This is a genomic window from Agrobacterium sp. lyk4-40-TYG-31, assembly GCF_030209855.1.
GTDB lineage: Bacteria > Pseudomonadota > Alphaproteobacteria > Rhizobiales > Rhizobiaceae > Agrobacterium > Agrobacterium vaccinii.
In genome coordinates this window covers 519,045-634,387 of sequence record NZ_JARVRE010000004.1, presented here as the reverse complement: position 1 = coordinate 634,387, position 115,343 = coordinate 519,045, and the positions used below count along the sequence as shown (strand labels likewise).

Annotated in this window: 108 protein-coding genes and 1 tRNA gene (2 of these 109 cut by a window edge); 60 read left to right on the top strand and 49 right to left on the bottom strand. The window is 57.7% G+C overall.

The features are described 5' to 3' along the window. Window positions 1-570, top strand: partial view of an ABC transporter ATP-binding protein gene (locus QRN55_RS08280; RefSeq protein WP_284776346.1) — the 3' portion only. 489 nt of this gene lie to the left of the window's left edge; the window shows 570 of its 1,059 coding nt (coding positions 490-1,059); its start codon lies beyond the left edge, outside the window; the stop codon is at window positions 568-570. Between the two features lie 56 nt (window positions 571-626). Continuing rightward, window positions 627-1,670 (top strand): zinc-dependent alcohol dehydrogenase family protein, encoded by a 1,044-nt coding sequence (locus QRN55_RS08275; RefSeq protein WP_284776344.1) that lies wholly within the window; start codon window positions 627-629, stop codon window positions 1,668-1,670. Between the two features lie 296 nt (window positions 1,671-1,966). Here QRN55_RS08275 and QRN55_RS08270 read toward each other — a convergent pair whose 3' ends face one another. The 4 genes from QRN55_RS08270 to metH form a co-directional block, all read right to left on the bottom strand. Further along, window positions 1,967-2,239, bottom strand: coding sequence for a hypothetical protein (locus tag QRN55_RS08270; protein ID WP_065697858.1), 273 nt, complete (start codon window positions 2,237-2,239; stop codon window positions 1,967-1,969). A gap of 250 nt (window positions 2,240-2,489) precedes the next feature. Then, entirely contained in the window at window positions 2,490-2,921 is a 432-nt protein-coding gene (locus QRN55_RS08265) for a hypothetical protein (RefSeq protein WP_284776339.1), read from the bottom strand. A 219-nt stretch (window positions 2,922-3,140) separates the two neighbouring features. Further along, window positions 3,141-3,656: a hypothetical protein gene (locus QRN55_RS08260; RefSeq protein ID WP_284776337.1), complete on the bottom strand. Its 516-nt coding sequence runs from the start codon at window positions 3,654-3,656 to the stop codon at window positions 3,141-3,143. 117 nt (window positions 3,657-3,773) lie between these two features. Then, the gene (gene metH, locus QRN55_RS08255) at window positions 3,774-7,547 is read right to left on the bottom strand and encodes a methionine synthase (RefSeq protein ID WP_284776335.1); all 3,774 of its coding nucleotides are present in this window, start codon (window positions 7,545-7,547) and stop codon (window positions 3,774-3,776) included. A 192-nt stretch (window positions 7,548-7,739) separates the two neighbouring features. Here metH and QRN55_RS08250 point away from each other — a divergent pair, with 192 nt between their 5' ends. Next, the gene (locus QRN55_RS08250) at window positions 7,740-8,987 is read left to right on the top strand and encodes an AGE family epimerase/isomerase (RefSeq protein ID WP_284776333.1); all 1,248 of its coding nucleotides are present in this window, start codon (window positions 7,740-7,742) and stop codon (window positions 8,985-8,987) included. A gap of 140 nt (window positions 8,988-9,127) precedes the next feature. Here QRN55_RS08250 and QRN55_RS08245 read toward each other — a convergent pair whose 3' ends face one another. The 3 genes from QRN55_RS08245 to QRN55_RS08235 form a co-directional block, all read right to left on the bottom strand. Continuing rightward, the gene (locus QRN55_RS08245) at window positions 9,128-9,688 is read right to left on the bottom strand and encodes a dual specificity protein phosphatase family protein (RefSeq protein WP_112499714.1); all 561 of its coding nucleotides are present in this window, start codon (window positions 9,686-9,688) and stop codon (window positions 9,128-9,130) included. A gap of 232 nt (window positions 9,689-9,920) precedes the next feature. Further along, a complete protein-coding gene (locus QRN55_RS08240; protein ID WP_284776332.1) occupies window positions 9,921-10,373 on the bottom strand; it encodes a hypothetical protein in 453 nt (150 codons plus the stop codon). A 184-nt stretch (window positions 10,374-10,557) separates the two neighbouring features. Continuing rightward, window positions 10,558-11,625: a hypothetical protein gene (locus QRN55_RS08235; protein WP_284776330.1), complete on the bottom strand. Its 1,068-nt coding sequence runs from the start codon at window positions 11,623-11,625 to the stop codon at window positions 10,558-10,560. A 155-nt stretch (window positions 11,626-11,780) separates the two neighbouring features. Here QRN55_RS08235 and QRN55_RS08230 point away from each other — a divergent pair, with 155 nt between their 5' ends. Next, window positions 11,781-12,101, top strand: a complete 321-nt coding sequence (locus QRN55_RS08230; protein WP_284776329.1) for a low molecular weight protein tyrosine phosphatase family protein — start codon at window positions 11,781-11,783, stop codon at window positions 12,099-12,101. Between the two features lie 38 nt (window positions 12,102-12,139). Here QRN55_RS08230 and QRN55_RS08225 read toward each other — a convergent pair. Next, window positions 12,140-12,215 (bottom strand) — tRNA-Ile (locus QRN55_RS08225). Window positions 12,216-12,398: 183 nt separating this feature from the next. Here QRN55_RS08225 and QRN55_RS08220 point away from each other — a divergent pair. Continuing rightward, window positions 12,399-13,136: an SIMPL domain-containing protein gene (locus QRN55_RS08220; protein WP_284776327.1), complete on the top strand. Its 738-nt coding sequence runs from the start codon at window positions 12,399-12,401 to the stop codon at window positions 13,134-13,136. A 107-nt stretch (window positions 13,137-13,243) separates the two neighbouring features. Here the strand turns inward: QRN55_RS08220 and QRN55_RS08215 are convergent, their stop codons facing one another. Together QRN55_RS08215 and QRN55_RS08210 are read right to left on the bottom strand one after the other, a co-directional pair. Next, window positions 13,244-13,591 carry a hypothetical protein gene (locus tag QRN55_RS08215; protein ID WP_284776623.1) on the bottom strand — a complete coding sequence of 116 codons (348 nt, stop codon included), beginning with the start codon at window positions 13,589-13,591 and terminating at the stop codon, window positions 13,244-13,246. Between the two features lie 131 nt (window positions 13,592-13,722). Then, the gene (locus QRN55_RS08210) at window positions 13,723-14,145 is read right to left on the bottom strand and encodes a secondary thiamine-phosphate synthase enzyme YjbQ (RefSeq protein WP_284776325.1); all 423 of its coding nucleotides are present in this window, start codon (window positions 14,143-14,145) and stop codon (window positions 13,723-13,725) included. Window positions 14,146-14,425: 280 nt separating this feature from the next. On the opposite strand from QRN55_RS08210, the gene QRN55_RS08205 reads away from it, so the two are divergent. Then, window positions 14,426-16,978 carry an HWE histidine kinase domain-containing protein gene (locus tag QRN55_RS08205; RefSeq protein WP_284776323.1) on the top strand — a complete coding sequence of 851 codons (2,553 nt, stop codon included), beginning with the start codon at window positions 14,426-14,428 and terminating at the stop codon, window positions 16,976-16,978. Between the two features lie 6 nt (window positions 16,979-16,984). Here QRN55_RS08205 and QRN55_RS08200 read toward each other — a convergent pair whose 3' ends face one another. The 3 genes from QRN55_RS08200 to dnaG form a co-directional block, all read right to left on the bottom strand. Next, entirely contained in the window at window positions 16,985-17,971 is a 987-nt protein-coding gene (locus QRN55_RS08200) for a DUF930 domain-containing protein (protein WP_284776321.1), read from the bottom strand. Window positions 17,972-18,087: 116 nt separating this feature from the next. After that, window positions 18,088-20,142, bottom strand: a complete 2,055-nt coding sequence (gene rpoD, locus QRN55_RS08195; protein WP_111837900.1) for an RNA polymerase sigma factor RpoD — start codon at window positions 20,140-20,142, stop codon at window positions 18,088-18,090. Between the two features lie 390 nt (window positions 20,143-20,532). Further along, window positions 20,533-22,515, bottom strand: coding sequence for a DNA primase (gene dnaG, locus QRN55_RS08190; protein ID WP_284776317.1), 1,983 nt, complete (start codon window positions 22,513-22,515; stop codon window positions 20,533-20,535). A gap of 181 nt (window positions 22,516-22,696) precedes the next feature. Here dnaG and QRN55_RS08185 point away from each other — a divergent pair, with 181 nt between their 5' ends. Continuing rightward, window positions 22,697-22,990, top strand: a complete 294-nt coding sequence (locus QRN55_RS08185; RefSeq protein ID WP_284776315.1) for a BrnT family toxin — start codon at window positions 22,697-22,699, stop codon at window positions 22,988-22,990. Continuing rightward, entirely contained in the window at window positions 22,953-23,282 is a 330-nt protein-coding gene (locus QRN55_RS08180; RefSeq protein WP_284776313.1) for a BrnA antitoxin family protein, read from the top strand. Before QRN55_RS08185 ends, QRN55_RS08180 begins: the two co-directional genes overlap by 38 nt. Window positions 23,283-23,549: 267 nt before the next feature. Here the strand turns inward: QRN55_RS08180 and QRN55_RS08175 are convergent, their stop codons facing one another. Next, complete coding sequence (locus tag QRN55_RS08175) at window positions 23,550-24,002, bottom strand: GatB/YqeY domain-containing protein (RefSeq protein WP_233121569.1); 453 nt, start codon at window positions 24,000-24,002, stop codon at window positions 23,550-23,552. Window positions 24,003-24,325: 323 nt separating this feature from the next. Between QRN55_RS08175 and carA the strand changes: the two genes are divergently transcribed. Beyond that, window positions 24,326-25,531: a glutamine-hydrolyzing carbamoyl-phosphate synthase small subunit gene (gene carA / locus QRN55_RS08170; RefSeq protein WP_112499712.1), complete on the top strand. Its 1,206-nt coding sequence runs from the start codon at window positions 24,326-24,328 to the stop codon at window positions 25,529-25,531. A 38-nt stretch (window positions 25,532-25,569) separates the two neighbouring features. Here carA and QRN55_RS08165 read toward each other — a convergent pair whose 3' ends face one another. Further along, the gene (locus tag QRN55_RS08165) at window positions 25,570-26,970 is read right to left on the bottom strand and encodes an MATE family efflux transporter (RefSeq protein ID WP_284776309.1); all 1,401 of its coding nucleotides are present in this window, start codon (window positions 26,968-26,970) and stop codon (window positions 25,570-25,572) included. A 363-nt stretch (window positions 26,971-27,333) separates the two neighbouring features. Here QRN55_RS08165 and mcpU point away from each other — a divergent pair, with 363 nt between their 5' ends. Next, window positions 27,334-29,424 carry a methyl-accepting chemotaxis protein McpU gene (mcpU, locus tag QRN55_RS08160; RefSeq protein ID WP_284776307.1) on the top strand — a complete coding sequence of 697 codons (2,091 nt, stop codon included), beginning with the start codon at window positions 27,334-27,336 and terminating at the stop codon, window positions 29,422-29,424. Window positions 29,425-29,727: 303 nt separating this feature from the next. Next, complete coding sequence (locus tag QRN55_RS08155) at window positions 29,728-30,210, top strand: DUF2938 domain-containing protein (RefSeq protein ID WP_284776306.1); 483 nt, start codon at window positions 29,728-29,730, stop codon at window positions 30,208-30,210. A gap of 50 nt (window positions 30,211-30,260) precedes the next feature. Here QRN55_RS08155 and ypfJ read toward each other — a convergent pair whose 3' ends face one another. Then, a complete protein-coding gene (gene ypfJ, locus QRN55_RS08150; RefSeq protein ID WP_284776304.1) occupies window positions 30,261-31,160 on the bottom strand; it encodes a KPN_02809 family neutral zinc metallopeptidase in 900 nt (299 codons plus the stop codon). A 59-nt stretch (window positions 31,161-31,219) separates the two neighbouring features. Further along, window positions 31,220-31,888, bottom strand: coding sequence for a glutathione S-transferase (locus tag QRN55_RS08145; RefSeq protein ID WP_284776302.1), 669 nt, complete (start codon window positions 31,886-31,888; stop codon window positions 31,220-31,222). A gap of 258 nt (window positions 31,889-32,146) precedes the next feature. Between QRN55_RS08145 and carB the strand changes: the two genes are divergently transcribed. After that, complete coding sequence (carB, locus tag QRN55_RS08140; RefSeq protein WP_284776299.1) at window positions 32,147-35,632, top strand: carbamoyl-phosphate synthase large subunit; 3,486 nt, start codon at window positions 32,147-32,149, stop codon at window positions 35,630-35,632. Between the two features lie 101 nt (window positions 35,633-35,733). Continuing rightward, window positions 35,734-36,180 carry an SRPBCC domain-containing protein gene (locus QRN55_RS08135; protein WP_284776297.1) on the top strand — a complete coding sequence of 149 codons (447 nt, stop codon included), beginning with the start codon at window positions 35,734-35,736 and terminating at the stop codon, window positions 36,178-36,180. Here QRN55_RS08135 and QRN55_RS08130 read toward each other — a convergent pair. Both QRN55_RS08130 and QRN55_RS08125 read right to left on the bottom strand, forming a co-directional pair. After that, on the bottom strand, window positions 36,172-37,656 hold the full coding sequence (locus tag QRN55_RS08130) for a UdgX family uracil-DNA binding protein (RefSeq protein ID WP_284776295.1): 1,485 nt from the start codon (window positions 37,654-37,656) through the stop codon (window positions 36,172-36,174). The genes QRN55_RS08135 and QRN55_RS08130 overlap by 9 nt on opposite strands. Then, on the bottom strand, window positions 37,656-38,888 hold the full coding sequence (locus tag QRN55_RS08125) for a putative DNA modification/repair radical SAM protein (RefSeq protein ID WP_284776293.1): 1,233 nt from the start codon (window positions 38,886-38,888) through the stop codon (window positions 37,656-37,658). Before QRN55_RS08125 ends, QRN55_RS08130 begins: the two co-directional genes overlap by 1 nt. 220 nt (window positions 38,889-39,108) lie before the next feature. Between QRN55_RS08125 and greA the strand changes: the two genes are divergently transcribed. Together greA and QRN55_RS08115 are read left to right on the top strand one after the other, a co-directional pair. Beyond that, the gene (gene greA, locus QRN55_RS08120) at window positions 39,109-39,585 is read left to right on the top strand and encodes a transcription elongation factor GreA (RefSeq protein ID WP_284776291.1); all 477 of its coding nucleotides are present in this window, start codon (window positions 39,109-39,111) and stop codon (window positions 39,583-39,585) included. Between the two features lie 32 nt (window positions 39,586-39,617). Then, window positions 39,618-40,676 (top strand): glycosyltransferase family 4 protein, encoded by a 1,059-nt coding sequence (locus QRN55_RS08115; protein ID WP_284776288.1) that lies wholly within the window; start codon window positions 39,618-39,620, stop codon window positions 40,674-40,676. On the opposite strand, the gene QRN55_RS08110 is transcribed toward QRN55_RS08115, so the two are convergent. Next, window positions 40,660-41,682, bottom strand: coding sequence for a glycosyltransferase (locus QRN55_RS08110; RefSeq protein ID WP_284776286.1), 1,023 nt, complete (start codon window positions 41,680-41,682; stop codon window positions 40,660-40,662). The two genes, QRN55_RS08115 and QRN55_RS08110, sit on opposite strands and share 17 nt — an antisense overlap. Next, on the bottom strand, window positions 41,679-42,500 hold the full coding sequence (locus QRN55_RS08105; protein ID WP_284776284.1) for a glycosyltransferase family 2 protein: 822 nt from the start codon (window positions 42,498-42,500) through the stop codon (window positions 41,679-41,681). The genes QRN55_RS08110 and QRN55_RS08105 overlap by 4 nt, the downstream gene beginning before the upstream one ends. A 273-nt stretch (window positions 42,501-42,773) precedes the next feature. Between QRN55_RS08105 and gmd the strand changes: the two genes are divergently transcribed. The 4 genes from gmd (at window position 42,774) to QRN55_RS08085 (ending at window position 46,679) form a co-directional block, all read left to right on the top strand. Next, window positions 42,774-43,844 (top strand): GDP-mannose 4,6-dehydratase, encoded by a 1,071-nt coding sequence (gene gmd / locus QRN55_RS08100; protein WP_284776282.1) that lies wholly within the window; start codon window positions 42,774-42,776, stop codon window positions 43,842-43,844. Between the two features lie 2 nt (window positions 43,845-43,846). Beyond that, window positions 43,847-44,788, top strand: coding sequence for a GDP-L-fucose synthase (fcl, locus tag QRN55_RS08095; protein ID WP_284776280.1), 942 nt, complete (start codon window positions 43,847-43,849; stop codon window positions 44,786-44,788). Window positions 44,789-44,887: 99 nt separating this feature from the next. After that, window positions 44,888-45,904 carry a glycosyltransferase family 10 domain-containing protein gene (locus QRN55_RS08090; RefSeq protein ID WP_284776278.1) on the top strand — a complete coding sequence of 339 codons (1,017 nt, stop codon included), beginning with the start codon at window positions 44,888-44,890 and terminating at the stop codon, window positions 45,902-45,904. Window positions 45,905-45,986: 82 nt separating this feature from the next. Next, window positions 45,987-46,679, top strand: coding sequence for an FkbM family methyltransferase (locus QRN55_RS08085; protein WP_284776276.1), 693 nt, complete (start codon window positions 45,987-45,989; stop codon window positions 46,677-46,679). 49 nt (window positions 46,680-46,728) lie between these two features. Here QRN55_RS08085 and QRN55_RS08080 read toward each other — a convergent pair whose 3' ends face one another. From QRN55_RS08080 to QRN55_RS08065, 4 genes are read right to left on the bottom strand one after another with little or no spacing between them, the layout of a single operon-like run. Beyond that, window positions 46,729-47,592: an alpha-1,2-fucosyltransferase gene (locus QRN55_RS08080; protein WP_284776274.1), complete on the bottom strand. Its 864-nt coding sequence runs from the start codon at window positions 47,590-47,592 to the stop codon at window positions 46,729-46,731. 41 nt (window positions 47,593-47,633) lie between these two features. Next, window positions 47,634-48,386, bottom strand: a complete 753-nt coding sequence (locus QRN55_RS08075; RefSeq protein ID WP_284776273.1) for a glycosyltransferase family 25 protein — start codon at window positions 48,384-48,386, stop codon at window positions 47,634-47,636. Window positions 48,387-48,426: 40 nt separating this feature from the next. Continuing rightward, window positions 48,427-49,152, bottom strand: a complete 726-nt coding sequence (locus tag QRN55_RS08070; protein ID WP_284776270.1) for a glycosyltransferase family 2 protein — start codon at window positions 49,150-49,152, stop codon at window positions 48,427-48,429. A gap of 58 nt (window positions 49,153-49,210) precedes the next feature. After that, complete coding sequence (locus tag QRN55_RS08065) at window positions 49,211-49,678, bottom strand: Lrp/AsnC family transcriptional regulator (protein ID WP_111837874.1); 468 nt, start codon at window positions 49,676-49,678, stop codon at window positions 49,211-49,213. Between the two features lie 244 nt (window positions 49,679-49,922). On the opposite strand from QRN55_RS08065, the gene trxB reads away from it, so the two are divergent. Continuing rightward, window positions 49,923-50,897 (top strand): thioredoxin-disulfide reductase, encoded by a 975-nt coding sequence (trxB, locus tag QRN55_RS08060; RefSeq protein WP_111837873.1) that lies wholly within the window; start codon window positions 49,923-49,925, stop codon window positions 50,895-50,897. A 23-nt stretch (window positions 50,898-50,920) separates the two neighbouring features. Continuing rightward, window positions 50,921-51,817 carry a LysR family transcriptional regulator VtlR gene (locus QRN55_RS08055; RefSeq protein WP_062448936.1) on the top strand — a complete coding sequence of 299 codons (897 nt, stop codon included), beginning with the start codon at window positions 50,921-50,923 and terminating at the stop codon, window positions 51,815-51,817. Between the two features lie 268 nt (window positions 51,818-52,085). On the opposite strand, the gene QRN55_RS08050 is transcribed toward QRN55_RS08055, so the two are convergent. Beyond that, the gene (locus QRN55_RS08050; RefSeq protein ID WP_162694366.1) at window positions 52,086-52,406 is read right to left on the bottom strand and encodes a hypothetical protein; all 321 of its coding nucleotides are present in this window, start codon (window positions 52,404-52,406) and stop codon (window positions 52,086-52,088) included. Here QRN55_RS08050 and QRN55_RS08045 point away from each other — a divergent pair. Together QRN55_RS08045 and QRN55_RS08040 are read left to right on the top strand one after the other, a co-directional pair. Beyond that, window positions 52,398-52,688, top strand: a complete 291-nt coding sequence (locus QRN55_RS08045; RefSeq protein WP_111837871.1) for an ArsR/SmtB family transcription factor — start codon at window positions 52,398-52,400, stop codon at window positions 52,686-52,688. The genes QRN55_RS08050 and QRN55_RS08045 overlap by 9 nt on opposite strands. Window positions 52,689-52,736: 48 nt before the next feature. After that, the gene (locus tag QRN55_RS08040; RefSeq protein WP_284776265.1) at window positions 52,737-53,849 is read left to right on the top strand and encodes an alkene reductase; all 1,113 of its coding nucleotides are present in this window, start codon (window positions 52,737-52,739) and stop codon (window positions 53,847-53,849) included. Window positions 53,850-53,899: 50 nt separating this feature from the next. Here the strand turns inward: QRN55_RS08040 and QRN55_RS08035 are convergent, their stop codons facing one another. Then, a complete protein-coding gene (locus QRN55_RS08035; RefSeq protein WP_284776263.1) occupies window positions 53,900-54,910 on the bottom strand; it encodes an NAD-dependent epimerase/dehydratase family protein in 1,011 nt (336 codons plus the stop codon). Between the two features lie 94 nt (window positions 54,911-55,004). Here QRN55_RS08035 and QRN55_RS08030 point away from each other — a divergent pair, with 94 nt between their 5' ends. After that, complete coding sequence (locus tag QRN55_RS08030) at window positions 55,005-55,949, top strand: LysR family transcriptional regulator (protein ID WP_112499609.1); 945 nt, start codon at window positions 55,005-55,007, stop codon at window positions 55,947-55,949. 14 nt (window positions 55,950-55,963) lie between these two features. On the opposite strand, the gene QRN55_RS08025 is transcribed toward QRN55_RS08030, so the two are convergent. Next, a complete protein-coding gene (locus tag QRN55_RS08025; protein ID WP_111837867.1) occupies window positions 55,964-56,239 on the bottom strand; it encodes a DUF2188 domain-containing protein in 276 nt (91 codons plus the stop codon). A 184-nt stretch (window positions 56,240-56,423) separates the two neighbouring features. On the opposite strand from QRN55_RS08025, the gene QRN55_RS08020 reads away from it, so the two are divergent. After that, a complete protein-coding gene (locus QRN55_RS08020; RefSeq protein ID WP_284776260.1) occupies window positions 56,424-57,539 on the top strand; it encodes a calcium:cation antiporter in 1,116 nt (371 codons plus the stop codon). A gap of 51 nt (window positions 57,540-57,590) precedes the next feature. Here QRN55_RS08020 and QRN55_RS08015 read toward each other — a convergent pair whose 3' ends face one another. Beyond that, entirely contained in the window at window positions 57,591-58,793 is a 1,203-nt protein-coding gene (locus QRN55_RS08015) for a pyridoxal phosphate-dependent aminotransferase (protein WP_284776258.1), read from the bottom strand. Between the two features lie 261 nt (window positions 58,794-59,054). Between QRN55_RS08015 and QRN55_RS08010 the strand changes: the two genes are divergently transcribed. Beyond that, complete coding sequence (locus tag QRN55_RS08010) at window positions 59,055-59,972, top strand: EAL domain-containing protein (RefSeq protein ID WP_284776256.1); 918 nt, start codon at window positions 59,055-59,057, stop codon at window positions 59,970-59,972. Between the two features lie 244 nt (window positions 59,973-60,216). Beyond that, a complete protein-coding gene (locus QRN55_RS08005; protein ID WP_233121605.1) occupies window positions 60,217-60,480 on the top strand; it encodes a hypothetical protein in 264 nt (87 codons plus the stop codon). Window positions 60,481-60,517: 37 nt separating this feature from the next. Here the strand turns inward: QRN55_RS08005 and QRN55_RS08000 are convergent, their stop codons facing one another. Further along, a complete protein-coding gene (locus tag QRN55_RS08000; protein ID WP_284776252.1) occupies window positions 60,518-61,531 on the bottom strand; it encodes a flagellin N-terminal helical domain-containing protein in 1,014 nt (337 codons plus the stop codon). A gap of 280 nt (window positions 61,532-61,811) precedes the next feature. Between QRN55_RS08000 and QRN55_RS07995 the strand changes: the two genes are divergently transcribed. Further along, a complete protein-coding gene (locus tag QRN55_RS07995; RefSeq protein WP_284776251.1) occupies window positions 61,812-62,714 on the top strand; it encodes a DMT family transporter in 903 nt (300 codons plus the stop codon). Window positions 62,715-63,156: 442 nt separating this feature from the next. Further along, a complete protein-coding gene (locus QRN55_RS07990) occupies window positions 63,157-63,372 on the top strand; it encodes a cold-shock protein (RefSeq protein WP_042617292.1) in 216 nt (71 codons plus the stop codon). A gap of 107 nt (window positions 63,373-63,479) precedes the next feature. On the opposite strand, the gene QRN55_RS07985 is transcribed toward QRN55_RS07990, so the two are convergent. Continuing rightward, window positions 63,480-64,175, bottom strand: a complete 696-nt coding sequence (locus QRN55_RS07985; RefSeq protein WP_284776250.1) for an MBL fold metallo-hydrolase — start codon at window positions 64,173-64,175, stop codon at window positions 63,480-63,482. Window positions 64,176-64,364: 189 nt separating this feature from the next. On the opposite strand from QRN55_RS07985, the gene QRN55_RS07980 reads away from it, so the two are divergent. The 4 genes from QRN55_RS07980 to QRN55_RS07965 all read left to right on the top strand — a co-directional run bounded on the left by QRN55_RS07980 (window position 64,365) and on the right by QRN55_RS07965 (window position 67,809). Next, the gene (locus QRN55_RS07980; RefSeq protein ID WP_112499604.1) at window positions 64,365-64,964 is read left to right on the top strand and encodes a DUF1236 domain-containing protein; all 600 of its coding nucleotides are present in this window, start codon (window positions 64,365-64,367) and stop codon (window positions 64,962-64,964) included. 218 nt (window positions 64,965-65,182) lie between these two features. After that, a complete protein-coding gene (locus QRN55_RS07975) occupies window positions 65,183-65,695 on the top strand; it encodes a MarR family winged helix-turn-helix transcriptional regulator (RefSeq protein WP_111837860.1) in 513 nt (170 codons plus the stop codon). Between the two features lies 1 nt (window position 65,696). Next, window positions 65,697-66,410: a response regulator gene (locus QRN55_RS07970; RefSeq protein WP_111837859.1), complete on the top strand. Its 714-nt coding sequence runs from the start codon at window positions 65,697-65,699 to the stop codon at window positions 66,408-66,410. Between the two features lie 19 nt (window positions 66,411-66,429). Next, window positions 66,430-67,809, top strand: a complete 1,380-nt coding sequence (locus tag QRN55_RS07965) for an ATP-binding protein (protein WP_284776245.1) — start codon at window positions 66,430-66,432, stop codon at window positions 67,807-67,809. Window positions 67,810-67,828: 19 nt separating this feature from the next. On the opposite strand, the gene QRN55_RS07960 is transcribed toward QRN55_RS07965, so the two are convergent. The 4 genes from QRN55_RS07960 to QRN55_RS07945 form a co-directional block, all read right to left on the bottom strand. Continuing rightward, entirely contained in the window at window positions 67,829-68,170 is a 342-nt protein-coding gene (locus QRN55_RS07960; protein WP_284776243.1) for a tRNA-binding protein, read from the bottom strand. A gap of 29 nt (window positions 68,171-68,199) precedes the next feature. Beyond that, on the bottom strand, window positions 68,200-69,018 hold the full coding sequence (gene proC, locus QRN55_RS07955) for a pyrroline-5-carboxylate reductase (RefSeq protein ID WP_284776241.1): 819 nt from the start codon (window positions 69,016-69,018) through the stop codon (window positions 68,200-68,202). Window positions 69,019-69,021: 3 nt separating this feature from the next. Beyond that, the gene (locus QRN55_RS07950) at window positions 69,022-69,522 is read right to left on the bottom strand and encodes a type III secretion system chaperone family protein (RefSeq protein ID WP_111837855.1); all 501 of its coding nucleotides are present in this window, start codon (window positions 69,520-69,522) and stop codon (window positions 69,022-69,024) included. 452 nt (window positions 69,523-69,974) lie between these two features. Beyond that, a complete protein-coding gene (locus QRN55_RS07945; protein ID WP_112499598.1) occupies window positions 69,975-70,238 on the bottom strand; it encodes an accessory factor UbiK family protein in 264 nt (87 codons plus the stop codon). 305 nt (window positions 70,239-70,543) lie between these two features. Here QRN55_RS07945 and lgt point away from each other — a divergent pair, with 305 nt between their 5' ends. The 6 genes from lgt to QRN55_RS07915 all read left to right on the top strand — a co-directional run bounded on the left by lgt (window position 70,544) and on the right by QRN55_RS07915 (window position 76,546). Then, window positions 70,544-71,365, top strand: coding sequence for a prolipoprotein diacylglyceryl transferase (gene lgt / locus QRN55_RS07940; RefSeq protein ID WP_284776622.1), 822 nt, complete (start codon window positions 70,544-70,546; stop codon window positions 71,363-71,365). A gap of 6 nt (window positions 71,366-71,371) precedes the next feature. Then, window positions 71,372-72,472: a class I SAM-dependent methyltransferase gene (locus tag QRN55_RS07935; protein WP_284776237.1), complete on the top strand. Its 1,101-nt coding sequence runs from the start codon at window positions 71,372-71,374 to the stop codon at window positions 72,470-72,472. A 146-nt stretch (window positions 72,473-72,618) separates the two neighbouring features. Beyond that, window positions 72,619-73,413, top strand: a complete 795-nt coding sequence (gene pgeF, locus QRN55_RS07930; RefSeq protein WP_284776235.1) for a peptidoglycan editing factor PgeF — start codon at window positions 72,619-72,621, stop codon at window positions 73,411-73,413. A 1-nt stretch (window position 73,414) separates the two neighbouring features. Beyond that, the gene (locus QRN55_RS07925; RefSeq protein ID WP_284776233.1) at window positions 73,415-74,566 is read left to right on the top strand and encodes a M24 family metallopeptidase; all 1,152 of its coding nucleotides are present in this window, start codon (window positions 73,415-73,417) and stop codon (window positions 74,564-74,566) included. An 84-nt stretch (window positions 74,567-74,650) separates the two neighbouring features. Continuing rightward, window positions 74,651-75,367, top strand: a complete 717-nt coding sequence (locus tag QRN55_RS07920; protein ID WP_284776231.1) for a hypothetical protein — start codon at window positions 74,651-74,653, stop codon at window positions 75,365-75,367. A 246-nt stretch (window positions 75,368-75,613) separates the two neighbouring features. Continuing rightward, the gene (locus QRN55_RS07915) at window positions 75,614-76,546 is read left to right on the top strand and encodes a ribose-phosphate pyrophosphokinase (RefSeq protein WP_111837848.1); all 933 of its coding nucleotides are present in this window, start codon (window positions 75,614-75,616) and stop codon (window positions 76,544-76,546) included. Window positions 76,547-76,575: 29 nt separating this feature from the next. On the opposite strand, the gene QRN55_RS07910 is transcribed toward QRN55_RS07915, so the two are convergent. The 4 genes from QRN55_RS07910 to QRN55_RS07895 all read right to left on the bottom strand — a co-directional run bounded on the left by QRN55_RS07910 (window position 76,576) and on the right by QRN55_RS07895 (window position 82,452). After that, the gene (locus QRN55_RS07910) at window positions 76,576-77,460 is read right to left on the bottom strand and encodes a phosphatase PAP2 family protein (protein ID WP_284776229.1); all 885 of its coding nucleotides are present in this window, start codon (window positions 77,458-77,460) and stop codon (window positions 76,576-76,578) included. Window positions 77,461-77,686: 226 nt separating this feature from the next. Next, window positions 77,687-79,204, bottom strand: coding sequence for an aldehyde dehydrogenase (adh, locus tag QRN55_RS07905; protein WP_284776226.1), 1,518 nt, complete (start codon window positions 79,202-79,204; stop codon window positions 77,687-77,689). Window positions 79,205-79,347: 143 nt separating this feature from the next. After that, window positions 79,348-80,307 carry a helix-turn-helix domain-containing protein gene (locus tag QRN55_RS07900; RefSeq protein WP_284776224.1) on the bottom strand — a complete coding sequence of 320 codons (960 nt, stop codon included), beginning with the start codon at window positions 80,305-80,307 and terminating at the stop codon, window positions 79,348-79,350. 72 nt (window positions 80,308-80,379) lie between these two features. Beyond that, a complete protein-coding gene (locus QRN55_RS07895; protein WP_284776222.1) occupies window positions 80,380-82,452 on the bottom strand; it encodes a putative bifunctional diguanylate cyclase/phosphodiesterase in 2,073 nt (690 codons plus the stop codon). A 322-nt stretch (window positions 82,453-82,774) separates the two neighbouring features. Between QRN55_RS07895 and QRN55_RS07890 the strand changes: the two genes are divergently transcribed. From QRN55_RS07890 to QRN55_RS07850, 9 genes are all read left to right on the top strand, one after another. Further along, the gene (locus QRN55_RS07890; RefSeq protein ID WP_111837842.1) at window positions 82,775-83,395 is read left to right on the top strand and encodes a 50S ribosomal protein L25/general stress protein Ctc; all 621 of its coding nucleotides are present in this window, start codon (window positions 82,775-82,777) and stop codon (window positions 83,393-83,395) included. A gap of 316 nt (window positions 83,396-83,711) precedes the next feature. Beyond that, the gene (locus QRN55_RS07885) at window positions 83,712-86,096 is read left to right on the top strand and encodes an EAL domain-containing protein (RefSeq protein WP_284776219.1); all 2,385 of its coding nucleotides are present in this window, start codon (window positions 83,712-83,714) and stop codon (window positions 86,094-86,096) included. Window positions 86,097-86,121: 25 nt separating this feature from the next. Then, window positions 86,122-86,838, top strand: coding sequence for a substrate-binding periplasmic protein (locus QRN55_RS07880; protein WP_284776217.1), 717 nt, complete (start codon window positions 86,122-86,124; stop codon window positions 86,836-86,838). An 87-nt stretch (window positions 86,839-86,925) separates the two neighbouring features. Continuing rightward, the gene (gene pth, locus QRN55_RS07875) at window positions 86,926-87,636 is read left to right on the top strand and encodes an aminoacyl-tRNA hydrolase (RefSeq protein ID WP_284776216.1); all 711 of its coding nucleotides are present in this window, start codon (window positions 86,926-86,928) and stop codon (window positions 87,634-87,636) included. Between the two features lie 94 nt (window positions 87,637-87,730). Further along, complete coding sequence (locus tag QRN55_RS07870; RefSeq protein WP_284776214.1) at window positions 87,731-88,255, top strand: YcxB family protein; 525 nt, start codon at window positions 87,731-87,733, stop codon at window positions 88,253-88,255. Between the two features lie 139 nt (window positions 88,256-88,394). Beyond that, a complete protein-coding gene (locus QRN55_RS07865; protein ID WP_284776212.1) occupies window positions 88,395-89,021 on the top strand; it encodes an exopolysaccharide biosynthesis protein in 627 nt (208 codons plus the stop codon). Window positions 89,022-89,134: 113 nt separating this feature from the next. Continuing rightward, on the top strand, window positions 89,135-90,238 hold the full coding sequence (gene ychF / locus QRN55_RS07860; RefSeq protein ID WP_112499584.1) for a redox-regulated ATPase YchF: 1,104 nt from the start codon (window positions 89,135-89,137) through the stop codon (window positions 90,236-90,238). Window positions 90,239-90,394: 156 nt separating this feature from the next. Beyond that, complete coding sequence (locus tag QRN55_RS07855) at window positions 90,395-90,853, top strand: MaoC family dehydratase (RefSeq protein WP_284776209.1); 459 nt, start codon at window positions 90,395-90,397, stop codon at window positions 90,851-90,853. Beyond that, entirely contained in the window at window positions 90,850-91,317 is a 468-nt protein-coding gene (locus tag QRN55_RS07850; protein ID WP_284776207.1) for a MaoC family dehydratase, read from the top strand. Before QRN55_RS07855 ends, QRN55_RS07850 begins: the two co-directional genes overlap by 4 nt. A 36-nt stretch (window positions 91,318-91,353) precedes the next feature. On the opposite strand, the gene QRN55_RS07845 is transcribed toward QRN55_RS07850, so the two are convergent. The 4 genes from QRN55_RS07845 to petA all read right to left on the bottom strand — a co-directional run bounded on the left by QRN55_RS07845 (window position 91,354) and on the right by petA (window position 94,860). Further along, entirely contained in the window at window positions 91,354-91,896 is a 543-nt protein-coding gene (locus tag QRN55_RS07845) for an adenine phosphoribosyltransferase (protein WP_284776205.1), read from the bottom strand. Between the two features lie 178 nt (window positions 91,897-92,074). Next, window positions 92,075-92,962: a cytochrome c1 gene (locus QRN55_RS07840; protein ID WP_111837832.1), complete on the bottom strand. Its 888-nt coding sequence runs from the start codon at window positions 92,960-92,962 to the stop codon at window positions 92,075-92,077. Window positions 92,963-92,984: 22 nt separating this feature from the next. Further along, window positions 92,985-94,268, bottom strand: a complete 1,284-nt coding sequence (locus QRN55_RS07835) for a cytochrome b (RefSeq protein ID WP_111837831.1) — start codon at window positions 94,266-94,268, stop codon at window positions 92,985-92,987. Between the two features lie 13 nt (window positions 94,269-94,281). Beyond that, complete coding sequence (gene petA, locus QRN55_RS07830) at window positions 94,282-94,860, bottom strand: ubiquinol-cytochrome c reductase iron-sulfur subunit (RefSeq protein ID WP_284776200.1); 579 nt, start codon at window positions 94,858-94,860, stop codon at window positions 94,282-94,284. Between the two features lie 307 nt (window positions 94,861-95,167). Here petA and QRN55_RS07825 point away from each other — a divergent pair, with 307 nt between their 5' ends. Further along, complete coding sequence (locus QRN55_RS07825) at window positions 95,168-96,103, top strand: endonuclease/exonuclease/phosphatase family protein (protein ID WP_284776198.1); 936 nt, start codon at window positions 95,168-95,170, stop codon at window positions 96,101-96,103. A gap of 3 nt (window positions 96,104-96,106) precedes the next feature. Here the strand turns inward: QRN55_RS07825 and QRN55_RS07820 are convergent, their stop codons facing one another. After that, the gene (locus QRN55_RS07820) at window positions 96,107-97,975 is read right to left on the bottom strand and encodes an ABC transporter ATP-binding protein (RefSeq protein WP_284776196.1); all 1,869 of its coding nucleotides are present in this window, start codon (window positions 97,973-97,975) and stop codon (window positions 96,107-96,109) included. A 207-nt stretch (window positions 97,976-98,182) separates the two neighbouring features. Further along, window positions 98,183-100,039 (bottom strand): ABC transporter ATP-binding protein, encoded by a 1,857-nt coding sequence (locus QRN55_RS07815; RefSeq protein WP_284776193.1) that lies wholly within the window; start codon window positions 100,037-100,039, stop codon window positions 98,183-98,185. A 406-nt stretch (window positions 100,040-100,445) separates the two neighbouring features. Between QRN55_RS07815 and QRN55_RS07810 the strand changes: the two genes are divergently transcribed. After that, window positions 100,446-100,907: a tRNA (cytidine(34)-2'-O)-methyltransferase gene (locus QRN55_RS07810; protein WP_284776621.1), complete on the top strand. Its 462-nt coding sequence runs from the start codon at window positions 100,446-100,448 to the stop codon at window positions 100,905-100,907. A gap of 189 nt (window positions 100,908-101,096) precedes the next feature. Continuing rightward, a complete protein-coding gene (locus QRN55_RS07805) occupies window positions 101,097-102,749 on the top strand; it encodes a Na/Pi cotransporter family protein (RefSeq protein WP_065697797.1) in 1,653 nt (550 codons plus the stop codon). Between the two features lie 2 nt (window positions 102,750-102,751). Here QRN55_RS07805 and QRN55_RS07800 read toward each other — a convergent pair whose 3' ends face one another. Beyond that, window positions 102,752-103,027, bottom strand: coding sequence for a hypothetical protein (locus QRN55_RS07800; RefSeq protein WP_284776190.1), 276 nt, complete (start codon window positions 103,025-103,027; stop codon window positions 102,752-102,754). Between the two features lie 124 nt (window positions 103,028-103,151). Between QRN55_RS07800 and hemF the strand changes: the two genes are divergently transcribed. From hemF to QRN55_RS07785, 3 genes are all read left to right on the top strand, one after another. Beyond that, window positions 103,152-104,063 carry an oxygen-dependent coproporphyrinogen oxidase gene (gene hemF, locus QRN55_RS07795; RefSeq protein WP_111837827.1) on the top strand — a complete coding sequence of 304 codons (912 nt, stop codon included), beginning with the start codon at window positions 103,152-103,154 and terminating at the stop codon, window positions 104,061-104,063. A gap of 121 nt (window positions 104,064-104,184) precedes the next feature. Next, complete coding sequence (locus QRN55_RS07790; protein WP_284776188.1) at window positions 104,185-104,454, top strand: hypothetical protein; 270 nt, start codon at window positions 104,185-104,187, stop codon at window positions 104,452-104,454. A 93-nt stretch (window positions 104,455-104,547) separates the two neighbouring features. Then, the gene (locus QRN55_RS07785; RefSeq protein ID WP_284776185.1) at window positions 104,548-104,736 is read left to right on the top strand and encodes a DUF1059 domain-containing protein; all 189 of its coding nucleotides are present in this window, start codon (window positions 104,548-104,550) and stop codon (window positions 104,734-104,736) included. Here QRN55_RS07785 and QRN55_RS07780 read toward each other — a convergent pair. From QRN55_RS07780 to QRN55_RS07770, 3 genes are read right to left on the bottom strand one after another with little or no spacing between them, the layout of a single operon-like run. Continuing rightward, window positions 104,727-105,989, bottom strand: coding sequence for a CCA tRNA nucleotidyltransferase (locus QRN55_RS07780; RefSeq protein ID WP_284776183.1), 1,263 nt, complete (start codon window positions 105,987-105,989; stop codon window positions 104,727-104,729). The genes QRN55_RS07785 and QRN55_RS07780 overlap by 10 nt on opposite strands. Continuing rightward, window positions 105,986-106,624: a CoA pyrophosphatase gene (locus tag QRN55_RS07775; protein ID WP_284776181.1), complete on the bottom strand. Its 639-nt coding sequence runs from the start codon at window positions 106,622-106,624 to the stop codon at window positions 105,986-105,988. Before QRN55_RS07775 ends, QRN55_RS07780 begins: the two co-directional genes overlap by 4 nt. Then, the gene (locus tag QRN55_RS07770; protein ID WP_284776179.1) at window positions 106,621-107,244 is read right to left on the bottom strand and encodes a DUF1285 domain-containing protein; all 624 of its coding nucleotides are present in this window, start codon (window positions 107,242-107,244) and stop codon (window positions 106,621-106,623) included. The genes QRN55_RS07775 and QRN55_RS07770 overlap by 4 nt, the downstream gene beginning before the upstream one ends. A gap of 178 nt (window positions 107,245-107,422) precedes the next feature. Between QRN55_RS07770 and QRN55_RS07765 the strand changes: the two genes are divergently transcribed. The 6 genes in view from QRN55_RS07765 to QRN55_RS07740 are tightly spaced (at most 32 nt apart) and all read left to right on the top strand, a layout consistent with a single transcriptional unit that may run on beyond the window. After that, entirely contained in the window at window positions 107,423-108,433 is a 1,011-nt protein-coding gene (locus QRN55_RS07765; protein WP_111837821.1) for an AAA family ATPase, read from the top strand. 32 nt (window positions 108,434-108,465) lie between these two features. Next, window positions 108,466-109,386 (top strand): DUF58 domain-containing protein, encoded by a 921-nt coding sequence (locus tag QRN55_RS07760; RefSeq protein WP_284776177.1) that lies wholly within the window; start codon window positions 108,466-108,468, stop codon window positions 109,384-109,386. Next, window positions 109,383-112,196, top strand: coding sequence for a DUF4159 domain-containing protein (locus QRN55_RS07755; RefSeq protein WP_284776175.1), 2,814 nt, complete (start codon window positions 109,383-109,385; stop codon window positions 112,194-112,196). The genes QRN55_RS07760 and QRN55_RS07755 overlap by 4 nt, the downstream gene beginning before the upstream one ends. Before the next feature lies 1 nt (window position 112,197). Then, window positions 112,198-114,279, top strand: coding sequence for a hypothetical protein (locus QRN55_RS07750; RefSeq protein ID WP_284776173.1), 2,082 nt, complete (start codon window positions 112,198-112,200; stop codon window positions 114,277-114,279). After that, the gene (locus QRN55_RS07745) at window positions 114,279-114,698 is read left to right on the top strand and encodes a GNAT family N-acetyltransferase (RefSeq protein WP_284776171.1); all 420 of its coding nucleotides are present in this window, start codon (window positions 114,279-114,281) and stop codon (window positions 114,696-114,698) included. The genes QRN55_RS07750 and QRN55_RS07745 overlap by 1 nt, the downstream gene beginning before the upstream one ends. A 25-nt stretch (window positions 114,699-114,723) precedes the next feature. After that, window positions 114,724-115,343, top strand: the 5' portion of a protein-coding gene (locus QRN55_RS07740) for an MBL fold metallo-hydrolase (protein ID WP_284776170.1). It continues 238 nt past the right edge of the window; only the first 620 of its 858 coding nucleotides appear in the window; it begins with the start codon at window positions 114,724-114,726; its stop codon lies beyond the right edge, outside the window.

Sequence of the window (115,343 nt, the reverse complement as noted above, 5' to 3'; positions counted from 1 at the left end):
CTCGACGCCAAAATCCGTGTCTCGTTGCGCGAGGAAATCCGTCAGATTCAGCGCAAGCTCGGCATCACCACCATTTTCGTCACGCATGATCAGGAAGAGGCGCTCTCCATTTCCGACCGAATCGTGGTGATGAATGCCGGACGCGCCGACCAGATCGGCTCGCCTTTCGAGATTTACAACAGCCCCTCCACCCGCTTCGTCGCCTCCTTTGTCGGCACACTGAACCTGATCGACGCGACTGTGGTGGACGCCTCCACCAGCACCATTCAGATCGGCGACCAGCAGGTTTCGCTGAAGAAGCCACTGAACAAAGCCAATGGCGAGAAGGTCACCGTGGCGCTGCGGCCCGAGGCCGGTTCTCTGGGTCAGGCCAATGTCGGTGACGTCGCCATATCGGGCACGGTGACCTCCAGCCACTTCCTCGGCTCGGTCATCCGCACGCGCCTGGATGTCGGCGGCGCCACGCTCTCCTTCGACATGTTCAACGATCCCGGCACCGCGCCCCCGGCCATTGGTGAGCGCATCACGCTGAAATTTGCATCAGAAGATTTGATGATTGTAGCAGACTGACGCACTGTTTCCGACTGAGAGATCGGGCTAGAAAAAGCCATCTCAGGAGAGCCATTATGCGCGCATTATTCTACGAACGCTTCGGTGAAACGCCTATCATCGCCAACCTGCCGGACCCGGAACCAACGCCGGGCGGCGTGGTGATCTCTGTGAAGGCAACCGGCCTGTGCCGCAGCGATTGGCACGGCTGGATGGGCCATGACAGCGACATCCGCCTGCCGCATGTGCCGGGCCACGAATTCGCGGGCGTGATTTCCGCCATCGGTAAAAACGTCATGCGCTTCAAGGTGGGCGACCGGGTGACGGTGCCGTTCGTGTCGGGCTGCGGCCATTGCCAGGAATGCCGCTCCGGCAACCAACAGGTTTGCGAAACACAGTTCCAGCCGGGCTTTACCCATTGGGGCTCCTACGCCGAATATGTCGCCATCGACTACGCCGACCAGAACCTCGTGCATATGCCCAATGAGATGGGCTTCGACACCGCCGCCAGCCTCGGCTGCCGCTTCGCGACCTCCTTCCGCGCCGTGGTCGACCAGGGACGGCTGAAGAGCGGCGAATGGCTGGCCGTGCATGGTTGCGGTGGCGTGGGCCTTTCCGCCATCATGATCGGCGCGGGCTTGGGCGCGCAGGTCGTCGCCATCGACATCGCCGAGGACAAGCTGGCACTCGCGAAAGAGCTGGGTGCGACCGCCACGATCAACAGCCGCGATGTCGCCGATGTCAGCGAAGCCGTGCGCGACCTCACGGGCGGCGGCGCGCATGTCTCCGTCGATGCTCTCGGCCACCCGCAGACCTGCTGCAACTCCATCACCAACCTGCGCCGTCGCGGCCGCCATGTCCAGGTGGGCCTGATGTTGGCGGACCACTCGATGCCGCAGATACCGATGGCGCGGGTGATTGCACACGAGCTGGAAATCTACGGTAGCCATGGCATGCAGGCCTGGCGTTATGACGATATGCTGGCGATGATCAGGACGGGCAAGTTGTCGCCGGAGAAGTTGATCGGGCGGCATATTACATTGTCGGATGCGGTGAAGGCGCTGCCTGCAATGGATACGTTCAGGGATAGCGGGATTAGTATTATTGATCGGTTTGAGTAGGTGATTGAGCGGCACTGGGTGTGGCTAGCCCCCCTCTACCCTGCCGGGCATCTCCCCCACAGGTGGGGAGATTGACTCGGGGTTTAGCTTCCCGGCCATCTTGTACATTGCGATGGCAGAAGAAACTGTTTCGCGATTTGGGCAGAGATAAAAGCGAGGAAAGCGCCTCTTGCCAATCTCCCCACCTGTGGGGGAGATGTCCGGCAGGACAGAGGGGGGCTAGCCACGCGCGCTGCCATAGCCGAAGAATTCGGTTACACGTCTAAGGTCCCGCCTCAACCGTAAATCCCATTGATTCAAGCCACCGCAATCGCCGCCAAAATCGTCATCAGCGCCGAGATACGATTGATCTTGCTCGCAGTATACGACGCAACCCCATCCCTGCCCCAGAAAATCCACGCGCCAAGATACAGCACCGTGTGGGCAACGAAGAAGAAAACGAGCGGGCCGATGAACAGTGCGCCGATGCCAACGCCCCACTGACCATCGCTTGCAGCGCCGGTGATGAAACCGGCGCTTAGGATCGTCAGTGTGACAAAAACCAGGATGAGAGATGAAAGCTGCTGCACATTAATCTCCACGTGAGGACGCCGATCACAGTCGCAACCAATAGGTACATTCAAATAATCTAATATAACGTAAATACTTTGTCGACAATGCGGTGCTCTGAGGAATCTTAAGTGCAGAACAAAAAAGCGCGGATGTCTCCGCGCTTTTTATCTTTTCAAATCAATGCTTAAGGGCCGATTTTAGAATCAAACCTGCAACCACCTGAATCGAAGTATCAGGCCGTGGTCTCTATGTATTTGTCTGCTTCGCCTATCGTCTGTTCATGGGACAATCGCGGTCTGCCGTGACGACGCATTCTCGTTCATCGGTTATCCCACCTCGCCAGTCTCGATAGGTCGCGCAGAGTTGATCGATGGGATCAACGCCATCAGGAGAACTATAGGACGTGGCATTCAACCCTTTGGCAACGATTTCGTTGACGACCGCACGGTCAGACCAGCAGATACGATTGCCAAGATAGGCGCGTTCAAGGCTTTGGGAACGAAGGAGTGGTGTAAGGTCGATCTTTCGATGCCCCTCCAGATTGACATATTTCAGATTGGGAAGCGCCGCCAGAACAGATATATCGGTGTAATCGGAGGCGCTTAGGGTGAGAGTTTCAATATCGCGCAACTGTTCGAGCACCGATAAGTCGGAAATTGCAGTATTTAAAAGAGTGAGAGACTTCAGGCGGGTATTCACCGACAGCGGCGTCAGGTCCTTAATTGTTGAATGGACGATATTGAGGTGCTCGAGCGAGACAAGACCGGCAATTGGCGCGAGGCTGGCGAGCCCATTTGGCTGAAGCGAAAGCTGCCGCAGCCGCTTCGCGCCTGAAAGCGCCGAGAGGTCGCGTGCGCCGTAGAGCCGAACGTTGGAAAGGCCCTTGATGTTGGCGAGATTTTCGATATTGCCCGTTTGCTAGGAGTCGTGGTCAATCTCGATCTCAGCTTCCATCGTTCGAAGCGGCGCCAGATTATCTTTCTCGCTGGCACTCAGCGACAGGGATTTCAGCTGCGAGAGACCCGCGACCGCCGAGAGATCCGCTCCCCTGACCTCTCCAAGCTCCAACCGCTTGATGCCCGTTAGCTGTCCGATACTGCCGGTATCATGGATGAGAGCAACCGAGATACGGAGTTCCTGCAGGTCCTTTGCCGCGATCAAAGGCGCCAGACTATCGATCTCGGTATGACCGAGATCGAGATATTGCAGGCCAGGTGAACGCGCGACGTCCGCAAGCAAACCCTTCGACACTTTCGGAGCAGACGGCACCTCGAGTGGAGAGTTTGGGTCTACTAGGTTGAGCGACAGGCAGTGTGTCTTGTCGGTGCTCGAAGGACAGTCGGCGTGCGGATGAGAAGCATATCGCTCCAGAGCCGCCTTGTGCTCCGGTACAACATCCGGCACCAGATAGTAATAGGCACTGCTGCCCACCAAGACGCTTGCCAGTATTCCAATCGCAAAAATGAGCATTCGTCTCGAAAAATACACCAAGTGAAACTCCGTGTAACGCCCTTACCTTACAAGCAAGGAAAGGCGTCATGGCACTTACAGTCACGCCGCCGTCTCAACCTCTTTTTCAACTTCGGTCGGCACGTAGTTCAGCACCGGTCCCAGCCAACGCTCGATTTCCTTTACGGCCATACCCTTGCGCTTGGCGTAATCCTCGACCTGATCGCGCTCCACCTTGGCGACGCCGAAATAGTAGCTTTCGGGGTGGCCGATATAGAGGCCGGAGACGGAGGAGCCGGGCCACATGGCGTAGCTTTCGGTCAGCACTACACCCGTTTCTTCCGTCGCATCCAGCAGGCGGAATAGGGTTTCCTTTTCGGTGTGGTCGGGCTGAGCCGGATAGCCGGGGGCTGGGCGGATGCCCGCATAGGCCTCACCGATCAGATCGTCAGGGCCGAAACTCTCGGTCGCGGCATAACCCCAATATTCCTTGCGCACGCGCTCATGCATGCGCTCGGCAAAGGCTTCGGCGAAACGGTCGGCCAGCGCCTTGACGAGGATGGAGGAGTAATCGTCATTGGCCCGCTCGAAGCGTTCGGCAATCGCCACTTCCTCGATACCCGCCGTGACGACGAAGCCGCCGACATAATCGGTGACGCCTGTGTCCTGCGGCATGACGAAATCCGACAAAGCCACATTGGGGCGGCCATCGCGCTTGGACAGTTGCTGACGAAGCGTGAAGAAGGTCGCGAGGTCTTCCTTGCGGCTTTCATCCGTAAACAGGCGGATGTCGTCGCCCACCGCATTGGCGGGCCAGAAGCCGATGACGGCGCGCGGGCGGAACCACTTCTCATCGATGATCTTCTTCAGCATCGCCTGTGCATCGGCAAAAAGCTGACGCGCTGCCTCGCCCTGCTTCTCGTCTTCGAGAATGGCGGGGTAGCGGCCCTTCATTTCCCAGGTCTGGAAGAACGGCGTCCAGTCGATGTATTTGGCAAGCTCTTCAAGATCATAGGTCTCGAATGTCTTGGTACCGAGGAATTGCGGCTTGACCGGCTGATAGGCCGTCCAATCCACCTTGTGGGCATTCGCGCGCGCACGGGCCAAAGGCAGGCGAAGTTTTTCGCGTTCATTGCGAGCATGGGCGTCTGCCACCTTGGCATATTCTGCCCTGATGCCATCGATATAGGCTGGCTTCTGATCCTCTGACAGCAGGGCAGAGACGACACCGACGGCACGCGAGGCATCGGTAACGTAGATCGCCTGACCCTTTTCATAGCGTGGGTGGATTTTGACTGCCGTGTGAACGCGGCTGGTCGTGGCACCACCGATGAGCAGCGGAATGTTGAAGCCCTGGCGCTCCATCTCGGCGGCGACATGCACCATTTCATCCAGCGATGGCGTGATGAGGCCGGACAGGCCGATGACATCGACCTCTTCGGCAATCGCCGTTTCCAGAATCTTGGTCGCGGGCACCATGACGCCGAGATCGATGATCTCGTAATTGTTGCAGGCGAGAACGACGCCGACGATGTTCTTGCCGATATCGTGCACGTCGCCCTTGACGGTTGCCATCAGCACCTTGCCGGCGGCCTTGCGCTGATCGCCGCCATTGAGGCGCTTTTCCTCTTCCATGTAAGGGAGCAGAACGGCTACGGCCTGCTTCATGACGCGGGCGGATTTGACCACCTGCGGCAGGAACATCTTGCCCGAACCGAACAGATCGCCCACCACATTCATGCCCGCCATCAGCGGACCCTCGATGACATGCAGCGGACGGGCCGCCTGCTGGCGCGCCTCTTCCGTATCGGCATCGATGTATTCCGTGATGCCGTTGACCAGCGCATGTTCCAGACGCTTTTCCACCGGCCATTCCCGCCATGCGAGATCCTGCACCCGTGCCTCACGGCCCGGACCACCGCGGAATTTTTCCGCCACTTCCAGCAGTCGCTCGGTGCCATCGGCACGGCGGTTCAGCACCACGTCTTCGCAGGCTTCGCGCAGTTCCGGGTCGATGCTTTCATAGACGGCGAGCTGCCCGGCATTGACGATGCCCATATCCATGCCAACCTGAATGGCGTGATACAGGAACACGGCGTGCATGGCCTCACGCACCGGCTCATTGCCGCGGAAGGAGAAGGACAGGTTAGAAACACCGCCGGAAATATGCACCAGCGGCATGGTTTCGCGGATGGTGCGGGTGGCGTTGATGAAATCGACGCCGTAATTGTTGTGTTCCTCGATGCCCGTTGCGACAGCAAAGACGTTGGGGTCGAAGATGATGTCTTCTGGCAGAATACCCGCTTCTTCGGTCAAGAGCTTATAGGCGCGGGTGCAAATCTCCACCTTGCGCTCGTAGGTATCGGCCTGGCCCACCTCGTCGAACGCCATGACGACGACGGCGGCACCGTAATGGCGCACCAGACGCGCCTGTTCCAGAAACTTCTCCTCGCCTTCCTTCAGCGAGATGGAGTTGACGATGGACTTGCCCTGAACGCATTTCAGGCCAGCCTCGATGATCTCCCACTTGGACGAGTCGATCATGACAGGCACGCGGGCGATATCCGGCTCGGCAGCGATGAGGTTGAGGAACTCGACCATGGCCTTCTGGCTGTCGATCAGGCCTTCATCCATGTTGATGTCGATGATCTGCGCGCCGTTTTCCACCTGGTCGCGGGCAACAGCAAGCGCTGCCGTATAATCGCCAGCGGTGATGAGCTTGCGGAACTTGGCCGAACCGGTGACGTTGGTGCGCTCGCCGACGTTGACAAAGGGAATGTCCTTGGTCAGCACGAAGGGCTCAAGGCCCGACAGCGACATGAAGGACCGGTGTTCCGCCACCTTGCGCGGCGCATAACCGGCAACGGCATCGGCAATGGCGCGGATGTGCTCGGGCGTTGAGCCACAGCAACCGCCGACCACATTGACGAGACCTTCGCGGGCGAATTCCGCGACTTGCGCGGCCATCATCTCGGGCGTTTCGTCGTATTGACCAAACTCGTTCGGCAGACCGGCGTTCGGGTAGGCGCAGATGAAGGTATCGGCAACCTCAGACAGTTCCTGCAAATGCGGACGCATGGCGCTGGCACCCAGCGCGCAGTTCAGGCCGACGGTGAAGGGGTTGGCGTGGCGCACGGAATTCCAAAAGGCAGTCGGCGTCTGGCCAGACAAGGTGCGGCCCGAGAGATCGGTAATCGTGCCCGAAATCATCACGGGCAGATGAATGCCCTTGGCGGCGAAGCGTTCTTCGCAGGCAAAGATCGCAGCCTTGGCGTTCAGCGTATCGAAAATGGTTTCGATGAGAATGAGATCGGCACCGCCATCGATCAGACCGTCGATCTGCTCGCCATAGGCAACGCGCAGGTCATCGAAGCTGACGGCACGGTAACCGGGGTTGTTCACGTCTGGCGAAATCGAAGCCGTGCGGTTGGTGGGGCCAATAGCACCGGCCACGAAACGGCGGCGGCCATCTTCCCGCTCCGCGCGCTGGGCGGCGCGGCGCACGATGAAGGCGCCTTCGCGGTTGAGATCGTAGACAGCACCTTCCATCTCGTAATCCGCCTGCGCGATGCGCGTGGAGGAAAACGTGTTGGTTTCGAGAATATCCGCGCCCGCCATGGCATAGCGATAATGGATTTCCTCGATTGCATCCGGTTGGGTCAGAATGAGAAGGTCGTTGTTGCCCTGCTGATGACAGGCGCAGCCAATGAAGCGATCTCCCCGGAAATGGTCTTCATCGAAGCCCAACCCCTGGATCTGCGTGCCCATGGCGCCATCGAGAACAAGGATGCGCTCCTGGGCCGCCTGACGCAGCGCCTTCAGGATTTCCGCGCCGTCTCTTTTGCCCCCTACAGGGCCAAACAGATCATCCAACATCGGCACACTCCTCATTCTCTTGCTGATTTGCAATTTCTCAGTCACATAAAGATATCTTTATGTCAATATATCGTTGATTTCCAGCATTGGTATCGCGTTCTATCTCAAGGCTACGAAATTTCCGTTATGGATGACACCGTTACGTCCCAAAGATATAGAGAATCGCATGAAGCCTATCATACGGAGGAAAGCATGACCGAGGCCGACCACACCAAAGCAAACTGGAGCTCCCTGCCCTGGCACCGGCAATGGCTGGTAAAGCAGGCTGAAGGTCTGTTCGACTTCTTCCAGTATCGCGCCATCAACCCCAAGGGCGGCTTCTTCGATCTCGACCGTCAGGGCATGCCACTTCAGCCGGACAATCCGGTGCGCGGCATTCATATGTCGGCGCGCATGGTGCATTGCTTCTCCATCGGCCATCTTCTGGGCCGCCCCGGCTGCGGCGATATCATCGACCACGGCATGACCTATCTGTGGAACCACCACCGCGACACCGAGCATGGCGGATATTTCTGGCAGGTGGACGAGAACGGCCCTGTCGATGCCACCAAGCAGGGTTATGGTCACGCCTTCGTGCTGCTGGCCGCCTCCTCCGCAAAGGCCGTTGGGCATCCGCTGGCCGACCAGATGCTGGCCGACATTACCGAGGTCCTCGAAACGAAGTTCTGGGAAGAGAAATACGGCGCGATCAAAGAGGAATTCAATCGCGACTGGTCTCCCATCGAAAATTATCGTGGCCAGAACTCCAACATGCACCTGACAGAAGCGCTGATGGCGGCTTTCGAGGTGACCGGCGACAAGACCTATCTGACGAAAGCCGAGCGCATCGCCGACCTCATCATCCGCCGTGCCGCAGGTGCGCTGGACTTCCGCGTGCCGGAGCATTTCGACGACAACTGGGTGCTGGACAAGGATTATCGCGGCAACGAAATGTTCCGCCCCTCCGGCTCCACCCCCGGCCACTGGCTGGAATGGGCACGCCTCATCCTCCAGCTCTGGGTGCTGGGAGACCGCAAGCACGAATGGATGCCGATGGCGGCAAAATCGCTATTCGTCCAGTGCATGGCGCTGGGCTGGGACCGGGAAAAGGGCGGCTTCTTCTATACGCTGGACTGGGACAACACGCCCGCCAAGACGGAAAAGCTGTGGTGGCCGATGTGCGAGGCCGCCGGTGCCGCCCACTTCCTGAACGAGCACCTGCCAGCCGACGAATTCTACGAAGACAGCTATCGCCGCGTCTGGAGCACCATCGCCAACAGCTTCCTCGACCACCAGAACGGTGGCTGGCACGAGGAACTGACGCACAATCTCACCCCGGCCAACACCATCTTCCCCGGCAAGGGCGACATCTACCACGCGCTGCAGGCCTGCCTTATCCCGTTGTTTCCGGCGGATGGCAGTTTGACGAAGGTGATTTTGGAAAAGGGCGGGCGGTTTTAGCGAGTGCTGAAGATTCGCATGAGAGACCACTCCCCTCTCTGCCGTCACCCTCGGGCTTGTCCCGAGGGTCTAACGAACCCCAAAATCCAACGTGGGTGAATCCTCGGGACAAGCCCGAGGATAACGAAAGTGGATGCGTTTTAGAACCCGATCGTTTCCTCGAAATCATCCCAGGACTGGTACATCTCGTAGCGCCCGACGCCTTTGATCGGCACGTGGCCGTAATAGGGCGACAGCTGAAACTCGGCGGCCCGTTCGCTCTTCTTGGCGACCGCACCGACATAGATCGCTGAGGCGAGACCGGTGCGGTTGGCGCCGTGTTCGCAGTGAATGAGGATGGGTTTCGGCGCGTCCTTCATCATCCGCACCAATTCTTCGGCCCGGTCTTGCGGCAATTCCCTAGCGGAACTCATGGGAAAATCGATCATCGCCACGCCGTTGGCGTCAGCGGCGGATTTCTCCTGCCCATACCAGCCTTTCGGGTTTTCATCGCGCAGGTTGATGATGGTCTTAATGCCGAACTGACGTGCATAGGCCTCGACATCGCTGCCACTCGGCTGGGCAGAGCGGTAGAGTTCACCCGGCAGAACCTCGTGGAAATTGCCGGTGAGCTGGTTGATGCCCATGTGGGCAGCAACAGACGCCGGAAGGGCGATGAGGCAGACGATGCCGATTTTCAAAACGCGTGACACAGAAACCAACGGAAGACCTTCTGGAAAATTTCAAGAATTGAGGCCCAGATGGCATCGCTTGGTGTCGCATACAATATGCTATAAGTAGTATCGCAGCCCGAAGGCCAGATATGGTCGGTCCTTGAACACCGGCAGACGCCTTGTAGGCTGGTTTCTATTAGCGGATTTTTTCTATCCTGCATGTCGGCTTCAAAAAATTGTGAACCTCGGGTCGATAGGGCCGTCAAGAGATAAACCGGCGCTACTCGAACTCCGCCGAATTCACCGTCACCCGCCATTCAAGATTTCTGGCCTCTACATTTTCGTTGTTGCGAAGCCGGAACGGACGGCACGCCGCATAGGTCTCGTGCGGTTCCAGACGACGCTCGCTGACCTGATAGGGATCGAACGAAACCGAGGCACGAAACGCGGCTTCGAACCCTTCCAGCGTATAGGTCAGTCGGCGCACGGCAACGGAGTTGGTGTTCTGGAAGCTGACGCGGATCGGCGCATTGGCTTCCGTGCAGGAGGGATCGAAGGACGCAGTGGCGACAATCGCATTCAACCGCTCGCCGGAGCGCCACCAGTCGAACATCACCCACGCCACCGTCGATGCCCAGACGACGGCAAGACCGATCACCACGGGCTTGAGATGTCTCGGGAAGGCCATCAGAAAAAGCAGCAGAGCTGCCGTTAGAACAATGCCGACGATCATGTGCGTGGGATGCCTGTTATCGCCGTGGCCGGTTGTCTCGTCATGGTGCCTCCCTGATCAATATGCCTGTGCACTCACCGATGTGGCGACCTGCACGGCGTGTCAAGCTACACGCAGTGCCTGCAAAGCACCAAAGGTGGATACACCGGTCAACGCTCCGCAGCCAACACCTTTGCGTGATTGCTCAACTCGATGGGGTGGACGGTCTGCGGATGGCATCGACGAGGGCGGAGACAACAGCGACAAGGACGAGCAGCGTCGTACCGTTAAGAGGAAGCGGCAAAAGCATTTGCCCTATCGCAACCTCCCCTCCCAGCAACAGGGCGATCTGCGTTGCTGCGACCAGAAGCGCAACAGACAAAGGAAACGTGACTCCCGCACTTGAGAAAAAGCGCCGATATCCAATGGCAAAAATGAGGATGAGAACCGGCACGATTCCGAACATGTAAATGTTCATCGAAAATGAATGCGAGACGAAGTAGGGCGCGAGATAAGCAATCGGGGTCAGAATATATCCACCGGCGATGGCGGCCAGCAGAGGCGGCCAGATGACGACATTCAACAAAGGTACATTGTGTTTCGCACGCGTAACGCTTTCCTGCTGTTTGCCGATGTTCATGACAGCGCGAGTGGCGAACAAGCTCAGTGCTGCACCGATGACGATCAAAAGCAACACCAGCATCAATTGCTTGCCGTCAACCGCGCCTGTGCGTAAAAATTCAAATGAATTGGACAGTTGCGCAGGCAAGCCAATGAGCGCGGGCAAAAGCCAGACAATCCAGAACCCGGCGACAAGGCTCGGCAAGGCAACCTGTCTCGATAGAAACAGCAGGACCGCAACGCCACCCACCAGCGATGCGACGATGGCAACATGGGTAAAGGTGCTGTCATCGGCCAGAAAACCCATCGCTGAAAATGATCGCGCGATGCCATCGGCCTGCGACAAGGCTACCAACAACGCGATAACGTTTTCAACACCGACAAGAGTGGAGCTGTTGTCGAGGCGCGGGGCGACAAGGCGCACAATCTGCCCTAAAGCGAGCGCCGTCAGGACAGGCCCGGCACCCAGCGCAAGAACAGATAGTCGCGAACTGTCGCCAGCGCTTAACTGCGTTGCCATGAAAGCCGGATCTAATCCCGGCAGCATGATATTCCACCCAACAATGGCCACGAGCGAAACCAGCACGACCCGCAACGCGATGCCTAAAACACTATTGCCGCGAATATTGGGGTCATCGACCAAAGCGCTCATTAAATATTCTCCTTACGCAACCAAAGATAATAGCCTAAGTCATACGCCTGTCGCGTATGTCCGGCCGAAAATGCGAAAAGCAATTTTCCACGTATCGTGTCGTCATAACATCCCTGCGATCAATAGCGCGCGGGAATTAGAGAAGGTGCATCGGGTTGAAAAACATCCTGTTCATTTGCAGCCAGAACAAACTCCGCAGCCCAACCGCCGAACAGGTCTTCTCAACCTGGCCACACATCGAAGTCTCGTCCGCCGGCACAAACAACGACGCCGAAAACCCTCTGTCCACCGAACTGATCGAATGGGCCGACATCATCTTCGTCATGGAAAAGGCACATCGCACGAAAGTACAGGCCAGATACCGAGCTGCCCTCAAGGGCAAACGCCTGATCTGTCTGGATATTCCAGATAACTATACATTCATGGACCCGGCGCTCGTCACATTGCTGGAGGCGAAGGTGCCCAGATATCTTTGAGCGGGAATCATGCGTTGGGAGAGGAAAACAAGATAATGTGGTGGGCCCGGAGAGACTCGAACTCCCAACCAAGCGGTTATGAGCCGCCGGCTCTAACCATTGAGCTACAGGCCCTTCCGGTGGCGTTTGGCCGTTCGGAATGCGGGGTTGCAATGGTTCAACCGACGCGGATTTGGCTTTAACGTAAATTTTTGGACGCGACAAGCCGTTGTGACAATCGTCGTGTGAACTATGCCGTATTAGCTACATAATCTCCTGCGACACCCTCAACAGGGACGCTAATGAAGAGGAAACTTAATGACATCGAAACTCGCACGCTCCGTGGCGCTTTGCGCTTTTACCGCTCTGGTGGCCTTGCCACTGGTTGCATCTGCACAAGAAAGCACGAAACGTGAGCCGGTCATCAGTGTCTCGGGGGAAGGTGATGCCGCCGTTGCGCCGGATATGGCGATCTTGTCGTTCAGTGTCGTGAAGCAGGCCGAGACGGCGGCTGCGGCGTTGAGCGAGAACAGCAAGGCGATGACCGAGGTTCAGGCTGCGCTGAAGACCGCCGGTATTGCCGACAAGGATTTGCAGACGAGCAATTTCTCCGTCCAGCCCGTCTATAAGCAGTTCGAGCCAAAGGACGGGGTTTATGTTCCGCCTGAAATCACCGGCTATCAGGTCACCAACGGCCTGACGGTGCGGGTGCGTGAACTGGCCAAGCTGGGCGAGATTCTCGACAGATCCGTAAAGCTTGGAATCAATCAGGGCGGCGATATCGCCTTTACCAACGACAAGCCGGAGGCGACCGTGACAGAGGCGCGCAAGGCGGCAGTCGCCGATGCGATCTCCAAGGCGAAGACCCTGACGGAAGCGGCTGGTGTCAAGCTGGGCCGCGTGCTGGAAATCAGCGAGAACATGCAGCGGCCAATGCCCATGCCGCAGACCATGATGCGCGCCGCCGCCATGGAAAAATCGGACAGCGTGCCGATTGCCGCGGGCGAAAACACCTACAAGGTCAGCGTCAACGTGACCTTTGCGCTCGAGCAATAAACAAATTGGGGGCGCTTGAAAAAGCGCCTCCTTTGCTTTGATCACAAACGAAAATGCCCTCGCCGCGAAACCGTGGCGAGGGCATTGTTTATTGGCAATGCCTGCGGTTAGCGGCGGATGACCGGGCAGCCACGAACGTTGGCGAAGACGATACGGTCACGACCACGGCGGTCGAAGCCGGCGACGACGACGCGGCGGGGGGAAACGTCAACCACGCGTGCGCGGCGCAGGCCCATGCGGTTGGCCTTCTCTTCGGCCATCCAGGACGAGCAGCGGTCGCGGTCACGTCCGCGGTCCGGGCGACCCCAGCCATGGCCGCCGCCGTGGCGATAACCATCCTGCACGTAGATGCCGTACTGAACATCCGGTCCTGCGGCTGCGGTGGTTGCAGTCGCGGAAATACCACCCAGCGCGATGAGGGCTGCAACGCCTGCTTTTGCAAATGTGCTGATCATTGTCATACTCCGTTTCCTGACGTTCGCCGGGCTGCCAAACAGACCGGTCGAATTGCCCTGACGATAATCAGCACCATGTGAACGCTTTCAGAACCATTCGTTCAGCTTATATTCATGGGTTCAAACAGACATCACGGCGAGAGATGCAAGACGATTTCGCGGTGGTGCGGCTGGTTGCGATGTTCGAAAAGATAGATGCCCTGCCATGTGCCCAGCACCAGCTTGCCGCGTGAAACGGGAATGCTGATGGACACCTGCGTCAGCGCGGACTTGATGTGCGCGGGCATATCATCGGGGCCTTCCATGGTGTGCACTACCCACGCCATGGAGGGATCGCTGGAGGGTGGCACGAGGCGGGCGAAGAATGTCTTGAGGTCCTTTTGTACATCCGGGTCGGCATTTTCCTGAATGAGCAGCGAACAGGAGGTGTGGCGCACGAAGACGGTGAGCAGTCCCTCGGTCTGCCCGGATGATCTGACGAAGGCCTGCGCGGCATCCGTGAATTCGTAGAGCCCCTGCCCCCGTGTGGCGATTTCGATGGACGTTTGCGGCACTGTAAATTTCACTTTCAGCTATGGAACCAAAGTTCCGCTCAGTCGTTTGATGCAATCACGCTATGGTCTGTGCGGACTTTCGATGTCTAAGACGTCGAACGTGAGGGGCACACAAGGGAACCACACGAAGTATGCACGACGATACCCGGCAACAAAACTGCGAATTGCCTCTGCTGGTTCACATACAGTTATTCCATACGTTTCCTTTGGCGGAGAATGGTTTATTGAAGAACATAAACTGTAATCCTTCCGCCCAATTGCGCCATCGAAAGACTAGCATATGACGTCGACAGTTCAGCAGGTCGATCTTACCAACTGCGACAGAGAGCCCATTCACATCCCAGGATTTATTCAGCCGCATGGTTGCCTGATTGCCTGTGACAGCGCGATGCGCACGGTGCTGCGCCATTCGCTGAACTGTGCGGAAACGCTTGGTTTTTCCGGCCCGATGCTAGGCTTGCCGATCGAGCAATTTCTGGGAAATGACGTCGTTCACGACCTGAGAAACGCGCTGACGGTGACGGCAAACAGCAGTCGCCCGGCTATGTTGCCGAAGGTGAAGCTGCCCGACGGCAAGATGTTCGATGTGGCCATTCACCGCTATAAGGCTGTTTCGATCATCGAGCTGGAAGCGGCAAGCGACGAATCACAGCCACTGCACACCGCGCAATTGATGATCGACCGCATTCGCGAGGCGGATGATGTCGACAGCCTGATTTCCCGCACGACGCGGCTGGTCAAGGCGATGCTGGGCTATGACCGGGTGATGGTCTACCGCTTCGAGCAGGACGGTGCAGGCAAGGTCATCTCCGAGGCCAAGCAGCCAGCGCTGGAAAGCTTTCTGGGGCAATATTTCCCCGCCAGCGACATTCCGCAGCAGGCGCGTGCGCTGTATCTCAAGAACACCTTGCGCATCATCTCCGATTCCAACGGCGAACGCATTCCGGTGGAGCCGGTGCTGGATGTATCGGGCGAACCGCTCGACCTTTCGTTTTCGCATCTTCGCAGCGTATCGCCCATCCATTGCGAGTATCTGCGCAATATGGGCGTTTCGGCCTCCATGTCGATTTCCATCATCAATGACGGCGAATTGTGGGGGCTGATTGCCTGTCACCACTATTCGCCACGCATTCTGCCGATGCCGATGCGGATTGCCGCTGAGATGTTCGGCGAATTCTTCTCGCTGCATTTGCAGGCGCTGAAGCAGAAGAGAAAGCTGGCAACGGCGCAGGATGCCCATGCATCCCTCGACAAGTTCCTGCGTCTGGCCGCCCATCACAACAACATCGAAGAGCTGTTGGTCGAGAACCTGCCGGATTTCAGCAGGCTGTTGCCGTGCGATGGCGTCGGTGTGTGGATGGACGAAAGCTGGTCCAGCGTGGGCCACGCACCGCCTGAAGAGATGGCGCCGCAGCTTGGCCGCCTCGTTAGTTCCATTTCGGAAGGACGCGTATGGGCTACGCACTCGCTCATTCACCATATGCCGGAAGCCGAACATGTGTTCGACGACATCGCGGGCGTCCTGGCCGTGCCGCTTTCGCAGGTCAAGAACGACTATCTGCTGTTCTTCAGGCGCGAGCTGGTACAGACGCTGAACTGGGGCGGAAACCCAGACAAATCCTATGAGGTTGGCCCGCTCGGGGACCGGTTGACGCCGCGCAAAAGCTTTGCGCTTTGGAAGGAAACCGTTCACAAGCAGGCGCAGCCCTGGACGGAAGAAGACCGGCAGATTGCCGAGGCCGCCCGCGTTGCGCTCGTGGAAGTCGCGTTCCGCCACAGTGAGCTGCTGGCTGGCGAACGTGCGCAGGCCGAAGTGCGCCAGCGCATGTTGAACGAAGAACTGAACCACCGCGTCAAGAACGTGCTGGCCATCATCAAGTCGCTGGTTGGTAACCCCACGCAGGAAGGCCGCACGCTGCAGGAATATGTATCGGCGCTGAAGGGCCGCATTCAGGCACTGTCCTTTGCGCATGATCAGGTCGTGCGTGGCGAAGGTGGCGGGCTGCTGCGGGATTTGCTGGATGCCGAGCTTTCGCCGCACCGCTCTGCCGAAAGCGAAATTTACGCGCATGGCCCAAGCGTGCTGCTCGATTCGCGCGCCTTTTCGGTGATGGCGCTCGTGCTCCACGAACTGGCGACCAATGCCGCAAAATACGGCGCGCTGGCGCAGGCCGGTGGCAAGCTTAACGTTGGGTGGGAACTGAACGACATGGGCGATTGCCTGATATCGTGGAGGGAAACAGTCTCCGGCACCGTCACACCGCCGACAAGAACCGGTTTCGGCTCGGCTCTCATCAGCCGAAGCGTGCCCTATGATCTCGGTGGCAAGAGCAAGATTACCTATCACAACAACGGCGTCGAAGCGGAAATCCTGCTTCCCGCCCGTCACGTCACTGCGGGGCAGACGCCCCTCACCCAGGACACCGCCGTTGGCGGACCGGTCGACCTCACACCCTATTCCTCGGAGGAACCATTGCAGGTATTTCTTGTCGAAGATCAGATGCTGATCGCCATGGATGTCGAGTACATGCTCGAAGGCCATGGTATCACCAACATCGAAACGGCAACGTCATCCGCGATGGCGCTGGACAAGCTGAAGAGCCTGACGCCGGATGTCGCCATTCTCGACATCAACCTGGGCAATGATACCTCCATCCCGGTCGCCTACGAGCTGCTGAAACGCGGCGTGCCCTTCATGTTCGCCACCGGCTATGCCGATGGCATCATGATCCCGCCGGAGTTTGCCCACGTGCCGGTCATCCGCAAGCCTTACGACGAGGATTCGTTGATGGGCTCGATCGGGAAGCTGGTCGGCAAGCAGGTGCTGGCGTAAGCGCCGCTAATTTGCGCGCAAGTCCAATCGCCTGATCTCGTCCGAAGACAGTTTTGGACGGATTTCGTAGCGAAAGTCGGTAACGATGTATTTGTCGATATCGACCTCGCAGCGGTAATCGATGGGGAACCACTGAGGACCGATGTTGAACGCTGCTTTGGCGTCCAGCACTTTACCGGCAACGTCTCGCTTCAGAAACTGCAATCCGTCAGGCGCGCCACCTTGTGGCGCCTCCTTGATCTGCGCCACCACCTCGGCAAAGCATAGCTGCATCACCCGGTCGCGCGGCGGCAGATTACCGAATATCTGCCGCATCATCGGGCCCGGGCGCTTCGATGCCGCCAATATCTTTTTCGCAGGCTTCAGCTTTGGATCACCCTCTCCATCAGGCACGACCTTGGCAGGCTGTTCAGCAGAAGGCTTTATCTCCGGTTTTGGAGTGGGCACAACGGCAGCAACTTCCTGTTCCGGCACAGGCGCTTCTGCGGCAGGGATCTCGCCCTGATCTGCTGTTGATTCGGCAACTGGCGCTTCGGGCGTCGCCTCCGCTTCCGCGGGCTCTGTAGACGGCGGTGTGGCAGGTTGCGGCGTGTCTGCTTCCTTTACCGGTTCCGGCTTCGGTTGCTCTTGTCCTGCCGCCTCCTGCTGACCCGGTTCGTCCCGCTCGTCAAGTTGCGTCGGCTCCGGGCGCATGGCGACGGATGACATTTGTGATGGCGGCGGTGGCGGTTGCTCTTGTGGCTTTTCTTCCGCAGGTGGCGGCGGCGGAGGCGGCTCTTCCGCTTTCTTCTCCTCCGGCTTGGGCGGCTCTTCCTTGGGCGGTTCCTCTTTAGGCGGCTCCACCATTTCCACGCTGACGCTCTCCGGCTCGGCTGGTGCTGGCGTAGGTCCCGGCCACAGCAGATAGGTCGTTCCGATAAGAACATGCAGCATGATCGAGAGCGGGATTGTCCAGCTCCCCTGCCACCATTTGTTCTTGCCAGTCGTCACCATCAGGGCATCATGTCCTTTGATTGCTAGAGATAGCGGTTTCCGGTGCAACCGCCATCCGAAAAAAGAAAAACCCGGCCAGAAACTGACCGGGTTTGATGTCTTCCACTGGCAAAGACTTAGCTGTCCAGGAACGAGCGCAGCTTGCGCGAACGGCTCGGGTGCTTGAGCTTGCGCAGTGCCTTGGCTTCGATCTGACGAATACGTTCGCGGGTCACCGAGAACTGCTGACCGACTTCTTCCAGCGTGTGGTCCGTGTTCATGCCGATGCCGAAGCGCATGCGCAAAACGCGTTCTTCGCGTGGCGTCAGCGAGGCCAGAACGCGGGTTGTCGTTTCACGCAGGTTGGCCTGAATAGCGGCATCGATCGGCAGAAGCGCGTTCTTGTCTTCGATGAAGTCACCCAGATGCGAATCCTCTTCGTCACCCACAGGGGTTTCGAGCGAGATCGGCTCCTTGGCGATTTTCAGAACCTTGCGAACCTTTTCCAGCGGCATGGCCAGCTTTTCAGCCAGTTCTTCCGGTGTCGGTTCGCGACCGATTTCATGCAGCATCTGGCGCGATGTACGAACGATCTTGTTGATCGTTTCGATCATGTGCACCGGAATACGGATCGTACGGGCCTGGTCGGCAATCGAACGGGTGATCGCCTGACGGATCCACCATGTCGCATAGGTCGAGAACTTGTAACCGCGACGATATTCGAACTTGTCCACGGCCTTCATCAGGCCGATGTTGCCTTCCTGAATGAGATCGAGGAACTGCAAGCCACGGTTCGTGTACTTCTTTGCAATCGAGATCACCAGACGAAGGTTGGCTTCCACCATTTCCTTCTTGGCGATGCGCGCTTCGCGCTCACCCTTTTGCACCATCGAAACGATGCGACGGAATTCCGCAATCGAGATACCGGTTTCAGTCGCCAGATTCTGGATTTCCTGACGGATATCGCGGATCGTGTTGTTTTCTTCGCGTGCGAATTCCTTCCAGCCCTTGGCGGCCAGATTGGCAATCGACTTCATCCAGTTCGGGTCGAGTTCCGCACCGTGATACTGCTCGAGGAAGCTGTCGCGCTTCACACCGTAGGATTCGGCAAGACGCAGAAGCTTGCCTTCGTTCTGCATCAGACGCTTGGAGATGTCGTAGAGCTGCTCGACAAGGCTGTCGACGCGGTTCTGGTTCAGCGACAGCGACTTCACAGCCGTGATCAACTGATCCTTCAGTTCCTTGTAGCGCCGCTCCTGCCCCGTGGACAGCGTGCCGGTGCAGGCCAGACGCGCTTCGACCTGCTGATCCTGAAGCTTGCGCAGCTTCTTGTAGGTGTCGGCAATCGTATCCAGCGTTTCCATGACCTGCGGACGCAGTTCGGCTTCCATGGCTGCAAGCGAAAGGTTGGACTCGTCATCGTCCTCTTCTTCCTCTTCCAGCGGCAGGCCTTCGCCACCGACATTGGTCACGTCATCTTCACCCGATGGCGAACGCGCGCGACGGGTCTTTTCCTTTTCCTCGGCAGCCTTGCGGTCCGCCTCGATCTTTTCCGGGCTCTGGAACTGCGGCGCAGCCTTGGCTTCCGGGCCGGAATAGGTGGTTTCCAGATCGATGATTTCGCGAAGCAGCGTCGTGCCTTCGTTGAGTTCGTCGCGCCAGATGATCAGCGCCTGGAACGTCAACGGACTTTCGCAAAGACCGGAGATCATCGTCTCGCGGCCAGCCTCGATGCGCTTGGCAATCGCGATTTCGCCTTCACGCGACAGAAGCTCCACAGAGCCCATTTCGCGCAGATACATACGAACCGGATCGTCGGTACGATCCGTCGGTTCTTTCTTCTTGGCCGTTGCGAGGGCCGTGCCGGCGGAAGGCGCGAGTTCGCCACCCTCCGATTCTTCAGCCTCGGAATCGTCGCTCTCGGTTTCAGTAGACGCTTCTTCAGCGTCCTCGTCCTCAACGACGTTGATGCCCATTTCACTGAGCATCGCCATGATGTCTTCGATGCGATCAGGATCGACCTGATCCGAAGGCAGCACTTCGTTCAGTTCGTCCATGGTGACGTAGCCGCGTTTTTTCGCGGCCTTGATCATTTTCTTGACCGCGTCATCCGAAAGATCGAGAAGCGGCCCATCCGTCGCAGCATCGCGTTCGTTTTCAGCTTCTTCGTTTTCTTTGACTTTGGTTGCCATGTATCTCGTCGCTTTCCCTGACGCTAATTCGCTTCGCCGCAAGACCGTTCGCCTTAAAAAGGCATCCGGCTATGGCCGCGAATCACTGTCAAACACCTAACGGAATGATCTTTAATTGCCGATTAACCACGGCTACCACCAGCGGAATATCAAGACAGTGCATCCGGAAATGCTTTCTCACGCAATTTCGATCCGCCAAGGCCCATTCCACCTTACTTTTCCTGGAATGGTGATTCCCGCTATTTCCCGTCACGTCAAGCCTTTATGGCCAGAGCGAGGGCTAAAAACCAAAAAAGCCGTCATTGCGGCAACATTTTGCGGGCCTTCACCAACTTAACCCCTATTTAGGGTGATCTTCACAAAAGACAAGCCTTTAACGCCACCAAAACGCTAACCGTGACTGTATGCCGGGCCCTTTACCCGACCGGACATGACACCGAAACCATCTATGATCGCCTCCTGATTTTCCATCCGTCCAATCTCCAACTGTACCTCGGAAAGAGCGCGCATGAGCTGGACCATGCGGTCGCCATCTCCCGCTTCCGTCGCCTCGGCAATTTCACGCTCCAGATCGATTTTCTGCCACCGCAACGCCTTCGTTCGCTTGTGCAGGGAAAGCGACTGGGTGTAGCCCTCGCGAGCGTCTTCAGGTGCAGCCTGCTCGGTGGCGGTCCAAAGCCGGGCATTGCGCACCTGCTGGTTCATCGCCTTCAAAAGCGCATCGAAGCCATGCGCCTCAAGTCGCGCGATCAGCCCTTCACGCGAAAGCTCGGCACCGTTTTCAGCTGCATAGGTCAAAACCTGCGACCAGAGTTTCTGCAAATCGCGGTTCTCGTAATCGATGGCGGCGATCTCGTCATATTCCTCCAGCAGCAGTTGCGGATGGTTGACGATGGTCAGCGCCAATACGCTTTCACGCAGCGCAGGCGCACCCAGATAGCCTTTGACCAGTCCCGACTGGCTGAGCCGATCCGAAATACTGCCGGAGCCGGTGGTCGTCCCGCGTGGAGGGGTTCGCTGCCCGTTACGCGCACTACCGCCCCCACTGCCACGCTCGAAATTGCGGTTTTGTTGGTTGCCACGCTGAAACTGCGGCTGGAAAAACGCATTCAGCCGCTCGCGCATGTCTTGCTGATAAAAGCGGCGGACACTTTCGTCGCCAATCACGGACACGATTTGGCGCAGCCGGTTTTCAAGTTCAGCACGCTTTTCCGGCGTATCGAAGGTCACCGACGCCGTTTCGCGGCTCCAGATCATCGCGGCCAGCGGCTTGGCTTCCGCCAGCACCCGGTCGAAAGGCGCCCTGCCCTCATGACGCACCAGATCATCCGGGTCCTTGCCATCGGGAAGCAATGCGAAGCTGACGGAGCGACCCGGCTTGATGTGCGGCAACGCCAGATCGGCGGCACGGCTGGCGGCGCGAATGCCCGCGCCGTCACCATCGAAGCAGAGCACAGGCTGGGCCGACATCTTCCACAGCAGATCGAGCTGGCTATCCGTCAAGGCCGTACCGAGAGGCGCCACAGCGTTTTCGACACCAGCCTGATAGAGCGCGATGACATCCATATAGCCTTCGACGGCAATCACCGTGCCGGAGGACTGTGTGGCGCGGCGCGCACGGGCGAAGTTATAGAGCACGTTACCCTTGTGGAAGAGCTCCGTTTCATTGGAATTGAGATACTTCGCCATCGCATCCGCCGCCATGGCGCGACCACCAAACGCGATCACCTTTTCCCGCGATGACAGGATGGGAAACATGATGCGGTCGCGGAAACGGTCGTAGGACACCGGCACGTTCTCATGCACCACCAGCCCGCAGGCCTCCATCTGTTCCTTGGCAATGCCCTTGGAGGCTAGATGTTCTTTCAGCGCGTTGCGACTATCGGGCGCAAATCCCAATCGGAAGGTCTCGATGGTGCGACCTGTCAGTCCACGATCACGCAGATAGGCACGCGCCCGTGCACCGGCAGCTGTCTGCAGCTGATCCTGAAAGAACAGCGTCGCCATTTCCATGACGTCCTGAAGGGTTGCCCGCTCCCGCTCGCGCCGTTCCGCCTGCACATCCGGCTGCGGCATGGAAACGCCAGCCATATCCGCGATCTGCTGGACGGCTTCAGGAAAACCCATGCCATCAAGGTCGGTCAGAAAACGAAAATGATCGCCCGAGACGCCGCAACCGAAGCAATGGTATCGGCCCTTGCGGTCCTCGCAATGGAAGCTCGGACTCTTTTCGCCGTGGAACGGGCAGCACGCCCAGTAGTCACCTTTGGACGCGTTGCTCTTCTTCCTATCCCACGTCACACGTCTGCCGATGACATCGGAGATGTTCACCCGGTCCCGTATCTCGTCAAGAAATGAGTTAGAAAAGCGCATAGTTACCTGAAATCAGTGCCTGTTTCGGCCAGCCTTTTATATAAGCGCAGCTGAGAGAGATTACCAAGGGCAGAAACGGATAGTGCCCGTTATTCACAGGAGAGCTTGACAGACGTGTATATACAAATGAATATACACTCACGGCGCATGAGTGCCTGACAGCCAATCATCCGGGTTACTCATGTTGATCGTAAAGCGAGAGTTCATCTCCTTTGAATGGGATGAGAACAAACGACTTAAGAATATCGAAAAACACGGCATCGACTTTCCCAGAGCAGCAAGCGCACTATCGCGGCCTCACTTGGAAAGCCCATCCGACCAGAACGGAGAAAGCCGCATTCTGGCTGTGTGCCCGGAAACAGAGCGTCTGATAACCGTTGTTTACACAATGCGAGGTGATGCTTGCCGGATCATATCAGCCAGGGCGGCGCGAAAAAATGAGCAAAAAACATATCGTCAGATATTCGGCGAATGAGATACGGCAAAAAATCGCCAGAGGTGAGGACAAAACCGACTGGGCACGCGTCGATGCGTTGACTGATGAGGACATCGAGCGTGCGATGCGCGACGATCCTGATTGGGCGGAGTGGATCGATGTCGACTGGTCGACGGCTGAAGTCGTCGTGCCCGTCGCCAAGAAGTCGATCTCCATCCGGCTGGATGAGGACGTCATCGACTTCTTCAAGGCAACGGGCAAGGGATACCAGACCCGCATGAACGCGATATTGCGCCACTATGTGCGCGAGCAGAGAAGCAACAAGAGCTGATCGGCAGAATCAGCGCACGTCTACGCGCCGACTTCTGGCGAATTTAGGGCAGAAAATCTCCGCAAAACATTATGTTTTTGTAATTTGAAGGCGCGTCGCGACACGTTTAGTTTCGCACAATCGGCATGATGCCGAGCGTACGCGTAATGTCTTGATTTCGGCGACTTCCCCCAATGAGCCGATATGACGCTTCATCGAAAGCGCTTTCCAGACATCAAAAAGGCAGGGCGCCCACATGTGCCCTGCCTTTTCCTTTGGTAGCGGAATTTACTTCAGCAGTTCCTTGATCAGTGCCGATGCCTTGCCGAAATCGATCTGGCCGGGGTAGCGTTCCTTGACCACCGCCATGACCTTGCCCATGTCACGCAAGCCCGACGCTTCGGTTTCGGCGATGACGCCTTCCAGAATGGCGCGCACCTGTTCCTGCGGAATTTCTTCCGGCATGAAGCTCTTGATGATGACGATCTCTTCGCGCTCCTGATCGGCAAGCTCCGCCCGTCCGGCCTTGTCGTAGATACCAGCGGATTCTTCGCGCTGCTTGATCATCTTGGCGAGAATCTGCAGAATTTCCTCGTCGGAAACCGCGTCCTTACCAACGCCGCGATTGGCGATGTCGCGATCCTTGACGGCGGCCTGGATCAGCCGGATCGTCGAAATCTGACGGGATTCGCGGGCTTTCATGGCGTCTTTGAGGGTGTTGGCGAATGTATCGCGGATCATGCTTCTCTCCTTGAAAAAGTCCTGCCATCGGGCAAAGTCCGGTCAGGCTTTTTCTTCATAATTTTGCCAGCGGCATAAACGAGCCAGCAGCTTTCAGCAAATCTTTTACATAAGCGCCTGATTTGACTGGATTTTAAATCCTGACAATCCACAGGGCTGCGGTTGACCGTTTGCGCAGCTTTCGTTATTTTCCGGCACCTGCACAGGATTTTAACGAAGGTTACGACGCGAAGGCTTTCGCGCGCCCTTATCCGCGACAAAACATGACCGCTTTGCTCCTGCCTTTCAAGAGGCGGGCCGGAACGGCAGAAACGGAAAACGAGATGACCGAGACAGCTCCCTGGACCACCCGCAAACCCACCGCCATGCTCGTTCTGGCAGATGGCACCGTGATCGAGGGAACCGGCATCGGCGCAACCGGCAAGGTGCAGGCGGAAGTCTGCTTCAACACGGCGCTGACTGGCTATCAAGAAATCCTGACCGACCCGTCCTATCTCGGCCAGATCGTCACCTTCACCTTCCCGCACATCGGCAACATCGGCACCAATGAAGAAGACATCGAAGACCTGACGCCTGCGGCCCGTCGCGGTGCGGTCGGCGTCATCTTCAAGGCCGACATTACCGATCCATCCAACTTCCGCGCAGCCAAGCATCTCGATGCATGGCTGAAAGCCCGCGGCATCATCGGTCTTTGTGGCGTCGATACCCGCGCGCTGACATCGTGGATCCGCGAAAACGGTGCACCGAACGCAGTGATCGCTCACGACCCGAACGGCGTCTTCGACATCGAAGCGCTGAAGGCGGAAGCCAAGGCCTGGAGCGGCCTTGAAGGTCTTGACCTTGCGATCGAAGCCACTTCCGGCCAGTCCTCCGTCTGGAGCGAGACGCCTTGGGTGTGGAACGAAGGTTACGGCAAGCTTGATGAAGCCGATGCCAAGTACCATGTGGTCTGCGTCGACTTCGGCGTGAAGCGCAACATCCTGCGCCTTTTTGCTGGACTGGACTGCAAGGTCACGGTCGTGCCTGCGCAGACATCTGCCGAAGACATCATGGCGCTGAAGCCCGACGGCGTGTTCCTGTCCAACGGCCCGGGAGACCCGGCAGCAACGGGTGAATATGCGGTTCCCGTCATCCAGGACCTCATCAAGACCGAGCTGCCGGTGTTCGGTATCTGCCTCGGTCACCAGATGCTGGGTCTTGCCGTTGGCGCAAAGACCGAAAAGATGCATCAGGGCCACCACGGCGCGAACCACCCTGTGAAGGACTTCACGACCGGCAAGGTGGAAATCGTATCCATGAACCACGGCTTTGCCGTTGACACCAAGTCCCTGCCGGAAGGCGTTGAAGAGACTCACGTTTCGTTGTTCGATGGCACCAATTGCGGCCTGCGCCTGACCGGCAAGCCGGTCTTCTCCGTTCAGCACCACCCGGAAGCATCGCCCGGCCCGCAAGACAGCCATTACCTCTTCCGCCGCTTCGTCAACCTGCTGCGCGAGAAGAAGGGCGAACCGGCCCTCGCAGAGCGCTGATAAGACTCAAAGAAATGAAGAAACCATGCGGCCCGCTATCAGCGGGCCGTTTGCATTTCGCGCTTCACCATCAGGTAGAAACGGGTTGTCAACAGAATGGCTGCCGCCGAAAGGCCAACCACAAAGCCGAACCAGACGCCCGGCCCGCCGAAGCCCAACGGGAACGCGGTAATCCACGCCAACGCCAGGCCGATGGGCCAGTAGGAAATCAGTGCCAGGATCATTGGTACCCGTGCGTCTTTGAGGCCCCGCAGCAAACCGGCAGCAACCGCCTGAATGCCATCCACCAGCTGAAACACACCGGCGATAATGACCAGCGTGCTGGCATAGGCCAGCACTTCGCGCGCGCCGGGAAGGTTCGGATCGAGGAACCAGCTTGCGAGATATTCGGGTGCCAGAGCGAATAGAAGGCCACCGCACGCCGCGATGGCACAGGCCACGCCGTAGACCGTGATCGCTGCGCGAACGAGGTTCGGGTAATCGTTCTGCCCATGCGCCACGCCGATCCGCACGGTTGCCGCCTGCGCCAGCCCAAGCGGAATCATAAAGGCAATCGATGCAAGCTGGAGTGCGATGCCGTGAGCTGCCAGCTCTAGCGTGCCGATCTGGCCCATGAGAATGGATGCGGCAGAAAACAGCGTCACTTCGGCCAGAATGGTGACACTGATGGGCAGGCCAAGGCGGATGACCTCCCACAGCGCGTGGAAATCCGGTCTCCAGAAGCGGACGAACAGCTCGTATTTGCGCGTTTCCTCCCGCGTTTGAATATAGACGATGATAAACACGAGGCTGAAAGTGTTGACGATGACGGCGGCGAAAGCAGCGCCGATCATGCCGAAAGCAGGCAAACCGAAGTGGCCGAGCACCAGCCCATAAGCCAGAAAGCCGTTCACGAGCAGCATAGCGATGGTGATGTAGAGAATGATGCCAGCGCGCCCGATGGCGCTGACAAGACCGCGCATGACGTAAAACAGAAGCGCGGGCAGCAGGCCGAACTGGGCGACGGCGAGATACGCCCCTGTCTGCGCGGAGACCGCAGGATTCTGCCCAAGCGCCACGAGAATTTTTTCCGCACTGAGAAACAGCGGCACCGTCAACAGCCAATAGACACAGGCGACCCACATGCCCATGCGCAGCGCACGGCGCGCGCTCGTGGCATCACCCTGCCCGTAGGCATTGGCAACCATGGGCACGACGGCGACGGAAAATCCCGAGCCGAAAATGAAGACGACGAAGAAAAACTGTCCGGCGAGCACCATCGCAGCCAGCTTTTCAGCACCGAGCTGACCGACGATCACCATATCCGTCGTGTGAATGCCAAGCTGCGCCAGTTGCGCACCGATCAGCGGAATTCCCAGCGCAAGCGTCGCGCGCAAATGCGCACCCCAGGAGTTGGCACCAACCTTTTGGGCGTTCTCAACCGCAACCGACGATAACATGGCATTCCCTCAAAAAAACAAAAGCCGCTTCCCTGCAAACGAGGAGAGCGGCATTTTTCTCGATACGATATTTGCACCGCCTGCGCAAGAATGTGGCAGACGCACAGAATTCACCCATCCCAACGGGCTTCGACAGCGTTTGCGGCTGTCTTATGCTCGAAATAATGAGATGCTATAATGCCGAAAAAGCAATTTATATAAATTAAATCAATAAGATATATCTACACTCACGAATTGTTTACGCACAGGAGATAAAGCAAAGACTTACGTAACGGAATGATCTCTGGGTGCATGAGGCACGCCATCAAAGCCAACAGGCATGTCTCCACAAATCCGGTTTCCGGCTCCACCTAGAGGTTCAAATTGCCTAGAAAATCCAACTTGATGACGCGCATCGTCGTCGCGGCATCCTGTGTCGTCGTTGCGGCCTTTGCGGGTTTTTCGTTTTACATCGACCGCCTTCAGCGCGATGCGACCAATCACTTCGTTGAAGACAAGATCAACGCTGCTGGCAAGCAATCGGCCCAGAGCATCGCCAACTGGCTGAATGGTCGCGTCATGATGACTGAAATGGTCGGCGCGTACATGGTCAAAGCGACTGATCAGACGCGTCTGAACCTTGCGCTGCAAAACGATGTGCTGGCGCGCGAATTCAAGTCCACCTATTTTGGTGACGAAGCCGGTAACTTCAACAATTTCCCATCGACAACGATGCGTGCAGGTTACGACCCACGTCAACGCCCATGGTACCAGGCTGCGGTCAAAGCCAATTCCACCGTGCTGACGGAGCCCTACACGGACGCGACCACGGGCAAACTCGTGGTCAGCGCTGCACTGCCCGTCAAGCGTGATGGCAAGCTGGTCGGCGTTGCCGCCAGCGACTTCCTGCTGACGACGCTGGTTTCCATGATCGGCTCCATCGACGCCGGTGACGCAGGCTATGCGTTTCTGGTGAACAAGGACGGCAAAATCCTTATCCATCCCGATGAAGCGATGGTCAACAAGACTCTGACCGACCTCTTTCCCGTGGCAACACCGAAGATTTCGCAGGCCATGTCGCAAACGCAGATCGGCGGCGTGGATAAGATCACCAGCTTCATTGCCGTTCCCGGTCTTCCCAATGTCGAGTGGTCCGTTGGCCTCGTCATCGACAGCAAGACGGCCTTCGCCTCCATCGCCAAATTCCGCGTTGCTGCCGTCGTCGCCACCATTCTGGCCGTGGCCGGTATGATCGCGTTTCTCGCTTTCCTGCTCAACAGCCTGATCGTCAGGCCCGTGACGCAGATGACATCGGCTATGGATCAACTGGCCGCTGGCGATCTGGATGCCGCCATTCCCGGCCAGGAGCGCAAGGACCAGATCGGCTCCATGGCAGCCGCCGTCGCCGTCTTCCGCGCCAATGCGCTGGAACGCCGCCGTCTGGAAGGTGACGCGGAGCAGACGCGCAATCTTTCCGAACAGGAACGTGCCGAGCGCGAGCATATCAGCGCCAAGGACGCCGCCGATATTCAGTTCGCGGTAGACTCGCTCGCCAAGGGTCTCGCCCATCTCTCCGATGGCGATCTGAACTACCGTATCGACACGCCTTTCGTGTCGCGCATCGACCGCCTGCGTGAAGATTTCAACGGCTCCATTGCCAAGCTGAACGCTGCTCTGATCAATGTCGGCCAGAACGCCAACGCCATCGATGCCGGGGCTAGCGAAATTCGCCAGTCTGCCGATGACCTTGCCAAGCGCACGGAACAGCAGGCAGCATCGGTCGAAGAAACAGCCGCTGCACTGGAAGAAATCACCACCACCGTCAAGGATTCGGCCAAGCGCGCCGAGGAAGTCGGTCGTCTGGTGGAGCGTGCCCGCGCCAATGCCGAGCAATCCGGCGTGGTCGTCGGCGATGCCGTCAAGGCCATGGAAGGCATCGAGCAGTCCTCCTCCGGCATTTCCAAGATCATCGGCGTCATCGACGAAATCGCCTTCCAGACCAACCTTCTGGCGCTGAACGCCGGTGTCGAAGCGGCGCGTGCCGGTGAAGCCGGCAAGGGCTTTGCCGTCGTCGCGCAGGAAGTCCGCGAGCTTGCTCAGCGTTCAGCCAATGCTGCCAAGGAAATCAAGACCTTGATCAGCGCCTCTACCACACAGGTAGAAGCGGGCGTATCGCTGGTGGGCAACGCCGGAAAGGCGCTTGAAATCATCGTCGCCGAGGTTCAGGAAATCAACAAGCACATCAACGCCATCGTGCTGTCATCCCGTGAACAGTCGACCGGCTTGCAGGAAATCAACACCGCCATCAACACCATCGATCAGGGCACGCAGCAAAACGCCGCCATGGTCGAGGAACAGACCGCGGCCAGCCACGGCCTTGCCTCAGAAGCTGCCGCGCTCAACACCCTGCTGGCGCAGTTCCAGCTTGGAAATGCCGGTCACCAGAACCGCAACGGCTACCGCCGCGCGGCCTGATCTGACGACGATGTGAGAAGACGAGAGGCGTGACCGGGTAACGGCCACGCCTTTTTGTTGGAGGTATGGCGCGATGGCTATGCAGTGTCTGGGCAGCACACTGACTACCGTCATCCTTGGGCTTGTCCCAAGGATCTAACCACGCACCCGCGGACTTTTCCCGTCGAGTGTGCAGCAACGGCAGCAGATCCTTGGGACAAGCCCAAGGATGACGGCAGTGGGTGTGCACTCTCCTGACCTTGTAGCCTCGGCCAAAACCCGACACCTTACCGTAAGGCAGTTGTGAGTCGGATGGAGGACATCATGGTTTGGGAAATCGTGTGGCGCGGGGTCGCCATGGGCATTGGAGGCACCATTTTCATGGATGTCTGGGCCATCATCCTCCACCGCCTGTTCAAGCAACCCGCTGCGAATTGGGGACCCGTGGGCCGCTGGTTCTGGCATTTGCCCAAGGGTACGGTGTTTCATGACAGCATAGCGAAAGCACCACCCTACGAGCATGAAGTGGCACTTGGCTGGATATCGCATTACGCCGTTGGCATCATCTACGGCATTCTGCTTGCGATGATCGTACCTGCCGGGTGGTTTGCCGCACCGACGTTTCTTCTGCCGTGGATCGTGGGCATCATCACCGTTGGCGCTGGCTGGTTTCTGCTTCAGCCTGGCCTTGGCATCGGCTGGGCGGCATCCAAAACACCCAACCCGAACAAGGTAAGAGCCCTGAACCTCGTTGCACACACGATCTTTGCACTTGGCATGTTCGTGACGGCGCTGATCATTCGCTGAGACGCGAAAAAGGGGGCTTTCGCCCCCTCTCCCAAGTCTCGATCGTTCGATCAGATATCTGCGGAAAACGTATCGCAATCTTCGACGCGACCGCTTTGGAAACCGCGCTTGAACCACTCTGCCCGCTGTGCGGACGTCCCGTGGTTGAAACTATCCGGCACGACATAGCCCTGTGACTTCTTCTGCAACGTGTCGTCACCGATCTGGTGGGCCGCATTCAGAGCTTCTTCCAGATCGCCCGTTTCCAGAATACCCTTCTGCTGCGTGGACTTGCCCCAGATACCGGCATAGCAATCGGCCTGAAGCTCGACCTTGACCGACATCTTGTTGGCCTCCGTCTCGCCCATGGACTGACGCTGGCGGTTGAACTCTGGCAGGACGCCTGTCAGGTTCTGAACGTGGTGTCCGACCTCATGCGCAATGACATAGGCCTGCGCAAAGTCACCCGATGCGCCGAAGCGCTGGTCGAGCTCGCGGAAGAAGTCGGTGTCGAGATAGACCTTGCGATCAACCGGGCAGTAGAACGGCCCACTGGCCGAAGACGCCGTGCCGCATGCTGAACGCACCTGTCCACCGAACAACACCAAGGTAGGCTTTTCATAAGTCTCATTGGAGGCACTGAAAATCTTGCCCCAGGTATCTTCTGTTTCGGCAAGAACCGTGCGCACGAAAGCTGTTGTCTCGTCGCTGGACTGGCCCTGTGGCCTGGTGCCCGTGGTCTGTTGAGTGCTGCCGCTATCACCGGAGATGTCGCCGCCGGATAAAAGCGTCAGCGGGTTGATGCCCAGAGCCCAGCTGATCAGCAGGATGACGACGAGGCCACCAATGCCGATGCCACCGCCGCGACCGCCGGTGGGCAGGCGAAAACCGCCGCCCCCGCCCATGCCGCCGGACGACATTCCACGTCTGTCTTCAATATTGTCGGATTGGCGACGCCCTCTCCACTGCATGTCAGTCTCCCCTTACTTGCCATGCTGAAACGCTAAACTCTCCAAAGCGTTCCGGCACCTTAGCTGTTAGCGAAGACGTAGGCTCCGCCCTTTTTCAAGGCGCGCTGGTAAGCGGGTCTTGCGCGGATGATTTCGAGGTAGCGACGGATCGCCTTGCGACCCTCCATCCCCTCTGCACGGCTCATAGCTGCCTCCACTGGAAAGCTCATTGCAATGTCTGCACCGGAAAGCTCATGTCCAACGAAGTAACCCGTCGCCGCGAGCTCGTTGTCCCAGTAAGCGGTGTGATCCGCCAGCTGCGGATCAACCAGCTTGCCCATCACGCCCTTGGAAATCATGCTCGCAACGGGCCGCAGGAAAAACGGGACCTGGCCCGGAATGCGCGAAAACAGAAGTTTCAGCAGCAACGGCGGCATAGCGGAGCCTTCGGAGTAATGAAGCCAGTAGATATAACGCTGGTAGTCATCCGTTCCCGGCTGCGGGCGAAACGCACCCTTGCCGTAGGTATCGATCAGATATTCGATGATGGCGCCGCTTTCGGCGTATATCCTGCCGCCATCTTCGATGACGGGCGACTTGCCGAGCGGGTGCACCGCCTTCAGGCTCTTCGGCGCACGCATGTCCGACCCGCGTTTATAGGTCTTTACCTCATAGTCGAGGCCGAGTTCTTCCAGCAGCCAGAGAATGCGGTGCGCGCGGGAATTTTCCAGATAATGAACGGTAATCATAATGCCCTGTTCTGTGCGTGTGAAGCAAACTTAATTCATTCAAATGACTATACGTTTTTGCGACCATAAAGGATCATGTCTGGTATCGCGAATAGCGTGTTCCAAATTTCCTGTCAGAAACAGAAGATTCGGGGTTCCGTTCACCAAGACATTTGCCTATAAGCCGCTTCTAGCCTGAAAAGATTGGAATTGCGCGCCCGCGGCCGGTGAGTTTCACCATGGCCGTTTTTTGCGCAACGAGAAAGCGGAACGAGAGCCATGCCGAAGCGCCAAGATATCAAGTCCATCCTTATCATCGGCGCTGGACCGATTGTCATCGGTCAGGCATGCGAGTTCGATTATTCCGGCACGCAGGCCTGCAAGGCGCTGAAGGAAGAGGGCTACCGGGTCATTCTGGTCAACTCCAACCCCGCCACCATCATGACAGACCCCGGCCTGGCCGACGCGACCTACGTAGAGCCGATCACGCCGGAAGTCGTCGCCAAGATCATCGCCAAGGAACGCCCGGACGCGCTGCTGCCCACTATGGGCGGCCAGACGGCGCTGAACACGGCGCTTTCCCTGAAGCGCATGGGCGTGCTGGATCGCTACAATGTCGAGATGATCGGCGCAAAGCCAGAAGCCATCGACATGGCCGAAGACCGCGCCCTGTTCCGCGAAGCCATGAAGCGCATTGGTCTCGAAACCCCGAAGTCGATGCTGGCCAACGCCACCGACATCAAGGACGCCGACCGCAAGACGCATGAAGCAGCCCGCGCCGACCTGAAGGCAAAGCTTTCCGGTGCAGAGCTCGACAAGGCGCTCGACAACCTCGAAAACCAGTGGAACCTCGGCGAGACGGACCGCAAACAGCGCTACATCAGCCACGCCATGGCCATTGCCGCGCAGGCCATCGATGTCGTCGGCCTGCCAGCCATCATCCGTCCGTCCTTCACCATGGGCGGCACCGGCGGCGGCATTGCCTACAACCGCTCGGAATTCTTCGAAATCATCGGCGGCGGTCTGGATGCCTCCCCTACCACCGAAGTGCTGATCGAAGAATCGGTTCTCGGCTGGAAGGAGTATGAAATGGAAGTGGTCCGCGACAAGGCGGACAACTGCATCATCATCTGCTCCATCGAAAACATCGACCCGATGGGCGTTCACACCGGCGATTCGATCACGGTCGCCCCTGCCCTGACGCTGACGGACAAAGAATACCAAATGATGCGCAATGCATCGATCGCCGTTCTTCGCGAAATCGGCGTCGAAACAGGCGGCTCGAACGTACAGTTCGCCGTCAACCCGAAGGATGGCCGCCTCGTCGTCATCGAAATGAACCCGCGCGTATCGCGTTCGTCTGCGCTCGCCTCCAAGGCCACCGGTTTCCCGATTGCCAAGGTCGCGGCCAAGCTCGCTGTCGGCTACACGCTGGACGAACTGGACAACGACATCACCGGCGGTGCAACGCCTGCGTCGTTCGAACCATCCATCGACTATGTCGTCACCAAGATCCCGCGCTTTGCCTTCGAGAAATTCCCGGGCGCATCGCCGATCCTCACCACGGCCATGAAGTCGGTCGGTGAAGTCATGGCCATTGGCCGTACCTTTGCCGAGTCGCTTCAGAAGGCGCTGCGCGGTCTGGAAACCGGCCTCACCGGTCTCGATGAGATCGAAATCCCCGGCTACGAAGAAGGCGAAGGCTCCAAGAACGCCATTCGCGCCGCCATCGGCACGCCGACGCCGGACCGTCTGCGCATGGTCGCACAGGCGCTTCGCATGGGTATGTCAGAGGCCGAAGTACACGAAAACAGCAAGATCGACCCATGGTTCATCGCCCAGTTCAAGGCCATCGTGGACATGGAAGCCCGCGTGCGCGAGCACGGCCTGCCACAGGACGCTGAAAACCTGCGTTCGCTGAAGGCCATGGGCTTCTCCGACGCCCGCCTCGCCAGCCTGACCAAGAAGCGCCCGAAGGAAGTGGCGGAGCTGCGTAACAGCCTCAATGTGCGCCCCGTTTTCAAGCGCATCGACACCTGCGCCGCCGAATTTGCCTCGCCAACCGCCTATATGTACTCCACCTACGAGACGCCTTTCGTTGGTCAGCTGCGCTCCGAGGCGCAGGTTTCCGACCGCAAGAAGGTCGTCATTCTCGGCGGTGGCCCGAACCGTATCGGTCAGGGCATCGAGTTCGATTATTGCTGCTGCCATGCGGCCTTCGCGCTGAAGGATGCGGGCTTTGAAGCCATCATGATCAACTGCAACCCGGAAACCGTGTCCACCGACTACGACACCTCCGACCGCCTCTATTTCGAGCCGCTGACGGCTGAAGACGTGATCGAAATCATGCGTGCGGAGCAGGAGAAGGGCGAGCTGGTCGGCGTCATCGTGCAGTTCGGCGGCCAGACACCGCTGAAGCTGGCCGAAGCGCTCGAAAAGAACGGCATTCCGATCCTCGGCACCGCGCCTGATATGATCGACCTTGCCGAAGACCGCGACCGTTTCCAGAAGCTGCTGATGAAGCTGGACCTGAACCAGCCGAACAACGGCATCGCCTATTCCGTAGAGCAGGCCCGCCTCGTGGCATCCGAAATCGGTTTTCCGCTGGTCGTGCGCCCGTCCTACGTTCTGGGTGGCCGCGCCATGCAGATCATTCATTCCGAGGGACAGCTCCAGACATACCTGCTGGATACGGTTCCGGGTCTGGTGCCCGAGGATATCAAGCAGCGCTACCCCAACGACAAGACCGGCCAGATCAACACGCTGCTGGGCAAGAACCCGCTGCTGTTCGATAGCTACCTGACCAACGCTGTCGAAGTGGACGTCGATGCATTGTGTGATGGCGAAAATGTCTTCGTCTCCGGCATTATGGAGCATATCGAAGAAGCCGGTATTCACTCCGGCGACAGCGCCTGCTCGCTGCCATCCCGTTCGCTTTCCAAGGAAACGCTGGACGAGCTGGAGCGCCAGACGACGGCCATGGCCAAGGCATTGAACGTCGGCGGCTTGATGAACGTGCAATATGCCATCAAGGACGGCACGATTTACGTTCTGGAAGTCAACCCGCGCGCCTCGCGTACCGTGCCGTTCGTCGCCAAGACCATCGGCGCGCCGATCGCCAAGATCGCAGCCCGCATCATGACCGGCGAAAAGCTGGATGCGGCGATTGCAGCTTACGGCGCAAAGCCAGACCCGCGCAATCTCAAGCACATCGCCGTCAAGGAAGCCGTTTTCCCATTCGCCCGCTTCCCCGGCGTCGATATTCTGCTGGGACCGGAAATGCGCTCCACCGGTGAAGTCATCGGCCTCGACACGGACTTCGCGCTCGCCTTCGCCAAGGCACAGCTCGGCGCCAGCGTCGATCTGCCTCGCTCCGGCGCGGTGTTCGTGTCTGTCCGCGATGACGACAAGGAACGGGTCCTGCCCGCCATCCGCCATCTGGTCGAGATAGGCTTCAAGGTACTGGCAACTGGCGGCACGCAGCGCTTCCTTGCTGACCAAGGCATCAATGCTGAAAAGATCAACAAGGTTCAGGAAGGTCGTCCGCACATCGAAGACGCCATCCGCAACCGTCAGGTCCAGCTCGTCATCAACACCACGGACAGCAACAAGGCGATCTCGGATTCGAAATCGCTGCGCCGCGCAACGCTGATGCAGAAGGTGCCCTATTACACCACCATGTCCGGTGCGGAATCCGCAGCTCTCGCCATCAAGGCGCTTAAAGCCGGCAGCTTGGATGTGCGGCCTTTGCAAAGCTACTTCTGATCCGAGCAGATCATAGAAGGTTCATAAACCGGCCTGCCAACATGCAGGCCGGTTTTGCTTTATCCAGACTTTATCATTCGGCATGGCGAACGGAGGGGAAGATGACGGAAACAATGGAGATTTTTAACGAGCGGCTGTTCTCAGTCGACCGCGAGACGCTGTTTCAGGCATTTGCGGATCCGAAGCTGCTGGAACAATGGTGGGGTCCACAAGGCTTTACCAATAAGATCACCGCATTCGACTTTCGTGCCGGCGGCACATGGACCATCACCATGACGGCCTCGGACGGCACGGACTTCCACAATGTCTCGACGTTTCGCGACATCATAGCGCCGCAAAGCATCGTGTTCGAGCATCATGAGCCGATGCACGTCTACACGATGAGCATAAACTTCATCAAAAACCCTGCTGGTACGACGTTGCAATGGCGAATGGTGTTTGATGCGACGGATGAAAACCTGCATCTGAAGAAATTCATCGCCGCCGCCAACGAGCAGAATTTCGACCGCCTTGAGTCCGTTTTAAACGAGATGGCAACATCAAGCTGACAGCACAGCAGCTGACGCAGGTCCCACCTCCATCAGCCTGCGAACTGCCTGCATATCCTCCCGGAACCGCTGAAACTCCTCGACCTTTCTTTGCTCGTCCGGTATGCGCAATAAATAAGACGGATGCACCGTCACGAAGAGCATCCTGCCGCCGTCCATGGGCATGGGCCTGCCGCGCATGTCCGACAGTTTTTCCTTCAAATCCGTCAGCGCAAACATTGCCGTCGCTCCCATCGCCACGATGAGCTTGGGTTGAACCAGATCGATCTCCCGCGTCAGCCACCAGCGACAACGCTGAACTTCGCCCGCGTCCGGACGCTGGTGAATGCGCTTCTTTCCGCGCGCCTCGTATTTGAAATGCTTCACGGCATTGGTGACGTAAAGCGATTGGCGCTCAATTCCCGTCTCGCCCAGCACCTGATCGAAAACCTTGCCCGCCGGACCGACGAAGGGACGTCCGGCCAGATCCTCGAAATCTCCGGGCTGCTCGCCAACGACCATGACGTCAGCACTGACGGGGCCCTCACCAAAGACCGTCTGCGTCGCCTTGCAATGCAAAGGACAGAGCGTGCACCCTTTCGCCTCGTGCTTCAAACCTTCCAGCGTATCTGCATCCGGCAAAACGGGCGCTGGTCTGCTTTCCGCCGCCGCCTGTATGCGATGGTGGAACAGTTGCGGTTCGGTCGCCGCCTTTGCGCCCATTTCCAGCACGCGGGCCTCAGCGTTCAGGATAAGGCCGGGTATGAGGTCCGCTTCGGGGAGGTTCTTCCAGTATTTCTTCGGCATCTCCGCCGTCATCGCCTTGATTTTCAGGCGAGCAGGATTGAAAATATTGGCATAATAGGTGCGCCAAAGCTCATCCGTTTCATCGGACAAATCCGGTTGCTCGGCGGCAAGCCGTGATGTTTGGAGTGTTTTGCCATCCCAGCGCGCCGACCCCTTGGGCGTCGCGATGACCCAGTCCATATCGGTGAAACGACGCTGAAAAAACGCAGCCTTTCGCTCGACGATGAAATGGTCAGGCTCGAACCACGCAATAAAACGGCGGCGGGCGGCGACACCCTCCGGCAGCGGCAACTCCTTGAAGCGCACGAAAGCCGTCATCTTGTGGCTGTCGCGGCGCACGGATTTTTCCATCTTCCGCGCTTCGGAAACATCTGGGTCGGACTTGAACTGCAACAGCGCCCTGTCCTGCCCCAGACGCCACAGCAAGCGATACAGCAACGAAAACCGTTCCGGTGCGCTGTGACAGATGATGGTTTGCGCCAGGGGAATGAAGGCCGAGGGCACGTTAACGCTCGCCGATCCGCCGCTCGGTGGCAACCGGTCACCCTCCTCAAAGCCGAACAGGCTTTTCTCTTCCCCCTGAAACCGCCAGTCGATCTCCTGAGGCGTGACATTTGCGGAAAGAAACGCCCGCGCAGCATCGCGCCACTCGTTGAAATCTCCCCGGCCCTCCAGCGCCACCCTGTACATTACAGCAGCGACAATTGTTCAGGCTTCGGCGTGAACATATCGCGCAGATCGGGACGTTCCGTCAGCTTGCCCGGCGTCCATCCGCCCGCCACCACAAAGGCTTTCACCTTTTTCAACGAGACACCAAAGCGGGCGATATCCTCCAGGCGCAACTGCCGAAACCGCCGCGATGAGAGAATGGATTTGACGGTCTTGGTGCCAAATCCAGGCACACGCAGCAGCATCTCGCGATCCGCCGTGTTCACATCCACCGGAAAACACTGGCGATTGGCCAAAGCCCATGCCAGTTTTGGATCGATATCCAGATCCAGCATCCCATCTTTCTGCGTCGAAGCGATTTCGCCGATATCGAAGCCATAGAAACGATAGAGCCAGTCCGCCTGGTAAAGCCGGTGCTCGCGCATCAAAGGCGGCTTGATCAGCGGCAGGTTTTTCGACGAATCGGGAATGGGACTGAAGGCCGAGTAATACACACGTCGCAATCCGTAACTGCCATAGAGGCGCGCGCTCGTCGTCAGAATGGTCGTGTCGTTGGCACCATCGGCACCGACGATCATCTGGGTGCTCTGGCCCGCCGGGGCAAATCGTTTCACCCGCTTCGTCCGCAGCGTCGGTTCCCCAGCCTCCTCGATCTTCAGGCGAATATCGGCCATGGATTTTCGGATGTTGGCGGGCTGCTTTTCAGGTGCAAACTGGCCGATGCCACTATCGGTGGGAAGCTCGATATTGATCGACAGCCGGTCTGCGTAAAGCCCCGCCTCTTCCACCAGATGCGCCGATGCCTCGGGTATGGATTTGAGGTGAATGTACCCCTTGAAACCGTGGGTCACGCGCAACTCTTTAGCCACCCGCACCAGTTCTTCCATCGTATGATCAGACGAGCGAATGATGCCGGAGGACAGAAACAGGCCCTCAATGTAATTACGACGGTAAAACTCCAGCGTCAGCCAGACAACCTCCTCCACCGTAAACCGTGCCCGCTCCACATTGCTGGAAGAACGGTTGACGCAATAGGCACAGTCATAGATGCAGAAGTTTGTGAGCAATATTTTCAGCAGCGAAATGCAGCGTCCGTCGGGCGCATAGGCATGGCAAATGCCCGATCCCTCCGTCGAGCCCAACCCTCCCGACGCAGACGAGCTACGCTTCGTCGTGCCGCTGGAGGCGCACGAAGCATCATACTTCGCTGCATCGGAAAGGACGGCCAAACGCTCTTTAATCGACTTTTTCATAATAATGTTCACTATATGTTCTTGCCTTTTGTGTCAAGAACGGTCTAAAAAGCTTCAGGTTTTTACAGGAAATCATAAGGTTCAAATTCGCTGGCAATCCGCTGCCGACTTCTGATATAGTCGTGAGAATTGTGATTTTGACTGGTTCCGTGGTTTTGCCCCGGGACCTGTTTCTTTTTGTGTCTGCGGGTACCGCAGGATGAATGCGAGGAAGAAAAAAATGGTAGAAAAAGTACCGATGACTCAGGGTGGATTTGTCAAGCTGCAGGAAGAACTCCGCTGGCGTCAGCAGGAAGAGCGTCCCCGCATCATCGAAGCCATTTCGGAAGCGCGCGCCCATGGCGACCTGTCCGAAAATGCGGAATATCACGCTGCCAAGGAGGCGCAGAGCCACAATGAAGGCCGCGTTGCCGAACTCGAAGACCTGACGGCCCGCGCCGAGGTGATCGACCTGTCAAAGATGTCCGGCACCACCATCAAATTCGGTGCAACAATCAAGCTTGTGGATGAAGATTCCAACGAGCAAAAGACCTACCAGATCGTCGGCGACCAGGAAGCCGACGTCAAGCAGGGCCGCATCTCGATCTCCTCGCCCATCGCTCGTGCCCTCATCGGCAAGGAAGTCGGCGACAGCATCGAAGTGAATGCGCCAGGCGGTTCTCGCGGCTACGAGATCCTCTCCGTCAACTGGGGTTGATTCCCAGATCCCCTCCCCGCGAGATCCCGATCGTGCCCTATGTCGACTTGGCCGATGTCCAAGTGCTTGCGCCCAACTTCAAGCGCAGGCTCTCTGGCGTAACATCCACCATCATTCAACTCCTGCCCGTTCAAAACAGGCAGGGGCAGATGGTGGCCGCCATTGGGCCAGGACTACCACCAGACCTGCCGCATGTTCGCTTTCGCGATCTGTGGCGCCTGTGGCAGTTGGGGCCACGCGGCACGCCCCGCGTCTGGCACGCCCGACGCAACATCGAAATGCTACCCGGCATCGTGATGCGCGATATCCTGCGCATGAAGCTGAAGCTGGTCTTCACCTCCGCCTCCCAACGCAAACACAGCGGCTGGACGAAGTTCCTCGTCTCGCGCATGGACGCCGTGATCGCGACGAGCGGCAAGACAGCGTCCTATCTGGAGATGCCGAGCACAGTCGTGATGCACGGCATAGACACCAACCGTTTCTCCCCGCCCGCAGATAAGGCCCAGGCAAAACAGTCACTTGGCCTCGATAGCGGTCAGAAATACGCCGGATGCTTCGGTCGGGTTCGCCATCAGAAAGGCACCGACCTTTTCGTAGACGCCATGATCGCCGTTCTGCCGCAACACCCCGGCTGGTCTGCCATCATCGCCGGGCGGGCAACCGGGCCGCATATCGAATTCGAAACTGGGCTGAAGGATAAGGTTCGCGCCGCAGGCCTCAGCGACCGCATTCTCTTCGTGGGCGAACACACCAACATCAACGCCTGGTACCGCGCCCTAGACCTCTTCATCGCCCCCCAGCGCTGGGAAGGCTTCGGCTTGACCCCGCTGGAAGCCATGGCGACGGGTGTGCCGGTCATCGCGACGGACGTGGGTGCTTTTCCGGAATTGATAACGGCGAATACCGGTGAAATCATCCCCCGCAATAATTTGCAAGGCATGAGCGCGACGGCAACACGCTGGATGATAGACGATGCAATGCGCGGCGAAGCATGCGTTGCAGCGCGTCATCACGTCGGGCAGCATTTCACCATCGAGGGCGAAGCGGCCAATCTTGGCCGCATCTACGACGCCGTTACGGCTTGCGTTTGAAGAGCTCGATATAGGCAGAGGCAACAGCTTCTTCGGAAAACTGCTGCATCAGCGTTGCGTGTCCACCGGCAGCCACACGTTCTGCCAGCGCCCGGTTACCCAGAAGATTTCCGATCGCCGCGGCAAAGCCCTTTTCATCACCAATCTCGGCCAGCAAACCGTTTTCGCCGTCTTTCATAAACCAGGACGGCCCCTCGGATTTGGAAGAGACGACCGGCTTTTTTTGCGCCCATGCCTCGAGAATGACGTTGCCCAGCGGCTCATGGCTGGACGCCATCACGAAGACATCAGCCGCCGCCACATAGGGTCTCGTCTCGTCCTGCCAGCCGATGAAGCGAACGCGATCACGCATGCCACGCGCCTCTACCTGTGCTTCGAGCGCTTCGCGCTCCTCCCCGTCTCCCGCCAGCCACAAATAGACCCCCGGCAGTGTGGAGACGGCATCGATCAGCGTGTGAAAACCCTTGCGCTTGACGAAACGCCCCATGGACATCACCACCGGCGCATCCGGCGGCGTATCCAGTTGCGCCCGAGACACCGGCGCGATTTCCTGCGTGCTGGTGAAGTTGGAGATGACCTCCACCCCACGGGTCCAGCCGATGTTTTTGACATGTTCGGCAATGCCAGGTGTGTTGCAAACGAGAATGTCGGTATTCTTGAAGTAATCCAGCTTCGTCGGGTAATCGCCCAGCCGAGATAACTTGATGCAGCCCTTATAGGCTGGCATCAACCGGCTTGGGCGTGTCGCCCAAGACATCAGCGCATTGGGCTGTTCGCGTCGCGCCATGCGCATCACCTTCATAGGCAGCAACAGTCTATCCGGCGAGAGGTTGCGAAAATTGCTTTCGATGATGCCACATACGCCGTCTATATTCTTGCGCCATAAACGATTGGGGCGGATGACCGCCGTCTGCTCCACGCCCCTGCTGGCCAGTGCATTGACGAGATGCACGAAAAAACGCTCCGCGCCGCCATCCTTGCCCAGATGATAATGCATGACTTTCATGGTGTATTCCTTCCGCGCTCCATGTCATCGACATTCGGTCGCCGTTTCAGCGCGTGACGCTGATGTATTTTTGCCTGCGTGAGAAACGCGTAAATCCCGCCCGTCGCGGCCTCGATCAGGCCAGGCACACCGCAACGCCACAGGCCATTTCGAAAATAGAGCCTCAGGAAATACAGCCAGGGCGATACCAGGAGCTTGGAAAGCCGGGCCTTGCGACCCTCAGCAAATTGCTGATCAGCTTTCAAGGTGGAGTACTTGTTCTCTTTCAAAATCTGCTCATCGATGATGAGCGGGCGGTAATGCAACAGACTGCCCTTTTCCGACACGCTGACCTGCCCCACTGGCACGATGCCCTCATGCACCTTCTGGGAAAGATCGTAAGCACCCTTGCCGTTTCGGATGAGCCGAAGATTCTTACGCTCGCGCACATTTTCAGGCGTATAACCGAAACCGATGAGATAGGGCCGCCGCGCCACCTTCCAGCCGACAACACTCTCCGGCGTAGCGAGCAGTTCTGGCAGCGTAGCTCGCAACGCATCATCCAGCCGCTCATCCGCATCGATATTCAGACACCACGGCTGCGTGCATTGCTCCAGCGCAAACTGCTTCTGCCCTGCATAGCCGCGCCAGGGCTCGTACATGAACCTGATCGGCCAGCCCTTGTCGATATAAGTCTGAACCAGCGCTTGAGTGCCATCGGTTGACCCGGAATCGACGATGACGATCTCAGCACAGCCTTCTAGGCTCTCAATGCAATTGCCAAGATAAGCTTCCTCGTTGAGGCAGATGATAAAGGCGGAGACGCTCTGTTTTTGCATACTTTCTCTTACACGGAAAATCCTGACACGAAATCAGTGTCTGCCATTGCGACGCAAAGTCTATAGGGTGGCAAAGCGGTCAATTGCAAGCACTTGCCAGCGCGACAAGGCTCCTGCCCCACATTCATCGACCTATAGTCGGTCAAGGTTGGAAATCTGAGGTTTATTTTGGCGCGCAGTTAAGATATCGCACAATAAACAAGCTGAGGTCGCGGACGCGCTAACCATGCTGCGCAAAACAGCCTCTGCATCTCGGGACGGAAGCGGATCACAATGACGGACAAAGCAAAAGTAGCCCTGATAACAGGCGTAACCGGCCAGGACGGTGCCTATCTGGCGCAATTGCTGCTCGACAAAGGCTATATCGTCCACGGCATCAAGCGTCGCTCGTCTTCGTTCAACACTGGGCGCATCGAGAATATCTATCAGGACCCGCACGACGATAATCCGCAGTTTTTCCTGCATCACGGCGACATGACGGATGCGACGAACCTCATCCGCATCGTACAGGAAACACAGCCCGACGAGATTTATAACCTCGCAGCACAAAGCCACGTTCAGGTTTCCTTCGAAACACCAGAATATACGGCCAATGCAGATGGCATCGGCACCTTGCGTGTGTTGGAGGCCATCCGCATTCTGGGACTCGAGAAAAAGACACGCTTCTACCAGGCATCCACGTCGGAGCTTTATGGTCTTGTTCAAGAAGTGCCCCAGCGCGAAACAACACCGTTCTACCCACGCAGCCCCTATGCAGCCGCCAAGCTTTACGCCTATTGGATCGTTGTGAATTATCGCGAGGCATACGGCATGCACGCGTCCAACGGCATTCTGTTCAATCACGAAAGCCCGCTGCGCGGCGAAACCTTCGTCACCCGCAAGATTACCCGCGCCGCCGCTGCCATCAAGCTCGGACGGCAAGACAAGCTCTATCTCGGCAATCTCGATGCACAGCGTGACTGGGGCCATGCGCGGGAATATGTGCGCGGCATGTGGTTGATGATGCAGCAGGAACAACCGGACGACTACGTTCTGGCCACCGGCGAAACAACGCATGTCCGCACCTTCGTCGAATGGGCTTTTGCCGATGTCGGCATCACGCTGACCTGGCAGGGTGAAGGCGTTGACGAAAAAGGCCTGGATGCAGCAACCGGTAAAGTGCTGATCGAAGTCGATCCCCGCTATTTCCGCCCGACCGAAGTGGAACTGCTGATCGGAGATCCCACCAAGGCGCATGAGAAGCTTGGCTGGAAACATGAGACGAGTGTGCGCGAGCTGGCACGAGAAATGGTGACGGAAGATTTGCGCATCATGCAATCCGAAATCGTAGCAAAAGGCGCCTGATCATGAGTGGCTACGATCTTAGCGGCAAGAAAGTATGGGTGGCAGGCCACCGCGGCATGGTGGGATCGGCCATCGTACGGCGCTTGCAGCAAGAGGGTTGCACCATTTTGACGGCCAGCCGGGACGATGCGGATTTGCGTCAACAGGCAGAAGTGGAAGCATGGATGGGGGCCCAGAAACCGCAGGCCATTTTTCTGGCAGCCGCAAAAGTCGGCGGCATTCTGGCAAACGACACCCGCCCCGCAGAGTTTCTCTACGACAACCTGATGATCGAAGCCAACATCATCGAGGCGGCGTACCGCAATAATGTCGAAAAGCTGCTTTTTCTAGGCTCTTCCTGCATATACCCGAAGTTTGCAGACCAGCCGATCTCCGAAGACGCCCTGCTGACAGGTGCGCTAGAGCCAACCAACGAGTGGTACGCCATCGCCAAAATTGCAGGCATCAAGCTAACGCAAGCTTATCGCAAACAATATGGCTGTGATTTCATCTCCGCCATGCCAACAAACCTCTACGGCCCCGGAGACAACTTCGACTTCACCTCCAGCCACGTGCTACCAGCCCTAATCCGCAAGGCCCACGAGGCGAAGACACGCGGCGACAAGGAAATCGTGATCTGGGGCACCGGCACCCCCCGCCGAGAGTTCCTGCACGCAGACGACTGCGCAGACGCACTCGTCTTTCTCATGAAAACCTATTCAGACGAAACCCACGTCAATGTCGGTAGCGGTGAAGACATCTCCATCCTCGACGTCACCAAACTCATCTGCGAAATCGTTGGTTTCGAGGGAGAGATCAAGCATGATTTGAGTAAGCCAGATGGCACACCGAGAAAGTTGATGAGTGCGGAAAAGCTGAGGGGGATGGGGTGGAGCCCTATGCGCTCACTGCGTGATGGGGTCGCTTCATCTTATAAATGGTACACATCGAATCACGTCAATTAACTCAACCCAGATCACAAAAATCGATGATTGAGGATAAATGACTATCGTCGGCTATTAACTTAAAACAGAGAGAAAATCTGTACAAACGAGGACATTCGATTGCGTGCAATAATTTACGATCCACAGCAGAAAAACATGGATAACATGTTTTATGAAAAAGGCGTAAATCCAGAAGATAACAACGTGTGGCATGAAATCCAAACTCGTTTTCATGCGATTGGCTTCGAGTTGTACACTCCGAATACATATCCAGGTCGATTAGAGGATGTTTCATGGGTTATATTTCAAAATATGCCTCAATCATTCAAACCAACAAACCTGCGGCGTCGCTTTAAACGCTTTATTAAAAGGTTGACAGGCGACCTTACATTCTACCAAAAATGCGTAAAGGCAGGACTGTCACAACGGATTTCGGTAATTTTATATGAGCCTGAGGTAGTGGCGGAATTCAGCTACGATAAAAATTACCATAAGTTGTTTTCAGCGATTTTCACATGGGATGAAGAGCTTATAAGGCTTGGCAATCGCTATAAAAAATTTGTTTACCCGCAACCAAATTTCATACCGTTAAAAAATACTGTTCCATTTGAGGAAAGAAAACTCATTTGTAACTTTTCTGCGAACAAGAAATCATCGCATGAAAATGAATTGTACTCTGCGAGAATAAAAACCATAAAGTTTTTTGAAGAAAACTGCTTGGAGGACTTTGATCACTATGGGCGTGGCTGGTCGACAGAATATAAGTCATGGCGCGGATCTGTGGAAGATAAAGAAAAGACGATGGGAAATTATCGTTTTAATCTTTGTTACGAGAACGCAATTAATTTTCGCGGATACCTGACCGAAAAAATATTTGATTCACTTATTTCTGGGTGCGTCCCTATTTACCTAGGAACACCCGATATTCATAACCGAGTTGCCTCCGAAGCTTTTATAGACAGAAGTCAATTTGGCTCTGATGCAGAACTTCTTACTTTTATTAAATCTGTCGACCAAACGCAATGGCAGGCCTACGTGGATGCAGGTCAAGCTTTTCTCGCAAGCAAAACATACCAAAAATACACGCCTAATGGAATATTCAAACTGTTGAAGAGCGGGCTGTCGTTAAATCACTAAAGTTTTGTGTGCCAGTTAGAATCCGTTTGTACCACACAGCACACTATGGTTATGTCCACGCGCATAGCGTTAGGAGGCAAAAGTGGGTTTGAGAACTTGGTTAGGTTTAAAGAAGAAGCGGAAGCCTATCGAAAAACCATTTTTCTTTCAGGAGCATAGTTATTCTCAACTCCAGCAGGATCGCTGGGTGCTGAGTGAACTCTCTAATAAAAAAAATGGCTTCTTTGTTGAAGTTGGCGCATTCAATGGTAAAGACCTTAGCAATACCTATCTTTTAGAAAAAGAACTTGAGTGGACAGGTCTACTGGTCGAGCCGAACCCAATCCTTTCTGACACGATTCGTGAAACGCGAAATTCGCCCTTGGACACTCGCCCCGTCGATTCGATAAGTGGGAAAAAGGTTCTCATGCGTTTCGTTGTTGACGAACCAGAGCTATCCTCAATGGCGTCTATAGCATATTCTGACAAGCATGCGGAATCTCGGCGTAAAGAAAGCGTTGAAATCGAGCAAACCACCGTCTCCCTTAATGACGTATTGGCTACTTATAATGCGCCAACCGATATAGACTACATCAGTATCGATACTGAAGGAAACGAGTTGGATATTTTGAAGGCTTTCAACTTTAAAAAATATAATGTCCGCTTGTTTTCCATTGAACACAACAACACCCGCGCCGAAGGTTTGATAGAGAAACTTCTTGTTGCAGAGGGCTATGAACGCGTTTATCGAGAGTGGTCACGATTCGATGCTTGGTTCAGAAAAAGACAAAATTAACCTACTGTCGTACAATAACGAAGCCGAGGGTTTTAAATCTTTTTTAGGCCTATAACGTCGTCCAAGACATTGGAAGCAAATCCCGATTGGTGTGGGCATCTGACCTAAACCACGTCTTCGGCGCAATCACCTGTTTATCCGGCCTCGGATTAAGCCAAGCCCCCCACCAGCTGAACGTGCTGTTGGCAATAATATGCGAGCGACAGGCTGCCATGAGGTGCATGTCTTCGCCATCGCGGCCATCTGATTGTGGCTCGATGAAAATCATTTCACCCGTCGTCGGCAAATTTTCTCTGGCCCATTGAGGGTCATCTGAAAAGACGAAAAAGGTGGCGTCGCCTGCCTTATCTGCCATTTTATGCATGGCGGCCTCGTACCACGCGGGCTCGCAGGTGCCGTGAATGGCGTTCGCTGCCGGGTTGGTGACATAGTCGCCACGCCTCACGTGAACCGATACGGGAAAATGGGAGCCTTTGATCTTTGAGAGGATGATTTCTCGTTCCGCACTGAAAGGCTGCTTCAGGGAAAAATCATCGCGAATGATGTCTTCGTAATCTTTGAAGTACTTTTCTGTCTGCCAGTAACCGACGAGGTGCGCAGGGCTGCGGATGTCGAGGATCGCTGGATCAAAGAGTGCGGACTTCTCCGTTACCTCTGGCACGCGGTTACGGTTTTTCAGAGACGTTACGACTTTGCCGAAAAAGCTGTTGCGCTGTTTGAGCGGAACTTCGTCGGGCGTCGCGACCTCAGCTTTGATGTTGAAGTGGTCGAGTTGCAGTTGGCGCAGCTTGTAGCGGTCCATTTCCGTCAAATCGAGTTTCAACGGCTGACTGCTGGCCAAGGACAGAGCGCGACCGCATGCATATTGAAACATCTGGTTGCCTAGGCCGCCAACAATTCGGGTGATGATCAAAGCGTGGTCTTTCGTTCTAGATGCCGATATGCGGATGGATTTTAGGTCTTCCACCTGCCCCAATAAAGAAGATTTGCGAAAAAGCGAACGACGTCATCGAACGCGCGGTACACGGCACGCATTTTTCTGAAACGCCGGGATTTTTTTGCCCGTTCCGTGCCCTGCCATATCTCTGACTGTGCAGCCGTTTCGGCAATATGGATGACAGGCCATGGGGAAAACCCGTAGCAATGGACGCCGTGCGTCCAGAACCGATCAAGGTGGCAATCGACGGGTTCGAACCAGGTCTGCGCCGTCTCCAGCAGTTTTTTCGCAGCCTTTGGAGAAACGGCGTAACATGATGTGCCATGCGGGCCGATTTTTAAACGCACGATATCGAGACCGTCTTTGGCAGTAGCAACGCGCACCCACGGGCGCTGTTTGTGACCGGAAAAACGAAGAAGACCATATGTCTCGATAGACTCGATCGCGGCTTCATATGCTGTGCCAAAATTGTCGTTCAGCACCACGTCGTCTTCGAAAATCAGCAGCGAGCGGTTCTCTTTGACGCTGCGCTCCCACAAAAGGTAATGGCTTGCGTAACAACCAAGTTCACCTAGTGTCAGCACAAATCCACGCCGAACTTCCGCCAAGCGAGCATCGTAGCGATCAAACAAAGGCTGTTTGCTCGCCTTTCCATCCACCGCGTCGAAAAAGCTGTATGGAACCCCCAGCGGGTCCAACTGCGCGATCATGGACGCCCTGCGCTGGGTCGAGCGCACGAGATTTACAATGACGATATCAAGTTGTCCCATGTCGTACTTCTATTGTCCGGTTACGGTGTATGGCAGCGCGTTACTCACTCACCCACGAACTCGCCGCATTGACAATTTTCTTCTGAATTCCACGTTGCTCACGCCAGTCGCGGCCTGTGTCTTCTACGACTGGAACACCGCCCGGTGAAAAGATGTAATTTTCGAAGGGCGCGATGTGCTGTTCTAGCTTCTTGTTCACGTTCGAGTAGAACTGCTTTTCAGGGTCGAAGGCAGGGTCCATTAGTTCGGCGCTGCTGCGCGCGACTTTTCCGTCCAGTACGGAGGGTGACGTTGTGAATTTCGTGTAGGTGCCGCGTGGCACTCTGATGCCTGCGAATTTCCAGTAGTGTTTGCCGCGGTGCAGATGACCCCGCTTCTTGATGTCCCAGTTCTGGCTCGCACTATGAAACGAGACCTGCTTGACCTTGTCGTTGAAGCAGGCTTCGACACGTGCGTCCAGAGTGTCCAGCGCAATCCAATCGTCTTCGAGATGGAATACGTAATCGGCACTCGTGGCCTGCCACAAACGTTTCACGGCGGCACCGAAGCCCGCTTTTTCCGGCGTGTATATAATAGGGGCGGGAAAATACCGCTTGAGCAGGGAAATGCACTGCGCTTCGTCATCAGGCGTGCCGAATATGGGATCGATATTAGCGTAGACGTTAACGACCCTGTGAAATTTGAAGGCGTTCTGGGAGAAACTTTCCAGCGTCCGCTCCAGAAGATCAGGGCGGCGGCCCGCAACGATGGTGATATCGATATCCATACTCATTCCCCGAGACCGAAACCTGTTAATCAGGCTGAATGCAACAACACCAAGCCCATCAAACCCCAACCAGCCCCAACCGCTTCACCTGCCGGATCGTCAGCATGGTGCGCACCGTATCCACATGTTCGTCCGCCGTCAGTACTTCGATGACGAAGTCCTGGAACTGGGTCAGGTTTTCGGCGACGCAGTGTAGCAGGAAGTCGCTGTCGCCGGAGACCATCCAGGCTTGGCGGACGAGTGGCCAGCGGTCGGTGGCGGCGGCGAAGGCTTTTAGGTTGGTTTCGGATTGGCGTTTCAGCCCCACCATGCAGAAGGCAACGAGATCAAAGCCGAGCTTCGGTGCATTCAGCATGGCGTGGTAGCCTTCGATGATGCCCGCGTCTTCCAGCTTTCGCACGCGGCGCAGGCAGGGCGGTGCCGAGATGCCGACGCGGTCTGCGAGGTCGACATTGGTCATGCGCCCGTCGCCCTGCAATTCGCGCAGTATTTTCAGATCGATGGCATCGAGTTCGACGCTGGCCAATAGGCTCTTCCTTGTTGAGCTAGAATGCTTCCTTCTACTCTACGGGACGGGATTCGCAATAATCCTACGCGCCAGCGACACAAAATTACGTGTAGAGTGCCGTATGCCCTGTTGGTAACGCAAGGCTGCCCTTGAATATCGGCACTGGACACTCTTAAATACCGGACAACGAAGGGGTGTATCGCGATTGAGCCGGACGCATGGCTCCCACATCTGCCACCCTTCACACAGAAAGGAATGTTCCATGTCCGTCCGCCACTCCAAGGTCCTGATTATCGGCTCCGGCCCTGCTGGCTATACCGCCGCCATTTATGCGGCCCGCGCCATGCTTGAACCGGTTCTCATTGCCGGTATGGAACAGGGCGGGCAGTTGATGATCACCACCGATGTGGAGAATTATCCTGGTTATGCCGACCCCATTCAGGGCCCGTTTCTGATGGACCAGATGCTGAAGCAGGCCGTGCATGTGGGCGCCGAGATCGTCAACGATCTGGTGACCGAGGTGGAGACCACCCGCCGCCCCTTCACCGTCAAAACCGATTCCGGCGCCGTCTGGACGGCCGATACGTTGATCATCTGCACTGGCGCCAAGGCCAAGTGGCTGGGCATCGAGAGCGAACAGCACTTTCAGGGCTTCGGCGTTTCGGCCTGCGCCACCTGCGATGGCTTCTTCTACCGCAACCGCGATGTCATCGTAGTCGGCGGCGGCAATTCGGCTGTCGAAGAGGCGCTCTACCTCTCTAACATTGCCAAGTCGGTCACGGTCGTCCATCGCCGCGATAGCTTCCGTTCGGAGAAGATTTTGCAGGAACGTCTGTTCGCAAAGTCCAATGTGAACATTCTCTGGAACAGCGAGATTGCCGAAATCACCGGCACGCCTGCCAAGCCGCCGATGCCGCCTTCCGTCACCGGTGCAAAGATTCGCAATACGAAGACGGGCGATATCACCGACATGCCAGTTCATGGCGTCTTTGTCGCTATTGGCCACGCGCCAGCCGTCGAGTTGTTCGAAGGCAAGCTGAAGCTGAAGCCGAACGGCTATATGTGGACAGCGCCCGATTCGACGGCGACCGATGTCGACGGAATTTTCGCGGCGGGCGACGTGACCGACGACACCTATCGCCAGGCCATTACCGCCGCGGGCATGGGCTGCATGGCAGCGCTCGAGGCCGAACGTTTTCTCGCAGCGCAAGCGCCGCTTGCCGTTGCCGCTGAATAAGAAAGGCTAAACACCGCATGCCTATGCCGTTGGACTGGGACAAACTGCGCATATTTCATGCGGCCGCCGAAGCTGGCTCCTTCACACACGCAGCAGACAAGCTGCATCTATCCCAGTCGGCCATCAGCCGTCAGGTCAGTGCACTGGAACAGGATGTCGGCGTCAAGCTGTTTCACCGCCACGCGCGCGGCCTGATTCTGACCGAACAGGGTGAACTACTGTACCGCACCGCGCATGACGTTCTGTTGAAGCTCGAAACCGTCAAGATGCAACTGACGGAAACGACGGAAAAACCGAGCGGCAAGCTGCGCGTCACCACCACTGTCGGCCTTGGCCAAGGCTGGTTGACGGATAAGGTGCAGGAATTTCTCCAGCTCTACCCGGAAATGGCCATCCAGCTCATTCTCGACAATGAAGAACTCGATGTGAACATGCGCCACGCGGACTGCGCGATCCGCCTGCGTCAGCCACAGCAATCGGACCTCATCCAGCGCAAGCTGTTTACCGTGCACATGCACGTCTATGCCGCGCCCTCCTACATCAACCGGTACGGAGAGCCGCAGTCGATCGAGGATCTCGATAACCACAAGGTCATTTCCTTCGGAGAACCGGCGCCGAACTATCTTCTGGATGTGAACTGGCTCGAAAACGCGGGACGCTCTTCGGATAACACGCGGCTGGCGCATTTGCAGATCAACAGCCAGACGTCGATCAAGCGCGCCTGCCTGTTGGGAATCGGCATTGCCTGCCTTCCTGACTACATCGTCGGGCGAGATCCCGGCCTTATCCAGCTGTCTTTGCCCGCAGATATTCCGTCGTTCGATACCTATTTTTGCTACCCGGACGAATTGAAGAACGCTGCCAAACTGAAAGTTTTCAGAGACTTCATCGTGGCCAAGGCGCGCAACTGGAACTTCTGACACTCTCAATCTGGAGAAAACGTAGTAGTATCAGCAGCTTAACGTCACACCTCAGAGGTGGCGCAACGCTTTTCCATGGGCAGATTTGCGAAATAAATATGACAGCGAATAGCAGTGATGCGTCAGACGCAGGGCTGGCCTGCACAAAAAAGAGTTGAATGCTGCCCAAGAAAGCATCATATCGCACACAGCTGATGCACACGGCGGCTTTTCCTCCCAGTTCCGCCGCGTCAGCTGTTCCCCTCTGGAGGTTTTATAACCTTCACACTTATAAGGGCCCTGGAGCAATCCGGTGGCCCTCTTTTTTTACCCGCAAAATTTTTCTCTCTACCAGAGGTTCATTGAACAAATCGCCCTTGTTCTTGGCCGCCTGCACTTCCATATTGATATCAGCTGTTGCGGATGCGGTCGCATCGAGCAGCTGTTCCCCTCTGGAGGTTTTGGCCTTCAAACTGTCAGGCCGCGGAGAAATCCAGCGGCCTTTTTTTTGCTCTGCGAAATCAAAAGAAATCCAGCCATTGCCCTTGATATCGATAAATCTCGATATAAATATCGTAATGTGCAGATATACGGAAACGATATGAACCACGAAGACGCCCTGAAGGCCATTGCTCATCCAGTGCGATTGAAATTTCTGGAATGGCTGAAAGAGCCGGACCAGCATTTCAATCAGGCACACCCATTCACCATGGGTGTGTGCGCTCATCAGTTCGAAATTTCTGGCCTGTCGCAATCGACCGTCTCCTCCCACCTTGCGGCCTTGCAGGCCGCCGGGCTGGTCCGGTCGCGAAAGGTGGGGCAGTGGAATTTCTACGAGCGTGACGAGGACAATATCGCGGCCTTTCTCCGCTATCTGAACCAGAAGCTTTAAGCGCGCTTTTTTCGGCGCTCTCTATCAACCAGAAGAGAAAGCACTTTCATGACTAAACTGTTCGAACCTGCACAGGCAGGCGATATTTCGCTGGCAAACCGCATCGTCATGGCCCCCCTCACCCGCAATCGTTCGCCGGGCGCAATTCCCAACAATCTCAACGCGACCTATTACGAGCAGCGCGCAACGGCAGGTCTTATCGTCACCGAGGGAACGCCCGTGTCCCAGCAGGGTCAGGGTTACGCAGACGTGCCCGGCCTCTACAAGCAGGAAGCCATCAATGGCTGGAAGGCCGTAACCGAAGGCGTGCACAAGGCAGGCGGCAAGATCGTCGCGCAGATCTGGCACGTCGGTCGCATTTCGCACACCTCGCTGCAGCCACATGGCGGCCAGCCGGTTGCGCCGTCCGCCATTAAGGCTAAATCCAAGACCTACATCATCAATGATGACGGCACCGGCAGCTTTGCCGAGACATCCGAGCCGCGCGAGCTTGGATTGAACGAAATTCCTGTCGTGCTGGAAGATTACCGCACCGGCGCGCGCGCAGCCATCGATGCAGGCTTCGACGGCGTGGAAATCCACGCTGCCAACGGCTACCTCATCGACCAGTTCCTGAAATCCGGCACCAACCAGCGCAAGGATGAATACGGCGGCTCCATCGAGAACCGCGCGCGCTTCCTTCTGGAAGTCGTCGATACGGTCGCCAAGGAAATCGGCGCAGGCCGCACGGGCATCCGCCTGTCGCCGGTTACGCCTGCCAATGACATCTTCGAAGCCGACCCGCAGCCTCTGTTCGACTATGTTGTACGCGAACTCGGCAGCCGCGGCCTGTCCTTCATCCACGTCATCGAAGGCGCAACCGGCGGACCACGCGATTTCAAACAGGGCGACAAGCCGTTCGACTATGCCGCCTTGAAGGCTGCTTACACCGGTGCCGGTGGCAAAGGCCTGTGGATCGCCAACAATGGCTATGACCGTGAGAGCGCAATCGAAGCAACCGAAAGCGGCAAGGTCGACGCCGTCGCCTTCGGCAAGGCCTTCATTTCCAACCCGGATCTGGTTCAGCGGCTAAAGGACAATGCTCCGTTGAACGAGCCTAACCAGGCCACCTTCTATGGCGGCGGTGCTGAAGGCTACACCGACTATCCGGCTCTGGCATAAAACGAAAAAGCCGCGCATTCATTCGCGTGCGCGGCTTATCTCATTGCATGTCATGCATGCGATACGGCTCGCGGAACCTTGTCAACATATTCTGGCTCCAAGCATTTGAGAGAGATAAGCGTCGCACGCACAGCATCATCGATGGCTGTTTGCGGCTCATCACCAAGAAAGCCGGTGAGTTTTGTGTTGCTCATCCTGATCGGCACCTTCCACAAATAGCGCATTTCGGCCACCTCTCGAAACATCTGCACGAATGGTGAGGCCAGCTTCAACAGCCACCAAGGCGTCTGCTTGACCGAAATCTTGTGCCCAACCACCCGCTGGATGGCTGATGACATGCCTTTCCCATCAGCGTCCCAAAATCCATCCATGTGATAGACTGCAAAGGGCTCAAGCTCATCTGCACGATCCAGCAAGCGACCCATCGTTTCGGCGACATCCGGCAGATAGGCCCATTGGTGGCCGACTCCAGGTGAACCGGGGTTGGAAACCCGCGTGATCTTTTTGCCCGGCGTGACAAGACCCTGGCTGAACCAGTTGTTGTTTGCACCCGGGCCGAAGAAATCACCGGCGCGAACGATGAGCACCGGTGTTTCCGGTGTCGCGGAAGCCTGTAGCCTTCTCTCCATCTCGACGCGGATGCCGCCCTTACGTGTCACCGCATTTTGCGGGCTCTCCTCGGTTGGAAAGGGAAAGGCATTAGGCCCGAAATTATAGACCGTTCCGGGCAGCACAATCCGGGCCCCCACTGCATTTGCGGCGACAATCGTGCTGTCCAGCATGGGGAGCACGAGTGTTTCCCAATTCTTGTAACCCGCCGGGTTGACAGCATGTACGATCAGGGAAGCGCCCTCCGCTGCTTTGGTTACATCAGATGCGTTCATGACATCGCCCAGAACCCATTCCTGTGTGGCACTGGTAGTCTGTGGAACATTGCCCCGAACAAGCGCCCGCACGCGCCAGCCCCGGCGCAGCAGCATATCCATGGCGTGTCCGCCAATACCGCCACGTGCGCCCAGAACAAGTGCCAATGGCTTTGTCGTCTCATTATTATTGGTCAATGCTATCACTCCATCTGAATTCATCACTGGAGTATGAGCGCACTATCCGCTATACGAAATTGTCTAAAGGTGTTGAATGGCTATACGGAAATAAATGATCAAAGAGCGCGAGATCAGCTGGGATTATTACCGCACCTTCCTCAATGTCCTACGCGACGGATCGCTGTCTGCCGCCGCCCGCGAACTCGGCATAACCCAGCCGACCGTAGGCCGCCACATCGGTGCGCTGGAGGAGAGCATGGGTTTTCAGCTCTTCATACGATCGCCCCACGGGCTGGTTCCGACAGATGCGGCAATTGCCTTAAAGCCCTATGCCGAAAATCTTGCAGCCACCGCCTCTGCCCTCTTGCGCGCCGCTTCAGGTGAAGTGGGAAAGATCGAAGGCGCCGTGCGCATCAGCGCCTCCGATGTCATCGGCGTGGAAATCCTTCCGCCGATCATCGCAGCGCTTCAGGAACTGCATCCAAAGCTGGAGATCGAACTTTCACTGTCCGATACGCTCGAGGATTTGTTGCGTCGCGAGGCTGATATCGCCATCCGCATGTCCGAGCCGGTCCAGGATGCGATCGTCATGCGCTACATCGGTAATTTCAGGGTCGGCTTCTATGCGAGCAACGACTATCTCCAGAAAATGGGCACGCCGCTGTCCAAAGCCGATCTCACCAACCACCGCCTCATCGGCTTCGACAGGAAAACCCCCTTCATAAGAGCCACCCTTCAGCGAATGCGAAAAGACAATCCGAGCATCCCAGATGCCGAAAATATCCCATTTGCCATTCGCGCCGACAGCAATCTCGCACAGCTATCCATGATACGTGCTGGTGCAGGCGTAGGATTTTGCCAAGTCGGCCTTGGCAGCCGCGACCCTAACCTCACCCACATTCTGCCGGAAATGGAAATACCGCTGCACACATGGGTCGCAATGCATGAGAACCTGCGCACATCCCCTCGCTGCCGCGCCGTTTTCAACGCACTGGTTGACGGGCTGAAAGGGTTTTTAAAAACAACGGACCCTGACGCACTCGCCAGCAAAAGATAAATATCCGTCTCAGCTCAGACGGCATTGCGGCTCGGTTGGGGCTCCTCATAAACGTCCACCACCTCAGCCTCCGGCCTGTCGCCGCCCTGGCTGTATTCTTCGTGCCAGCGGCCTGCTTCATCCTGATAGGCAATTTCTGTGTCTTCATCGCCGACCTGCTGCTCGGCGGCGGCGATGCGGGCGGCCTGGACGGCGTCGGAATGGGTGGGAAAGGCTTCGGAATAGGCTCCACTCATGCGGTAAGCCCAGCCGCCATCATGCTCCACAATCTCATACACCACTTTGGTCATGCACACTTCCTCCTCTGGATTGAAGGAGCGTGGCAACCTTTGCCGCAAACATGCATTGAAGGACGAGATCGCGGCATTGTCGCCATGTCCTTGAGTGCACTATCCTACCAAATTGCCCAATGTGCAAATCCCGCATGTTGCCGCAGCCTTGATCATCATCAATCCACGATACGGAAGGGCAACCATGTCGATTGCGACGACGCTGAAACAGGAGCGCATGTTGTTTGCGGCGGTGCCATGCGCCGCCGCCGCATATTTCGCAGAACATATGGTGATGGAGCAGAGCAAGACGATCTCCTTCGTCGTGGCCGCAGCGCTGATCGGCGTGATCATTCTCGTATCGATGCGGGTGGCGCATCACGCAGAAATCCTTGCTGCCAAGGTCGGCGATCCCTATGGCACGATGATCCTCACGCTGTCCGCCGTTGCCGTCGAGGTGTTGATCCTCGCAATCATCATGCAGGAATCCACCTCCCCCACGCTGGTGCGCGATACCATCTATTCCGCCGTCATGATCGATATCAATGGCATCCTCGGCATCGCCGCCCTGCTGGGAGGACTTCGCCACGGTGAGCAGCCCTATAATGACGATTCCGCCCGCACCTATGTGGTGATGATCCTGACCGCCATGGGCATCTCCATGATCGTGCCGGAATTCATTCCAGAGGCGAAATGGCATTTTTATTCCATCTTCACCATCGGCGCCATGATTGCTCTCTATGCACTTTTCCTGAAAATGCAGGTCGGTCCGCACAGCTATTTCTTCAGCTACCGCTACCCGCGCACGGAGCGAAAGAAAACCGCTGCCGAGCAGCAGGCCAAGGCGGAAGAAGAGGACAACGAAGGCCCAGCCTCCTACTCCATCGGCGTCATTCTTGTCGGCGTCGTCATCATTGGCGTTCTCGCGGAATTCATGTCCGCCTTCCTCAGCAACGGGCTGGAAGGCAGCGGCGCGCCGTTGGCACTGATGGCGGTCGTCGTCGCGACGATCTCTGCGGCACCGGAGATCATGACGGCTATGCGTTCGGCTCTTCGCAATCGCATGCAGTCAGTCGTCAACATCGCCATGGGCGCTTCGCTATCGACGGTGATCCTCACCGTGCCGGTCATGGAGGCCATCGCGCTCTATACCGGCCAGCCCTTCATCATGGCCATGACGCCGGTGCAGACTGTGATGGTTTTCATCACGCTCTTTGCGGCTGCGATCAATCTGAATGATGGTGAGACGAATGCCATCGAGGGTATGACGCACTTCATTTTGTTCGCGACATTCCTCATGCTGCTGTTTTTGGGTCTCTGAAACAGAAAAGCCCGGCATCACTGCCGGGCCTTTTCTCAAAATAATCAATGCTTAGCGGCAGTTAGCGCAGAAACGCTGAATGCGGTTGCAGGCTTCTTCCAGCAACTTCTCAGATGTCGCATAGGAGATGCGGAAGTTGGGGCCGAGGCCGAAGGCAGAGCCGTGGACAACAGCAACGCCTTCCGTTTCCAGAAGCTCTGTCACGAAGTCTTCGTCGGTTTCAATGACCTTGCCCGACGGTGCAGTCTTGCCGATCAGGCCTGCGCAGGACGGGTAGACGTAGAATGCACCCTCTGGCATCGGGCAATTGATACCCTTGGCCTGGTTCAGCATCGATACGACGAGGTCACGACGGCCTTCGAAGATCTTCTTGTTTTCAGGAATGAAGTCCTGTGTACCGTTCAGCGCTTCCAGAGCAGCCCACTGGGCGATGGAGGTCGCGCCGGAGGTCTGCTGGCCCTGGATCATGTCCATGGCCTTGATAAGCTGCAACGGGCCTGCGGCGTAACCGATACGCCAGCCGGTCATCGCATAGGCCTTGGACACGCCGTTCATGGTCAGCGTGCGGTCGTAGAGCGAAGGCTCCACTTCCACAGGCGTCACGAACTTGAAGTCACCATAGGTCAGGTGCTCATACATGTCATCGGTCAGAACCCAGACATGCGGGTGCTTGACCAGCACGTCCGTCAACGCCTTCAATTCGTCGTGGCTGTAGGCCGCACCCGATGGGTTGGATGGGGAGTTGAACAGGAACCACTTGGTCTTCGGCGTGATCGCCTTTTCCAGTGCTTCTGCTGTCAGCTTGAATTTGCCTTCCAGCGTGGTGTGAACGAAGACAGGCGTACCGCCGCAGATCGACACCATTTCCGGGTAGCTGACCCAGTAAGGTGTTGGAATAATAACTTCGTCGCCGGGGTTAAGCGTTGCCATGAAGGCGTTGAAAAGAATCTGCTTTCCACCGGTGCCGACAATCGTCTGCTCCGGCTTGTAATCAAGACCGTTTTCGCGCTTGAACTTTTCAGCAATCGCCTTGCGCAGCTCGGGAATGCCCGAAATCGGTGTGTATTTTGTTTTGCCTGCGTTGATCGCGGCAATGGCGGCTTCCTTGATATTGTCGGGCGTATCGAAATCCGGCTCGCCTGCACCAAGGCCAATCACATCGCGACCCTGCGCCTGCAATTCACGGGCTTTCTGGGAAACGGCGATGGTGGCGGAGGGCTTTACGCGGGAGAGAATGTCGGCAAGGAAGGCCATTTTTATCGGTCCTATTGAAATTGACATCGGCAGAAGTTTGCGACTGTCGCCTTCTGCGCAAAGTGGTATGTCGAAAGACGTACCGGGTTTCAAGGTCAGATGCCATGAAAACGTTACACTTCATGCAGCGCAGCTCATTTTGACGGCCTAAAAGGCGGCATCCACCCGGACCCACACCTGTATTTTACGCATCGCTTAACTAGCGCGAAACGCTTTGCGTGCTATGGTGCAAGAGTTGAGATGATTTTCCGGGTAGACGCCATGGCACCCAAAAGCATTTTCTCGAATCTGATGCGCGAAACGGATGGCTCCTGGTCCACGACCTACGCGCCGTTCACCCTCAAATCCGCACTTCAACCCATCTTCCGGCGGCTCGCCGACGGGCGTTTCGATATCGATTCCTTCGAAGGTCTCGTCCGCCCGCATCAAGGCTCGGAACTGGTCTCGCCAGCCCAACTGTTCGCCCAGGTCCACCCTGACGATATCGAAGCCATCGACAGCATTTTGCGGACCATTCACATCCTCAACACCGGCGTGCTGGAACGCTCCCGCGCGCGCATTTTCGTCAATTTTCATCCCGGCCTGTTTCGCACACCCGGCAAGATGCGTCAGGAGGTGGAGCGGATGCGGCTGTCAGCCCATGAGGCGGGCATGTCGCCGGATCGCATCGTCTGCGAAATCGCTGAAAACAATGCGTCCGAAGCGGGCCTCGTCGCCGATTTCGCCGGGCATATGCGCGCCATGGGCTTTCGCGTCGCAATTGCCGACTATGTTGCAGGCGATACCGATATCGAGCGCGTCAAACTGATCAAGCCTGATTATGTGAAGTTCGAAGCCGCATGGGCACGGCATTTCATGCGCAATTCCGCCGGTGCTGCCCTGCTGCGCGTCATCGTCAAGCAATTTGCGACCGAAGGCATCGAGCCCATTTTCGAAGCGCTGGAAGACGAACGCGAAATCGAACTCTGTCAGGACCTCGGCGTCTCACTTATGCAGGGTTATGCACTGGCACGACCGGAGTTGGCTCCGACGACCTTCAACGAGCGCTTCCCAGAACTGCTTGGGGCATCGCGTTCCGCCCTCTCCCCACCACGCCCCACGGACCCGCCCCGCTTGGCTGCAGGGCCCGAGCCGCGCGGCGTGAAGCCCGTTCGCACCTTCGGAAAACGCGGAACGTGACGGCTGCTTAAAACAACGTTAACCGTTGCCTTGATATCGCCACACTAAATACGCCGGACTGTCCGAATTCGGTCCACATGGCGTCCACTTCCAAGTCGATTTTTGCACCACGCCGCGCATGTCTGTGCCGCAGCGAAGCAATGCCCGACATACTTCCAAAAATCGACACGCAAAGACGTGCAAAGGGACCGCGACGATGTTTCTCAATGATCGGAATTCGGCAGACCGGCTGAGAGCGCAGCGGATGCTTTTTTCTCTATGGATGGCGCTGGCCGCGCTTGTTGTTATCATCACCATGGCAGCGGGCCTGGCCACGACGTCCCACGCCGCCGAAACCGTCGATATGATGACGACATCATCTATCGCCACGGCTCCCATATCCAAGGCATCCGACCGCATCTTCGTGGTCGTTCTCCTGACGACAGGCTTTCTCACGCTCGCAATCGGTGGCGTCGTCCTAACGATGACAACCATTCGTGAAAGCGCACCACGAAAACGCATCGACTGATGCATAACCGGACCTGATCGACAGTCAAACGACGTGATCAGCGAAACAGGCTCAATAAAATCTGGGCGCTGTTATTGGCAATCGACAGAGCCTGAATCCCAAGTTCCTTCTGGCTTTGCAAGGCACGCAGCCGACCGGCTTCTTCTTCCATGTTCGCGTCTACAAGCCGGCTGACCCCGCTGTTCACCGAACTGCGCAAGCTCGTGACAAAATCATCCTGAAGGCCGATACGCATGCCCATCGCCCCGATCTTTGCTGCGCTGTTTTGCATGTCGCTCAACATGTAATCCACGACGGATGCCATTTCGGAGATTTGCTCATGCGTGGTCGTTTCAGACAAGGCAATCTCGACCTGCGGCAGGACCGGAGACCCCATATATGTAGTTCCGCTTCCACGTCCCTGGATCAGCATGTAACCCGTAGAGAGCCCCAGATTATAGGCATAAGTGTCCGTGGTCAGTATGCCAAATTCTCCATGCGTCAGAAGTGAATCGTCAATCAACGCGCCGGAAAAAGGCCAGGTTTCGGGATAGGTGATCAGATCGAACGTCATCGTTTGCAAGGAAACCGAGTCGTCGTCTTTCCGTACGAATGATGTGACCACCTTTGGATTGCCTATTGCCACCGGGTCGTCACCTGTGTCGAACTTGAGCCAGTTTTCGCCATTGAAACTGGCACTGCTGGCAACGGCGCGAAGCTGGTCCTTGAGCTTGGTCAATTCGTCATTGATCTTCAGCCTATCCACACTGGGTTCTGCGGCAAGAACGAGTTTGGCCTTGAACTCCGACACGATGTCGATGGCCGCTTCCATGCCCGCATAGGCAGTGTCGGTTTTGGCAGCCCCCACCCCCATCGCATCCTGAACGGCTGCGAGGGCATGTTCATCCGAACGCATCGTTGTGGCGATCGACCAATAGGCCACGTCGTCGGAGGCCTCCTGCACACGATATCCCGTTGAAATATTGGATTGGGTCTGGTCGAGCTGAGAATTGATATGACGCAATGTTGCAAGAGCCGCAGTTGCTGATGAATTGCTGATCAAACTCGTCACTGATATCGACCCACTAAAAAGACTGAATATTGTAAAATCTTAGATTGTAAATTTAAAAGAGCTCTTAACCATGACGGCTAGAATTCGGGTGTCCTCCCCTCCCTACGACCTTCAAGCGGGCCAGAAAGACAATCTTCCTCAGCGGTGAAATCTGGCCTCTTTCGGGGTCCAAATTGCCTTGCTGCACCCGTGCTTCGCTGATAGATGAGCCCCTCAACTCGCACCTCGCCAATTTGAAACCTCGAAAAAGACGGCGCGGCGCTATTTTGTGGTGATCACCATGACGCGCATTCAGGCCAATCTTGTTCTCCTGCTCGCCGCAGCCATCTGGGGTGGCGGCTTCGTGGCACAATCCACTGCCATGGCCAATATCGGCCCCTTCTGGTTCGTCGGCCTGCGCTTTGCAATTGCCGCACTTGCCGTACTGCCCTTCGCCATGGCAGAAAGTCGCCGGATGAAGGCAAAGCCGAGTGCGGGCGAAATGAGATCCTTCTTCCTCGTCGGTATCGCGCTGTTTCTGGGCGCCACCACCCAGCAGGTCGGCCTTTTGACCACGACAGTCACGAACTCCAGCTTCCTCACCGCACTCTACGTTATCTTCGTGCCGGCTATCGCCGTGCTCATCTATCGTCGCCACCCGCACTGGATCGTCTGGCCCGGCGCATTGATGATGCTATGCGGCATTTTCCTGCTCTCGGGCGGCGCCGTAACGCGGCTGACAACGGGTGATTTTCTCAGCATCACCTGCGCCTTTTTCTGGGCAATCCAGATCACGCTTGCCGGTCGCTTCGTCATGCAGAGCAACAGGCCGCTGGCGCTGTCGTGCACGCAATTTGCGGTCTGCGCAGTCCTCAGCATGATCATCGGTGCGTTTATCGAGCCGATCAACTACAACGCGATTGCCGCGTCGATAACCGAAATCCTCTATGTCGGCCTGGTTTCGTCTGGTCTGGCGTTTGTGCTGCAAGTCATCGGCCAGCGCTACACGACGGCTCCGCAGGCTGCTATTTTTCTGTCGTCGGAGGCGCTTTTCGGGGCTTTGTTTGCCGCAATCTTCCTGCGAGAGGCCATTCCATCCGCCGGTTACATCGGCTGCGCCATCATTTTCGCGGCTATTTTGCTGGTGGAACTGGTTCCAGAGCTTTCCAAACGGCGAAACAACCGTATAATCAGCGGCACATAAGCAATTTGCATCATTCTACATTCAGCGAAGATTTACTCTTTTCACGCGAAAATGCGTCGTAAATTTCATCGTCAGCGATGTTTTCGTTTCACATCCGCGAAAGCACGAGAAAAATTCTGCCAGACCTGCCGTAAGCCGCTTTCACAGCGACTGGCGAGCATTGCGCTTGTCTAAAAACTTTCGCTTGCCAATTTTAAATAAACACAGCAATCTGTTGCGGTTCGGGCAAGTTGCGAGCATGGGAAGGCCTATAAAATGAATGCTCCGGGGATAAAAACTCCGGGCGGCGGGGACAAAAAATAACGTTGATCAGAACGTCAAAAGCTTTCCACGCGAAGGTCCATTTTCTCAACATTCAAAAACTGCCTGCCGTACGCCCTCACGGGCAAAACTGTAATGCTGCCTGGAGCTGAACACGGGCAGAGCGAAAAGGACCTGATGCATGGCCGAGACTGGCACCGTTAAATTCTTCAATACCGACAAGGGCTTCGGCTTCATCAAGCCAGACAATGGTGGCGCCGATATCTTTGTTCACATCTCTGCCGTACAGGCTTCCGGCCTGTCCGCGCTCTCAGAAAACCAGAAAGTGAGCTTCGACACTGAACCGGATCGTCGCGGCAAAGGGCCGAAGGCAGTCAACCTGCAGATTGATGGCTGAACCCTAACGACTTTCTCTTCTCGTTGAAGCCCGGCAGGAATGCCGGGTTTTTTTGTGCCTCTGGGCTCGGTTCGGTGCTTGGCAACCCGCACCGCTTGCGCCCTGCCCTATTCAGCTAGCTTGTTCTGCTCTGCCGCCGCCGCAACTGGCTGATCCGCATAAATCCCCTGCAAATAGGGGTTGGTCCGGCGCTCTTCGCCGATGCGCCCGCCGGGGCCGTGGCCGCAAATGAAGCCGACCTCATCGCCTAGCGGCAGGACCTTTTCACGGATGGAAGCCAGCAGTTGCGCATGGTTGCCTCCGGGAAGGTCGGTGCGACCGATCGAGCCGGAAAACAGCACGTCGCCGAGATGCGCGAAGGCCTGTGCACGATTGTAATAGATGACGTGGCCGGGCGCGTGGCCGGGGCAATGGTAGACCTCGAAAACATGGTCACCAAAAGAGATGGCATCTCCGTCTTTCAGCCAGCGATCCGGCAACACGTTTTGCAGGCCGGGTATACCGTATTTTTCAGCCTGACCCTCGATGCGCTCCAGAAGCGGCTTGTCATCCTCATGCGGGCCGACGATGGGTAGCGACAGCTTTTCCTTGAGCTCCTTGGCGCCACCGGCGTGATCAAGATGCCCGTGCGTCAGCCAGATTTCCTTGAGCGTGATGCCGTTTTCCGCCACTGTCTGGAGGATGACATCGATATCCCCGCCGGGGTCCACGATCACGCCTTCCTTGGTGTCTTCATCGAAAAGAATGGTGCAGTTCTGCTGAAATGGCGTCACAGGAATGATGCCCGCCTGTAGCTTACCCATGGTCTCTCCTTCTCGAAAATACGCCTCTCTATAGACTGCCAATCCACGGCGCACAACAAAGTGTCGCACACTCCGACGCCCGCAAAAACGGGGGGCGCGGAACCTCGCTGGGAATTTAAGCAATCACAAAAACGGGAACAGACCGGTAACTCACGCGTTCTTGCCCCAGTCTTCAAAGGAGTGAGACATATGAACAAGAAGCTGAAACTTATGATCGCCGGTGGTGCGCTGACGCTGCTTGCTGGATATGCAAACGCAGCCATGGTCGCGACAACGGCGTCCGATCTTTCCGTTCGATCAGGTCCCGGTGAAGAATACCCGGAAGTCGGTCTCGCGACCCGTGGCAGCGATGCGGTTCTGGATGGATGTCTCGATGGCAGCGCATGGTGCCGCGTTGAAGTAAACGGCCTTCGCGGCTGGGCAAACGCCGATTACCTGAACGTGATGTACGAAGGCGCACCGGTGATTCTGCGGGAGCGTCGCTCCGACATCGACGTGCCGGTCGTGACCTACGAGAAGACATCGAGCGCGCAGGCTGAACCAAATCCGGGTGACCCTAACCTGGGTCGTGTTGGCGAAGTCGATCCACCGGAAAACATCATGACCTATATCGACCGTCATCCGGGTGAGTCCGTGCGCTATGAAGGCGATGTCGTGATCGGTGGCACAGTGCCAGCCAGTGCTGAACTGGTGACGATCCCGGACTATGAATACCAATATGTGCGTCTCAATGACCGCGCAGTGTTGGTCGAGCCCCAGACCCGTCGCGTCGTTTACGTTTACCAGTAATCGATCCGATTTTTTCGAGCGAAAGAGCGCGGCCTGTCCGCGCTCTTTTTGCGTTTGGACGTGACGCCAGCAGAATATGATTGATGTGCAACCGACGTCATATTATCGAAAGCAACACAAAATGATCGCGTGCATGCTCCCGTTTGCCACATTTTCGGGTAGTGTCGCGGCAAATGTAAAAAGCGTCACACCGTGACCGATGAAATGAAGGAACCAAAGTGCCTGCGCAGTCGCTGAAAAAGACCGCTCTCAAACAAGCGCCAGCGCTTCCGCATGTCGATGACAGCAAGATCGATTTCGATACGATCGAGGCTTTCTTCTTCGCCTACCGCGACTTCGTATCCGATCCCGATGTCATTCTGTCCAAACTGGATTATGGCCGGGCGCACCACCGCGTCGTCTATTTCGTCTGCCGCCAACCCGGCATGACGGTGGCCGATCTGTTGGACACCTTGCAGATCACCAAGCAGAGCCTTGCCCGTGTGCTGAAACAGTTGATCGATGACGGCTATATCCGCCAGATGGCCGGGCCGGAAGATCGCCGCCAGCGCAGGCTCTACCCCACATTGACGGGACGCGAACTGGCGCTGGCGCTCAGTGAACCGCAGTCGCGACGCATAGACCGCGCACTTGAGGCCATGCAGCCGGAAGCCCGTGCCTGCGTGCGTGAATTTCTGGCACGCATGCGCGATGCCGAAACGGACCGGCCATTGACCGGTGTGGAGGACTAAGATGGCAAGCAGCCCACCCAAGCAGCCATTGGCCGAAGACGATGCAGCGCATCTGCTAATCGTTGATGATGATTCCCGTATTCGCGACCTGCTCCAGCGTTTTTTGGGTGACAAGGGCTACCGCATCACCGCTGCCGCAGACGCAGCAGAGGCGCGCCGGAAGATGGAGGGCATTCGCTTCGATCTCCTCATTCTCGATGTCATGATGCCCGGTGAGAACGGCCTGTCTCTGACGAAATCCTTAAACGAAAACAAATCCGTACCGGTCATTCTTCTCACTGCCCGTTCAGAAGCCGATGCGCGGATTGCAGGGCTCGAGGCGGGCGCGGATGATTATCTGGCCAAGCCTTTCGACCCGCGCGAACTGGTGCTGCGCATCAACAATATTCTGCGCCGCAACGCCTCGCCCGACACACCAAAGATCGAGCAGATCATTTTCGGACCTTATAATTTCTCTGTGCCCCGCAAGGAATTGCGGCGCGGCGCGGAGATCATCCGCCTGACGGATCGCGAGCAGGATATCATGCTGCTGTTTGCGCTGCGTGCAGGCGACACAATTCCACGCCATGAGTTGGTGGATGCCGAAGCGGATGTGGGTGAACGCACCATAGACGTACAGATCAACCGGCTGCGTCGCAAAATCGAAGACGATCCGGCCAACCCGGTCTACTTGCAGACGGTACGCGGCATCGGTTACCGTTTGAGTGTCGATTGAAAGCCTGTAGGGCGATACCATGGCAAGCTTCGATTTCATGACTGCGGCGAGAAACAGTGCCCCCGCACGGGCCTGGCGCTTTTTCACGCGCTGGCTACGGCACTGGTTGCCAACGGGGCTCTACACCCGCTCGCTTCTCATCATCATTCTGCCGATGGTGCTGTTGCAGGTCGTCGTCGCTGCCGTGTTCATGGAGCGCCACTGGCAGATGGTGACAGAACGCCTGTCTGCCGCCGTCACCCGCGACATCGCCGCCGTCATCGAATTGCTGGAGACAGACCCGGAGGAGGACGATTACCAGCGCGTTATCCGCATCGCGCGTGAACGGCTCGACCTCAGCATCTATATCGAGCCGAAAACGCCACTGCCGGAGCCGCGCGCGCAGCCGTTTTTCTCCATCCTCGACACCATTCTTGCCGACCAGATTCAGCAGCAGATCGGCAGGCCATTCTGGCTGGATACGTTCGGCAATGGCGCGCTGGTGGAAATCCGCATTCAACTTGATAACAAGACCCTGCGCGTCTTTACCCGCCGCAGTCAGGCCTATGCCTCCAACACCCATATCTTCCTGGTCTGGATGGGTGGGGCCTCGCTGGTGCTGCTGGGCATATCCATTCTGTTTTTGCGCGGACAGATCAGACCCATTCTGGCGCTGGCACAAGCCGCCGAAAGCTTCGGTCGTGGGCAGAAGATCACCGCCTATTCCCCCCGTGGTGCAGATGAAGTCCGCCGCGCCGGTCTTGCCTTCATCCTGATGCGAGAACGCATCGAGCGCCAGATGGAACAGCGCACCGCCATGCTGAATGGCGTCAGCCACGATTTGCGGACCATTCTCACCCGCTTCAAGCTGCAACTGGCACTGGCCGGAGACAACCCTGACCTGGAGGGACTGGACAAGGATGTCGACGACATGCAGTCCATGTTGGAAGCCTACCTCGCCTTTGCACGCGACGATGCCGAAGAGGCGATTGGCAAACTGGAATTGGCCCCTCTGTTCGCTCGCTTTTCCAGCGACTTCCAGATGTGCGGCAAAACCTGCACCTACACCCTGAACGGCGTGGACGAGTTGCCGGTGAGACCAAACGCTTTCGCCCGGTTGATCGGCAATCTCGCTGCAAACGCCCATCGTTACGCCAGCACGCTCAACATCGAAGCTCATCGCGCCCCGAAATCGATCACGCTTGTTTTCGATGATGATGGCCCGGGCATACCGGAAGCATCCCGCGAAGACGTGTTCAAACCGTTCTACCGTCTGGACGAGGCGCGCAACCTAAACGCATCCGGCACCGGTCTCGGCCTGTCCATCGTGCGCGATATCGCCCGAAGCCACGGCGGAGATGTGACTCTGGATGACAGCCCGCTGGGTGGATTGCGTGTGATCGTGAAAATTCCGGCTTGAGTTGATCGAGCAAGCCCGATCAGCACATTTTCATGCCGTTGGGAACACCCTGCTCCACAGCAGCGAGCACGATGTCGCCATTGCCGTCAGCAAACCCAAGCGTCAGCACCTCGGAGCGGAACGGCCCGATCTGGCGCGGCGGGAAATTGACGACGGCGAGCACCTGTCGTCCCACCAGCGTGTCCAGCGTATAGTGAACGGTGATCTGCGCCGATGATTTCTTGACGCCGATGTCTGCGCCGAAATCTATTCTGATCTTGAAGGCTGGCTTGCGCGCCTCCGGGAATGCTTCAGCTTCGATGATGGTGCCGACACGGATATCGACCTTCTCGAAATCGGCATAGCTGATTTCCTCGCTCATCATCGGCACTCCCTGATCTTTGGCTGGCGCTAGACGGCCAGCTCTTCCGCGCGCAGTCTGGCAGCGGCAATCGCCTTGTCGAACAGCGGCTGCATGCCATTGTCATCCATCAGGACTGACAGGGCAGCGGCCGTCGTGCCGCCCGGTGACGTCACGTTTTTGCGCAGGCGCGAGACGTCCTCGGGGGACTGGTGAAGCAATTCGCCAGCCCCCGCGACGGTTTCCCGAGCAAGACGCATGGCGAGGTCCGCCGGCAAGCCGCATTTGCGACCCGCCTCCGCCATGCACTCCACGAGATAAAAAACATAGGCAGGCCCGCTGCCCGACAAGGCGGTGACAGCGTCGATATCACCTTCTGTCGCAACCCATTCGACAGGGCCGCTGACTTTCAGCAGGGTTTCGACCAACAAGCGCTGCTCTTCGCTCACAGCATCATTGGCGTAGGCACCCGTCACGCCACGCCCGACCATTGCAGGCGTATTGGGCATGGCACGGATGGCCGCAGACTTGCCGAGAGCCGCCTCGATGCCGGACAGCGTCTTGCCCGCAGCAATGGAGACGACCACGGTTTGTGGCCCCACCAGTGCCTTCAACGGCGGTAGAACGACGTCCATCAATTGCGGTTTGACGGCGAGAAACAGAATGCTCGCCGTCACGTCCTGCGGTGCAGCCGTCAGATGTGTTGCGCCCGCTTCCGATATCATCGCCATCATGGCGTCGGATGGGCCGGGATCGACGACGATGATCGAGGACCCCGTAACGCCCTTCTTGAACCAACCAGCAAGCAGGGCACCGCCCATGTTGCCAGCACCGACGAGAACAAGCGGACCCGATGCGAGCGACACCATGGCTCAGGCCTCTCCGACGGTTTCGAAGAGCGCCGCTTCCATCGCAGCCTTGGCTTCCATGCCGGACCAGACGACGAACTGGAACGCCTGGAAATACTGTTCGCAGGCTTCGAGAGCGCTGGAAAGGAGAACTTCCACCTGCTGGTTGGTGGGCTCGGCACCGCCTGCCAGCAAAAGCGACTGGCGGAAAATGATCACGTCCTCCTGACGCCACAGATCGAAATGACCCATCAGCGTCTGGCCGTTGACCTGCGCCAAGAGGCGGATGACTTCGTTGACGCGGTGATCGGGGATCTTGATATCGAAAGCGCAGGCGAGATGCAGCGCTTCGAACTGTTCCATCCATGAAAACGACACATGGTAATCGGCCCAACGGCCTTCGACCGTCATGGCAATTTCATCTTCGCCGGAGCGTTCGAACGACCAGTCGTTGGACGCGGCAACGAACTCGATCATATCGACCGGGTTGGAGTAACGCTCGACTTCAAATTCCATTAGGCTCATACGGCACCTTCTCAGCCGGAAATGAATGTTCTGTTTCGCACGCAAAGGCACAAAAACGCACACGCAATTGCCGGGTTACAAATTCTTACGGATGATGCCCGACGCCGCCAGAATAACGCAGTGAACCTGTCTGGAGCTTACGGAGTTCGTTTCGAATCATCATGTAAAATCAGTGTATAACGAGCGAGTCCCCGCGCCACCCCCAGCGCCCTGATTTTGCAATCAGAACTGTGTATATCTCCTGCGACGAAACCTCAGTTGTGAGTCATAACTGACTCTGCCAATTGTGTTTTTCGGGTGTTTCCACAGACGTTAAAAAAAACTGAATGAAATCGCTTGCTTACCCCCGTCGAATCCCCACTGCGGTGCAAACTGCTTCGAAATGATACAAAAACGAAAAATGCCGGACCTTGGGGAAGGCCCGGCACCAGAATCAAACACGTCAAACTGGCTCAGGAAGCAGTCGTTGAAGACTTCGCTTCGAGTGCTTCGATGCGCGCGCGCAATGCGTCGTTTTCGTCGCGGGCCTGAATGGCCATTTCGCGCACGGCTTCAAATTCCTCGCGCTTCACCAGATCGAGGCTGTTCAGCCAGCGCTCCGCCTGTGCGTGAAAAGCCTGCTCCACTTCCTTGCGCATGCCCTGGGCCGCGCCCGCAGCATCCGTCATAAGCTTTGCGAATTCATCGAAAATACGGTTGGTTCCTGTCGTACTCATGGTGCGATGTCCTCGTCAGTATCGGGAAAGGCCAGACGCCCTCCGGTCCATGGCTTTCAGGTAGGCACTCGCCCGTCACGTTGCAAGCAAAATAAGGAACCACCCGCGCGGCCAGCGATTTCACAGCATCACGATGCCGCCGAAGAATCGCCTTGACCGCACCCTTTTCAGTCGCCATTTTCCCGCTCCGGGAAAAGAATGATTGAGATATCCAATTCTTAAACGAGCGCTCTTAAGTTCCTCGCCCTCAACGCAATGACAATGGATGACGCGATTTGTTTGGACCCCTCGCCCAGTTTTCGATCATGCCCTTCCCGAACATCGATCCGGTAGCGTTCAATCTTGGGCCGCTGCCCATCCACTGGTACGGCATCGCCTATGTCATCGGCATCATGCTGGGCTGGTATTATGCCCGCAAGCTGAGCCTGACGGATCGCCTGTGGCCCGGCAACGCATCACCCGTCACGCCTGTGCATCTCGATGACTTCATCGTCTGGGCTGCCGCTGGCATCATTCTGGGCGGGCGCATCGGCTATATCCTGTTTTACGACATGGCCGCCGTTGTCGAAAACCCTGTAAGAGCCTTGCAGATATGGAATGGCGGCATGTCGTTCCATGGCGGGTTGATCGGCACGACCATCGCCATGATCCTGTTTGCGCGCCGCAATGCCATTCCCGTCTGGAGCATGTTCGACATCATCGCCGCCGTTGCCCCGCTTGGCCTGTTTTTCGGTCGCATCGCCAATTTCATCAATGGCGAGTTGTGGGGCAGACTGACGGATGTGCCGTGGGCGGTGGTGTTTCCCACGGGTGGACCATTTCCGCGCCATCCGAGCCAGCTTTACGAGGCGGGCCTGGAAGGCATCATATTGCTGATCGTGCTTGCCGTTCTTATCTATGGATTCAAGGCGCTGAAAAGTCCCGGCACCGTGACGGGCGTTTTCGTATGTGGCTATGCGCTTTCCAGAATCTTCGTGGAATTCTTCCGCGAGCCAGATGCGCAGATCGGCTATCTTGCAGGAAATTGGCTGACCATGGGCATGGTCCTTTCAACGCCCATGTTCCTCCTCGGCGTTTGGGCAGTTCTACGCGCGCGCCGCGCCGTGGCAACAGAGACAATCGGGTAACACACCATGCCGACACCGCTCGCACGTCGCATCAAATCCATTATCCGTCTCAACGGCCCTATGAGCGTGACCGATTTCTTTTCGCTTTGCCTGGCGGACCCGGAGCACGGCTATTACAAGACGAGACAGCCCTTTGGCCGCACCGGCGATTTCGTGACCGCACCCGAAGTCAGCCAGTTGTTTGGCGAAATGCTGGGCGTCTTCATCGTACACGCATGGCAAAGGCATGGCACGCTGGCCAACGCACGGCTGGTGGAAATCGGGCCGGGCCGTGGCACCATGATGGCCGATATGCTGCGCGTGATCCAGCGCATCGCACCGCCGCTCTATGAGAGCATGACGGTGCATCTGATCGAAACCAGCCCGCGCCTGACGGAAACCCAGCAACAGACGCTGGCCAGCCACGGGACCAAGATTTCCTGGCACGACAGTTTCGATGACGTGCCACCCGGCTTTCTGTTCATTGCCGCCAATGAGCTTTTCGACGCCATTCCCATCCGCCAGTTCGTCAAGACACCGCAAGGCTTTCGTGAGCGCGTGGTGGCGATGGATGCGCAGGACGACCTCATCTTCACGACAGGTCTCGCCAGCATCGACCCGGAGCTTCTGCCCCCCTTCCCCGAAAAGCAGCCCATCGGCACGATCTTCGAATATTCTCCTGCCCGCGAGGCCGTGATGGCAGCACTATCGCAGGCGCTGAAACGGAATGGCGGCACCGCTGTCATCATCGATTACGGCCACACGATTTCTGGCTTCGGCGATACGTTGCAGGCGTTGCGCATGCACGAGTTCGATCCGGTGCTGGCGCATCCCGGTCAAGCGGACCTGACCAGCCACGTGGATTTCGAAAGCCTGTCCAAAACGGCGCAGGCAAACGGCATCCACATCAACGGCTGCCTGCCGCAGGGCGACTTTCTCTATGGCCTCGGGCTTAAGGAACGCGCCGAGACGCTGGCGGCCAATGCGACACCCGACCAGACCCTGGAAATCGCTGAGGCCGTCAACCGGCTCGCGGGCGAAGGCGTGGGAAAAATGGGTGCGCTGTTCAAGGTGCTGGCCGTATCGGGCGCGCCCGTCCATCTGCTGCCGTTCCGCGCACTGGATTGACATGCCCACCGGGCTTGGGCCAACATCGCGCCAAATCGAAGCAGCGAAAAGCTGCCGTCGGCACCCAAAGCGGTGCGCCTACCGGAAACACTTGCTCGCGACCATTCGGTTGAAAATCAGCGGCATCGCCAAGGAATGACACCGTAATGCAGGACGAAACGCTGCCGCTTCCCCTTCAAAGCCCGCTGCTGACCGCTTATAGCGGCAAAAACATCCGTCACGGCTTCTTCAGCCGTCAGGGTGGCGTATCGCAAGGCATCTATCGCGGCCTGAATGTCGGCCTCGGTTCGCAGGATGTGCGCGACGCGGTTATCGAAAACCGCGCCCGCGTTGCCGCATGGTTCGGCCTGCGCACGGAAAAGCTGGCGACCGTTCACCAGATACACTCGCCCGACGTCGTCGTCATCGATGAGAGCTATGCCGGTGACAGACCGCAGGCCGATGCGATGGTGACGGCCACACCCGGCATCGTGCTGGGCGTGCTCAGCGCAGATTGTGGACCCATTCTATTTGCCGATGCGCAGGCGGGCGTCGTGGGTGCTGCCCATGCCGGTTGGAAAGGTGCCGTCTCCGGGGTGCTGGAAAACACGATCGAAGCCATGATTGCGCTCGGCGCAAAGCGCGAAGACATTGTTGCAAGCCTTGGGCCCTCCATCAGCCGCGAACATTACGAGTTGGGACCGGAGCGCGTCGAAAGCCTGCAGGAGATGAACCCCGGTCACGCTGCCTATTTCTCACCCTCGCCCAATCCGGGCCACGCCTTTTTCGATCTCAAGCAACTGACCATGGACCGCCTCGTGGCGGCAGGTGTGCGGGCGGATAATCTTGGTCTGTGCACCTATCCCGAGAACAACGGCTTCTTTTCTTTCCGCCGCACCACGCATCATCAGAAACCGGATTACGGGCGGCAGGTTTCAGCAATAGCAATTCTGGAGAACTGATATGGCTTTGCACTTCGACGCTGCCGAATTCGAGGCACGCCGCGCTCGCCTGACCGAGAAGATGGCGGAAGAAAAGCTGGATGCCATTCTGCTGTTTGCACAGGAAAGCATGTATTGGCTGACCGGTTACGACACGTTCGGCTACTGCTTTTTTCAGACGCTAATCGTCAAGGCCGATGGCACCGTGACGCTGTTGACCCGCTCTGCCGATCTGCGGCAGGCGCGCCAGACATCCAATATCGAGGACATCGTCATCTGGGTGGACCGTCTGAATGCCGACCCGACGCTCGATCTTAAAAACCTGCTGAGCGAGATGGACCTGCTCGGCTGCCGGATCGGTGTGGAATACGATACCCACGGCATGACCGGTCGCGTCGCGCGTCTGCTCGACCATCAACTGGCCAGCTTCGGCCAGATCATCGATGCATCCGGTCTCGTCGGCCAACTGCGCCTGATCAAGAGCCAAGCGGAAATCGTCCATGCCAAGCGCGCCGGGGAACTGGCCGACGATGCGCTGGATGCCGCGCTGAAAATCGTGGCGCCCGGCGCTGATGAGGCCAACATTCTGGCCGCCATGCAGGGCGCGGTCTTTGCCGGTGGCGGCGACTATCCGGCCAATGAATTCATCATCGGTTCCGGCCCAGACGCGCTGCTGTGCCGCTACAAGGCCGGACGTCGCAAGCTGGACGAGAAAGACCAGTTGACGTTGGAATGGGCTGGCGTCAGCGCGCATTATCATGCGGCCATGATGCGGACCATCGTGATCGGCGAGCCGGAGTTCCGGCAAAAGGAACTCTACAATGCCTGCGCTGAAAACATCCGCGCCATCGAGGAAGTCCTGCGACCCGGCAATACGTTCGGCGATGTCTTCGACGTCCACGCCCGCATCATGGACGAGCGCGGCCTGACGCGGCACCGCCTCAACGCCTGCGGTTATTCGCTGGGCGCGCGTTTCTCACCGTCGTGGATGGAGCAGCAGATGTTCTATGCTGGCAACACGCAGGAAATTCTGCCCAACATGACGCTCTTCGTCCACATGATCATCATGGACAGCGACTCAGGCATCGCCATGACGCTGGGTCAGACCTATCTGACGACCGAAGGCGCACCGGAATCGCTCTCGCGCCACAGCCTGGATTTGCTGACGGTTTAATCTGGATTTGACTCCCATCGAAATCGAACCGTACATTGGTCGAAATGACGGTTCGGCGGGAGACATCATGAGGGGACATCTGGCATGCAACGGCTAGGGTTGATGATTGCAATCCCAATCCTAGCCATCGCTTTATCGGCCTGCAACACGACGGATACGCTGACGCCGCTGGTGGATGTCGGCCATGGTAACGCGCAATCGACGCCCGTCACTCAGGGCGATCTCGACCAGATGGCGGCAGCAGCGGACCGGTCTCCATCAGGCGTTTCCGCGCAAGTTCCGGCATATGCACCGCAAAATACCCGCCAAGCCCAGGCGCAAGCGATAACGAGCGGCGCACAATATGGCCAGCCGGTCGCCTCGCAGCAGACACCGCCCGCACCACCCCAGACCCAGCCCAATACCCAGACTGCGTCCCTGCCCTCTGGCTCCGCTGCTGGTACAATCCGCTTCCTTCCCATCATCGGCGCGCCGGTTCAGGCCGTAACGCCGCTTTCACGGCAACTGGGTGCGGAAGCACGGGCCAAAGGTCTGACTATCCGCCCCTCTGGCGATACGAGCGCTGAAAACATCCTGAAAGGTTATCTGTCCGCCTTTGCCGATGGCTCCAATGTGACCATCATCTATGTCTGGGATGTGCTGGACGCCAATGGCGCCCGCCTCCACCGCCTGCAAGGTCAGGAAACCGTTCCCGCCCGCGGCAGCGACCCGTGGGCATCAGCATCTGACAGCACCATGCAAAAAATTGCGGCGAAGACATTGAACGATTACCAGTCGTGGAAACAGGCCCAACGGGGATAGGCCCGTTGAATCCTGTGGGAAAACCTGTCGCATTGCGCGAAGTCACAAAGTTTTCATGAAAATTAAGGGTAACATCCTCTGACCTCTTGCATTCACGGGCAACACCGCTATTAAGGCGCCCATGGCAAAACGGCGTGTCCGGCACCCCTTCGGGTCGGGTATTCCTCCCCGTTGAACGACGCAGGGACCGCAGAGAATATCATCTCTGCCGGATCTCGGGCGATGGCATGGAAACAGGCGGCACCAATGAAGGTTTTCGCAGGCAATTCGAACCGGCATCTGGCCGAAGCGATCTGCAAGTATCTTAATGTTCCCTTGGGAAATGCCACTGTAAAGCGGTTTGCGGACCAGGAAATATTCGTGGAAATCGGTGAGAACGTGCGTGGCGAAGATGTCTTCGTCGTGCAGTCCACCTCATTCCCGGCAAACGACCACCTGATGGAACTGCTGATCATGATCGACGCCATGCGTCGTTCCTCGGCAAAGCGCATCACCGCCGTGCTTCCCTATTTCGGCTATGCCCGTCAGGACCGCAAGGCCGGTCCCCGCACACCAATCTCCGCCAAGCTCGTCGCCAACCTGATTACCGAAGCCGGTGCCGATCGCGTCATGACGCTCGATCTTCACGCCGGACAGATTCAGGGCTTCTTCGATATTCCGACCGATAACCTCATCGCCGCGCCCATTCTGGCGCGCGACGTGAAGGAACATTACGACACCAAGAATGTCATGGTGGTTTCGCCTGACGTCGGTGGCGTGGTACGCGCCCGCTCATTGGCCAAGCGTCTGGACTGTCTGCTGGCGATCGTCGACAAGCGCCGCGACCGTCCCGGTGAATCCGAAGTCATGAACGTCATCGGTGACGTGACCGGCAAGGACTGCCTGCTGATCGACGACATCGTTGATTCCGGCGGCACGCTCTGCAACGCGGCTGAGGCTCTCCTGAAGAACGGCGCAACCAGCGTGACGGCCTACATCACCCACGGCGTTCTTTCCGGCGGTGCCGTTGCGCGTGTGGCCTCGTCCAAGCTGCGCGAACTCGTCATCACCGACAGCATTCAGCCGACGACGGCGGTTCAATCCGCCCATAACATCCGCGTCATCACCACGGCCACCCTCCTCGGCGAGGCGATCAACCGCACATCGCTGGAGCAGTCGGTTTCGGGTCTGTTCGACTAAGACAGCCCCGCTTGCGCACGAATTGAACCCTATTCCGCCGTCGCCCTTGATCGGCTTTGGGTGAAAAGGCGTTCATATTCTTTCGCGACCAGAATCCGCAGGCGTGACCCTGCCCGGTGCGCACTACCCATCACGATCCGCAGCATTGCCAGCGCACCGCCACCGCTATGGATGACGATGTGCGAGATGTCGGTGAGAACGGGCCTGACCGTGAAGACGTGCCGGTGACTGCCGATTGCAAGGGCGCGGTAGAGAAATACCGAGATCATGGCGGCGAAGAGTACCGACATGACCGTATCGCTCAGAAAATGCCGTCCAGCAGCCATACGCATCATGGCCGTGGTTACGATGGCAGCGATTGCCAGACACGCACAAACGACTTTTCCGATACGAGACAGTTGCGGCCAGATGAGCACGCAAAACGGCAGAATAAGGCTTGCCACCAGCGCGACTTCGCCGGAGGAGAAGGAGCAGTTGGAGGAACACTGGTTCGCGAGTTGAAATGCTGGCGTAAACAATTGCTGCCCGCCGAACTCGATGACACCGTTAGGCCGCGCACGGCCCAGATTTGACTTGAGGATACCGTTCACCAGCACACCCGCACAGGAGGCCGTGCTGATCCACAAATAGGCCCACACCCTCCAGCCCGTTTTCTGCTGCTGCCCAAGCGCGAGATTGCCAAGGAAGATGAGGAAGGCGATGACGGCGATAACCTCGCCGCCTCTTCTGATGACGTTTCTCCAGAACTCGAAGACCGGGCCGCCTGCCCACCAGCGACCGGCCTCCCCCAGGAAGAACAGTGCTGAGACTTTGAGATCGATAAAAGGACAGATGGCAAAGACGATAACAGCGAAAAGCGTCGCAATCGTCAGCCACATGGTGATCCGCATATGGGCGATATCCACGTCGGTCATCGGCTCGACCCGCGTGGTATGTAAGAAAATGAGCCGTTCGTAAAAATGTAATGGTGCATATCGATCTATCGCAAAATGACAGGAACGATATGCGCCAAGCAGATTACAGTTTTAAGTCGGATCGCGTGATCCGCTGTGATGGATTTCCGGCTCCCGGAAGCTTTCGCCTCCGGGAGTATTCCGGCAGGTTACCCCACCGGTTCCGGGGAGGATCGTACGTAACCGATCAGAAGAAGCCGAGCTTGTTGGGGCTGTAGGAGACCAGCAGGTTCTTGGTCTGCTGATAGTGATCGAGCATCATCTTGTGCGTTTCGCGACCGATACCGGACTGCTTGTAGCCGCCGAAGGCAGCGCCTGCCGGATAGGCGTGGTAGCAATTGGTCCAGACGCGACCGGCTTCGATGCTGCGTCCTGCCCGGTAGGCCGTGTTGGTATCGCGGCTCCATACACCAGCGCCGAGGCCGTAGACGGTGTCGTTGGCGATTTCGATGGCTTCATCCAGCGTCTTGAAGGTGGTGACGGAGACGACGGGCCCGAAGATTTCCTCCTGGAAGACCCGCATCTTGTTGTTTCCTTCAAAGATCGTCGGCTGAATGTAGAAACCGTCCTTGAGGTTACCCGAGAGCGATTTCTTGTCGCCACCGGTCAGCACTTTCGCGCCTTCCTTCTTGCCGATTTCAAGATAGCTCATGATCTTGTCGAACTGTTCCTGCGAGGCCTGAGCACCGATCATGGTCGAGGCATTCAGCGGATCGTCCTGGCTGATGGCTTCAACGCGCTTTATGGCCTTTTCCATGAAGCGATCATAGATCGACTCGTGAACCAGCGCCCGGGACGGGCATGTGCAGACTTCGCCCTGGTTGAGCGCAAACATCGCAAAGCCTTCCAGCGCCTTGTCGAGGAAAGCATCGTCTTCATCCATCACGTCTGCAAAGAAGATGTTGGGTGACTTGCCACCCAGTTCCAGCGTGATGTTGGTGACGTTATCGGCAGCATAACGCATGATTTCCTTGCCGACCGATGTAGAGCCGGTAAAGGCGATCTTGGCGATGCGGCTGCTCTGCGCCAGCGGCTTGCCTGCTTCGGTGCCGAGACCATTGACAATGTTGACGACGCCCGGCGGCAGCAAATCCTCGATCAGCTCCATGACGAGCAAAATGGAGGCTGGCGTTTGTTCGGCAGGCTTGAGAACCACGCAGTTACCGGCGGCCAGCGCCGGTGCCAGCTTCCATGTCGCCATGAGGATCGGGAAATTCCACGGAATGATCTGGCCGACGACGCCCAGCGGCTCGTGGAAATGATAGGCAACAGTGTCATTGTCGATCTGGCCGATAGAGCCTTCCTGCGCACGTACGCAGCCTGCGAAATAACGGAAGTGGTCGATGGCGAGCGGAATGTCGGCATTCGTTGTTTCGCGCAGGGGCTTACCGTTGTCCCAGGTCTCAGCACGCGCGATGACTTCGAGATTGTCTTCGATACGCTGGGCGATCTTCAACAGAATGTTGGAGCGCTCTGTCACACTGGTGCGGCCCCATGCGGCGCGCGCCTTATGCGCGGCATCGAGCGCGAATTCGATATCGCTGGCGTCAGAACGCGGTACGTCGCAAATCTTCTGGCCTGTAACCGGCGACAGGTTTTCCATGTATCGACCGGACTTCGGCTCCACCCATTCGCCGCCGATGTAGTTTCCATATTTCAGCTTGAACGGGGTTTCACCGGCCTTGTGCTGGACCTGAATGTTCATGAGTTCATCCTCCCTGATGAATGCGACCTTTTGGTCGCGTGACAGGAAGGTGAGCGCAGACTGGAGCGATTGATAGGGCCGAACCGATATTCCGCACCGCACAGTGTTTCACATCTGCGACAGCGCAATCTATGAATGTACGGCTAGTGGACTGCTAGCTTCTTCATTTTGCGGTGAAGTGTTGCGCGGCTGATGCCCAGCAGCGCCGCTGCCTGCGTGATGTTGCCATTGGCGCGCAGCAGGACGCGGCGCAGCGCTGCCCGCTCTGCATCGGCCAGATCGGCATGTTTGTCGTGCCGGTCTTCGCGAAGAGCGTCGGATGCTGGAATGCCAGCAGCGAGATGCGAATCGTCAAGCCGCAGCGCAAGCCGCGCCGCCCGCGTTGCTCCAAGAATGATGTCGTCCTGATCGACCGCCAATAGAGAGAGCGCCGTCGCATTGCCGGATGGCAGCATGAGAATGCGTGCGCCCGGAAAAGCGCGCCGAAACAGATTGCCCTCGATGCGCTGGGCAGCATCGCGCACCGCTTGCGTCAGCACGGAAAAAGTCATTTCGTTGACGTCGTCTCGGCACGTCGAAATGTCGAGCGCGCCGGTCACCTGCCCGCGATGATCCCGGATGGGTGCCGTCGTGCAGCACAAGCTGATATTGGACGAGAAGAAATGCTGATCGCGATAAATGGTCACGGAGCGCTCATCGGCCAGCGCCGTGCCAATGCCGTTGGTTCCCACGCTCGCTTCGCTCCAGACGGCACCGGACCAGAGACCGAGTTGGCGAAAATCGCGATCATCGGTCGCTGCACCCCGCCGCTCCAGCGCCACGCCGTCCGCATCCGTCAGCAACAGACAGCAACCCGCCTTGCCGACAGCGGTAAAGATGCGGTCGAGTTCGTCGGCACTTTCGGCAATCAGACCAGCGGAAATCTCGCGCGCTCTGCGAAACTCGGCGTCGGCGAGAAAGATCGGCTCGCTGCTTTTTTCAGGTGCCAGGTGATGCATCGTCATGCATCGGCGCCAGGACGCGATGATGGGTGAACTCGCCGCCGCCGATGGCTGGCTGGCGCTTTGGTACACATGATCCGCATGTGCCGTACCGATGGACATATGCTCCTCCCGATTTTTGCCGGGATGGTGCGCCTGATACCATCAGCTTTCAATAGAAAAAAGTGTGAAGGGTCAGCTTGCCAGCGGAAGCGTCTCGATCAAGGCAGTCTCATCGGCAGGCAACACCCTGTTGACGATGGCGTCGATGGTGGTCGCAGGGCCCGGGCGACCGTAATAATAGCCCTGAACATGCTGGCAGCCTTCCTGACGCAGGAACTCCAGATGCGCCTGTGTTTCCACGCCTTCGGCCAGCACGGGAATGTTGAGACTGTTGGCGAGGATGAGCGTGGAGCGCACGATGGCCTGCGACTGCACATTGCTGCCGAGACCCTCCACGAATCCACGGTCGATCTTGATCTTGTCGAAGGGAAAGCTCTGCAAGGTCGACAGCGAGGAATAACCCGTGCCGTAATCATCCATCGCGATGCGCACGCCGAGCGCTTTTAGGCGGCGGATGGTCAGCAGCGCGTGGCGGTGATCGGCGATGATGCCGCTTTCGGTGATTTCCAGCTCCAGCCGTTTGGGCTCGAGCCCGCTTTCCAGCAGGATGCGCTGGACCTTGCGCACGAAATCCGAATCCGAAAGCTGCAGCGGCGCGACGTTGACGGCAACGCTGAGCGGGTTCTTCCACCGCACTGCATGCAGGCACGCCTCGCGCAGAACCCACTCCCCCATCTCGATGATGAAGCCGGTCTGTTCGGCGATGGGAATGAACTCCGCGGGCGAAATCATGCCGCGTTCCGGGTGGTTCCAGCGCAGCAAGACCTCAAAGCCAACGATAACACCGGTGGCCGTGTCGTTCTGTTGTTGAAAATACAGCTCGAACGCACCCTTTCCGAGACCGGAACGCATGCTGACGGCAAGCGCGTTGCGGGCGCGTGCGGCCTCGTCCATGGATTTGTCGTAAAAGCAGATCGTGCCGGACACATCTGTTTTGGCGCGGTACATGGCGACATCCGCCTGCGCGATCAAAGCATCCGGGTCTTTGGTGCCGGCACCGCCGACAGCGATGCCGATGCTGGCACCCACCGACAGGATCGTCTCGTTCCATTCGATAGGCCTGACGACCGCGCCCAGCAAGCGATGCGCAAATTCCAGCCCATCGGTCCGGGCATAAAAACGCGGCAAGACGGCTGCGAATTCATCGCCACCGACACGCGCAATGAATTCACCCGGCCTCAAAACGGAGCTCATGCGGTCTGCCAATGCGCGCAGCACCGCATCCCCTGCCCCATGGCCGTGAACGTCGTTGATTTCCTTGAAACGGTTCAGGTCGAAAGCCAGCAGTGCAATGCGGGCTGTCGGGTCATTGCTGCGCGTGGACAGGGCCTGCAAATGCTCCTGAAACGCGGCGCGGTTGGGAATGCCCGTCAGTGCATCGTGCAGGGAAAGATGCCGGTAACGTGCGACCGCCTGCTGGCTGTTTTCCGAATCGATGACATAGGTGGAGAAACCGAAGGCGAGAAGAACGAAGGTGATGATGATCGCGCTACCACCCATCACGCTCGGCGAAACCAGAGATGGCTCGATCGCCAACGCGGGATCGTATGATACGGAGAAGGCCGCCATGGCGGTGAAATGGGTGGAGGCAATGGCAAGCACGAGAAACGTCATGCCGCTATATTTGCAAAACCAGTTCACGGGTCGCACGACACGGTTGGTGGCCAGTATGCCGAAGATACCACCCAGCACCATGGACGCCACCACATAGACAGGCTCCCACACCAGCGAGCCCTGCACGGTGTAGGCGGCCATGCCGGTATAATGCATGCAGGCAATGCCCAGCCCGATGATCAACCCGCCGCCTTCGGCCAGCGCCGTGTTGCCGCCATAGGTCGCAATCGCAAAACCTGCCGTTGTTGCCAGCACCGAAATAATGAAAGAGAGCCCGGTGAAGCCGGGTAGAAAGCCGACATTGCCGGGGGCCTGATAGCCGAGCATCGCCACGAAATGCGTCGTCCAGATCGTGGTGCCGCCAATCATGCCCGCGAGGAAAAGCCAGTTCACCCGCTGGATCGACGCGTATTGGCGCGCCCGCGCAAACAGCCGCATCGTCAAAAAGCTGCCCAGTATACAGATGACCACTGCGGCAAGCGTGTAACGCGGGTCGTGGTCTATCGTCAGGCAGGTCAGGATTTGATACATAGAGATCACGCATCTGTTGAATTGTTTCAGACTATAATGGTGATCCCGTTTGCGCCGGGTTTACCGACATAGATAAGCAGATATTAAATTACTCTCCTGAAAGGTGCGCCCGTCGCAGCGCGTTAAATCACGGCGCGAGGCTGGAGAGACCTGTGCGATGCGTCTGCGGCCCTTGCCTTTGCGGCATCTTTGGACTATAGGGCCCGCATCCGTGTAGACACCCTTGGAGGCAACGCGGGCGAGACGGCGTTTTCGAAGGCCTTCTCCAGTTCAATCCGCTGTGTCGGATTGGGCTCTCCAGACAACCTAAAAGGATTATGCCATGAGCAAAGAATCTTATGAGCTCAAGGCCGAAGCGCGCGAACGAGTTGGTAAGGGGTCCTCTCGTGAACTACGTCGCAACGGTTTGATTCCTGCTGTCATCTATGGTGACAAGCAAGCCCCAATTTCTATCGCGATTTCGACCAACGAAGTCACGAAGCGCGTCCAGGCTGGCGGCTTCATGACGACTGTGGCAACGCTCAACGTTGACGGCAAGAAGTACAAGGTTCTGCCGAAGGACTACCAGCGCGACCCAGTCCGCGACTTCATGGTGCACGTAGACTTCCTGCGCGTATCCGGCAACTCGCAGGTCACTGTCGAAATTCCGGTTCACTTCATCAACGAAGACAAGTCGGAAATCAAGAAGGGTGGCGTTCTCAACATCGTTCGTCACACTGTCGAAGCCCACGTACCGGCAAACGACATTCCTGATGCGATCACCGTCGATCTCGACGGCCTGAAGATCGGCGACAGCGTTCACATCTCGCAGGTCAAGCTGCCGAAGAACGTTGCACCTGTCATCACCGACCGCGACTTCACCATCGCAACCATCGTGCCGCCAACTGTCGCGATCGTTGACGAGACCGAAGAAGCTCCGGCAGCAGAAGACGCTTCCGAGTAAGTTTGCTGGCGCCAAGGCGCCGCATTTTTCTCTTTATTCAAAGCCTCGCATCGCAAGATGCGGGGCTTTTTTCATGCTCTGTGACGGGCCCGTTTGCCGGTCGTTCGTTTTGTAATTCCTATTTTTAGCAAGAGTTAATCATCCCCGGCAACGATACGTCAAAACTTTAGGTTTAGGTCTGATGTATTCGCACGTTCGGACCATTCGTCGGCTCCGCTCAGCATTTTATATTTAGGGAAGAGGCTTCATTATCGCGCAGGCGGGGAATTCTGTGCGGCAAAGGGTTTACAGGGCAAAGGGACGACAGTTGCTACAGATGACTCATTCCGTCGAAAGTCGCTTCATCGCGATCGTATCAGGCACCGTTCTGGCGCTGATCGTTCCGCTCTTCACGATCCTGTTGATGCTGTCCCACCATGAGTCCGTCGCCAATCAGAAAGACCGTCTGGAAATCCTGCTCGTCGCCAACTCGCAGGCGCTCGGGCGCCCGCTATGGGACCTCGATGACGACAGCATCAACCAGATCACCGGAACTCTGGTGACAGACCCAGCCGTCTACATGGTGAAAGTGCGCGACACACTCGGCCATCTCGACATCACCCAGACCGCAGGCAGCACCTTTTCCACCGATACATCCTCAATCACGCGCGACATCACCTACAAGAACCTCGATGGTGAGACGAAGGTCGGCAGCATCACCGTCTTCTTCCAGAATGTCGGCCTTTTGACCTCGCTCAGCAATCTCGAGCTCGCCTTCATTTCCATCTTCATCCTGGCGATCCTGACCATTTTCGCGACCGCCATCATTGGCAACCGACTGATGGTGATGAAGCCCCTGTTGCGCCTGACAGCGGCCATCGAGGCCACCCGGCGGCTGGGCGCTCGCCACCATGTGGACTGGCGTTCTAAGGACGAAATGGGGCGGCTGGCGCAGAGCTTCAATGAAATGCAAATCCAGCTGGATCGGGAAGAGCAGGAAATCAAGAAAGCGCATCTGCGCACAACGGAAATCTACAATCGCACTCCCGCCATGCTGTTTTCGCTGGACCCGGCAGACCGGATTTCCGCCGTGAGCGATTACTGGGTGGAAGCAACCGGATATCAGCGCGCAGACGTTCTGGGCCGCAACTTCGCAGACCTCATCGTACCCGAGGATCGCGCCCGTTTCGTGCTGCGCAAACACCACGAACCCACGGCTGATACCACGGCAGGAAGTTCCGAGCTGACCCTCCACTTCCAATGCGGCGATGGCCGCTTCATGGATGTGCTGATTGCGGAAAAGACCCTTGATCTCGGCGATGGCTATTATCGTTCCGAGGGTTTGAGCGTCATGACCGACGTGACGGAACTGCGCCGTTCCGAGCAGCGCAACCGCCTGCAAGCCATCTCGGACCACCTGACCGGCCTGTTCAACCGGCAGGGCTTCGAGGCCATTCTGGACGAAAAAATCATCGAGGCAGACGAAAACCACACCGAGCTTGCGTGTCTGTTCGTTGATCTCGACCGCTTCAAGATCATTAACGACAATCTGGGCCATGCCGCAGGCGACGCTGTTCTCAAGACCTTCGTGGAACGGCTCAAGCTGCTGCTGACGCCGCTCGACAGCGCATCGCGGCTGGGCGGAGACGAGTTCGCCATTTTGCTGGCGGGTCCGAATACCGACATCCGCGCCGCTCGTATCTGCGATCAGATTTGCGCCATCTTCGACACGCCATTCGATGCTGCCGGACACAGCGTCCGGCTGAGCGCCAGTATCGGTCTGGCGCTCTATCCCACCCACGCAAAGACGGCGGCGGAGCTCCTGCAGAACTCCGACATGGCCATGTACAGCAGAAAGCGCGCGGGCAAGAACGGCGCGCAGATGTTCGACCCTGCCATCATGAACGAGGCGCGCGAGCGCGCGGAGATCGAGCAGGACATAGAGCAGGCACTGGAAGGCAACTGGCTAGAAGCGCATTTCCAGCCGATCCGCAATCTGACCAACGGCGAAACGGTGGGCTTCGAGGCACTGATGCGGCTCAACCATCCGCGCAAGGGCATCCTGCCGCCCGCCGCCATCATCGGCGTAGCAGAAGAAAATGGCACGATCCGCCGCATCGGTAACGCCATTCTGGATCATTCCATCCGCAATCTTGCAGCCCTTTCAAAGCTTCCGGGTCTGGAAAAAGCATATGTCGCGGTCAATTTCTCCGCGCTGCAATTCGAACCCGGCCTGCCCACCCGCATTGCCGGCCTTCTATACCGCCACGGCATCGTGCCTGGCCGGTTGGTGGTAGAAATTACCGAAGCCGTGCTGATGCATGACGATCCGCAAATTCGTGCCGTGCTGAGTGCCATTCGCGAGTTGGGATGCCGCATCGCGCTCGACGATTTCGGCACCGGCTATTCCTCGCTGAGCTACCTCAATCGCTTCCCGATCGATATCGTCAAGATCGACCAGTCCTTCACGCGCTCCATTCGCGACGACGTGGCCGAGATCAGCCACAGAAGCCGGATGCTGGTCGAGGGCATCAGCGCCATCTCGCACAAAATGAACTGCATCGTCATCGCCGAGGGGATCGAGACACGGGAGCAGGAGGCAATGTTGAAGGAAATCGGCGTTGATTGCGGACAAGGCTATCTGTTTGCAAAACCGCAGCCGATCAGTACCTATATGGCAGCCTTCGACAAGCAGGACGTGAGGATGAAAGTCGGGACCTAACATCATCGGGGAGGATGAGGGGGCGATGTGGCGAATTCTTTTGGCGTTGATGACACTAGCCATGCCCATTTCGGCATCGGCAGAAACGCTCTACATTTCAACGGAAGAATATCCGCCGTACAACGTACGGGACGGAGACGGGCACCCAACTGGCGTCTACATGGACCAGTTGAAGATCATCTTCGAGCGCACCGGCATCCAGTATGAGGCCAGTGTGCTGCCTTGGGCGCGCGCACTGGCGCTGGCCAAAACCGAGCCCATGCACTGCGTTGTAGCCGCGGCCCGCACACCGGAGCGTGAAAACCAGTTCAAATGGGTCTCCCCCATCCACACCGACCGCAATGTCCTCGTGGCAGTGAGCGGCAGGAATTTGAACATCAAGACGCTGGATGACGCCAAGGCCTACACCGTCGGCACGCAACGCACCGACTATACTGAGTCCCTCCTCAAATCGCTGGGGTTTCCCAGAGTCGATCTCAGCGCCGATTTCGACACGACGCTGCTGAAACTGGTCGCGGGCCGCATCGACCTGATGCCGATGTCTGAAAGTGCGCTCAGAAAACTATCGCCCACTGCATTTTCGGAAACCGTGCTTTTGACCCAGCAGAGCCTCGGCATGGCCTGCAACCAGCTTGTGCCGAAAGAGTTGATCGACAAAATGCAGGCCGCGCTCGACGCCATCATTGCAGACGGCACCCAGCGTCGTATCTACGAAAAACATGGCCTCGTGATCCGCCCGTAGGGGATAAATATAGACAAACCCGTTGACACCCGCCCGATTTTTCGGTGGTGAAGGGGCAAGTATAAAATCAACCGAGCGGACACGTCCATGATCATCATTGCAGGCCTTGGCAATCCCGGCACGCAATATGCAGGCAATCGACACAATATCGGCTTCATGGCCGTCGATGCCCTGCAACGCCTGCCATCCTTTTCGCCATGGTCGAAGAAGTTCAAGTCCGAGATATCAGAAGGCGAGATCGCGGGCGAAAAAGTCCTGTTGATGAAACCTCTGACATTCATGAACCTGTCGGGCGAATCCATCGGTGAGGCCGCGCGCTTCTACAAGGTGGAGACGGGTGACATCATTGCCATTCATGATGAGCTTGATCTGGTGGCCGGTCGCGCCCGCATCAAGATCGGCGGCGGTCACGGCGGCCACAATGGCCTGAAATCCATCGACGCCCATTGCGGCAAGGACTACCGCCGCCTTCGACTCGGGATCGGCCACCCCGGCGACAAGGAACGGGTGCATGGCCACGTACTGGGTGACTTCGCCAAGAGCGACAAGGTCTGGCTGGAGCCGCTTCTAGACGCCATCGCCGACAATGCCGAAATGCTGGTCAAGGGCGAGGATTCGCAGCTGATGAACAAGCTGGCGCTTGCCGTCGGCGTCAAATCCGAAGAAAAGAAAGAAACAGCAAAGCCTGCTGCCAAATCGCACATTCATCAGGCCCGCAATTCCGCTCAGCCTAAGAAGCTGCCGGAGACCGGACCGATGGCGGAGATGCTGAAACGGATGTTCGGCAAGAAGGACTAATTCGACATATGTTCCAAACGGTCGCCTTGAACTTGCCGAATATACAACCCAAGACTGCTTCGATTATCCCGTTTTATTGATGTGAGGAATGTCGATGTCCGGTTTAAAAACAATCTTCTACCGGCTGACGGCAGAGGAATTTGCCAAGGGAACGGATCACTTCAGGCGCCAAGGAAAGAAAAATTACCTGATATCTTTTCTGTTCTTTCTCGCAGTGATTGCTTTTGTAAACTGGCAATCCCATCCTTCAACGGTTTTTGACCTTGTCATCACGAACCTGACAATCATTCCTTCCATTATTATTGCGTTGTATATTCTCAATCGTCTCGGCAAAAAGAAGACGATAAAAAACGTCCAAAACTCTCCCTTTGGAAATCTTGATCTCACGACCGAATGGGACGACGACGCCTTGAGCATTCGCCATTCAAACGGATTTCAGAGATATGAATGGGTAAACTTTCGGGGCTGGAGCGAGGATCAAACCATGATCACCCTCTTCTTCGGACCCAATCTCTACATTCCCCTGCCCAAACGCACATTCGATGATGGACAAGAATCCGACCTGAAGGCGCGGCTCCAAAGCTCAGGATTACAAGAAATCAGGCTGATGCCATTTTGACGTCATCGTAGGCGATGTCTGATGGCAGATACGCTGCCTGACATACTTGAAACTTCCCGTCCCGACACCATCTGCCTGACATGATCAAAACCGAAACACGTTCAGCCAGAGATGCAAAGCCAGTGCGGACTCCACAAAGATGAGTTCCGGCACGCAACACGAAACCATGGCGGAAGCGTTGAGCCGCCTGCCCGACGAAATGCCTGAAAAGGTTACGCTGGCAGGCCTGCTGGACAAGCTTGGAGACAAGGCCATGGCCTTCGTCCTGCTGGTCTTTGCCATTCCCGCCATCGTCCCGACGCCTGGCATTCCCGCAGGCATGATCTTTGGAACGGCGCTGGCCATCCTGTCGCTTCAGATCATGTTCGGCTCACGAAAGCTGGTGCTGCCGGGTTTTCTCGGCCGCCTTTCCGTTTCTCGCTCGATCATCGAACTTACGGCCAAGAAGGCTGCGCCACGACTGGCGAAGCTGGAAAAACTATTGCGACCGCGCGGTCATGTTCTGGCTGAACATCTTGGCCCGGTCAGCATCGGCATCGTCATTTTTCTGATGGCGGTGCTCATCGCCTTGCCTATTCCTTTCGGCAACATGCTTCCGGGCCTCGCCGTTCTGGCGATTGCGCTGGGATTGGCGCAGAAGGATGACATGGCCGTGTTGACGGGACTGGCTCTCGCCATTCTCTCCGTCATCACCAGCGGCGCCATCCTCTACGGCGGATGGGCGCTGATTTCCGGCTGGTTGGGCTTTGACCAAACTGCCGTCTAAGCGACGTCTTTTGCGGGAATCCTCGGCGTTTGCGGCAACAAGGCTTGACCTTGCCGTGCCCATTCCGCAAAAGGCTGGCAACGGAATTTTTGAGATAGAGACAGGTTCAAGCCATGGGCTTTAAATGCGGTATCGTCGGTCTGCCCAATGTCGGCAAGTCCACACTTTTCAACGCGCTGACGAAAACGGCAGCGGCACAGGCGGCGAACTACCCGTTCTGCACCATTGAGCCCAACACCGGTGAAGTGGCCGTGCCGGATGCGCGCATGAAGATTCTGGCCGATATCGCCGGTTCAAAGGAAATCATTCCGACGCGCATTTCCTTTGTGGACATCGCCGGTCTGGTGCGTGGCGCGTCCAAGGGCGAAGGTCTGGGTAACAAGTTTCTCGCAAACATCCGCGAAGTGGACGCTGTCGTCCACGTTCTGCGCTGCTTCGAAGACGATGACATTACCCACGTCGAAGGCCGTATCAACCCGGTCGGCGATGCCGATACCATCGAAACCGAGCTGATGCTGGCCGACCTCGAAAGCCTTGAGCGCCGGGTGGAACAGACCCGCAAGCGCGCCTCTTCCAAGGACAAGGAATCGTTGACCCAGCTTCCGGTCATGGAAGCGGTCATCAAGCTGCTTCATGACGGTAAGCCTGCCCGCCTGCTGCTGAAGACGCTCGCTGCCGATGAAATCGAGGTTCTGAAGGGCCTCAACCTTCTGACCTCGCACCCCGTGCTCTACGTTTGCAACGTGGCAGAGGCCGATGCAGTCGATGGCAACGAGCACACCAAGGCCGTGGCCGAGATGGCAAAGGCGCAGGGCGCCGAATGCGTCATCATTTCCGCCGCCATCGAATCCGAGGTTGCGCAGCTTCCCGAAGACGAATCGAAGGAATTCCTATCCGCTCTCGGTCTGGAAGAAGCCGGTCTCGACCGCCTGATCCGCGCGGGCTATCACCTGCTCGACCTCATCACCTACTTCACCGTGGGCCCGAAGGAATGCCGCGCCTGGACAATCGAGCGTGGCACCAAGGCACCGGGCGCTGCTGGCGTCATCCACACCGACTTCGAACGCGGCTTCATCCGCGCCTTCACCATCGCCTATGACGACTACGTTGCCTTCAAGGGCGAAGTGGGCGCCAAGGAAGCTGGCAAGGGCCGTGACGAAGGCAAGGAATATGTCGTCAACGATGGCGACGTGATCCACTTCCGCTTCAACACCTGATCCTGCATCACAGACCAAACCGGCCCGCGCCCGTCGCGGGCCGTTTGCATTTCAGATCACGACAGTTTCCAAGATCAGCATAGATTTGACCTTTACGTAAAAGACGAAGTTAAGCTAGGCTGATGAAACGCACGCCAGCGAAGGAGGAGTTCGCCAGTGAAATATACGTTTGAGGATTTCACGCCGGGACGGAGCTTTCCGCTGGGCCCGAAGGTCGTCACCGCTGATGAAATCATTGAATTTGCGCTGGAATTCGACCCTCAACCGATGCATCTCTCGGAAGAAGCGGGCAAAGCCAGCATTCTGGGCGGCCTGGCGGCGTCTGGCTGGCACACCTGCGGGATGTTGATGCGCATGACAGTCGATAGCTACATCAACAACTCCACCTCGCAGGCCGGACTTGGCATCGATTTCGTCGAGTGGAAAAAACCGGTTCTTGCGGGCGATACACTGAACGGCACATCGACTGTGATGGACCAGCGCCGCTCCACCTCGCGGCCCGACATGGGCGTCATAAAGCTGCGGCACGAGTTGCAGAACCAGCGCGGGGAGACGGTGTGCGTCGTTGAACTCAACGCCATGCTCTCCACAGCCTCGGAGAAAGCGACATCATGAAGTTCATCGACCTCTATCCGACAGATGTCAAACTCGAGCTTGGCACCGTCCACTTCTCGGCTGAATCCATCATCCGCTACGCTGAAAAATTCGACCCACAGCCATTTCATCTCGATGCGGACGCGGCCAAGAACTCGGTATTCGAAGGGCTCTGCGCCTCCGGCTGGCAAACCAGCGCCTCATGGATGAAGTGCTTCCTGACCTACTGGTCTAAGGAAGTCAGACGGCTGACAGCCGAAGGCATAGAGCCACCAAAGCTCGGCCCCTCGCCCGGCTTTCGCCATCTCAAATGGCTGCGCCCGGTCTATGCGGGCGACGACATCACCTATTACGCAACCATGATTGCGTCCCGCCCCCTCGCCTCTCGTCCCGGCACCCACCTCAACACCACGCTGAACGAAGGCGTAAACCAGCACGGCGAAACCGTCGTGCGCTTTGAGAGCAATGTGCTGGAGTTCGATTGAGGCTCCCGGATCGTTTCGGGCAGCCTCTCTTGTAGGTCAGTGCCCGGAAAATTCCACCAGCGTGCGGACTTCGACACCGAGGTCCTCAAGCTTCTGTCGGCCACCAAGGTCCGGCAGGTCGATGACGAAGCAGGCCGAGACGATCTCGGCACCCATCTGGCGCAACAGCTTGACGGCACCTTCCGCCGTTCCACCCGTTGCAATCAGGTCGTCCACAAGGATGACCTTTTCGCCAGCCTGGACAGCATCGACATGCATTTCCATCTCATCGACACCGTATTCGAGGCTATAGGCAACGCGCACGGTGGTATGCGGCAGCTTGCCCTTCTTGCGGATCGGCACGAACCCGGCTGAAAGCTGGTGGGCAACAGCACCGCCCAGAATAAAGCCACGCGCCTCCATCCCCGCAATCTTGTCGATCTTCGTTCCGGCATAGGGCTGAACCAGTTCATCCACAGCGCGGCGAAAGGCACGCGGATTGCCGAGCAGCGTCGTGATATCGCGAAAAATGATGCCCGGCTTCGGATAGTCGGGAATGGAACGAATGGCGGCAGAAAGCTCCGAAGCGATAACGGTCATGATATTTCCGATGTATGTGAATGGGATGGGTCGTCAGAGGACCTTATCAACTCGGTCGCGGCTGACAAACAGGAAATACGTCTTCGACCCGATTGGATCATCAGGCAGTCGCGCCAAGGCACAAAAAAGCCCTCGCAGAAAACTGCGAGGGCTGATCGTAAATCATTGTCTCGAGCCGTCAGTGTTCCTTGCGGGAATAAACCGACTTCTTCGTGAGATAAACCAGCGCCGTGAAGATCATCAGGAAGATGATGACCATGAAGCCGGTGCGCTTGCGCTGTTCCAGATGCGGCTCTGCGGCCCACATGAGGAAGGCGGAAACGTCCTGCGAATACTGGTCCAGCGTCTGCGGGGTGCCATCGTCGTAGGTCACCTGATCGTTGCTGATCGGTGGCGCCATTTTGAGGGCGATCGCACTGCCGAAATACGGGTTGTAGTGCGTGCCTTCAGCGACTTCGATCCCGGCTGGCGCATCCTGATAGCCGGTCAGCAGGGCGTGGATGTAATCGGGTCCACCTTCCTGATAACCGCCGACAACAGGGATCATGTCGATGAGGAACTGCGGGAAGCCACGCTCGACGCCGCGTGCCTTCGCCAGCAACGACATGTCAGGTGGTGCCGCGCCGCCGTTGGAGGCCGCAGCCGCTTCCTTGTTCGGATAAGGCGAAGGGAAGTGATCCGATGGGACCGCCTTGCGGGTGAACATCTCACCGTCCGCATTGGGGCCGTCCTGCACTTCGTACTCGGCAGCGAAGGCTTTGACCTGATCTTCCGAATAGCCGAGATCTTCCAGCGTGCGGAAAGACACCAGGCTCATGGCATGGCAGGCGGAACAGACTTCCTTGTAGACTTTCAGGCCGCGCTGAAGCTGGCCCTTGTCATACTTGCCGAACGGTCCGGCGAAAGACCATTTTTCTTCCTGCGGCTTCAGGATCGGGAAATGCCCGCCTGCAATCGCATGTTCGGTCTGTGCCTTGAGATCATGGCCTTCTTCTGCGGCGGAAACCGCAGAACCAAACCCGCCAAGTGCGGCAATAAGCGCGATGCTCGTTACAAGCTTTTTCATTGTAATCGTCCTTCTCTCGCGCTCAGATCTTGACGGCAGCCGCAGGGGCGGCAGCAGTCTTGCCGTTCTTTTCCAGAACGGCCTCAGTGATGGAGTTCGGGATACGCCTCGGCGTCTCAAACAGGCCAAGAAGCGGCATGATGATGAGGAAGAAGCCGAAGTAGTAGAGCGTGCCGATCTGCGACATGACGACATAGGTGCCTTCCGCAGGGCGTGAGCCGAGCCAGCCGAGCATGATGGAGTTCACCACAAAGACCCAGAAGAACATCTTGTACCAAGGGCGATAAACGGCGGAGCGAACCTTCGATGTATCCAGCCATGGCAGGAAGAACAGGACGATGATCGCACCGAACATCACAAGAACGCCGCCGAGCTTGGAATCGATTGGGCCGACATTGAAGGTGATGGCACGCAGCATCGCGTAGAATGGCAGGAAGTACCATTCCGGCACGATGTGCGCAGGTGTCTTCAACGCGTCGGCCATGATGTAGTTATCAGGGTGGCCGAGGAAGTTCGGCATGTAGAAGACGAAATAGGCGTAGACGAGCAGGAAGATGGAGATGCCGAGTGCGTCTTTCAACGTTGCGTAAGGCGTGAACGGAACCGTGTCCGTCTTCGTCTTGACTTCAACGCCTGTCGGGTTGGTCTGGCCGGTCACATGCAGAGCCCAGATGTGCAGGATAACGACACCCACGATCATGAAGGGCAGCAGGTAGTGCAGCGCAAAGAAGCGGTTCAGCGTCGGCTGATCAACGGCAAAGCCACCAAGCAGGAACTGCTGGATCCACTCACCCACGCCCGGAAAGGCCGTGAAGAAGCCGGTGATGACGGTTGCACCCCAGAACGACATCTGACCCCAGGGCAGCACGTAACCCATGAAGCCGGTTGCCATCATAAGAAGGAAGATGATGCAGCCGAGAATCCAGAGGATTTCGCGCGGAGCCTTGTACGAGCCATAATAGAGGCCACGGGCAATGTGCAGGTAAACGGCAATGAAGAAGAACGACGCACCATTGGCATGCATGTAGCGCAGCAGCCAACCGTGGTTGACGTCACGCATGATCTTCTCGACCGAAATGAACGCAACCGACGTTTCGGCGGCGTAATGCATGGCCAGAACGACGCCGGTCAGGATCTGAACGATCAACATGACGGCAAGCATGGCGCCGAAGGTGTAGGCGTAGTTCAGGTTGCGCGGAACCGGATAAGCTATGAAACTGTCATAGACCATACGTGGCAGCGGCAGGCGAGAATCGACCCATCTTTCGATACCGGTCGAGGGCTGGTAACTGGAATGACCACTCATTTCAAATGTCCCCTTATCCGATCTTGATCACGGTATCGGATGTGAATGCGAAGGTCGGAATATGCAGGTTTTCCGGCGCCGGACCTTTGCGAATGCGGCCCGCCGTATCGTAGTGCGAGCCATGGCAGGGACAGAACCACCCGCCGAAATCGCCGGCCTGACCCAGCGGAACACAGCCTAGATGCGTGCAGGAACCAACCATGACGATCCAGTTTTCCTTGCCGGCACCTGCGGAACGGTCAACGTCCGTCGCCTGCGCTGCGGCATCGAGGTTGGCGTTGCGGGCGACCGGGTCTTTCAGATCGGCCAGCGCAACGGCGTTGGCTTCCTCGATTTCCTTAGGCGTACGGTTACGAATGAAGATCGGCTTGCCGCGCCATTTGACGGTCAGGGACATGCCCGGCTCGACACTGGCCACATTGACCTCGATGGACGCAAGCGCCAGCGTCGATGCATCTGGACGCATCTGATCGATAAAGGGCCAGGCAACGGCAGCAGCGCCGACAGCGCCTGCCATACCGGTGACTAGATACAGAAAATCGCGACGGGTTGGTTCACCCGCAGCGTCTTGGTCATTTACGTGCTCGCTCACCGCTACACCATCCTCTGCGCTGATTTTGTTGAAAGTCGCATGAGTCCTCCAGCTCTGTTTTGATCCAAGACAAACTCCGTCCCTAGAGTCCCGGTCAGTGCGCGACGATTAAATCGCACCTCTTCTGCTTGATCGCAAAATATGGCGGACCTTGGCAAGAGGAAAGCACACAAAGCTGCCGTAATTCTGCCTTGAGAGCCATTTTTCTCTGCCTTTTCCTGCCCTCATGTCCATCCTGCAACATTGTATGGCGCATTGGCGCGTGATAATCAGAATCACAGGGAGCCTGTGAAACGAGGTTTTAGGATTGAAAGCTAGGCTCACCTGCGTCACGGCGCTTGCGCTCGTACTTGCGCTATCTGTCATAAGTGCCCGATTTTTCGTTGATTTATGGCTGCTGGCCTTCGTCACCAGTTTTCAGCTGCACATTGCCGTTCTGGTCGCAATCGCCGCTCTTCTGTGCCTTGCCGTGCTTCGCTCTCGCGTGTTCTTAATCATCATTACATGGGCACTCACGCTCAGTGCGCACGCCCTATATATGGAGCGCGAGTTCGTAACTGACGGTTACGCACCGAAAGATGCCCGCGCCTTCCGGCTGCTGTCCTTCAACGTGCTGATGGAAAACAGCGCCAACGCCGAATCAATCGCTGACACCATTATCGCCTCGAATGCCGATGTTGCCTACGTGATGGAGGCTGCCGCACTGACCACCGCGCTGCCGCGCATCCAAGAGACCTATCCCTATCGGATCGGCTGTGGCGAGGGTACGCAACGCTGCGATCTGCTGATCCTGTCGAAACGGCCGCTGGAGGATGCGCGCATCGGAACGCTGAGCTATGTCAGCCGCGAAAGGTTTGGCATGGCCGTTGTCGATATCGACGGCGTGAAGCTGACGCTGGCCGCGGCCCACCTCGCAAAGCCGTATTTCGATGAGTACCACCGCAACGAACTGAACCGTATCAGCTCCACCATCGCAGCCGTCTCCGGTCCGCTGATTCTTGGTGGCGACTTCAACTCCGCCAGTATTGCACCGGATATGCAAGATTTTCTGCTGGATACGGACCTGAAAAAGGCACAGTGGGAACCGGCGACATGGCCCATCGATGCCGGTGCGTTCGGCATCGCCATCGACCACATCTATGCGCGCAGGCCTGCAACCCTGATGAGGCTGGAACGCCTGCCGCAGAACCTCGGCTCCAACCATTTCGGGCTGATAGCCGATTTCAGAATCGCGGCGCCCTAGCCGCTATTGCGCCGCCTCGTCTGGCGAGAGAAACCCGCCGGATTGACGCGCCCAAAGCTCGGAATAAAGCCCGCCGCTTTCAACCAGCTGCGTATGCGTGCCCTGCTCCACGATACGCCCGGCATCCATGATGATCAACCGGTCAAGGGCTGCAATGGTTGAGAGGCGGTGGGCAATGGCCAGCACGGTCTTGCCACGCATCAACTCATCCAGATTGCTCTGAATGGCGGCCTCGACCTCGGAATCCAGTGCGGAAGTCGCCTCGTCCAGCACCAGAATAGGCGCGTCCTTCAGCATCACGCGAGCGATGGCGATGCGCTGACGCTGGCCACCGGAGAGCTTCACGCCCCGCTCGCCCACATGCGCATCCAGCCCCTTGCGGCCTCGCTGGTCTTCCAGACGTTCGATGAAATCATCCGCCTTGGCGCGTCGGATCGCGGCCAGCAACTGCTCCTCATCGGCATCCATGCGCCCGAACATGATGTTATCGCGAATGGAGCGATGCAGCAGCGACGTATCCTGCGTGACCATGCCGATATGCGCGCGCAACGTTTCCTGGCTGACCTTGGCGATATCCTGCCCGTCGATCAGAATGCGGCCCTTCTCGACGTCGTAGAAACGCAGCAGCAGATTGACGAGTGTGGACTTGCCCGCCCCTGAACGGCCCACGATACCGACCTTTTCGCCAGGCTCGATATCGAGGTTCAGGTTGTCGATAACGCCCTTGCTTCGTCCGTAATGAAAACTGACATTGTCATAGCGAATACCGGGTTTGGATACGACCAATCCCGGTGCACCCGGCACGTCCACCAAATCGATCGGCTGAGAAATCAACTCGGCGGCATTTTGTACGGTGCCGAAATTGCGCATGATCCCGTTGAACTGCGTCATCAACCGGCCCAGCAGGAAGTTGAGACGCAGCACAAGCGCCAGCGTAAAAGCGACTGCACCGGAACTGATGCGACCCGACAGCCACAGATCGATACAGAGCGCTGCCATCGACGTGATCATGATGCCGGACAGCAGCGCCATGGAGGCTCTTACGCCGGTGATGAAGCGCGTGAACATCATGGTCTTCGACTGGAAGATATCGAAACCATCACGCATATAGCGGTCGTTGGCATCGTCACGGCCAAACAGCCGCAGCGTCTGGATGTTGCCATAGGCATCCACCATGCGGCCAGACAGCATGGATGCGGCTTCCGCCGTTTCCCGCGAATGCCTGCGAATGCGCGGCACGAAATAGCGCGCCAGCATCGAGAAAATACCGACCCAGACCACCACCACCACGGCCAGACGCCAGTCCAGACCGCCAATCAGAAACAGCATCGAAACAGAGTAGATACCAACGAACCAGACGCTTTCCATCAGCGATGTGACCAGATCGCCCGCCGCCTGTCCGCCAGACCAGACCTTGGTGACAATGCGACCGGAAAAATCGTTTTGGAAGAAGCTCAGCGATTGCCGTGCCACATGCATGTAGGACTGCCAGCGCACGAGATTATAAAAACCGGGCGTAATGATCTGTTGATCCACCAGCGCCGTGACCATGGTGACGACGAAGCGCACAACCGCAATCAGAACCAGCATGCCGATCAGTTCATAGCCGTGATCGGCAATCAGTCCGGCCCATCCCGCACTCGGCTTGACGGAGGACAAAATATCCACCAGCCGCCCAACAAACCAGAACAACGCCGCCTCGATAGCCGCAGTTAGCCCACCCAGAACCAGCATGGCAAAGAACGGCGTTTTGGCTTGCCTGAGATAGAACCAAATAAAAGCAAAGGTGTCTTCGGGCGGACGCAGATCGTCCTTGCGGGCGAAGGGCTTGATCCAGTTTTCGAAATAGCCAAAAATTCGGGTGATGATCATCGATTTTGTATAGGTGGAATTCAGCCACGGGCAAAGCCGCGAGGAGATTATATTTTGGTAATCATCCCTCGACCTCCGTCACCCCGGCATTGAGCCGGGGTCCAGCAGCGCTGCGTCTGCGGTGCAAAAGAGTCTTTTTTCGATCAAGGACTTGATCGAACTAGACCCCGGCTCAAGGCCGGGGTGACGAAGTGCGTGAAGCCGAAACTACTCCCCCGCCACCTTCATATCCGGTTCTTCCTCCGCAATGAATCCACCGGACTGCCGCAGCCAAAGATCGGCGTAGATACCGCCGTGTTCCACCAGCTCCCCATGCGTACCGGCTTCGACGATCTTACCCTTATCGAGAATGATAAGGCGGTCCATCTCGGTCAGCGTTGACAGACGGTGGGCGATGGCAATGACGGTTTTGCCTTCCATCAGCGCAAACAGGTTCTCCTGAATGGCCGCCTCCACCTCCGAATCCAGCGCCGAGGTTGCCTCGTCGAGAATGAGGATCGGCGCGTTTTTCAGGAAGACGCGGGCGATGGCGATGCGCTGGCGCTGGCCGCCGGAAAGCTTGACGCCGCGTTCGCCCACCTGCGCATCCAGACCGTGACGGCCATGCATATCGACAAGCGTTTCGATGAAGTCCCAGGCATTGGCGCGCTTTGCCGCCGCGATGATCTCCTCGTCGGATGCACCCGGATGGCCATAGGCGATGTTTTCGCGAATGGTCCGGTGCAGCAGCGACGTATCCTGCGTGACGACGCCGATCAGCGAACGCAGGCTATCCTGCGAAACCGTGGAAATATCCTGCCCGTCGATGAGGATTTTGCCCGATTCCAGATCGTAGAAGCGCAACAACAGGTTCATCAGCGTCGTCTTGCCTGCACCGGAGCGACCGACGAGACCGACCTTTTCACCGGGCTTGATATAGAGCGAAAGGCCTTCGATCACGCCCTTGTTCTTGCCGTAGTGGAAGCGGATGTCCTCGAATCGGATTTCGCCCTTGTGAGCCGAAAGTCCGGGCGCGTTGGCGGCATCGACGATATCGTGCGGCTTCGACATCATGCTCATGCCATCGTAGACCGTGCCGATATTTTCAAACAGCGACGTGACTTCCCACATGATCCATTGCGACATGCCATTGACGCGCATGGACAGGCCGATTGCAACCGCAACGGAACCGACCGAGACCGAGCCCATCATCCAGAAATAAAGGCCGAGCGTAGCAGTCGAAAACATCACCAGCGCATTGTTCATATCGATGCTGATGTTGAAGGCGGAGATGCGGCGCATCTGCCGGTGGACGGTGTCCAGAAACACGCTCATTCCTTCACGCGCATAGATTTCCTCACGACCCGCATGGGAAAACAGCTTGATGGTGGCGATGTTGGTGTAGCTGTCCACGATGCGGCCCGTCATGAGAGAGCGCGCATCGGCCTGCTCGCTGGCGAGGCGACCGAGTTTCGGCACGAAATAGGTCAGGATCGCGATATAGGTGCACAGCCAGAAGAGGAGTGGCACAGCCAAGCGCCAGTCTGCAGCCGCCACCATGAACAGCATCGAGCCAACGAAGCTGATGGCATAGACGAAGACGTCGATGACCTTTAGCGCCACTTCGCGAATGGACAGCGCCGTCTGCATGACCTTGGTCGAAACACGGCCTGCGAACTCGTTGGCGAAAAACGTCATGGAATGGCGCAGCAGGAAGCGGTGCATGTGCCACCGGGCAATCATGCCAAAGTTTCCAGCCAGCGTCTGGTGCATCGTCATGGTGTGGATGGTGCCCATCAACGGCAGCGCCACCAGGACGAGGCCACCCATCACAGCAAGATGCCAGCCCTCGTCCTGAAGGAAGGTTTCGCGGTTGGCCGTTGCCAGCCAGTCCACGATGTTTCCTAGGAACTGGTAGAGCATCACTTCTGCAACCGCGATGCCCATGGACATCAGGCCCAACAGAAGCAGCCAGGGCGCGGCGGGTTTGACGTAATGCCACATGAACGGCAGCAACCGGTTGGGTGGCACGACGGGCGTGGCTGCGGGAAAGGGATCGAGACGTTTTTCAAACCAGCCGAACATGGCCTAGCTCCGGGCATAAAACCTTGGATAACGGCGCCGGGAGACCGAAGCTCCGACCGCTGCCCAAGGAAAGAACATGGAATATGGCCGCAACAGCCACATGACGAAACAGAAAAGGAAAGCGCGGTCAGACCGCAAAAACACCTAGGCCTGTGAAGGCAACACAAGGGCCGGGAGGCGATATCGAACAGGTATATTCATCTGAACCTCCGTGGCTGGTGTTGAAGATGCGCCCTTGTAGCTCAAAAAATATGCATTGACCAGCACCAAACAGCCCTCGATTTCCAAGCACGCAGCTTACGACACCCATATGTCGGTAAGACAACGAAGCGCCTGCCCGGCTGTGCTTGTTTCAACGCCGCCCGCCGTGGTAAGCCGCCGCCAGTTCGACGCGAAAGACAAGACCATGCCCGATATCAGGATCGCCCTTTATCAACCGGACATTCCCGGCAATACCGGCACCATATTACGGTTGGCGGCGTGTCTGGGCCTGAGCGTCGATATCATCGAACCGGCGGGCTTCGATATCTCCGACCGTAACCTGAAACGTGCAGGCATGGACTATATTTCCAGCGCATCGCTCACCCGCCACGTCAACTGGGAGCGCTTCGAGGAATGGCGCGCCACGACGGGCAGACGCCTGCTGCTGGCCTCCACCAAAGCCGCCCTGCCCTATGTCGATATTGCCTATCGCCCCGATGATATCCTGCTGTTCGGACGCGAAAGTGCTGGCGTGCCGGACCATGTGCACGACAAGGCCGACGAACGACTGATCATTCCCATGGTCGAAGGCCAGCGCTCCATCAATGTCGCCATGTCGGCGGCGATGATATCAGGAGAAGCCTTGCGCCAGACGGCGTGGGCGTAAGCGCCATTTCACTTCAAAATGTCGTAATCAGCCCTGTACGATGGCGTATTTCGGGCCTATGTTTATTAGCCAACTAAAGATTCCGCCTTCCGAAACGTTTTGCGCATCCCGTCGTCCGAACGCGCCATCGGTTTCGGGCAAGGCCATGCGTTCACAATAAGAATACTGACGGAAGGAGGGCGACCAAGCATGCAATCCACCATCATTATCGTCAATCTATTGGGCGCTGTCGCCCTGCTGTTGTTCGGCCTCGCGCAGGTGAAGGATGGCGTGACCCGCGCTTTCGGCGTCAAGCTCAGAACCGTGCTGGCGACGGGCACCAAAAGCGCGCTGCGTTCGCTACTGTCGGGCTTCCTCGCCACCATCGCCTTGCAAAGCTCGACAGCCACCGCGTTGACGGTGGCGTCCTTCGCCGAACGTGACCTCATCCGCCCGCGCATGGCGCAAGTCGTGCTGCTGGGTGCCAATATCGGAACCGCCGTCACTGCCTGGATTTTTGCGACCGGCGTGGCGTGGCTGTCTCCCATGCTGATCCTCACAGGACTTATTGTGCGAAAGGGAGCCTCCAGCGCACGTCAGGGCGGCGGCACGGCATTGGTCGGCGTTGGCTTGATGCTGCTGTCGCTTCATTTGCTCAGCGCGGCAACCGAGCCGATGCGCGATTCCCCCGCACTCGGTGCCTTCATCGGCATGCTGGATGATGCGTGGCCCGTCGCGCTGCTGCTGTCGGCTGCCCTAGCCTTTGTTTCATCCTCCAGCCTCGCCGTCGTGGTCCTCATTCTGTCGCTGGCATCCGCCGATATTCTATCCACCGGCCTCATCATCGTTCTCATTCTGGGCGCAAACCTCGGCGGTGCGATCCCGCCCGTTGTTGCCACCCTGTCTGCACCAGCATCGGCCCGCCGGATCACCATAGGCAATCTCGTGGTGCGGGCCGCAGGCTGCGCCATTGCCCTGCCGCTGGCCGGTTATGGCGCAGAGTTGCTCCAGAAACTTCCGCTGGCGCAGGCCATGCTGCCGGTGGATGCGCACCTGATCTTCAATCTGGCGCTCGCCACCATCGCATGGCCCTTCTCCGGTCTGATCTCGGACATGATGGCAAAGATGGTGCCGGATGACCCGCAGACAGATGAAGGTCCGCATTTTCTCGATGCCGATGCGCTCGACACTCCCGTCGTGGCGCTCGCCAATGCTACGCGCGAAGTTCTCGTGGTCGGTGACACCATCGAGCGGATGCTGATCCGCGCCGAAAATGCCTTCAAGCACAATGATCTCGCCCCGCTTGCCGAAATCATAGCGCTCGAAAAGAAGGTCGATACGCGCCAGCAGGATGTGAAGATTTACCTCTCCCAACTGGGTCGCAAAGGACTGGACGAGCACGATGCCCGCCGCTCCATCACCATTATCGATTACGCCATCAACCTCGAGCATATCGGTGATATCGTTGAAAAAGGGCTGGCCGAACAAATCCGCAAGAAGATCGTCAACGGCTTCAAATTTTCCGATGAGGGATATGACGAACTGAAAACGCTGTTCGATATGACCATCGAAAACCTGCGCGCTGCACAGAGCATTTTCGTGACAGGTGATTTCGACCTCGCCCGCCGTCTGATGGAAATCAAGATCGATATCAGGCGGCTGGAAAAGCAATCGTCAGGCCGGCATCTGGAACGGCTGCGGGATGGCCTAATGCAGAGCTTGCAAACCAGCTCGCTGCATCTGGATATGTTGCGCGACCTCAAGCGCATCAACGCCCACATCGTCTCCGTTGCCCACCCTATTCTCGATCAGGGTGGCGTGCTGGGAGAAAGCCGCCTGCGCGCCGCAGACAACCGGTCGTAACATCAGTCGGCAGATGGCAGGCGGCGCATGGTGAACTCTATGCGGTCGCCTTCAAGGGTGCGCCAGCTTTCCACTTCGGTCCAATAGGCCGCCTTGGGAAACTCGTCGAACCATTCCTTGGCCTTGGCACGCGCCTCGCCCCGCGTTAGGCAAAAGGTCTGGCGCACGAACATGCCCTGCTTGTGGTTTTTGCGTCCGCCAGCGGCCTCGTCCTGCCGGTGGGCGTCGAGCCTGCGTTTGAGGCCAGCCAAGGGTGGCGGTCCGGTAAATTTCGTCATGACACTCACCTCTCTTTTCAAAAGATAGTGTGAGACCCGGCGCTTGGCGAGTCGAATTTGTGTCTATGCCGCGTGGCTGATAAACCGGGCTGGACTCAACGATTCGACTTGAAGGACATCGGATATGGAACGGCCAGTTTTGCCGAAAGGCTTGCCCGACGACATCGAGGACAAGAAGGCGCTGGCCAAGGCATGGTTCGAAAGCCTTCGCGATACCATCGTCGCCTCCTTCGAAACCATCGAGGATGAACTGGAGGGCCCGCTGGCCGATCAGGAGCCGGGCCGTTTCGTCCAGAAAGAATGGCAGCGCGACGGCGGCGAAGGCGGTGGCGGCAAGATGTCGATGATGGAAGGCCGCGTCTTCGAAAAGGTCGGCGTCCACACCTCCACCGTCCATGGCGAGTTTTCGCCGGAATTCCGTGGCCAGATTCCTGGCGCCGAAGAAGACCCGCGTTTCTGGGCATCCGGCATTTCGCTGATCGCGCACCCAATCAATCCCAATGTTCCGGCCGTGCATATGAACACACGCATGGTGGTCACATCCAGCCACTGGTTCGGTGGCGGAGCAGACCTGACGCCGGTTCTCGACCGCCGCCGCACGCAGGACGACATCGACAGCCAGGTGTTTCACCGCGTGTTCGAAATCACCTGCAACCGCCACGCTGTCGCGGATTACCCACGTTACAAGCAGTGGTGCGACGAGTATTTCCATCTCAAGCATCGCAACGAGCCCCGCGGCATCGGCGGCATCTTTTTCGATTGGCTGCACCCGGATCAGGAAAAGGGCGACTGGAATGCCAATTTCGGTTTCGTGCAGGATGTCGGGCGCGCCTTCAACCTGGCCTACCCCAAGATCGTCCGCAGCAATTTCAACAAGCCCTGGACGGAAGAAGACCGCGACGAGCAGCTCGTGCGCCGTGGTCGCTACGTCGAATTCAATCTTCTCTATGACCGGGGCACGATTTTTGGCCTGAAGACGGGTGGCAATGTGGATTCGATCCTCTCATCTCTCCCGCCGGTGGTTCGGTGGCCGTGAAAGCTCACGAAAAGTTTGATGTTTGTTAGCGATTTCATGCCAAATTTAGAAAATTAGACCTTCGTAAACAACGACACCGGTGATAGTCTTTAATCCTCAGATGACTGGAGGAGCTATCATCGTGATTACTTCAAACAGCATGCCCAAATCCGCTGTCGGCACCAATAAAACCCGTGCCGTCCCGACACCTGATGTCATCGACCGTCTTGCCGCTGAAATGCGCGCGACGGGAGACCGAGAACTCCCACATTCCTTTTACGTCGAGCAGGCAAAACGCAAGCTGGCCAACGAGGCCGCCGCGAACGACGACCGCGTGAAAATCAGCCGCACGGTGCCCGCCGCTGCAACATCCTCCGTCTTCCATTGCTGGGCGCATTCCGACACGGTCTAAGGGGAACTTATCCCTGCCGCACCCGTTTGCTGAACAGCAAGGCACCGCCGCTTCAAGCCGCAGTGCCCTGCATTTTCACAATGGGAGGCAATGATGAGATTGTTCGAATGTGGAACCCTTGTGCCAGGTTGCGAATGGCACTCACGCGCAGATGAAGATGCAGAACTGGTGCGCCGTGCCGTCGAGCATCTTCGGCAGGCGCATGGCGAAACCGTCATCCGCGAAAACATGGTCGAGAACATCAAATCGCGCATTCGCGATGAAAACTTCGTTCAGGCCTGATCCCTGACGAACGTTTCAAGCCGGGCGGTCAGCGCTGCCCGGTCGAGTGAAAAGTTGAACTCGATCCATTTTTCTTCAAGCCCCGTCAAAATCTGGCCGACACGCGGTCCGGGCTCCACGCCAGCTGCCAGCACGTCTGCGCCCGTGAGCGGAAATTGCGGCTTCTGGAATTTTTCTGTTCGGGTCAGGAGTGCCGAAAGGCGGGCAATTTTCTGCATCGCGGCTTCACCTGCTGAGATATCCGCCCTCGCCGCTGCCAAAGCCAGTTTCAGTCGCAAAAGCACGCCATCAACGCCCTGTCGGTAAAGCAGACGATCAAACGCCGCATCCGCAACCGCAGGATCGATGGCGGTCGATTCGGCCCATAGCTTGAGCCGCTTGGCCTCGGCATTCGACATGCGAAGACGCGCGGTCAGTGCGCTGATCCTTTTAGCGTCGGGCGGTACAATTGCCGCAAGACGCATCAACGCGTCCGGCTCCCAGCCAAGGGCTTGCTCGGCTGCCACGAGACCGTGGATGGCGTCGATGCCCCACTTCTCGGTTTCCGGCAGCACCTGCGCCAGCACGCCGGATTGCCGCATCCACAACAGCGCCCGCGAAGGGTCTGTTGCAGACAGCAGCTTTTTCATTTCGCTCCAGACACGCTCAGCCGACAGCGTGGAGAGTTTGTCCTTGGCACGGGCGCTGGCCCGCAGACCATCGGCATCCGGGCGACCAGACCCGTAATGTGCGAAAAAGCGGAAGAAGCGCAGGACGCGCAGATAATCCTCGGCGATCCGCGTATCGGCATCGCCGATGAAGCGGACGTTGCGCTTTTCGATATCAGGCAAGCCGCCGATAAGGTCGATCACCTCACCCGAGGCATCCGCGTAAAGCGCATTGATCGTCAGGTCACGGCGCTCGGCATCTTCCTGCCAGTCGGTGCCGAAAACCACCTGCGCGTGGCGGCCATTCGTTTCCACGTCGCGGCGCAGCGTAGTGACCTCGAAGCCCTCACCATCCAGCACCAGCGTCACGGTGCCGTGCTCGAATCCGGTCGGGACAGCCTTGATTCCAGCTTGTTTGGCGCGCTCCACCACGTCCTGCGGCGGCAACGTTGTCGCTATGTCGATGTCGCCCACCGGCATGCCCATCAACGCATTACGCATGGCTCCACCCACGATCCGCGCCTCACCACCATCGGCATTCAAAAGCGCCAGTATCCGCTGTAGCGACGGTTTGGAAAACCAGTCCTGCCCGGCAATGTTGCTCATGAATAAAACCTTTCGTAGATGCTGCGCACGATGCCCGCCGTAATGCCCCAGATATAGCGTTCGCCATAGGGCATTTCGTAGAAAAACCGCTCCCTCCCCTGAAAGATGCGGCTGCCGCGCTTGTGATTGTCAGGGTTCATCAGAAACGACAGCGGCACCTCGAAAACCTCGTCCACTTCTGTGGGGTTGAGCGTGAGATCAAAGCCGGGCTTGACCACTGACAGCACCGGCTTGATGCGAAAACCCGTGCCGGAAATGTAATCCGGCAGCCGCCCAACGGTCTCGACAAAGGAGCGCGATACGCCGATTTCCTCTTCCGTTTCGCGAAGAGCGGCATCTTCCGGCGAGCGATCTTCCTTGTCTATACCGCCACCGGGAAAGGAAATCTGGCCGGAATGCTTGCGAAGTGTCGCCGTGCGCTGCGTAAAAATGACCCGCGCTTCATCGCCATAATCCACCACCGGCACCAGCACGGCGGCATCTTTCAGTCGAATACCCTCACCCGCAAATCTTATTCCGGGGTTGAGAACATGATCGCCATTGTCCCCGTCCTCCCGCTCGGCCACGCCCTCACCTTCCGAAAGAACACGATGCCGGAAATCGGCGGCGGAAAACGTCATTACATCAGATGTCATCGGGAAAGCGCATCCAGTTCATCGGCAGGCATGATGGCAAACACCCGCCCGCCAGATCGCACGGCAAACATCTCTTTGCCTTCGATTTCAATCACTTCGCCCAGCTCTACCAGATCATACATGACCGCGCGCGACACCAAAGCCTCCAGCCGACCGCGCACAAGAAGATAGGGCTTCAACTCGCTATTTTCACCGCTGATTTCGAAACGCAGCGGGTGCTCGGGCCCCACTTCCACCACATCGCCTACATTGGTACGGAAGGTAAGAAGCGGCGCACCATCTTTTTCGCCCACATTCATCTCCACCGCGATAAACGGCGCATCGACCACGCGGATGCCGACCTTTTCCACAGGTGTTACGAGATAGGTTCTGCCGTCTTCATCCTTGCGCAAAACAGTGGAAAACAGCCGCACCAGCGGCGCGCGGCCAATCGGCGTGCCCATGTAGAACCATGTGCCATCGGCGCGGATTTCCATATCCAGATCGCCACAGAACTCAGGGTTCCAGCGTTCGACGGGTGCAGGACCGCGCACCTTTTCGCCCGTCTGGTCGGCAGCGCGCGAAATCAGGGCTGCAAGCCCTGCGGCATCCGGTGCGGAATTTATCGTCTCAACCGCCATATTCGAGCCCTGCTTTGTCCATTATTGAGAGTATCGGCATGAGTAACGAGATAGTCATTCCAAGGCTGCTTGTCAGCGGGCAGGATGACAATAAGCTATAGGCAGCGCGAAATCCGTCCTGTAAGCGGTAGTAGGCTTGTTAAGACGTGACAGCGGCTTTGGTTTTGAGGAGAGCGATATGGGCATGATGAACACCAGCGAAACCCTCGACGAAAAAGCGATCATCGCTGCTGCCGAAAAGGCGCTGTCCGATATTGCGGCCATCAGGAGCGAAGTTTCCAAGGTCATCTTCGGGCAGGAGACCGTCGTTGAAAACACGCTGCTGGCCATCCTTTCCGGCGGCCATGCGCTGCTGGTCGGCGTTCCCGGTCTTGCAAAGACCAAGCTAGTGACCACCCTTGGCACCGTTCTCGGGCTCGACGCAAACCGTATTCAGTTCACGCCGGACCTCATGCCCTCGGATATTCTCGGTTCTGAAGTCATGGATCAGGATGAAAGCGGGCGACGCTCCTTCCGCTTCATCAAGGGCCCGATCTTCGGCCAGCTACTGATGGCCGACGAAATCAACCGCGCCAGCCCGCGCACGCAGTCTGCCCTGTTGCAGGCTATGCAGGAATATCACATCACGGTGGCAGGCCAGCGTTTCGATCTGCCCAAGCCTTTCCACGTTCTGGCCACCCAGAACCCGCTGGAGCAGGAAGGCACATACCCGCTGCCTGAAGCCCAGCTCGACCGCTTTCTGTTGCAAGTCGATGTCGGCTATCCCGATCTGGCCGCCGAACGCCAGATCCTGCTCGACACCACCGGAACAGCCTCCGGTGAGGCCCGCCGCATGATCGAAGGCGATCGTCTCATCGAAATCCAGACGCTGATCCGCCAGATGCCTGTCAGCGACAAGGTGGTTGACGCCATCCTCGCGCTAGTGCGTTCCGCGCGCCCCGGCCATGGCAATACACTGACGGACAAGAACGTCGCCTGGGGACCGGGCCCGCGTGCCGGTCAATCGCTGATGCTAACGGCCCGTGCGCGTGCCCTTTACGAAGGCCGTCTCGCGCCATCGCTGGACGATATCTTCGCGCTTGCCGAACCGGTTCTCGAACACCGCATGGCGCTGACATTTGCGGCCCGTGCGGAAGGCATGTCCGTGCGCGATGTCATCGCCGCCCTTGTGGAACAGGCCAAGAACTGACCGTCAGCCGTCCAATACGTTAAGGAGTGCATGTGGCATCCATCGGCCAGATCGTAGAGCAGACGCCCGGCAGTGACGTGCTGGCCCGTGCGCGCCAGCGCGCCGCTCTGGTGCCCGATTGCATGGTCGAGGCAAAGCGCATTGCCAACACCGTGACGGCGGGCTGGCATGGTCGCCGCAAGCGTGGCATCGGCGAAAACTTCTGGCAGTTCAGACCCTATGCCGATGGCGAAAGCCTGTCGCGCATCGATTGGCGCCGGTCTGCCCGTGACGATCATACCTATATCCGCGATCAGGAATGGGAAGCCGCCCACACGATCTGGCTCTGGGCCGATCTGTCTCCTTCCATGATGTTCAAATCCACCTTGGGCTCGGTCTCCAAGGAAAGCCGCGCCTTGGTGCTGATGCTCGCACTCGCTGAAATCCTGGCCCGCTCCGGCGAGCGCATCGGCTGCCCCGGCATCATGGAGCCGATTTCCGCGCGAAACTCGGCGGAAAGGCTGGCAACGGCCATCATGCATGCGCCCGCAACCACCGGCCTGCCGGATACGGCGATGATCCGTGGTTCCAGCGATCTGGTGCTGATCGGTGATTTCCTTGATGATGCCACGACCGTGATGGAGCGCCTGTCGCCGCTTGCCCGCCGTGGCCTGCGCGGCCATGTGGTTGAGATCGCCGACCCTGCAGAAGAAGTGTTTCCCTATAGCGGTCGCACCGAGTTCTCGGACCCCGAGACCGGCGAAAAGCTGACCGCCGGTCGCGCTGAAACCATTCGCGAAGATTATACCCGTGCCTATTTCGCCCGGCGTGAGGCAATGTCCTCGTCGCTTCGTCGCCTCGGCTGGAATTTCGTCTTTCACCGCACGGATCATCTGGCATCCGAAGCGCTGGTTGCCATGCACATGTATCTCTCCGGCACCCCGGCTGGCGGTGCCAACGGAGGCCGCACATGAGCGCCCTGCCCTTCGTTTTCACCAGTCCCTACATCCTGCTTGGTCTTCTCGCCCTGCCCGCCATCTGGTGGTTGCTGCGGCTGACACCGCCGCGCCCGAAGGCGGAAATCTTCCCGCCGCTGCGCATTCTAGCAACGGTTTTGAAACGCGAGGAAACGCCGTCGAAAAGCCCGTGGTGGCTGACACTGCTGCGCATGTTGCTGGCCGCAGCGGTCATTCTGGCGCTGGCCGATCCGGTCATCAACCCGCGCAACAACACGCTGGCGGGCGATGGACCACTTGTGCTCATCATCGACAATGGCTGGGCATCAGCCCCAGACTGGGAGCGCCGCGTGCGCACGGCAGAGGCCTTGATCGGCGATGCTGAACGTGCAGAGCGTCCCGTCTCGATTGCTTTCACCGCAGACCGCGATCACGACGCCGAACCGGGCACGACAGCCGCAGCCCGCGAAAAGCTCGCTGCCGCCAAGCCGCAGCCGCTGGTGCCCAACCGCGTCCGCGCCGCAGAAGCCGTTATCGAGGCCATGAACGGGACTAATCCCGGCACTCTCGCCTATGTCACCGATGGCGTCGCCACGCCTGAAGACCGGGCCGCGCTCAGCAGCCTTGCCACCATGCAGGCAGCCGAATTCCGTGTCGTAGAAGGTGATGGACAGGCCGTTACGGCGATAACAGGTGCGGAAAACGGCGCAGAAACCATGACAGTTGCTCTTTCTCGCCTTGAAACCAGCGGGCCATCGACCCTCACGGTCAGCGCACAAGATAGTCAGGGCCGGGTTCTCGCCAGCGACAGCGCCACCTTCGCGCCCGGTGCAGTCGAAACCACGGCCGTTCTCAGCGCGCCCTTCGAGCTGCGCAATGATTTCGCCCGCCTGTCCATCGACCGGCTATCGACGGCGGGCTCGGTGCATCTGCTGGATGATGGTTTCCGCCGTCGACGCGTCGCTCTTCTGGCAGGCGAGACCGGCAATGATTTCCAGCCTCTGCTTCAGCCGCTGTTCTATATCAGCCGCGCGCTCCAGCCCTATGTCGATCTGGTGCCGCAGCGACAGGCCGATCTTGCCGTCGCCATTCCAGAGTTGCTGCAATCCAATCCATCCGTCATCGTCATGGCCGATATCGGTCGCCTGCCGCAGGAAACCTACGCGCCCATCCAGCGCTGGCTTTCGCGTGGCGGTACCTTGATCCGCTTTGCCGGTCCACGCCTTGCCGCCGCACCCGCTGATGACCCGCTGGTACCTGTCACATTGCGGCAGGGTGAGCGCGCGCTCGGCGGCGCTTTGTCCTGGGCAGAACCGCAGCCGCTGGCCGATTTCCCGAATTTCGGCCCCTTCGCAGGCATGCCGAAGGCAGACGGTGTTCACATCAAGCGACAGGTTCTGGCCGAACCGACGCCCGATCTGTCGGAGCGCACATGGGCAAGCCTTGCCGATGGCACGCCATTGGTTACCACTCGCAATGTCGATGCGGGCCGCATCGTGCTGTTCCATGTCAGCGCCGAAGCCAGTTGGTCGGACTTGCCGATATCGGGGCATTTCGTGGAAATGCTGCGCCGCATCGTTCAGCTGTCGCAGGTCGGCGGCTCCTCGGCATCCGCCAATGCACCCGCAGCAGCGCTGCCGCCCTACCGTTTGTTGACCGCAACCGGATCGCTTTCGCCTGAAATCGGCACCGCCCGCCCGCTGGACGTGAAGCCCGGTCAGACACCCGCTGCCAGCTTCGATAATCCCCCCGGCCTTTATGGCACGGAATCCGGTTTCGTCGCGCTTAACCTGCTTCCGCCGAATGCGACGCTGCGTCCCATCGACACCGCGCTTGCGGGAACCGCAACCACGCGGGAAGGCCTTGTCGGCGAAGCCGCCAGATCATTACGCCCCTCCCTGTTCATCGCAGCCTTGCTGATGCTTTTTGCCGATAGCCTGATCGTTCTCTTCATGAACGGCGTCTTTTCCCGCCTGCCCCGCGCCCGCTCATCGGCAGCGGCCATGCTGCTGACATTTGCCGCTGGTCTAACGATCTTCGCACCAGACGTCGCGCGCGCCGACGACCCGAAACCCGGCGACGAGGCCATCTTCGAGCGGCTGGACACAACGCATCTGGCCTATGTCCGCACCGGCGAAGACGATGTCGACCGCATTTCCGAACAGGGCTTGCAAGGCCTGACCGAATTCATGACGTGGCGCACGACGCTGGAGCCGGGCGCACCGGTCGGGCTCGATATTTCCAGCGACGAGTTGTCCTTCTACCCCATCATCTATTGGCCGATTTCAGCCACCGCGCCGATGCCCTCCACTGCCGCGATCTCGCGGATCGATGCCTATATGCGCGCAGGCGGCACCGTGTTGTTCGACACGCGCGACCAGTTTTCGTCACTTGATGGCGGCGGCAATACCAGCGCCAATGGACAGCGCCTTCAGGAAATCCTCGCCAATGTCGATATCCCACCGCTGGAACCCGTGCCGAAAGACCATGTGCTGACACGCTCGTTCTACCTGCTCAACAATTTCCCGGGGCGCTACTCCGGCAGTCCGCTCTGGGTGGAATCGCGGCAGGATGCGGCGAAGACGACATCGGGCATCTCGTCGTCGGGTGATGGCGTGTCGCCCATCATCATCACCAGCAATGATTTTGCCGGTGCATGGGCCGTCGATGCCAATGGCGCACCGGTGCTGCCCACCGTGCCGCCGGACGAGGTGCAGCGCGAACATGCGTTCCGCTCCGGCGTCAACATCATGATGTATATGCTGACCGGCAACTACAAGGCCGATCAGGTGCATGTGCCCGATATCCTCCAGCGGTTGGGGCAATGATATGACACTGACTTTCGCTCCGTTCCTGCCATGGATTGTCATCGCCATCATGGCTATCGCCGCCTTCGTGCTGGCCATTATCGGCTTGTGGCGCGGGGTACGTGGCGCATGGCTGCGCGGGCTGGCGCTTGCCGCCTTGTTGCTCGCGATCTCCAATCCGCTTCTGACCAATGAGGAGCGAGACCCACTTTCGACCATCGTGCCCGTCATCGTTGACCGCTCGCAAAGCCAGGACGTACAGCAGCGCCCTGAACAAACGGAGCAGGCGCTGGCGACGCTGAAAGAACGTCTCGCGCGCTTCCCGCGCATCGAACCGCGCTTCGTGGATGTCAAGAACGATCCCAACAGCGATGCCCCGGCGACCAATCTGTTCTCGGCACTCGCCGCTGCGGTCTCGGACGTTTCGCCATCCCGCGTTGGCGGTGCGATCCTCCTCAGCGATGGGCAGATCCACGACATTCCGAACGTCACGCCCAATATCGAGCAAACGCTGGGCTTCAAGGCTCCCATTCACGGCCTGATCACCGGGCGGGCCGATGAGTTCGACCGGCGCATCGAAGTGGTGCGCGCGCCGCGCTTCGGCATCGTCAACGAGCAGCAGGAACTGACGCTGCGAGTCTTCGATGACGGTCGCGCACAGGGCGGCCAGGCGGAAGTGACCGTGAAGATGAATGGCGAGGAAATCGCTACGCTCGAAGCGACGCCCGGCCAGCCCCTGCCCTTCAGTTTCAAGGTTCCGCGCGGCGGCAACAATGTCATGGAATTTTCCGTGGCGGAGCTTCCCGGTGAAGTCACCACCAGCAACAACCGCGCCGTCCACGTCATCGAAGGCATCCGCCAGAACCTGCGTGTTCTCCTGGTGTCCGGTGAACCGCACGCAGGCGAACGCGCATGGCGCAACCTGCTGAAATCCGACACCTCCGTCGATCTCGTCCACTTCACCATTCTGCGTCCGCCGGAAAAGCAGGATGGCACGCCGATCAACGAGTTATCGCTGATTGCTTTCCCGACGCGCGAGCTGTTCGTCGAGAAGATCGAGGACTTTGACCTCATCATCTTCGACCGCTACCAGCACCGCGGCGTGCTGCCGATCCTCTATTATGATTATATCGCCCAATATGTCGAAAAGGGCGGCGCGCTGCTGATTGCCGCCGGGCCCGAACATGCAGGGCAGGATTCCATCGCCATGACGCCGCTTGCCTCGGTGCTGCCAGCGCAGCCCACCGGCGAGATGCATCAGGCAGCTTTTTATCCACGCCTGTCAGAAGCTGGTAAGAAGCACCCCGTCACACGCGGTCTGGAAGGCTCCGCCGAAGAACCACCGCAGTGGGGCCGCTGGTTCCGCACCGTCGGTGTCGAGCAACCGCAGGGCCAGACCGTGATGCTGGGAGATGGTCAGGACCCGCTGCTGGTGCTGAACCGCCAGGGCGAAGGCCGTGTTGCCATGCTGCTGTCCGATCAGGGCTGGCTGTGGGCACGCGGCTTCGAAGGCGGTGGCCCGCATGTCGGTCTCTACCGTCGCATCGCCCATTGGCTGATGAAAGAGCCCGAGCTTGAAGAAGAAGCGCTGACAGCCCGCGCCAATGGCCGCACGCTGGAAATCACCCGCCAGACAATCGGCGATAATCCCGGCGATGCCACGGTCAAATTCCCCACCGGCAAGACTGAGACGATGGCGTTTACGCAGGCAGAACCCGGTCTCTACAAGATCGAACGCCGCATGGACGAAACAGGCCTCTACGAAATCACCAACGGTGATTTTACCACGCTGGTGCATGTCGGCGCTGTTGATGCACCTGAGTTCAAGGCGATGATCTCGACCACGCAAGCCTTGCAGCCGCTGGTCGATGCCACGAAAGGCAGCATCCACCGTGTCGTCAACGACAACGACCGCGTCGCGCTGCCGGATATCCTGCCCGTGCGTGGTGATGTGCGCGTAGCGGATAATGACCGCATGCTCATCCGCCTGACGGATGAAACCGTGCTGAAAGGCGTCAACACATTGCCGCTCTTCGCCGGTTTTGCAGGCCTTGCCGCCCTTCTGCTTGCCTTCTCCGCGCTTTGGTGGCGTGAAGGGCGCTGATGGAACCGCGTATTGCAATCAGTGATTCCGACAAGGAAAGCGACGCGGCCATTCTCGCGGGCCTGAAAGCCTACAATACCGAACGGTTTGGCCAAAGCGACTGGCGGGGACTTGTCATATCGTTACGTGATGACGATGATAACATCATCGGCGGGCTGAGCGGCCACACGGCGCGCGGCTGGCTTTACACCTCGCTGCTCTTCATTTCGGAAGAAATGAGGGGCAAAGGTCTTGGACCAAAACTTCTCGATCTTGCTGAAAAAGAAGCCCTTAAAAGAGGGTGCCGAGGCGCTTATATCGATACGATGAATACAGACGCTTTGCGCGTTTATCAAAAATGCGGCTACGCGATTTTCGGCCAAATCGAAGATTTTGGCAACTCGCATACTATGACCTATCTCAAAAAATCATTTTCATAAATAATAGCTTACGGAAAAACTCTCCATGACAGACAGCAGTTCTTTTGAACCTTTCACGTTCTCGCTGGGCAAGGCCCGCATCACTGCATTGTCCGACGGTATCCTCACGGCACCCATTGGTAGCCTCTACCGCCTGGGATCCGACCAGCCCACGCCTGAAAAATTTCCAGACGCTCCGGCTGAGCTGTCAGTCAATGCATTTCTGGTGGAAACGGACGACAGGAAGACCATGATCGATGCCGGGTCCGGTGCGCTCTATGGGCAGGCACTTGGCAAACTGAGAGCAGCGCTGGAAACCTTGGGCGTGTCACCAGATGACATCGATGACGTTATTCTTACCCATATCCATGCCGATCACACCGGCGGTTTGATCGCGGACGGCAAGGCCGTTATCAAGAATGCCACGCTGCATATTGGCAAGACGGAAGCCGCTTTCTGGCTCGCGGACGGCGCTGCCGACGCGCCTCATGCCACGGAGAAGGTCAAGGGCCAGATCGCCCGCGCGCACGACACGATTGATCCATATGGAGCAGAAAATCGCGTCGAACTGTTTGAGGACAATGGTGATATTCTACCCGGTTTCAGCGCAACTTTGCGCGCAGGCCACACGCCGGGCCACCTTGCCGTCCGGTTTGAGAACAACGG

Bases quoted from the DNA above. Each gene is read 5' to 3' on its own strand.
- QRN55_RS08275 (WP_284776344.1), top strand. From the start codon at position 627: ATGCGCGCATTATTCTACGAACGCTTCGGTGAAACGCCTATCATCGCC.
- metH (WP_284776335.1), bottom strand. From the start codon at position 7,547: ATGTTGGATGATCTGTTTGGCCCTGTAGGGGGCAAAAGAGACGGCGCG.
- QRN55_RS08250 (WP_284776333.1), top strand. From the start codon at position 7,740: ATGACCGAGGCCGACCACACCAAAGCAAACTGGAGCTCCCTGCCCTGG.
- QRN55_RS08240 (WP_284776332.1), bottom strand. From the start codon at position 10,373: ATGATCGTCGGCATTGTTCTAACGGCAGCTCTGCTGCTTTTTCTGATG.
- QRN55_RS08235 (WP_284776330.1), bottom strand. From the start codon at position 11,625: ATGAGCGCTTTGGTCGATGACCCCAATATTCGCGGCAATAGTGTTTTA.
- QRN55_RS08220 (WP_284776327.1), top strand. From the start codon at position 12,399: ATGACATCGAAACTCGCACGCTCCGTGGCGCTTTGCGCTTTTACCGCT.
- QRN55_RS08215 (WP_284776623.1), bottom strand. From the start codon at position 13,591: ATGATCAGCACATTTGCAAAAGCAGGCGTTGCAGCCCTCATCGCGCTG.
- QRN55_RS08205 (WP_284776323.1), top strand. From the start codon at position 14,426: ATGACGTCGACAGTTCAGCAGGTCGATCTTACCAACTGCGACAGAGAG.
- QRN55_RS08200 (WP_284776321.1), bottom strand. From the start codon at position 17,971: ATGGTGACGACTGGCAAGAACAAATGGTGGCAGGGGAGCTGGACAATC.
- rpoD (WP_111837900.1), bottom strand. From the start codon at position 20,142: ATGGCAACCAAAGTCAAAGAAAACGAAGAAGCTGAAAACGAACGCGAT.
- dnaG (WP_284776317.1), bottom strand. From the start codon at position 22,515: ATGCGCTTTTCTAACTCATTTCTTGACGAGATACGGGACCGGGTGAAC.
- QRN55_RS08185 (WP_284776315.1), top strand. From the start codon at position 22,697: ATGTTGATCGTAAAGCGAGAGTTCATCTCCTTTGAATGGGATGAGAAC.
- QRN55_RS08180 (WP_284776313.1), top strand. From the start codon at position 22,953: ATGAGCAAAAAACATATCGTCAGATATTCGGCGAATGAGATACGGCAA.
- QRN55_RS08175 (WP_233121569.1), bottom strand. From the start codon at position 24,002: ATGATCCGCGATACATTCGCCAACACCCTCAAAGACGCCATGAAAGCC.
- carA (WP_112499712.1), top strand. From the start codon at position 24,326: ATGACCGAGACAGCTCCCTGGACCACCCGCAAACCCACCGCCATGCTC.
- QRN55_RS08165 (WP_284776309.1), bottom strand. From the start codon at position 26,970: ATGTTATCGTCGGTTGCGGTTGAGAACGCCCAAAAGGTTGGTGCCAAC.
- QRN55_RS08155 (WP_284776306.1), top strand. From the start codon at position 29,728: ATGGTTTGGGAAATCGTGTGGCGCGGGGTCGCCATGGGCATTGGAGGC.
- ypfJ (WP_284776304.1), bottom strand. From the start codon at position 31,160: ATGCAGTGGAGAGGGCGTCGCCAATCCGACAATATTGAAGACAGACGT.
- QRN55_RS08145 (WP_284776302.1), bottom strand. From the start codon at position 31,888: ATGATTACCGTTCATTATCTGGAAAATTCCCGCGCGCACCGCATTCTC.
- carB (WP_284776299.1), top strand. From the start codon at position 32,147: ATGCCGAAGCGCCAAGATATCAAGTCCATCCTTATCATCGGCGCTGGA.
- QRN55_RS08135 (WP_284776297.1), top strand. From the start codon at position 35,734: ATGACGGAAACAATGGAGATTTTTAACGAGCGGCTGTTCTCAGTCGAC.
- QRN55_RS08130 (WP_284776295.1), bottom strand. From the start codon at position 37,656: ATGTACAGGGTGGCGCTGGAGGGCCGGGGAGATTTCAACGAGTGGCGC.
- QRN55_RS08125 (WP_284776293.1), bottom strand. From the start codon at position 38,888: ATGAAAAAGTCGATTAAAGAGCGTTTGGCCGTCCTTTCCGATGCAGCG.
- greA (WP_284776291.1), top strand. From the start codon at position 39,109: ATGGTAGAAAAAGTACCGATGACTCAGGGTGGATTTGTCAAGCTGCAG.
- QRN55_RS08110 (WP_284776286.1), bottom strand. From the start codon at position 41,682: ATGAAAGTCATGCATTATCATCTGGGCAAGGATGGCGGCGCGGAGCGT.
- QRN55_RS08105 (WP_284776284.1), bottom strand. From the start codon at position 42,500: ATGCAAAAACAGAGCGTCTCCGCCTTTATCATCTGCCTCAACGAGGAA.
- gmd (WP_284776282.1), top strand. From the start codon at position 42,774: ATGACGGACAAAGCAAAAGTAGCCCTGATAACAGGCGTAACCGGCCAG.
- fcl (WP_284776280.1), top strand. From the start codon at position 43,847: ATGAGTGGCTACGATCTTAGCGGCAAGAAAGTATGGGTGGCAGGCCAC.
- QRN55_RS08075 (WP_284776273.1), bottom strand. From the start codon at position 48,386: ATGGGACAACTTGATATCGTCATTGTAAATCTCGTGCGCTCGACCCAG.
- QRN55_RS08070 (WP_284776270.1), bottom strand. From the start codon at position 49,152: ATGGATATCGATATCACCATCGTTGCGGGCCGCCGCCCTGATCTTCTG.
- trxB (WP_111837873.1), top strand. From the start codon at position 49,923: ATGTCCGTCCGCCACTCCAAGGTCCTGATTATCGGCTCCGGCCCTGCT.
- QRN55_RS08055 (WP_062448936.1), top strand. From the start codon at position 50,921: ATGCCGTTGGACTGGGACAAACTGCGCATATTTCATGCGGCCGCCGAA.
- QRN55_RS08045 (WP_111837871.1), top strand. From the start codon at position 52,398: ATGAACCACGAAGACGCCCTGAAGGCCATTGCTCATCCAGTGCGATTG.
- QRN55_RS08040 (WP_284776265.1), top strand. From the start codon at position 52,737: ATGACTAAACTGTTCGAACCTGCACAGGCAGGCGATATTTCGCTGGCA.
- QRN55_RS08030 (WP_112499609.1), top strand. From the start codon at position 55,005: ATGATCAAAGAGCGCGAGATCAGCTGGGATTATTACCGCACCTTCCTC.
- QRN55_RS08025 (WP_111837867.1), bottom strand. From the start codon at position 56,239: ATGACCAAAGTGGTGTATGAGATTGTGGAGCATGATGGCGGCTGGGCT.
- QRN55_RS08020 (WP_284776260.1), top strand. From the start codon at position 56,424: ATGTCGATTGCGACGACGCTGAAACAGGAGCGCATGTTGTTTGCGGCG.
- QRN55_RS08015 (WP_284776258.1), bottom strand. From the start codon at position 58,793: ATGGCCTTCCTTGCCGACATTCTCTCCCGCGTAAAGCCCTCCGCCACC.
- QRN55_RS08010 (WP_284776256.1), top strand. From the start codon at position 59,055: ATGGCACCCAAAAGCATTTTCTCGAATCTGATGCGCGAAACGGATGGC.
- QRN55_RS08005 (WP_233121605.1), top strand. From the start codon at position 60,217: ATGCTTTTTTCTCTATGGATGGCGCTGGCCGCGCTTGTTGTTATCATC.
- QRN55_RS07995 (WP_284776251.1), top strand. From the start codon at position 61,812: ATGACGCGCATTCAGGCCAATCTTGTTCTCCTGCTCGCCGCAGCCATC.
- QRN55_RS07990 (WP_042617292.1), top strand. From the start codon at position 63,157: ATGGCCGAGACTGGCACCGTTAAATTCTTCAATACCGACAAGGGCTTC.
- QRN55_RS07985 (WP_284776250.1), bottom strand. From the start codon at position 64,175: ATGGGTAAGCTACAGGCGGGCATCATTCCTGTGACGCCATTTCAGCAG.
- QRN55_RS07980 (WP_112499604.1), top strand. From the start codon at position 64,365: ATGAACAAGAAGCTGAAACTTATGATCGCCGGTGGTGCGCTGACGCTG.
- QRN55_RS07970 (WP_111837859.1), top strand. From the start codon at position 65,697: ATGGCAAGCAGCCCACCCAAGCAGCCATTGGCCGAAGACGATGCAGCG.
- QRN55_RS07965 (WP_284776245.1), top strand. From the start codon at position 66,430: ATGGCAAGCTTCGATTTCATGACTGCGGCGAGAAACAGTGCCCCCGCA.
- QRN55_RS07960 (WP_284776243.1), bottom strand. From the start codon at position 68,170: ATGAGCGAGGAAATCAGCTATGCCGATTTCGAGAAGGTCGATATCCGT.
- proC (WP_284776241.1), bottom strand. From the start codon at position 69,018: ATGGTGTCGCTCGCATCGGGTCCGCTTGTTCTCGTCGGTGCTGGCAAC.
- QRN55_RS07950 (WP_111837855.1), bottom strand. From the start codon at position 69,522: ATGAGCCTAATGGAATTTGAAGTCGAGCGTTACTCCAACCCGGTCGAT.
- QRN55_RS07945 (WP_112499598.1), bottom strand. From the start codon at position 70,238: ATGAGTACGACAGGAACCAACCGTATTTTCGATGAATTCGCAAAGCTT.
- lgt (WP_284776622.1), top strand. From the start codon at position 70,544: ATGCCCTTCCCGAACATCGATCCGGTAGCGTTCAATCTTGGGCCGCTG.
- QRN55_RS07935 (WP_284776237.1), top strand. From the start codon at position 71,372: ATGCCGACACCGCTCGCACGTCGCATCAAATCCATTATCCGTCTCAAC.
- pgeF (WP_284776235.1), top strand. From the start codon at position 72,619: ATGCAGGACGAAACGCTGCCGCTTCCCCTTCAAAGCCCGCTGCTGACC.
- QRN55_RS07925 (WP_284776233.1), top strand. From the start codon at position 73,415: ATGGCTTTGCACTTCGACGCTGCCGAATTCGAGGCACGCCGCGCTCGC.
- QRN55_RS07920 (WP_284776231.1), top strand. From the start codon at position 74,651: ATGCAACGGCTAGGGTTGATGATTGCAATCCCAATCCTAGCCATCGCT.
- QRN55_RS07915 (WP_111837848.1), top strand. From the start codon at position 75,614: ATGAAGGTTTTCGCAGGCAATTCGAACCGGCATCTGGCCGAAGCGATC.
- QRN55_RS07910 (WP_284776229.1), bottom strand. From the start codon at position 77,460: ATGACCGACGTGGATATCGCCCATATGCGGATCACCATGTGGCTGACG.
- adh (WP_284776226.1), bottom strand. From the start codon at position 79,204: ATGAACATTCAGGTCCAGCACAAGGCCGGTGAAACCCCGTTCAAGCTG.
- QRN55_RS07900 (WP_284776224.1), bottom strand. From the start codon at position 80,307: ATGTCCATCGGTACGGCACATGCGGATCATGTGTACCAAAGCGCCAGC.
- QRN55_RS07895 (WP_284776222.1), bottom strand. From the start codon at position 82,452: ATGTATCAAATCCTGACCTGCCTGACGATAGACCACGACCCGCGTTAC.
- QRN55_RS07890 (WP_111837842.1), top strand. From the start codon at position 82,775: ATGAGCAAAGAATCTTATGAGCTCAAGGCCGAAGCGCGCGAACGAGTT.
- QRN55_RS07885 (WP_284776219.1), top strand. From the start codon at position 83,712: ATGACTCATTCCGTCGAAAGTCGCTTCATCGCGATCGTATCAGGCACC.
- QRN55_RS07880 (WP_284776217.1), top strand. From the start codon at position 86,122: ATGTGGCGAATTCTTTTGGCGTTGATGACACTAGCCATGCCCATTTCG.
- pth (WP_284776216.1), top strand. From the start codon at position 86,926: ATGATCATCATTGCAGGCCTTGGCAATCCCGGCACGCAATATGCAGGC.
- QRN55_RS07870 (WP_284776214.1), top strand. From the start codon at position 87,731: ATGTCCGGTTTAAAAACAATCTTCTACCGGCTGACGGCAGAGGAATTT.
- QRN55_RS07865 (WP_284776212.1), top strand. From the start codon at position 88,395: ATGAGTTCCGGCACGCAACACGAAACCATGGCGGAAGCGTTGAGCCGC.
- ychF (WP_112499584.1), top strand. From the start codon at position 89,135: ATGGGCTTTAAATGCGGTATCGTCGGTCTGCCCAATGTCGGCAAGTCC.
- QRN55_RS07850 (WP_284776207.1), top strand. From the start codon at position 90,850: ATGAAGTTCATCGACCTCTATCCGACAGATGTCAAACTCGAGCTTGGC.
- QRN55_RS07845 (WP_284776205.1), bottom strand. From the start codon at position 91,896: ATGACCGTTATCGCTTCGGAGCTTTCTGCCGCCATTCGTTCCATTCCC.
- QRN55_RS07840 (WP_111837832.1), bottom strand. From the start codon at position 92,962: ATGAAAAAGCTTGTAACGAGCATCGCGCTTATTGCCGCACTTGGCGGG.
- QRN55_RS07835 (WP_111837831.1), bottom strand. From the start codon at position 94,268: ATGAGTGGTCATTCCAGTTACCAGCCCTCGACCGGTATCGAAAGATGG.
- QRN55_RS07820 (WP_284776196.1), bottom strand. From the start codon at position 97,975: ATGATCATCACCCGAATTTTTGGCTATTTCGAAAACTGGATCAAGCCC.
- QRN55_RS07815 (WP_284776193.1), bottom strand. From the start codon at position 100,039: ATGTTCGGCTGGTTTGAAAAACGTCTCGATCCCTTTCCCGCAGCCACG.
- QRN55_RS07810 (WP_284776621.1), top strand. From the start codon at position 100,446: ATGCCCGATATCAGGATCGCCCTTTATCAACCGGACATTCCCGGCAAT.
- QRN55_RS07805 (WP_065697797.1), top strand. From the start codon at position 101,097: ATGCAATCCACCATCATTATCGTCAATCTATTGGGCGCTGTCGCCCTG.
- QRN55_RS07800 (WP_284776190.1), bottom strand. From the start codon at position 103,027: ATGACGAAATTTACCGGACCGCCACCCTTGGCTGGCCTCAAACGCAGG.
- hemF (WP_111837827.1), top strand. From the start codon at position 103,152: ATGGAACGGCCAGTTTTGCCGAAAGGCTTGCCCGACGACATCGAGGAC.
- QRN55_RS07785 (WP_284776185.1), top strand. From the start codon at position 104,548: ATGAGATTGTTCGAATGTGGAACCCTTGTGCCAGGTTGCGAATGGCAC.
- QRN55_RS07780 (WP_284776183.1), bottom strand. From the start codon at position 105,989: ATGAGCAACATTGCCGGGCAGGACTGGTTTTCCAAACCGTCGCTACAG.
- QRN55_RS07775 (WP_284776181.1), bottom strand. From the start codon at position 106,624: ATGACATCTGATGTAATGACGTTTTCCGCCGCCGATTTCCGGCATCGT.
- QRN55_RS07770 (WP_284776179.1), bottom strand. From the start codon at position 107,244: ATGGCGGTTGAGACGATAAATTCCGCACCGGATGCCGCAGGGCTTGCA.
- QRN55_RS07765 (WP_111837821.1), top strand. From the start codon at position 107,423: ATGGGCATGATGAACACCAGCGAAACCCTCGACGAAAAAGCGATCATC.
- QRN55_RS07755 (WP_284776175.1), top strand. From the start codon at position 109,383: ATGAGCGCCCTGCCCTTCGTTTTCACCAGTCCCTACATCCTGCTTGGT.
- QRN55_RS07750 (WP_284776173.1), top strand. From the start codon at position 112,198: ATGACACTGACTTTCGCTCCGTTCCTGCCATGGATTGTCATCGCCATC.
- QRN55_RS07745 (WP_284776171.1), top strand. From the start codon at position 114,279: ATGGAACCGCGTATTGCAATCAGTGATTCCGACAAGGAAAGCGACGCG.